The organism is Caulobacter sp. FG121, from assembly GCF_057809815.1.
The window spans coordinates 1-109,712 of record NZ_JBMDKR010000009.1; the positions used below are offsets into that span (position 1 = coordinate 1).

The 109,712-nt window shown below is 66.7% G+C and carries 113 protein-coding genes and 3 tRNA genes (1 of these 116 running past the window's edge); 62 read left to right on the forward strand and 54 right to left on the reverse strand.

What is annotated here, in order from left to right; genetic code table 11:
• A partial coding sequence (locus ACODSL_RS17720) for a Flp family type IVb pilin (RefSeq protein WP_488902190.1) occupies positions 1-76 on the reverse strand: 76 nt, incomplete at its 3' end.
• Between the two features lie 294 nt (positions 77-370).
• On the opposite strand from ACODSL_RS17720, the gene ACODSL_RS17725 reads away from it, so the two are divergent.
• The 3 genes from ACODSL_RS17725 (at position 371) to ACODSL_RS17735 (ending at position 1,998) form a co-directional block, all read left to right on the forward strand.
• Complete coding sequence (locus ACODSL_RS17725) at positions 371-850, forward strand: pilus assembly protein N-terminal domain-containing protein (protein ID WP_488902055.1); 480 nt, start codon at positions 371-373, stop codon at positions 848-850.
• A 72-nt stretch (positions 851-922) separates the two neighbouring features.
• On the forward strand, positions 923-1,468 hold the full coding sequence (locus ACODSL_RS17730; protein WP_488902056.1) for a TadE/TadG family type IV pilus assembly protein: 546 nt from the start codon (positions 923-925) through the stop codon (positions 1,466-1,468).
• Positions 1,465-1,998 (forward strand): TadE/TadG family type IV pilus assembly protein, encoded by a 534-nt coding sequence (locus ACODSL_RS17735; RefSeq protein WP_488902057.1) that lies wholly within the window; start codon positions 1,465-1,467, stop codon positions 1,996-1,998. The genes ACODSL_RS17730 and ACODSL_RS17735 overlap by 4 nt, the downstream gene beginning before the upstream one ends.
• Here ACODSL_RS17735 and ACODSL_RS17740 read toward each other — a convergent pair.
• The 4 genes from ACODSL_RS17740 to ACODSL_RS17755 form a co-directional block, all read right to left on the reverse strand.
• Positions 1,991-2,743 (reverse strand): aminotransferase class IV, encoded by a 753-nt coding sequence (locus tag ACODSL_RS17740; RefSeq protein ID WP_488902058.1) that lies wholly within the window; start codon positions 2,741-2,743, stop codon positions 1,991-1,993. The genes ACODSL_RS17735 and ACODSL_RS17740 overlap by 8 nt on opposite strands.
• Positions 2,730-4,073: an anthranilate synthase component I family protein gene (locus ACODSL_RS17745; protein WP_488902059.1), complete on the reverse strand. Its 1,344-nt coding sequence runs from the start codon at positions 4,071-4,073 to the stop codon at positions 2,730-2,732. The genes ACODSL_RS17740 and ACODSL_RS17745 overlap by 14 nt, the downstream gene beginning before the upstream one ends.
• 38 nt (positions 4,074-4,111) lie before the next feature.
• Positions 4,112-5,662, reverse strand: a complete 1,551-nt coding sequence (locus ACODSL_RS17750) for an MFS transporter (protein WP_488902060.1) — start codon at positions 5,660-5,662, stop codon at positions 4,112-4,114.
• Between the two features lie 119 nt (positions 5,663-5,781).
• Positions 5,782-6,555, reverse strand: coding sequence for a tyrosine-protein phosphatase (locus ACODSL_RS17755; RefSeq protein WP_488902061.1), 774 nt, complete (start codon positions 6,553-6,555; stop codon positions 5,782-5,784).
• 146 nt (positions 6,556-6,701) lie between these two features.
• Between ACODSL_RS17755 and ACODSL_RS17760 the strand changes: the two genes are divergently transcribed.
• Positions 6,702-7,580 carry an ABC transporter ATP-binding protein gene (locus ACODSL_RS17760; RefSeq protein ID WP_488902062.1) on the forward strand — a complete coding sequence of 293 codons (879 nt, stop codon included), beginning with the start codon at positions 6,702-6,704 and terminating at the stop codon, positions 7,578-7,580.
• A gap of 14 nt (positions 7,581-7,594) precedes the next feature.
• Entirely contained in the window at positions 7,595-11,185 is a 3,591-nt protein-coding gene (locus ACODSL_RS17765; protein ID WP_488902063.1) for an ABC transporter permease/M1 family aminopeptidase, read from the forward strand.
• 30 nt (positions 11,186-11,215) lie between these two features.
• Here the strand turns inward: ACODSL_RS17765 and ACODSL_RS17770 are convergent, their stop codons facing one another.
• Positions 11,216-11,788, reverse strand: a complete 573-nt coding sequence (locus tag ACODSL_RS17770; RefSeq protein WP_488902064.1) for a DUF4142 domain-containing protein — start codon at positions 11,786-11,788, stop codon at positions 11,216-11,218.
• Positions 11,789-11,868: 80 nt separating this feature from the next.
• Between ACODSL_RS17770 and ACODSL_RS17775 the strand changes: the two genes are divergently transcribed.
• A complete protein-coding gene (locus ACODSL_RS17775; protein WP_488902065.1) occupies positions 11,869-13,086 on the forward strand; it encodes a CaiB/BaiF CoA transferase family protein in 1,218 nt (405 codons plus the stop codon).
• Here ACODSL_RS17775 and ACODSL_RS17780 read toward each other — a convergent pair.
• Complete coding sequence (locus ACODSL_RS17780) at positions 13,083-15,008, reverse strand: HWE histidine kinase domain-containing protein (protein WP_488902066.1); 1,926 nt, start codon at positions 15,006-15,008, stop codon at positions 13,083-13,085. The genes ACODSL_RS17775 and ACODSL_RS17780 overlap by 4 nt on opposite strands.
• Positions 15,009-15,175: 167 nt before the next feature.
• On the opposite strand from ACODSL_RS17780, the gene ACODSL_RS17785 reads away from it, so the two are divergent.
• The 4 genes from ACODSL_RS17785 to ACODSL_RS17800 are packed head-to-tail and all read left to right on the forward strand — an operon-like array spanning position 15,176 to position 16,846.
• A complete protein-coding gene (locus ACODSL_RS17785; protein WP_488902067.1) occupies positions 15,176-15,523 on the forward strand; it encodes a hypothetical protein in 348 nt (115 codons plus the stop codon).
• A gap of 17 nt (positions 15,524-15,540) precedes the next feature.
• Complete coding sequence (locus ACODSL_RS17790) at positions 15,541-15,912, forward strand: hypothetical protein (RefSeq protein WP_488902068.1); 372 nt, start codon at positions 15,541-15,543, stop codon at positions 15,910-15,912.
• 45 nt (positions 15,913-15,957) lie between these two features.
• Entirely contained in the window at positions 15,958-16,626 is a 669-nt protein-coding gene (locus ACODSL_RS17795; protein ID WP_488902069.1) for a superoxide dismutase, read from the forward strand.
• 49 nt (positions 16,627-16,675) lie between these two features.
• Complete coding sequence (locus tag ACODSL_RS17800; RefSeq protein ID WP_488902070.1) at positions 16,676-16,846, forward strand: DUF1328 domain-containing protein; 171 nt, start codon at positions 16,676-16,678, stop codon at positions 16,844-16,846.
• 66 nt (positions 16,847-16,912) lie between these two features.
• Here the strand turns inward: ACODSL_RS17800 and ACODSL_RS17805 are convergent, their stop codons facing one another.
• Together ACODSL_RS17805 and ACODSL_RS17810 are read right to left on the reverse strand one after the other, a co-directional pair.
• A complete protein-coding gene (locus ACODSL_RS17805) occupies positions 16,913-17,707 on the reverse strand; it encodes a metallophosphoesterase family protein (RefSeq protein WP_488902071.1) in 795 nt (264 codons plus the stop codon).
• Positions 17,704-18,600, reverse strand: a complete 897-nt coding sequence (locus ACODSL_RS17810) for a diacylglycerol/lipid kinase family protein (RefSeq protein WP_488902072.1) — start codon at positions 18,598-18,600, stop codon at positions 17,704-17,706. Before ACODSL_RS17810 ends, ACODSL_RS17805 begins: the two co-directional genes overlap by 4 nt.
• A gap of 132 nt (positions 18,601-18,732) precedes the next feature.
• Here ACODSL_RS17810 and ACODSL_RS17815 point away from each other — a divergent pair, with 132 nt between their 5' ends.
• The 3 genes from ACODSL_RS17815 (at position 18,733) to ACODSL_RS17825 (ending at position 20,112) form a co-directional block, all read left to right on the forward strand.
• Positions 18,733-19,077 (forward strand): YMGG-like glycine zipper-containing protein, encoded by a 345-nt coding sequence (locus ACODSL_RS17815; protein WP_488902073.1) that lies wholly within the window; start codon positions 18,733-18,735, stop codon positions 19,075-19,077.
• A gap of 81 nt (positions 19,078-19,158) precedes the next feature.
• The gene (locus ACODSL_RS17820; RefSeq protein WP_488902074.1) at positions 19,159-19,602 is read left to right on the forward strand and encodes an OmpA family protein; all 444 of its coding nucleotides are present in this window, start codon (positions 19,159-19,161) and stop codon (positions 19,600-19,602) included.
• Between the two features lie 270 nt (positions 19,603-19,872).
• The gene (locus ACODSL_RS17825) at positions 19,873-20,112 is read left to right on the forward strand and encodes a hypothetical protein (protein ID WP_488902075.1); all 240 of its coding nucleotides are present in this window, start codon (positions 19,873-19,875) and stop codon (positions 20,110-20,112) included.
• A gap of 5 nt (positions 20,113-20,117) precedes the next feature.
• Here the strand turns inward: ACODSL_RS17825 and phyR are convergent, their stop codons facing one another.
• A complete protein-coding gene (phyR, locus tag ACODSL_RS17830; RefSeq protein ID WP_488902076.1) occupies positions 20,118-20,909 on the reverse strand; it encodes an anti-anti sigma factor/receiver protein PhyR in 792 nt (263 codons plus the stop codon).
• A gap of 227 nt (positions 20,910-21,136) precedes the next feature.
• Between phyR and nepR the strand changes: the two genes are divergently transcribed.
• The 4 genes from nepR (at position 21,137) to ACODSL_RS17850 (ending at position 23,841) form a co-directional block, all read left to right on the forward strand.
• Positions 21,137-21,322, forward strand: coding sequence for an anti-sigma T factor NepR (nepR, locus tag ACODSL_RS17835; RefSeq protein ID WP_488902077.1), 186 nt, complete (start codon positions 21,137-21,139; stop codon positions 21,320-21,322).
• A gap of 1 nt (position 21,323) precedes the next feature.
• Complete coding sequence (locus ACODSL_RS17840) at positions 21,324-21,935, forward strand: sigma-70 family RNA polymerase sigma factor (protein ID WP_488902078.1); 612 nt, start codon at positions 21,324-21,326, stop codon at positions 21,933-21,935.
• The gene (locus tag ACODSL_RS17845) at positions 21,932-23,638 is read left to right on the forward strand and encodes a sensor histidine kinase (protein WP_488902079.1); all 1,707 of its coding nucleotides are present in this window, start codon (positions 21,932-21,934) and stop codon (positions 23,636-23,638) included. The genes ACODSL_RS17840 and ACODSL_RS17845 overlap by 4 nt, the downstream gene beginning before the upstream one ends.
• A gap of 68 nt (positions 23,639-23,706) precedes the next feature.
• Complete coding sequence (locus ACODSL_RS17850) at positions 23,707-23,841, forward strand: entericidin A/B family lipoprotein (protein ID WP_488902080.1); 135 nt, start codon at positions 23,707-23,709, stop codon at positions 23,839-23,841.
• A 63-nt stretch (positions 23,842-23,904) separates the two neighbouring features.
• On the opposite strand, the gene ACODSL_RS17855 is transcribed toward ACODSL_RS17850, so the two are convergent.
• From ACODSL_RS17855 to chpT, 5 genes are all read right to left on the reverse strand, one after another.
• A complete protein-coding gene (locus ACODSL_RS17855; protein WP_488902081.1) occupies positions 23,905-25,194 on the reverse strand; it encodes a cytochrome P450 in 1,290 nt (429 codons plus the stop codon).
• Positions 25,195-25,315: 121 nt separating this feature from the next.
• Positions 25,316-26,098: a hypothetical protein gene (locus tag ACODSL_RS17860; protein WP_488902082.1), complete on the reverse strand. Its 783-nt coding sequence runs from the start codon at positions 26,096-26,098 to the stop codon at positions 25,316-25,318.
• A complete protein-coding gene (locus tag ACODSL_RS17865) occupies positions 26,098-26,925 on the reverse strand; it encodes a CheR family methyltransferase (RefSeq protein ID WP_488902083.1) in 828 nt (275 codons plus the stop codon). Before ACODSL_RS17865 ends, ACODSL_RS17860 begins: the two co-directional genes overlap by 1 nt.
• Positions 26,922-27,308, reverse strand: coding sequence for a response regulator (locus ACODSL_RS17870; RefSeq protein WP_488902084.1), 387 nt, complete (start codon positions 27,306-27,308; stop codon positions 26,922-26,924). The genes ACODSL_RS17865 and ACODSL_RS17870 overlap by 4 nt, the downstream gene beginning before the upstream one ends.
• A 95-nt stretch (positions 27,309-27,403) precedes the next feature.
• Positions 27,404-28,096 (reverse strand): histidine phosphotransferase ChpT, encoded by a 693-nt coding sequence (chpT, locus tag ACODSL_RS17875; RefSeq protein WP_488902085.1) that lies wholly within the window; start codon positions 28,094-28,096, stop codon positions 27,404-27,406.
• Positions 28,097-28,161: 65 nt separating this feature from the next.
• Here chpT and ACODSL_RS17880 point away from each other — a divergent pair, with 65 nt between their 5' ends.
• The gene (locus ACODSL_RS17880) at positions 28,162-28,350 is read left to right on the forward strand and encodes a DUF3553 domain-containing protein (protein ID WP_488902086.1); all 189 of its coding nucleotides are present in this window, start codon (positions 28,162-28,164) and stop codon (positions 28,348-28,350) included.
• On the forward strand, positions 28,347-29,117 hold the full coding sequence (cysQ, locus tag ACODSL_RS17885; RefSeq protein WP_488902087.1) for a 3'(2'),5'-bisphosphate nucleotidase CysQ: 771 nt from the start codon (positions 28,347-28,349) through the stop codon (positions 29,115-29,117). The genes ACODSL_RS17880 and cysQ overlap by 4 nt, the downstream gene beginning before the upstream one ends.
• Positions 29,118-29,423: 306 nt before the next feature.
• Here the strand turns inward: cysQ and ACODSL_RS17890 are convergent, their stop codons facing one another.
• Positions 29,424-29,813 (reverse strand): hypothetical protein, encoded by a 390-nt coding sequence (locus ACODSL_RS17890; RefSeq protein WP_488902088.1) that lies wholly within the window; start codon positions 29,811-29,813, stop codon positions 29,424-29,426.
• 15 nt (positions 29,814-29,828) lie between these two features.
• Positions 29,829-30,620: a 4-hydroxy-tetrahydrodipicolinate reductase gene (dapB, locus tag ACODSL_RS17895; RefSeq protein ID WP_488902089.1), complete on the reverse strand. Its 792-nt coding sequence runs from the start codon at positions 30,618-30,620 to the stop codon at positions 29,829-29,831.
• Positions 30,621-30,912: 292 nt separating this feature from the next.
• Between dapB and ACODSL_RS17900 the strand changes: the two genes are divergently transcribed.
• Positions 30,913-33,204, forward strand: coding sequence for an NADP-dependent malic enzyme (locus ACODSL_RS17900; protein ID WP_488902090.1), 2,292 nt, complete (start codon positions 30,913-30,915; stop codon positions 33,202-33,204).
• A gap of 112 nt (positions 33,205-33,316) precedes the next feature.
• Positions 33,317-34,630 carry an Hsp70 family protein gene (locus tag ACODSL_RS17905; protein ID WP_488902091.1) on the forward strand — a complete coding sequence of 438 codons (1,314 nt, stop codon included), beginning with the start codon at positions 33,317-33,319 and terminating at the stop codon, positions 34,628-34,630.
• Positions 34,631-34,787: 157 nt separating this feature from the next.
• On the opposite strand, the gene ACODSL_RS17910 is transcribed toward ACODSL_RS17905, so the two are convergent.
• Positions 34,788-35,414: a DUF2306 domain-containing protein gene (locus tag ACODSL_RS17910; RefSeq protein ID WP_488902092.1), complete on the reverse strand. Its 627-nt coding sequence runs from the start codon at positions 35,412-35,414 to the stop codon at positions 34,788-34,790.
• A gap of 78 nt (positions 35,415-35,492) precedes the next feature.
• Between ACODSL_RS17910 and ACODSL_RS17915 the strand changes: the two genes are divergently transcribed.
• Positions 35,493-36,416 (forward strand): LysR family transcriptional regulator, encoded by a 924-nt coding sequence (locus ACODSL_RS17915; protein ID WP_488902093.1) that lies wholly within the window; start codon positions 35,493-35,495, stop codon positions 36,414-36,416.
• A gap of 83 nt (positions 36,417-36,499) precedes the next feature.
• The gene (locus ACODSL_RS17920; RefSeq protein WP_488902094.1) at positions 36,500-37,024 is read left to right on the forward strand and encodes a DUF1993 domain-containing protein; all 525 of its coding nucleotides are present in this window, start codon (positions 36,500-36,502) and stop codon (positions 37,022-37,024) included.
• On the opposite strand, the gene ACODSL_RS17925 is transcribed toward ACODSL_RS17920, so the two are convergent.
• The 3 genes from ACODSL_RS17925 to ACODSL_RS17935 form a co-directional block, all read right to left on the reverse strand.
• Positions 37,021-39,447 (reverse strand): PAS domain S-box protein, encoded by a 2,427-nt coding sequence (locus ACODSL_RS17925; protein WP_488902095.1) that lies wholly within the window; start codon positions 39,445-39,447, stop codon positions 37,021-37,023. The genes ACODSL_RS17920 and ACODSL_RS17925 overlap by 4 nt on opposite strands.
• Positions 39,448-39,553: 106 nt before the next feature.
• Positions 39,554-40,693, reverse strand: a complete 1,140-nt coding sequence (locus ACODSL_RS17930) for an aminotransferase class I/II-fold pyridoxal phosphate-dependent enzyme (protein WP_488902096.1) — start codon at positions 40,691-40,693, stop codon at positions 39,554-39,556.
• 142 nt (positions 40,694-40,835) lie between these two features.
• Positions 40,836-43,679: a M16 family metallopeptidase gene (locus ACODSL_RS17935; RefSeq protein WP_488902097.1), complete on the reverse strand. Its 2,844-nt coding sequence runs from the start codon at positions 43,677-43,679 to the stop codon at positions 40,836-40,838.
• A 152-nt stretch (positions 43,680-43,831) separates the two neighbouring features.
• On the opposite strand from ACODSL_RS17935, the gene ACODSL_RS17940 reads away from it, so the two are divergent.
• The gene (locus ACODSL_RS17940) at positions 43,832-44,419 is read left to right on the forward strand and encodes a TetR/AcrR family transcriptional regulator (protein WP_488902098.1); all 588 of its coding nucleotides are present in this window, start codon (positions 43,832-43,834) and stop codon (positions 44,417-44,419) included.
• Positions 44,416-45,432 carry an alpha/beta hydrolase family protein gene (locus ACODSL_RS17945; protein WP_488902099.1) on the forward strand — a complete coding sequence of 339 codons (1,017 nt, stop codon included), beginning with the start codon at positions 44,416-44,418 and terminating at the stop codon, positions 45,430-45,432. The genes ACODSL_RS17940 and ACODSL_RS17945 overlap by 4 nt, the downstream gene beginning before the upstream one ends.
• Here the strand turns inward: ACODSL_RS17945 and ACODSL_RS17950 are convergent.
• Positions 45,429-46,013, reverse strand: coding sequence for an SRPBCC family protein (locus tag ACODSL_RS17950; RefSeq protein WP_488902100.1), 585 nt, complete (start codon positions 46,011-46,013; stop codon positions 45,429-45,431). The two genes, ACODSL_RS17945 and ACODSL_RS17950, sit on opposite strands and share 4 nt — an antisense overlap.
• 23 nt (positions 46,014-46,036) lie before the next feature.
• A complete protein-coding gene (gene acs, locus ACODSL_RS17955) occupies positions 46,037-47,923 on the reverse strand; it encodes an acetate--CoA ligase (protein ID WP_488902191.1) in 1,887 nt (628 codons plus the stop codon).
• Positions 47,924-48,060: 137 nt separating this feature from the next.
• Between acs and ACODSL_RS17960 the strand changes: the two genes are divergently transcribed.
• Positions 48,061-48,810 (forward strand): creatininase family protein, encoded by a 750-nt coding sequence (locus ACODSL_RS17960; RefSeq protein ID WP_488902101.1) that lies wholly within the window; start codon positions 48,061-48,063, stop codon positions 48,808-48,810.
• 87 nt (positions 48,811-48,897) lie between these two features.
• On the opposite strand, the gene ACODSL_RS17965 is transcribed toward ACODSL_RS17960, so the two are convergent.
• Genes ACODSL_RS17965 through tsaD form a run of 4 tightly spaced genes read right to left on the reverse strand, consistent with a single transcriptional unit; the run spans position 48,898 to position 51,630 of the window.
• Complete coding sequence (locus ACODSL_RS17965) at positions 48,898-49,257, reverse strand: Rieske (2Fe-2S) protein (protein ID WP_488902102.1); 360 nt, start codon at positions 49,255-49,257, stop codon at positions 48,898-48,900.
• A complete protein-coding gene (locus ACODSL_RS17970) occupies positions 49,245-49,535 on the reverse strand; it encodes a YciI family protein (RefSeq protein WP_488902103.1) in 291 nt (96 codons plus the stop codon). Before ACODSL_RS17970 ends, ACODSL_RS17965 begins: the two co-directional genes overlap by 13 nt.
• Positions 49,536-49,543: 8 nt before the next feature.
• On the reverse strand, positions 49,544-50,545 hold the full coding sequence (locus ACODSL_RS17975; protein WP_488902104.1) for an NAD(P)H-dependent glycerol-3-phosphate dehydrogenase: 1,002 nt from the start codon (positions 50,543-50,545) through the stop codon (positions 49,544-49,546).
• The gene (tsaD, locus tag ACODSL_RS17980) at positions 50,542-51,630 is read right to left on the reverse strand and encodes a tRNA (adenosine(37)-N6)-threonylcarbamoyltransferase complex transferase subunit TsaD (RefSeq protein WP_488902105.1); all 1,089 of its coding nucleotides are present in this window, start codon (positions 51,628-51,630) and stop codon (positions 50,542-50,544) included. The genes ACODSL_RS17975 and tsaD overlap by 4 nt, the downstream gene beginning before the upstream one ends.
• Before the next feature lie 71 nt (positions 51,631-51,701).
• Between tsaD and hemC the strand changes: the two genes are divergently transcribed.
• The 7 genes from hemC (at position 51,702) to ACODSL_RS18015 (ending at position 57,207) form a co-directional block, all read left to right on the forward strand.
• Positions 51,702-52,652: a hydroxymethylbilane synthase gene (gene hemC, locus ACODSL_RS17985; protein ID WP_488902106.1), complete on the forward strand. Its 951-nt coding sequence runs from the start codon at positions 51,702-51,704 to the stop codon at positions 52,650-52,652.
• Positions 52,653-52,682: 30 nt separating this feature from the next.
• Positions 52,683-53,432 (forward strand): uroporphyrinogen-III synthase, encoded by a 750-nt coding sequence (locus ACODSL_RS17990; protein ID WP_488902107.1) that lies wholly within the window; start codon positions 52,683-52,685, stop codon positions 53,430-53,432.
• A complete protein-coding gene (locus ACODSL_RS17995) occupies positions 53,432-54,301 on the forward strand; it encodes a COG4223 family protein (RefSeq protein ID WP_488902108.1) in 870 nt (289 codons plus the stop codon). The genes ACODSL_RS17990 and ACODSL_RS17995 overlap by 1 nt, the downstream gene beginning before the upstream one ends.
• Positions 54,298-55,824 (forward strand): heme biosynthesis protein HemY, encoded by a 1,527-nt coding sequence (locus tag ACODSL_RS18000; protein ID WP_488902109.1) that lies wholly within the window; start codon positions 54,298-54,300, stop codon positions 55,822-55,824. The genes ACODSL_RS17995 and ACODSL_RS18000 overlap by 4 nt, the downstream gene beginning before the upstream one ends.
• Before the next feature lie 31 nt (positions 55,825-55,855).
• Positions 55,856-55,931: transfer RNA gene (locus ACODSL_RS18005), tRNA-Thr, on the forward strand.
• A 155-nt stretch (positions 55,932-56,086) separates the two neighbouring features.
• The gene (locus tag ACODSL_RS18010) at positions 56,087-56,710 is read left to right on the forward strand and encodes a YceI family protein (protein WP_488902110.1); all 624 of its coding nucleotides are present in this window, start codon (positions 56,087-56,089) and stop codon (positions 56,708-56,710) included.
• 110 nt (positions 56,711-56,820) lie between these two features.
• Complete coding sequence (locus ACODSL_RS18015) at positions 56,821-57,207, forward strand: surface-adhesin E family protein (RefSeq protein WP_488902111.1); 387 nt, start codon at positions 56,821-56,823, stop codon at positions 57,205-57,207.
• A 72-nt stretch (positions 57,208-57,279) separates the two neighbouring features.
• Here ACODSL_RS18015 and ACODSL_RS18020 read toward each other — a convergent pair whose 3' ends face one another.
• The 6 genes from ACODSL_RS18020 to ACODSL_RS18045 all read right to left on the reverse strand — a co-directional run bounded on the left by ACODSL_RS18020 (position 57,280) and on the right by ACODSL_RS18045 (position 61,448).
• Complete coding sequence (locus ACODSL_RS18020; RefSeq protein WP_488902112.1) at positions 57,280-58,329, reverse strand: sensor histidine kinase; 1,050 nt, start codon at positions 58,327-58,329, stop codon at positions 57,280-57,282.
• 153 nt (positions 58,330-58,482) lie between these two features.
• Positions 58,483-59,139, reverse strand: coding sequence for a PAQR family membrane homeostasis protein TrhA (gene trhA, locus ACODSL_RS18025; RefSeq protein WP_488902113.1), 657 nt, complete (start codon positions 59,137-59,139; stop codon positions 58,483-58,485).
• Positions 59,140-59,207: 68 nt separating this feature from the next.
• The gene (locus tag ACODSL_RS18030; RefSeq protein WP_488902114.1) at positions 59,208-59,936 is read right to left on the reverse strand and encodes a sulfotransferase-like domain-containing protein; all 729 of its coding nucleotides are present in this window, start codon (positions 59,934-59,936) and stop codon (positions 59,208-59,210) included.
• Positions 59,933-60,844 carry an aminotransferase class IV gene (locus ACODSL_RS18035; RefSeq protein WP_488902115.1) on the reverse strand — a complete coding sequence of 304 codons (912 nt, stop codon included), beginning with the start codon at positions 60,842-60,844 and terminating at the stop codon, positions 59,933-59,935. The genes ACODSL_RS18030 and ACODSL_RS18035 overlap by 4 nt, the downstream gene beginning before the upstream one ends.
• Positions 60,845-60,848: 4 nt before the next feature.
• Positions 60,849-61,133: a DUF167 family protein gene (locus ACODSL_RS18040; protein WP_488902116.1), complete on the reverse strand. Its 285-nt coding sequence runs from the start codon at positions 61,131-61,133 to the stop codon at positions 60,849-60,851.
• 3 nt (positions 61,134-61,136) lie between these two features.
• Positions 61,137-61,448, reverse strand: a complete 312-nt coding sequence (locus ACODSL_RS18045; RefSeq protein WP_488902117.1) for a YggT family protein — start codon at positions 61,446-61,448, stop codon at positions 61,137-61,139.
• 143 nt (positions 61,449-61,591) lie between these two features.
• On the opposite strand from ACODSL_RS18045, the gene ACODSL_RS18050 reads away from it, so the two are divergent.
• Both ACODSL_RS18050 and ACODSL_RS18055 read left to right on the forward strand, forming a co-directional pair.
• A tRNA-Ala gene (locus ACODSL_RS18050) sits at positions 61,592-61,667 on the forward strand.
• A 97-nt stretch (positions 61,668-61,764) separates the two neighbouring features.
• On the forward strand, positions 61,765-63,135 hold the full coding sequence (locus ACODSL_RS18055) for a DUF6538 domain-containing protein (protein WP_488902118.1): 1,371 nt from the start codon (positions 61,765-61,767) through the stop codon (positions 63,133-63,135).
• A 269-nt stretch (positions 63,136-63,404) separates the two neighbouring features.
• Here ACODSL_RS18055 and ACODSL_RS18060 read toward each other — a convergent pair whose 3' ends face one another.
• A complete protein-coding gene (locus tag ACODSL_RS18060) occupies positions 63,405-65,825 on the reverse strand; it encodes a hypothetical protein (RefSeq protein WP_488902119.1) in 2,421 nt (806 codons plus the stop codon).
• 205 nt (positions 65,826-66,030) lie between these two features.
• Here ACODSL_RS18060 and ACODSL_RS18065 point away from each other — a divergent pair, with 205 nt between their 5' ends.
• Positions 66,031-66,573, forward strand: coding sequence for a recombinase family protein (locus ACODSL_RS18065; RefSeq protein WP_488902120.1), 543 nt, complete (start codon positions 66,031-66,033; stop codon positions 66,571-66,573).
• A 36-nt stretch (positions 66,574-66,609) separates the two neighbouring features.
• Here ACODSL_RS18065 and ACODSL_RS18070 read toward each other — a convergent pair whose 3' ends face one another.
• Both ACODSL_RS18070 and ACODSL_RS18075 read right to left on the reverse strand, forming a co-directional pair.
• A complete protein-coding gene (locus ACODSL_RS18070) occupies positions 66,610-67,242 on the reverse strand; it encodes a hypothetical protein (protein WP_488902121.1) in 633 nt (210 codons plus the stop codon).
• Positions 67,243-67,608: 366 nt separating this feature from the next.
• The gene (locus tag ACODSL_RS18075) at positions 67,609-68,865 is read right to left on the reverse strand and encodes a hypothetical protein (protein WP_488902122.1); all 1,257 of its coding nucleotides are present in this window, start codon (positions 68,863-68,865) and stop codon (positions 67,609-67,611) included.
• Positions 68,866-69,500: 635 nt separating this feature from the next.
• On the opposite strand from ACODSL_RS18075, the gene ACODSL_RS18080 reads away from it, so the two are divergent.
• The gene (locus ACODSL_RS18080; RefSeq protein ID WP_488902123.1) at positions 69,501-70,205 is read left to right on the forward strand and encodes an SOS response-associated peptidase; all 705 of its coding nucleotides are present in this window, start codon (positions 69,501-69,503) and stop codon (positions 70,203-70,205) included.
• A 344-nt stretch (positions 70,206-70,549) separates the two neighbouring features.
• On the opposite strand, the gene ACODSL_RS18085 is transcribed toward ACODSL_RS18080, so the two are convergent.
• Both ACODSL_RS18085 and ACODSL_RS18090 read right to left on the reverse strand, forming a co-directional pair.
• Positions 70,550-70,951 (reverse strand): hypothetical protein, encoded by a 402-nt coding sequence (locus ACODSL_RS18085; RefSeq protein ID WP_488902124.1) that lies wholly within the window; start codon positions 70,949-70,951, stop codon positions 70,550-70,552.
• Positions 70,948-71,535, reverse strand: coding sequence for a ribosomal protein L7/L12 (locus tag ACODSL_RS18090; RefSeq protein ID WP_488902125.1), 588 nt, complete (start codon positions 71,533-71,535; stop codon positions 70,948-70,950). Before ACODSL_RS18090 ends, ACODSL_RS18085 begins: the two co-directional genes overlap by 4 nt.
• An 893-nt stretch (positions 71,536-72,428) precedes the next feature.
• On the opposite strand from ACODSL_RS18090, the gene ACODSL_RS18095 reads away from it, so the two are divergent.
• The 3 genes from ACODSL_RS18095 to ACODSL_RS18105 all read left to right on the forward strand — a co-directional run bounded on the left by ACODSL_RS18095 (position 72,429) and on the right by ACODSL_RS18105 (position 74,490).
• Positions 72,429-72,764 (forward strand): hypothetical protein, encoded by a 336-nt coding sequence (locus ACODSL_RS18095; RefSeq protein WP_488902126.1) that lies wholly within the window; start codon positions 72,429-72,431, stop codon positions 72,762-72,764.
• Between the two features lie 163 nt (positions 72,765-72,927).
• Entirely contained in the window at positions 72,928-73,263 is a 336-nt protein-coding gene (locus ACODSL_RS18100) for a hypothetical protein (protein WP_488902127.1), read from the forward strand.
• Between the two features lie 360 nt (positions 73,264-73,623).
• Positions 73,624-74,490, forward strand: a complete 867-nt coding sequence (locus ACODSL_RS18105) for an alpha/beta fold hydrolase (protein WP_488902128.1) — start codon at positions 73,624-73,626, stop codon at positions 74,488-74,490.
• A gap of 188 nt (positions 74,491-74,678) precedes the next feature.
• On the opposite strand, the gene ACODSL_RS18110 is transcribed toward ACODSL_RS18105, so the two are convergent.
• From ACODSL_RS18110 to polA, 3 genes are all read right to left on the reverse strand, one after another.
• On the reverse strand, positions 74,679-75,626 hold the full coding sequence (locus ACODSL_RS18110; RefSeq protein ID WP_488902129.1) for a sulfotransferase domain-containing protein: 948 nt from the start codon (positions 75,624-75,626) through the stop codon (positions 74,679-74,681).
• Positions 75,627-75,628: 2 nt separating this feature from the next.
• Complete coding sequence (locus ACODSL_RS18115) at positions 75,629-76,576, reverse strand: sulfotransferase domain-containing protein (RefSeq protein ID WP_488902130.1); 948 nt, start codon at positions 76,574-76,576, stop codon at positions 75,629-75,631.
• 110 nt (positions 76,577-76,686) lie between these two features.
• A complete protein-coding gene (gene polA, locus ACODSL_RS18120) occupies positions 76,687-79,572 on the reverse strand; it encodes a DNA polymerase I (RefSeq protein ID WP_488902131.1) in 2,886 nt (961 codons plus the stop codon).
• Between the two features lie 101 nt (positions 79,573-79,673).
• Between polA and ACODSL_RS18125 the strand changes: the two genes are divergently transcribed.
• A complete protein-coding gene (locus tag ACODSL_RS18125) occupies positions 79,674-80,684 on the forward strand; it encodes a TonB family protein (RefSeq protein ID WP_488902132.1) in 1,011 nt (336 codons plus the stop codon).
• Here ACODSL_RS18125 and ACODSL_RS18130 read toward each other — a convergent pair whose 3' ends face one another.
• Entirely contained in the window at positions 80,685-82,088 is a 1,404-nt protein-coding gene (locus ACODSL_RS18130; protein ID WP_488902133.1) for a UDP-N-acetylmuramate--L-alanine ligase, read from the reverse strand.
• Positions 82,089-82,147: 59 nt separating this feature from the next.
• Between ACODSL_RS18130 and ACODSL_RS18135 the strand changes: the two genes are divergently transcribed.
• Positions 82,148-82,984: an LD-carboxypeptidase gene (locus tag ACODSL_RS18135; RefSeq protein WP_488902134.1), complete on the forward strand. Its 837-nt coding sequence runs from the start codon at positions 82,148-82,150 to the stop codon at positions 82,982-82,984.
• Here ACODSL_RS18135 and ACODSL_RS18140 read toward each other — a convergent pair.
• A complete protein-coding gene (locus ACODSL_RS18140) occupies positions 82,977-83,777 on the reverse strand; it encodes an isocitrate lyase/PEP mutase family protein (RefSeq protein WP_488902135.1) in 801 nt (266 codons plus the stop codon). The two genes, ACODSL_RS18135 and ACODSL_RS18140, sit on opposite strands and share 8 nt — an antisense overlap.
• A 60-nt stretch (positions 83,778-83,837) precedes the next feature.
• On the reverse strand, positions 83,838-84,125 hold the full coding sequence (locus ACODSL_RS18145; RefSeq protein ID WP_488902136.1) for a zinc-finger domain-containing protein: 288 nt from the start codon (positions 84,123-84,125) through the stop codon (positions 83,838-83,840).
• A gap of 102 nt (positions 84,126-84,227) precedes the next feature.
• Between ACODSL_RS18145 and ACODSL_RS18150 the strand changes: the two genes are divergently transcribed.
• From ACODSL_RS18150 to ACODSL_RS18160, 3 genes are read left to right on the forward strand one after another with little or no spacing between them, the layout of a single operon-like run.
• Complete coding sequence (locus tag ACODSL_RS18150) at positions 84,228-85,190, forward strand: ABC transporter ATP-binding protein (protein WP_488902137.1); 963 nt, start codon at positions 84,228-84,230, stop codon at positions 85,188-85,190.
• 21 nt (positions 85,191-85,211) lie between these two features.
• A complete protein-coding gene (locus ACODSL_RS18155; RefSeq protein WP_488902138.1) occupies positions 85,212-85,805 on the forward strand; it encodes a DUF1214 domain-containing protein in 594 nt (197 codons plus the stop codon).
• The gene (locus ACODSL_RS18160; RefSeq protein ID WP_488902139.1) at positions 85,802-86,338 is read left to right on the forward strand and encodes a DUF1254 domain-containing protein; all 537 of its coding nucleotides are present in this window, start codon (positions 85,802-85,804) and stop codon (positions 86,336-86,338) included. Before ACODSL_RS18155 ends, ACODSL_RS18160 begins: the two co-directional genes overlap by 4 nt.
• On the opposite strand, the gene ACODSL_RS18165 is transcribed toward ACODSL_RS18160, so the two are convergent.
• Positions 86,335-86,517: a rubredoxin gene (locus ACODSL_RS18165; RefSeq protein WP_488902140.1), complete on the reverse strand. Its 183-nt coding sequence runs from the start codon at positions 86,515-86,517 to the stop codon at positions 86,335-86,337. The two genes, ACODSL_RS18160 and ACODSL_RS18165, sit on opposite strands and share 4 nt — an antisense overlap.
• 2 nt (positions 86,518-86,519) lie before the next feature.
• On the reverse strand, positions 86,520-87,164 hold the full coding sequence (locus ACODSL_RS18170) for a TetR/AcrR family transcriptional regulator (RefSeq protein WP_488902141.1): 645 nt from the start codon (positions 87,162-87,164) through the stop codon (positions 86,520-86,522).
• A 103-nt stretch (positions 87,165-87,267) separates the two neighbouring features.
• On the opposite strand from ACODSL_RS18170, the gene ACODSL_RS18175 reads away from it, so the two are divergent.
• From ACODSL_RS18175 to ACODSL_RS18185, 3 genes are all read left to right on the forward strand, one after another.
• Entirely contained in the window at positions 87,268-88,542 is a 1,275-nt protein-coding gene (locus ACODSL_RS18175; RefSeq protein WP_488902142.1) for a cytochrome P450, read from the forward strand.
• A gap of 80 nt (positions 88,543-88,622) precedes the next feature.
• Complete coding sequence (locus ACODSL_RS18180) at positions 88,623-89,942, forward strand: NCS2 family permease (protein ID WP_488902143.1); 1,320 nt, start codon at positions 88,623-88,625, stop codon at positions 89,940-89,942.
• Positions 89,943-89,988: 46 nt separating this feature from the next.
• Positions 89,989-90,065, forward strand: a tRNA-Arg gene (locus ACODSL_RS18185).
• Positions 90,066-90,119: 54 nt separating this feature from the next.
• On the opposite strand, the gene ACODSL_RS18190 is transcribed toward ACODSL_RS18185, so the two are convergent.
• The gene (locus ACODSL_RS18190; protein WP_488902144.1) at positions 90,120-92,153 is read right to left on the reverse strand and encodes an AsmA family protein; all 2,034 of its coding nucleotides are present in this window, start codon (positions 92,151-92,153) and stop codon (positions 90,120-90,122) included.
• Positions 92,154-92,410: 257 nt separating this feature from the next.
• On the opposite strand from ACODSL_RS18190, the gene modA reads away from it, so the two are divergent.
• On the forward strand, positions 92,411-93,184 hold the full coding sequence (gene modA / locus ACODSL_RS18195) for a molybdate ABC transporter substrate-binding protein (protein WP_488902145.1): 774 nt from the start codon (positions 92,411-92,413) through the stop codon (positions 93,182-93,184).
• Here modA and ACODSL_RS18200 read toward each other — a convergent pair.
• Complete coding sequence (locus ACODSL_RS18200) at positions 93,181-93,720, reverse strand: hypothetical protein (protein WP_488902146.1); 540 nt, start codon at positions 93,718-93,720, stop codon at positions 93,181-93,183. The two genes, modA and ACODSL_RS18200, sit on opposite strands and share 4 nt — an antisense overlap.
• 59 nt (positions 93,721-93,779) lie before the next feature.
• Positions 93,780-94,145 (reverse strand): VanZ family protein, encoded by a 366-nt coding sequence (locus ACODSL_RS18205; RefSeq protein ID WP_488902147.1) that lies wholly within the window; start codon positions 94,143-94,145, stop codon positions 93,780-93,782.
• A 106-nt stretch (positions 94,146-94,251) separates the two neighbouring features.
• On the opposite strand from ACODSL_RS18205, the gene ACODSL_RS18210 reads away from it, so the two are divergent.
• Positions 94,252-94,893, forward strand: coding sequence for an HAD-IA family hydrolase (locus tag ACODSL_RS18210; protein ID WP_488902148.1), 642 nt, complete (start codon positions 94,252-94,254; stop codon positions 94,891-94,893).
• A gap of 8 nt (positions 94,894-94,901) precedes the next feature.
• Here the strand turns inward: ACODSL_RS18210 and ACODSL_RS18215 are convergent, their stop codons facing one another.
• Positions 94,902-95,297 (reverse strand): hypothetical protein, encoded by a 396-nt coding sequence (locus ACODSL_RS18215; protein WP_488902149.1) that lies wholly within the window; start codon positions 95,295-95,297, stop codon positions 94,902-94,904.
• 104 nt (positions 95,298-95,401) lie between these two features.
• Between ACODSL_RS18215 and pseB the strand changes: the two genes are divergently transcribed.
• The gene (gene pseB / locus ACODSL_RS18220; protein ID WP_488902150.1) at positions 95,402-96,439 is read left to right on the forward strand and encodes a UDP-N-acetylglucosamine 4,6-dehydratase (inverting); all 1,038 of its coding nucleotides are present in this window, start codon (positions 95,402-95,404) and stop codon (positions 96,437-96,439) included.
• Positions 96,436-97,596, forward strand: a complete 1,161-nt coding sequence (gene pseC / locus ACODSL_RS18225) for a UDP-4-amino-4,6-dideoxy-N-acetyl-beta-L-altrosamine transaminase (RefSeq protein WP_488902151.1) — start codon at positions 96,436-96,438, stop codon at positions 97,594-97,596. The genes pseB and pseC overlap by 4 nt, the downstream gene beginning before the upstream one ends.
• Here the strand turns inward: pseC and ACODSL_RS18230 are convergent.
• Entirely contained in the window at positions 97,593-99,305 is a 1,713-nt protein-coding gene (locus tag ACODSL_RS18230; RefSeq protein WP_488902152.1) for a hypothetical protein, read from the reverse strand. The genes pseC and ACODSL_RS18230 overlap by 4 nt on opposite strands.
• Before the next feature lie 147 nt (positions 99,306-99,452).
• On the opposite strand from ACODSL_RS18230, the gene chvI reads away from it, so the two are divergent.
• The 5 genes from chvI (at position 99,453) to ACODSL_RS18255 (ending at position 102,902) form a co-directional block, all read left to right on the forward strand.
• Positions 99,453-100,160, forward strand: a complete 708-nt coding sequence (gene chvI, locus ACODSL_RS18235) for a two-component response regulator ChvI (RefSeq protein ID WP_488902153.1) — start codon at positions 99,453-99,455, stop codon at positions 100,158-100,160.
• On the forward strand, positions 100,129-101,709 hold the full coding sequence (gene chvG, locus ACODSL_RS18240; RefSeq protein WP_488902154.1) for a two-component sensor histidine kinase ChvG: 1,581 nt from the start codon (positions 100,129-100,131) through the stop codon (positions 101,707-101,709). The genes chvI and chvG overlap by 32 nt, the downstream gene beginning before the upstream one ends.
• A complete protein-coding gene (locus tag ACODSL_RS18245; RefSeq protein ID WP_488902155.1) occupies positions 101,706-102,140 on the forward strand; it encodes an HPr kinase/phosphorylase in 435 nt (144 codons plus the stop codon). Before chvG ends, ACODSL_RS18245 begins: the two co-directional genes overlap by 4 nt.
• 88 nt (positions 102,141-102,228) lie before the next feature.
• Positions 102,229-102,633: a PTS sugar transporter subunit IIA gene (locus tag ACODSL_RS18250; RefSeq protein ID WP_488902156.1), complete on the forward strand. Its 405-nt coding sequence runs from the start codon at positions 102,229-102,231 to the stop codon at positions 102,631-102,633.
• On the forward strand, positions 102,630-102,902 hold the full coding sequence (locus ACODSL_RS18255) for an HPr family phosphocarrier protein (protein WP_488902157.1): 273 nt from the start codon (positions 102,630-102,632) through the stop codon (positions 102,900-102,902). Before ACODSL_RS18250 ends, ACODSL_RS18255 begins: the two co-directional genes overlap by 4 nt.
• Before the next feature lie 6 nt (positions 102,903-102,908).
• Here ACODSL_RS18255 and ACODSL_RS18260 read toward each other — a convergent pair whose 3' ends face one another.
• From ACODSL_RS18260 to bioB, 3 genes are read right to left on the reverse strand one after another with little or no spacing between them, the layout of a single operon-like run.
• Positions 102,909-103,175: a Txe/YoeB family addiction module toxin gene (locus ACODSL_RS18260; protein ID WP_488902158.1), complete on the reverse strand. Its 267-nt coding sequence runs from the start codon at positions 103,173-103,175 to the stop codon at positions 102,909-102,911.
• Positions 103,172-103,426 (reverse strand): type II toxin-antitoxin system Phd/YefM family antitoxin, encoded by a 255-nt coding sequence (locus tag ACODSL_RS18265; RefSeq protein WP_488902159.1) that lies wholly within the window; start codon positions 103,424-103,426, stop codon positions 103,172-103,174. The genes ACODSL_RS18260 and ACODSL_RS18265 overlap by 4 nt, the downstream gene beginning before the upstream one ends.
• 59 nt (positions 103,427-103,485) lie before the next feature.
• Positions 103,486-104,481, reverse strand: a complete 996-nt coding sequence (bioB, locus tag ACODSL_RS18270; protein ID WP_488902160.1) for a biotin synthase BioB — start codon at positions 104,479-104,481, stop codon at positions 103,486-103,488.
• A 193-nt stretch (positions 104,482-104,674) separates the two neighbouring features.
• On the opposite strand from bioB, the gene ACODSL_RS18275 reads away from it, so the two are divergent.
• The 5 genes from ACODSL_RS18275 to ACODSL_RS18295 all read left to right on the forward strand — a co-directional run.
• Positions 104,675-106,387 (forward strand): M61 family metallopeptidase, encoded by a 1,713-nt coding sequence (locus tag ACODSL_RS18275; protein ID WP_488902161.1) that lies wholly within the window; start codon positions 104,675-104,677, stop codon positions 106,385-106,387.
• Positions 106,384-106,968, forward strand: a complete 585-nt coding sequence (locus ACODSL_RS18280) for a CYTH domain-containing protein (RefSeq protein WP_488902162.1) — start codon at positions 106,384-106,386, stop codon at positions 106,966-106,968. The genes ACODSL_RS18275 and ACODSL_RS18280 overlap by 4 nt, the downstream gene beginning before the upstream one ends.
• Positions 106,969-107,050: 82 nt before the next feature.
• Positions 107,051-108,442, forward strand: a complete 1,392-nt coding sequence (gene ahcY, locus ACODSL_RS18285) for an adenosylhomocysteinase (protein ID WP_488902163.1) — start codon at positions 107,051-107,053, stop codon at positions 108,440-108,442.
• Positions 108,443-108,499: 57 nt separating this feature from the next.
• Positions 108,500-109,351 carry a PfkB family carbohydrate kinase gene (locus tag ACODSL_RS18290; RefSeq protein ID WP_488902164.1) on the forward strand — a complete coding sequence of 284 codons (852 nt, stop codon included), beginning with the start codon at positions 108,500-108,502 and terminating at the stop codon, positions 109,349-109,351.
• Positions 109,348-109,712, forward strand: the 5' end (the start) of a protein-coding gene (locus tag ACODSL_RS18295; protein ID WP_488902165.1) for a serine hydrolase domain-containing protein. The gene runs 763 nt beyond the window's last position; 365 of the gene's 1,128 nt are visible here — the first part of the coding sequence; it begins with the start codon at positions 109,348-109,350; the stop codon falls past the right edge of the window. The genes ACODSL_RS18290 and ACODSL_RS18295 overlap by 4 nt, the downstream gene beginning before the upstream one ends.

Below are 109,712 nucleotides of genomic sequence, written 5' to 3' on the forward strand. Positions count from 1 at the left end.
GGGCGACGATCAGGCCGTATTCGATAGCCGTGGCGCCGGATTCATCCTTGGCGAAGCGAGTCATGAACTTGGTCATTGCTTGATCTCCTATCAGCAAGTTGGCGGTAGAGGGATCAAGCCGCTTGGCCTGTCTGCCCCCGAAAACAAGGCCACCCTAGGCCGGCGCGTTTAATGGCCAGTAAACAAGCGAATACTCTCGAATTTTTTCTATGGTTTACTTGAGTTTACTATTAGCTTCCGTTAACCATGACGCTGAAATCGGCCTCCGAGTCCTTATAGATTCACAGGCGCGCGTGGACGGCGGAATTTCAGTCTTTGTTGACCATTCCGTCGGAGTCTGCGGCATCCGCAGACAAGGTCCGTTTTCGCCATGCGTCGTCCCCTGGCCCTATTCGCCGCGCTCGCGGTCCTGACCACCGGCGGCGTCGCCGTGGCCCAGGGCGTGCCGGTCCGTATCGACCAGACGTCACGAGTTACGCTGTCGGCCCCCGCCAGGGATGTGTTCATCGGCAACCCGTCGGTAGCCGATGTCACGATCATCGACGGTCGCAATCTGCTGATCCTGGGCAAGTCCTACGGCGTGACCAATCTGGTCGTGCTGGACGCACGGGGCCGGACCATCCTGGACCGCCAGATCGTCGTCGCGGCCGCGGATGATGGCCGGGTTTCTTTCTACCGTGGTCCGGACGTCTACAACTACTCCTGTTCACCCCGCTGCGAGCGCACCCCGATGCCGGGCGAGCGAGACTCAGGCTCGGGCGTCTACAGCCAATGGGCGCCGCCCTACACGTCCTATACTGACCGCGCCGCGGCGGCGGCCAGCGCCGCGAAGGCCGCCGCGCCCCAGTAGCCGGTCCAGTAAACCGTCGGTTAGGGACGGGCTGCTAGTCTTCGGGCTTCCGAAGGAAAGGCGTCCCGGACGATGGCCAAAACGGCCCACAGCGCGAAGTCACTGCTTGGCCGCTTTCGTCGCAACCGCGACGGGGCGACGGCGGTCGAGTTCGCCATCGTCGCCACGCCCTTTCTGGCGCTGATCTTCGGCATTCTCGATCTGGGTCTGGTGTTTCTGGTCTCCACGACCCTCGAGAACGCCGTCGACGAAGCGTCGCGCACCATTCGCACCGGCGAACTGCAGACCGCCGGCGGCACCGCGTCTACGTTCAAGACTGCCGTCTGCACCGAGATGAGTTGGCTGGGCCCGGACTGTTCGTCGGCCGTCCATGTCGATGTCCGCACCTTTCCGAAATTCTCCGACGTGACCTTCACCGACCCCACCACGAACGGGGCTTTCGACGACAGCAAGACGGCCTTCACCCCCGGCGGGTCGGAGGCCATCGTCCTCGTTCGCGTCTACTATGAATGGTCGGTGATGGCGCCGCTGATGACCCCCGGCCTGAAGAACCTGTCCAACGGCAAGCGGATGATTTCGGCCACTTCGACCTTCCGCACGGAGCCCTACGCGTCATGATGCGCTTTCTGGCCAGACTGCGGCGTGACAATCGCGGCGTGTCCGCCGTCGAATTCGCGCTGATCGCGCCGGCGATGATCGCCAGCTATTTCGGCATGGCGGAGATCTCCCAGGCCCTGCTCGCCGAACGCAAGGCGGCGCACGCGGCCTCCGCCGTCGGGGACCTTGTGACCCAGTCCTCCAGCGTCAGCAGCGCCGACATCACTGACATCTTCGGCATCGCCGCGACGATCATGAGCCCCTATTCGACGGCCTCGCTGAAGATGCGGGTGAGCAGCCTGACGGCCGATTCCGGCGGAACGCCGAAGGTCGACTGGAGCAGCGGTTCGGGCCTGACGGCGCTGACGGTCGGCGCGACGGTCACGGGCGTCCCGACAGGCGTCGTCTCAGCCGGCCAGAGCGTGGTGATGTCCGAGGTGACCTACACCTATGACTCGCCGGTCGATGTGGTCATGCCCAACGCGGTCACGTTTACCCGCAAATTCTATCTGCGGCCCCGCAAGTCGGACAAGGTCGCCAAGACTAGCTGACCGGGCCAAGGGCTTCGGCCAACTCGGCCACCAGCCCGTGCTCGCCGAGCCCGACGCCATCCAGACGAGTGACCGGCCGGATGCCGATCAGGCTGCTGGTCAGGAAGATGGCCTGGACCGACTCCAGCATGGCGCGCGGCGCCTGGACCTCCTCCACCCTGGCCAGCGCCATCACCTGTCGGCGCATGACGCCGTCAAGCACGCCGCAGTCGCGATGCGGCGTGAACAGACGGCCGTCTCGCACCCAGAAGATGTTGGCGGCGGCAGCGCAGGCGACCTCGCCGCGATTGTTCAGCAGCAGCGCCTCGGCCGGCGCAGCGGCGGCGCGGGCGAGGACGTTGTCGAGGTAGGACAGGGTCTTCAGTCGCGACGCCGGCGACCCCTCGTTGCGGCGAACGTCGCTGGTCGCCAGCACAAGCGGTCCTTCCGGGCGCGGCGCGGGGGCGACCGTTGCGAAGATGTGCGGCTCCGGTGTCGTCGGACGCTCAAGACCGCGCCCGCCGGACCCTGCCGTCATGGTCAGCCGGACCGCGGCCCGATCGCCGTTCAGACCAGCGTTGTCGAGCACGTCCTGGCATAGCGCGCGGGCGTCCTCGATGTGCGGCGCCGGAAGGCCCAGCGCCATGCAGCCCCGCTGCATCCGCTCGATATGCGCCTCGAACAGGATCAGCTCGCCATTCCGGGCAAGGATGGTCTCGAAAAGGCCGTCGCCGAGCAGCAGCCCGCGATCATCAAACGGCATCATGGCGGGGGTCCTTCAGGGCGCGCAGCAACGCCGCGATCTTGGTTTCGGTTTCCAGGCGTTCGGCGCGCGGATCACTGTCGGCGACGATGCCGGCCCCGGCGCGGGCTTCATAGCGCCAGCCGTCCGCGTCCTCTACCAGGCCCACCGTTCGGATGAGGACGCTGGAATCGAAAGCCCCGTCGAACCCGGCCCACAACAGCGCTCCGCAGTAGGGGCCGCGCGGCGGTTCCAGCCTGGCGATCGTCTTCATCGCCTGGACCTTGGGCGCGCCGGTCACCGAGCCGGGCGGAAAGGCGGCGGCGAGCAGGTCGATCGCCGTCAGCCCGGGCGCCAGCCGGCCCCGCACGGTCGAGACCAGATGGTGGACGTTGACGAAGCTCTCGACCCGAAACAGCTCCGGCGTGCTCACCGCGCCCGGCGAACAGACCCGCGACAGGTCGTTGCGCATAAGGTCTACGATCATCAGGTTTTCGGCCCGGTCTTTGTCGCTGGCCAGCAGCTCGGCGGACAAGGCCGCATCCAGATCCGCCGTCGCGCCGCGGGGTCGGGTGCCCTTGATGGGCCGGGTCTCGACCGTCAGATCGTCGCCGGCCGAGACGCTGACGAACCGCTCCGGGGAATTCGACACCACGGCCCGATCCGGCAGGCGGAGATAGCCGGCGAAGGGCGCGGCGCTTTGCGCGACGAGCCGGGCCAGCAGGTCGAACGGGATCGCGCCAGGCGTCAGGCGGCCGGCCCAGCGGCGGGCGATATTGGCCTGGAAATACTCTCCGTCGTGGATGCGGCCGATCACCTCGGCGACGGCCGCTTCGTAGGCCTCGGCGGGCGTCACGTCCTCCGCGCCGGCGACCAGGGCCGCACCTGAGGCGATCCTCGCCGGCGCGTCCAGCCAGCCGGCCGCGACTGCCGCGTCGCCTGCGTCAGCGCCTATGGCCAGCACCCGACGCGTCTGGTGATCGAAGGCCAGCAGCCGGCTGAACCGGCCCACGGCAAGGTCGGGCCAGGCCTCCAGGCGCGCCAGGCGTAAAGGCTCGATCCGGTCGGCCAGTTCATAGCAAGCCAGTCCGGCCAGACCGCCCTGGAACGGCGGCCCGTCCGGATGACTCGGCTTCCGTGGACCCAACAGCGTCGTCATGGCCGAGAACGGATCGGCCGGATCGCCCGCCCTCAGGGTCAGGGTCGCGTCGGGATCCCGCAGCACATAGGACCAGCGCGCCCGCTCACCCGCGCCGCCGGACAGGAAGGCGCAGGTCCACGGATCGTCGGCGAAGGCCGACAGCACCGCTTCCGGGGCCCTCCAGGGCCGCTCCAGGATCGTCGCCGCGCGCATGAGGGGCCAGATAGCCCCCCGCGTCGTCGTCGCAAAGGTCAGACGCTCTGTTTGCCGCCGCCCCTGACGAACATCATGCCGGCAAGGCCGAGCGCCAGCAGACCGGCGATCGGGATGAAGCCGCCCGTCTGGCTGTTGGTCAGGGTGGTGAAGAGGCCGACCAGAAGCGAACCGATCCAGACGGTCAGGCTGCCCGACAGGGCATACATGCCGAAGAAGGCCGGCAGCTTCTCGGGCGGCACGAGGCGCGTCAGCAAGGTCCGGCTGGAGGCGTATTGCGCGGTGACGAACACGGCCACGCCAAAGCCGATCGCCAGGTAGATGACCTCGGGCAGGCTGGTGAACATCGGACCCTTCCAGATCGGCGCATGGGCCGAGGCGTCGTAGGGCCAGAAATAGAGGATCCTGTCGCGGCGCATGCCCAGCCAGGCGACCAGGCAGATCAGCGAGCCGGCGATCTCCATCCGCACCGCGTTGCGCGGTCCGAACAGGGTGTCGAACACCGCGCCGCAGAGACCGCCGATGACCGCGAACACGCTCAGCAGGATGCCGTAGGCCAGCATCTCGAGGATATGCCACTGCATGACGCCGGCCGTGTAGATGCCCGAGAAGATCAGCAGGGCGGTCATGCCGTCGTTGAACAGCATCCGCGCGCCCAGATAGATCACCGCGTCACGTTCGGTGACCAGCACGCCGAGCACCTCGCGCAGCTTCGCCGGTCCCTGGACCGTCGCCCGGATCAGGGACCAGGCCACGCCGCCGATGTGCGTCGCGGACTGTTTGAGGGCATCGATGAAGCTCGTGCCGGTATTCTTTGCGTCCCTTGAAAACAGGAACAGCGGGATCGACAGCAGCACCATCAGGACAGCCGCGATCGGCGCGACGATCCGCTCGGTCTCCGACTGGCTGGGATCAAGCCCGAACAACGGATGCGCCGGCACCAGCGGCCAGCCTGCGACCGCCGGGCTGCCGGGCAGCGCGAACGCCAGCAGACAGAAGGTCAGGGTGATGACGGAGAAGAAGTTGCCCGCCGACAGCGCCAGGCCCGAGGCCTGCGGCGCATGGCGCTGGCCGGCAGCGTTGATCAGCATCGAATTGTGCACGACCTCGCAGTAGGCGAACAGCACGCCGATGATGCCGAACAGCCAGAGGCCGGCCATCACCGGCAGGCCCGCGCCGGCAGGCCTGGCGAACCACAGGGCGAAGATCAGGGGCGCCATGCAGGCGACCAGCACCATCATCAGACGCTTGCGCGAGCCGTACCGGTCGATCGCCGCCCCGAGGATCGGCGCCGTGAAGGCGATGAGGATGCTGTTGAGGGTGCTGACCGTGGCGATCATCGCCTGGCCCTTGACCGGATCGCCGACCACCTTGCCCGTGAAGTAGGGGGCGAAGATGTAGATGGTGATCAGGATGACATAGGGATCCCGGCCGCCCTGGAAGATCGACCAGCTCCAGCCGCTGAGAGAGAGACGTCCGGCCGCCGGGGCGGGCGAGGCCGGGGCGCTCGCGGGCTCGATTCCGTCGGGGAGCACCTCGCCCAGAACGGTCAGATCGTGGTCAGCGTGACCCGGCGCGGCGTCGTGCATGCGGCTATCGTCCTGCCCTGATGAGAGAGGCCGTCGTGCCGCGGCCTTGTCTCAACGGTGGACGTCAAACGCGCGTTTGTCACGGGGCGCCGCCACGGCAGCCCGCCGAATTTCCGGCGCTAGTCCAGAATGCGGTGGGCGATGGCCGCCCGCCGCGCGGCGTCGATACCCAGAACGTCTTCGAGATAGGCGTCCAGCGTGCCGTGCTGTTCGTGGATCGCGGCGAAGGCGGTTTCCAGATAGTGAGCCTCGACGCCGAGCGCGGTGATCGCCGCCTCCTGGGTCGGGCGGCGTCCGGTCATTTCCTCGACCACCGCCGCGAACTGGGGCGCGCGACGCTCAAACCGTTCGGCGTCATTGGTCAGCAGGAAGTCATGGAGAATGTCGTCCTCGTGCACCCCGGCCAGGTGATGGGTCAGGGCCGCCAGGATGCCCGTGCGATCCTTGCCGGCCGCGCAGTGGATCAGCACCGCGCCGTCAATCTCCGAAAGGGCATGGAAATAGCGGCTGTAGAGGTCGACGTGGCGATCGACGAACGGCGCCTCGCGGTAGTAGCCGACCATGTAGTCGGTGAAGGCCTGTGGGCTCAGGTCGGAGTTGCGGATGAACACATGCCAGGGATCTTCCTCGGCATGGCCCATGTCGTTCTGGATCACCAGGCCGTCAAAGCCCTCCCAGCGGCGGCTCGGGCTGCGCTCGCGCTCATTGGGCCGGCGAAGGTCGACGATGACCGAAAGACCCAGTGCGCGCATGGCCTCCAGGTCGGCCTCGGTGGCTTCTGACTGGTGGGCGGCGCGATACAGCACGCCGCGCTTCAGGCGGCGACCCCCGACGGGATAGTCGCCGAAATCACGGAAGTTCTCGATGGCGTCAAAGGCGATCTTGCGGGTCATTGCGCTGTCCTAACGAAGCGCGATGACGATGGCGAGACGTTCCGCGCCTTACGGTTCTTTCACTTGCTCCCCGCGCCGCGCGCCGCCATGACTTTCAGCGGGGCGAACCGAGCGCAAGTTTCATTCACCGGGGGGTGGGCCGCATCATGCTGATTATCGAGAACCTGACGCACGTCTATCCGAACGGAACGGTCGCGCTCGACGAGGTCAACCTCACCGTCGAGAAGGGCATGTTCGGCCTGCTGGGCCCGAACGGCGCCGGCAAGTCGACCCTGATGCGCACGGTCGCGACCCTGCAGGCGCCGACCTCCGGCCATGTGCGATTCGGCGGCATCGATGTGCTCAAGGATCCGGAACTGCTCCGTCGCACCCTCGGCTATCTGCCCCAGGACTTCGGCGTCTATCCCCGCGTCAGCGCCTACGACATGCTCGACCATATGGCCGTGCTGAAAGGCATCTCCAGCGCGAAGGATCGCAAGGAGACCGTCGAAACCCTGCTCAACCAGACCAACCTCTGGACTGTGCGCAAGAAGGCCATCGCCGGTTTCTCCGGCGGCATGCGTCAGCGTTTCGGCATCGCCCAGGCCCTGATCGGCGACCCCTCGCTGATCATCGTCGACGAGCCGACCGCCGGCCTCGACCCCGAAGAGCGCAACCGCTTCCTCAACCTGCTGGCCGAGATCGGCGAGAACGTGGTGGTGATCCTCTCGACCCATATCGTCGAGGACGTGTCGGACCTCTGCCCGGCCATGGCGATCATCTGCGACGGCCGTATCGTCGGTCAGGGTGCGCCGAGCGACCTGGTCGCCGGCCTGAAGGGCCACATCTGGAAAAAGGTCATCGACAAGGCCGAGCTCGAAGCCCACCGCGCCCGTTATCGCGTGATCTCCACCCGCCTGTTCGCCGGCCGCACGGTGATCCACATCATCGCCGACAGTGACCCGGGCGACGGCTTCACGGCGGTGCAGGGGGATCTGGAGGACGTCTACTTCTCCACCCTCTCGCAGCACCGCAAGGCCGCCTGAGCGAGGGCCCCGACATGTTCGGCAAGATCGCGGGCTTCGAGTTTCGCTACCAGTTGCGCAATCCGGTGTTCTGGGTCGCGGCGGGCATCTTCTTCCTGCTGACCTTCGGCGCGGTGACGATCGAACAGATCCGCATCGGTGGCGGAGGCGGGGGCATGCACAAGAACGCCCCGTTCATGATCGCGACGATGCACCTCATCCTCTCGATCTTCTACATGTTCGTGACGACGGCGTTCGTCGCCAACATCGTGGTCCGGGATGACGAGACCGGCTTCGGTTCGATCCTGCGCTCCACGCGGATTTCAAAGTTCGACTACCTGTATGGACGGTTCACCGGGGCTTTCTCGGCGGTCTGCCTGTCGTTCCTGGCCGTGCCGGCGGCGATTGCGGTGGGCTCCTTCATGCCGTGGGTCGACAGGGAGACGCTCGGCCCGCTGACGCTGCAGCCCTTTGTCTTCTCCTATTTCGTGCTCGCCCTGCCGGCCCTGTTGCTGACGTCCTCGATGTTCTTCGCCCTGGCGACGGTCACGCGTTCGCTGATGTGGACCTACGTCGGCGTGATCGCCCTGCTGATCCTCTGGACGGTCGCCGGCATCGCGCTCGAAAAGCCCGAGTTCGAAAAGACCGCCGCCCTCTGGGAGCCCTTTGGCACCGGGGCGTTCGGTCTGGCGACCAAGTACTGGACGGTAGCCGACCGCAATACCCTGACGCCCGCCTTCACGGGCCTGCTGCTCTTCAACCGGCTGTTCGCGGTCAGCCTGTCCGCCCTGTTCCTCGCGCTCGCTTCCGTCCTGTTCCGGTTCCAGTCGGGCGCGCCGTCCGGCAAGAAGTCGCAAAAGGCGCTTAAAGACGTCGTGGTGGTGGACGTCCCGCCCCGGCCGCTCACCGCGTTGCCGAAAGCCCGCTTCGACGCCGCCGCCGCCTGGGCCCAGCTGATCGCCCGCACCCGCCTCGACATGGGCCAGGTGTTCGGCAGTCCGGCCTACCTCGTCCTGCTGGCCATGGGCCTGTTCAACTCCATCGGCGCCCTGTGGTTCACCACGGACGAGACGGGCTATGGCGGCCAGATCTGGCCCGTCACGCGGGCGCTGATCCCGCCCCTGCTCGGATCGTTCAGCCTCATCCCGATGATCATCGCGGTCTACTACGCCGGCGAACTGGTCTGGCGCGAGCGGGAGCGCAAGACGCACGAAATCGTCGATTCCACGCCTGTGCCGGACTGGGCGTTCGTTGGCCCCAAGACCCTCGCGATTTCGCTGGTGCTGCTCTCGACGCTGGTCGTCAGCGTTCTGGCCGCGATCATCATCCAGACCATCAAGGGCTATACCCACTACCAGATCGACGCCTGGCTCTTCTGGTATGTCCTGCCGCAGGCCGTGGACTGGCTCCTGCTGGCCGTCCTGGCGGTCTTCCTGCAGACGCTGGCGCCGCACAAGTTCGTCGGCTGGGGGCTGATGGTGATCTATCTGATCACCACCATCACCTTCAACAACCTCGGCTTCGAGCATAATCTCTACAACTACGGCGGCGCGCCCGGCGTGCCCCTGTCAGACATGAACGGTCAGGGCCAGTTCTGGATCGGCGCGACCTGGTTCCGGGTCTACTGGTCCGCGTTCGCTGTCCTGCTGACCGTGCTCAGCTATGCGCTGTGGCGTCGCGGCACAGAGAGCCGCCTGTGGCCGCGCCTGGTCCGTCTCCCACGCCGTCTGACCGGCAAGGCGGGCGCGACCTTCGCCGTCGCCCTCGCCGCCTTCGCAGCCACCGGCGTGTTCATCTACGTCAACACCAACGTCTGGAACGAGTACCGGACGACAATCGACGGTGAGAAGTGGCAGGCCGACTATGAAAAGGCCCTGCTGCGCTACGAGCACCTGCCGCGACCGCGCATCGTCTCGATGAAGCTGGATGTGGACCTCTATCCGCACCAGCCCCGGGTCACGACGTGGGGCTCCTACGTCGTCGAAAATCGCACCACGGCGCCGCTGAAGGAAATCCACGTCCTGTTCGACCGGGATCTGGTGGTCAAGGCGCTGTCGATCCAGGGCGCGCGTCCCAAGAAGACCTTCGAGCGCTTCAACTACCGCATCTTCGCGCTCGACACGCCGATGCTGCCAGGCGAGCGGCGGGTGATCACCTTCACCACCGAACGGTCCCAGCGCGGGTTCAAGAACCGGGGCAACGAGACCCGCATCGTCGACAACGGCACCTTCATCAACAACGGCGACATCGCGCCGGCTCTGGGCATGGAGCGTCAGGGCCTGCTCGTGGACCGCGCCAAGCGCCGCAAGTACGGCCTGCCGCCCGAGTTGCGCATGCCCAAACTCGGCGACCCCGCGTCGATGCAGTCCAACTACATCCGGCACGACGCGGACTGGGTGACGGCCGACATCACCGTGACGACAGAGGCTGACCAGACGCCGATCGCGCCGGGCTACAAGGTCGCCGATACCGTGAAGGGAGGCCGTCGCACGGCCCGCTTCGTCACCGAGGCGCCGGTGCTGCCGTTCTTCTCCGTGCAATCGGCCCGCTACGCCGTGAGCCAGGAGACCTACAAGGGCATCGATCTGGCGGTTTATTACGACGCACAGCACCCCTGGAACATCGCGCGGATGAAGACGGGGATGAAGGCGTCCCTGGACTACTTCCAGGCCAATTTCAGCCCCTACCAGTTCCGTCAGGTGCGGTTCCTCGAGTTCCCGGCCTACGCCGACTTCGCCCAGTCGTTCGCCAACACCATCCCCTGGTCAGAGAACCTGTTCTTCATCGCCGACTATCGGGACGCCTCGAAGATCGACATGGTCACCTACATCGGGGCCCACGAGATCGGCCACCAATGGTGGGCGCACCAGATCATCGGCGCGGACCAGCAGGGCTCGACGGTGCTGTCGGAGACCCTCGCCCAGTACTCGGCGCTGATGGTCATGAAGCACATGTACGGCGAGGACCAGATCCGCAAGTTCCTCAAGTTCGAGCTGGATCGCTACCTGCGCTCGCGCGGCGGCGAACTGGTCGAGGAGCTGCCGCTCTACAAGGTCGAGAACCAGCCCTACATCCACTACCGCAAGGGCTCGCTGGTCATGTACCGGCTGCAGCGGGAGATCGGCGAGGACGCAGTCAACCGCGCCCTGCGCAATCTGCTGGCGAAGTTCGCCTTCAAGGGCGCGCCCTATCCGACTTCGCTGGATCTGGTCGCGGCGCTGCGCGCCGAAGCGCCGGCCGACAAGCAGGGCCTGATCACCGACCTGTTCGAGAAGATCACCCTCTACGATCTCAAGACGAAGGCGATGACGGTCACGAAGCGCAAGGACGGTCGCTATGACGTCGTGCTGACGGTCGAGGCGAAGAAGCTTTACGCCGACGGCAAGGGTAGGGAGACGCCCGCGTCGATGGACGAGGTGCTGGACGTGGGCCTGTTCACGGCCATGCCGGGCGACAAGGGCTTCGATTCCAGCAAGGTCGTCACCTTGGTGACCCGTCCGATCCACACGGGGACCCAGACCTTGACCTTCACGGTCGGCAAGGCGCCGAAGTACGGCGGCGTCGACCCCTACAACTACCTGATCGACCGCAACTCGGACGACAATGTGCTGAAGGCGGGCGGGTAGCGGCTGTCGCTGCCCGCCCGGTCTTCGGGTCTACTTCAGCGCGTCGCGCAGGGCCTTGGCCTTGTCGAGGTGCTGCTGAACCACCGGCGCGGTGGCCATGGCGGCCGCCTTCAGGCTGGCGTTGTCGCCGTCCTGGGCATAGCGGGTCATCAGGTCCAGCGCGGCCTGGTGACCGTCGACCTGGGCGTCCATGTACTTCTTGTCGAAGTCCTCGGGCTTGGCCTCACGCAGGTCAGCCAGGGCGTCGATCCTGTCCTGCGGCAGCGCCGTCGGAGGCGTGAGCGTCAGGCCGGAATTGGCGATGGCGTCACCCAGGCCCCTGGTGGTCTTCGTGTGAACGTCGATCATCATCTGGGCGAAGGCCTTCACGTCAGGGTTCTTCGTGCGTTCAAGCGCGATCTTGCTCGACTCGATTTCGAACATGTCGCCTGTCGCGGCCTTGGCCACGAAGTCAGGGGCGCCGGCTTCGTCCGCCGGGGTCGGGATGGTGGCGGCGGGATTGGCGTCCGGGGCGCCCATCGCGGCTTCGTCGGGCTTCTTGTTGCAGGCGCCGAGGGTCAGGGCGAGCGCCGCGGCGCCGGCCAAAAGGATCGTACGGTTCATGTCGGGTTACTCCACACGTTGACAAGGCCTGCCGACGCCCCCAAGCGGGCCGGGTGATGACCAAACCTCACGGGGCCGTGATGAGTTCCGACCAAAAGACAAAAACCGCCGGTCCGCTCGACGGTCTTACCGTGATCGAGATGGGAACCCTGATCGCCGGACCCTTCTGCGGCCAGATCCTCGGCGACTTCGGCGCCCAGGTGATCAAGATCGAGGACCCGAAGGCGGGGGATCCGATGCGCCAGTGGGGCCGCAGCCTGCCCAAGGGCCATTCGCCCTGGTGGCCGGTGATCGGGCGAAACAAGAATTCCGTGACGCTGAATCTGCGGACCGCCGAGGGCCAGGCCATCGCTCGCAAGCTGATCGGCGGGGCCGATGTGCTGGTCGAGAACTTCCGCCCCGGCGCGCTGGAGAAGTGGGGCCTCGGCTACGACAGCCTGTCAGCCGACAATCCGGGCCTGGTCATGGCCCGCGTTTCCGGTTTCGGCCAGACCGGGCCCTATGCGTCCCGCGCGGGCTACGCGCTGATCGGCGAGGCCATGGGCGGCCTGCGCTACATTACCGGCGAACCTGACCGCGCGCCGGCCCGCGCTGGCATTTCGGTGGGCGACAGTCTGGCCGGCCTCCACGCCGCGCTTGGAACGATGATGGCGCTCCACGCCCGCCACCGCAGCGGCAAGGGCCAGATCGTCGACGCGGCGATCTACGAAAGCGTGCTGTCGGTGATGGAGAACCTGATCACCGAATACGGTCTGACCGGCTATATCCGGGAACGGTCAGGGTCGGTTCTTCCGGGCATCGCCCCCTCCAACGCCTATCCGACCCGGGATGGCGCGCTGGTGGTCATCGGAGCCAACCAGGACACGCTGTTCAAGCGGCTGTGCGAGGCCATGGGCCGTCCCGAACTGTCGGAGGATCCGCGCTACGCCGGCCACGCCGCCCGCGGCGAGAACCAGACGGAGCTGGACGGACTGATCGGCGCCTGGACGGCCACGCTCGACGCGGACGCCCTGCTGGCCCTGATGGAAACCAAGGGTGTCGCGGCCGGCCGGGTCTACCGCGCGCCGGACATGCTGGCCGATCCTCAGTTCGTCGCCCGTGAGGCCATCGTCGAGGTCGAGCACCCGGTGTTCGGCGATGTGAAGATGCAGAACGCCTTCCCCAAACTCAGCGAGACGCCGGGCGGCGTGCGCTGGCCAGGTCCGGGGCTGGGGGAACACACCGACGCGATCCTGGTGGAACGGGCCGGGCTGACCACCGGCGAGCTTGCCGACCTGCGACGTCGCGGCATCGTCTAGCCGCGGCTTACCGCCTCGGCCAGGGCGTTGACGATCTGATGCACATTGTAGGGTTTGCGCACGACCGGGACGTCGAAGCCTTCCGGAGCCCCCCGCTCGCCATAGCCGGTGGCGAACACGAACGGCGTGCCGCGAGCCCGCAGCGCTTCGGCCAGGGGCGCTACGGATTCCCCGTTGAGGTTGGCGTCGAGCACGGCGGCGTCGATCGGCAGGTCGAGCATGGCCATCGCCTCGCCAAGCTCCGCGGCGCAGCCGACGATCACGGCACCGGCCTCGACCAGCCCGGCTTCGAGCTCCATGGCCAGCAACACGGCGTCCTCAACGATCAAAAGGCGAAGGCCATCGACACCGACGTCGCCCGGTCCGTTGTGGCCATGCGATGCGCCCGTCCAGGGGGGCGCGGCGGCCTCGGCCACTGCCGGTTCATCAATGGCGGCCGCGATCGCCCGCGGGTCGGCGCGCAGCCAGGCGCGGACGCCATCGGGATAGTATTCGACCCTCCCCTCGCCGCCCAGTTCACGGCCGGTGATGGTGTCCAGCAGGGTCGATCCGAAACCGCGCCGGGTCGGGGGCTTCACTGCCGGGCCGCCGCTTTCCAGCCAGTGCAAAAGGAATCCGCCTTCCGGCGGCGTCGTCCACGTCAATTCCACGCGACCCGTTTCGGCCGACAGGGAGCCGTACTTCACCGCGTTGGTCGCGAGTTCGTGCAGCGCCAGCGACACGGCGTTGGCGGCGCGTGGGGTGAGCACCAGATCAGGGCCCTCCCAACGCGCCTGGCCGGGGGCCAGCCCGCCCAACTCCGCCGCCGCGATATGCGCCAGGCTCGCGCCGCGCCAGCGGGTGGCGGTCAGCAGCTCATGGGCCGAGGCCATGGCCTTCAGCCGTCCCGTGAACGCCGCCAGAAATCCCTCATTCGAGTCGGTGCGCCGGGCCGACTGGGCGGCCAGCGCCTGAACCGCCGCCAGGACGTTCTTTACCCGGTGATCCATTTCCGAGAGGAGCGTTTCGCGGTGCTCCTCTTCGGTCTTTCTGTCCGTGATATCGCGAACGACGCCGATCACCTGCCGGGGCGCGCCGGCCGGGTCCGTGACGACGACGCCCGAGCCCTGCATCCAGCGCAGCCGACCGTCGTCAGGCCTGATTACCCGGTACTCGGCCTGATAACGGCCCTGCTGGCGCAGGCCGCTGTCGACCTCTTTCCGCAGGCGCCCGGCGTCATCGGGATGGACGAAGCGGAACGAGACGCCGCCGCCCTCGGCTTTGGAAGACGTCGCGACAAGGCCGGTAATGGCCTTCATTCGCTCGCTGACGAAGACCCGGTCCTCGACGATGTCCCATTCAAATTCGCCCAGGCCGGCGGCGTCGAGCGCCAGTTCGACGCGACGCTGATCCAGACGCGCCTTGCGCTCGGCTTCAATGGTCCTGGCATCATGCACCAGCATCTCGCTGGCCAGCGCCGCCAGGTCCTCGAGCGCCAGCTGCTCCGCCTCGGTGTGCGGCGCGTGGGCTTCCGGGTCGCCGACTGACAGGACGCCGACGGCCTCCCCGCCGGGCGCGATGATCGGCGCGCCGGCATAGAACCGGACATCGACCTGCAGGAGCGCCTGGCGGTTGGCCGCGAAGCGGGAATCCCGGGTGATATCCTCGCTGAAAATCGTGCGCGGATCGCGGACCATCAAATCCGCCAGCGACCCCGCGCGGGGGTATTCCCGGGCCAGGACGCCAACCCGCGCCTTGTGCCAGATGCGATCCTCGTCGACGAGCACGATGGCCGCCCGCGGCGCGCGCAGGACCAGCGCGGCCGTCCGCGCGATCCTGTCGAACCGGCTGTCCGTTCCGCTATCGAGCGCATGCAGCGCGCGTAGCGCTTTCAGCCTTGCGGCTTCAATGGTAGCTGGGGCCTGTGAGGCGGCGTCGTCCATGTCACACCATAACGAGTAAGTTCCCGCTGTGCGACAAGCGAGAATTCGTGGCGCCGTGGCCCTTGTGGCGTTAGGATGGAACCCGATCTCGCGGGATCGCGTTCCGGCTCGGTCCCCCGCCAGGAGGGCCGCCGGCTTTCGGTGCGCCCGCGATCACGGAGCCTGACATGCCCATCAATGCCAAATCGCCCGCCGTCGCCGAAGCCGACCAGGCCAAGGCCGACCTGAAGGCCGCCGCGAAGCACGCCGAACGCAGCCTCATCGAGGCGACCGATCATGCCCGTGAGCGCCTGACGGAAGCGGCTCACCGCACCGAGACGGCGGTGCGGGAAGGTATGGAGACCCTGCGCGCGCAGAGCCGCGCCTACACCGATACGGCCACTGCCCAGTTCGACGAGGCCCAGCGCTATGTCGTCGAAAAGGTCAAGGAACGCCCGGTCACGGCCGCCCTCGCCGGCGTCGGGATCGGTGTCCTGATCGGCCTTCTCCTCTCCGGCAGAAGCAACCGCCGCTGATGATGGAACGGACGCTGATGGCCGTAGCGGCCGCCGCCGCTATCGCCGCCGCCGCGGCCGCCGGCGTCTTTTCAGCCTTTTTCGCCCTCTTTGCCTTTGTCCAACCGTACGTCGGCACTGCCGGCGCGGCGGCGATCATCTCCGGCTGTTCCGCCCTGATCGTGGCACTCGCGGGCTTCATGGTCGCCCGGAAGGCGGAGGGAGATCGCAAGGTGGAAGCCGCTGCGGCGCCGGACGCTTCGGTCGTGGAGATGATCCTGGGCCTTGTTCGGGATCGGCCCCTGATGTCGGCCGGCGCAGCCGTGGCGGCCGGCATCTACGCCCTGCGGAACCCGCAACTTGTCGCCGCCGTCGTCCGGGCCTTCATGGAAAAGCCGGACCGGAACTGACGCCGGTCCCGGGCGCTTCTCTCCCGACCCTGTCCGGAGAGCGCCATGTTCATCCTTCCCGATCTGCCCTACCGCGCCGATGCGCTATCGCCCGTAATCTCGGCGGAGACGCTGCGCTTTCACCATGGCAAGCACCACAAGGCCTACGTCGACGCCCTCAACACCCTGATCGATGAGGCGGGCTCGGCCCCGGCCAGTCTCGAAGCGGTGGTCCTGGACGCCGCCGGCGACGCGTCGGCCGCCAAGCTGTTCAACAATGCCGCCCAGGCCTGGAATCACGGCTTCTTCTGGGAGGCCATGCGGGGCGACCCTGTTTCCGTCCCCGACGATCTGGCCGCGGCGATCGATACGGCGTTTGGCGAACTGGCTGGCCTGAAGACGGCTTTCGTGAAAGCCGGCGCCGAACATTTCGGCTCGGGCTGGGTCTGGCTCGTCGCAGAAGGCGACCGGCTGAAGGTCATCACGACCCATGACGCGGGCAACCCGCTGACCCTGGGAGCAGTGGTTCCCCTGACGGTCTGCGATCTCTGGGAGCACGCCTACTACCTCGACCACCAGAATGACCGGAAGGGCTTCCTCGAGGCCTGGTTCGACGGCCTGTTGAACTGGGACCTCGCCGGCCGACAGTTCGACGCCGCGCGAGGTCGCGGCCCGGCATGGACTTACCCGGCGCCGGAAGATCGGGCCGGAACGCTGCGACGCGCCGAGCGTTGAGAGACCAAGGGCCATCCGGCTCAAGAGAACTCAAACGGAGGCAAGCAACATGTTGCAGTGGGCGCTGATTTTTCTGGTCGTGGCGTTGATCGCCGCCGTTCTCGGCTTTGGCGGACTTGCCGGCACGGCCATCGGGATCGCCAAGATCCTGTTCTTTGTCTTCCTGGTCCTGTTCCTGGTCTCGGCGGTCATGCACATGATGCGGGGCCGCGCGCCCTAGAGCGCGACGTCCATCCGAACACAAAGGCGGCGGCGGGAGCGATCCCGCCGCTGTTCTTGTTTTGATTCAGAGGGCGTGCGGCCGGCGGTTGATGGACCAGGTCCGCCAGGGTTCGAAATGCGACCCGGTCCAGCCCAGGGCCGTCACGCGCACGATATCAGCCTCGACCTCGATACAGTTGAACCCGATCGGCGACCCACGCTCCCGGACAGACAGGGTGCTGGCGCCGACGGCCCAGGTATGTCCGTCGCCGCCCGGGTAGGGCAGGGCGAACGGCGCATGCACATGGCCGGTCAGAACCAGATCGATGCGCGCGTTCGACAGGGCCAGCGCGGCGTCATGCCCGCCATGAACCTGACCGCTCATCGGTCCGCCGATCATTTCCACCAGCGGGTGATGGCAGGCGACGATCTTCAGGGCCCCGGCCGGCGCGGGCGCCAGCGCGCGGATGGCGCCGGTGACCTGGCGATCCGAAATGGCGCCCTTTGACCAGTTGGTCCTCAGCTGAACGCCCCGCGCCGTATTGATCCGGGCGATCGCCAGATCCTCGCGCTGAAGCACGGTCTCGGTCAGCGGACCGAAATGGCGCTCATACCGCTCCCAGGGCGCGAAGAGCCGGCGTGCGACGTCGAAGTAGGGCGTGTCGTGGTTGCCCGGCACAACGAAGGACTCGACGGCCAGACTGTTGATCCAGGCGCCGGCCGCCGCGAACTCGCGCTCCTCGCCCTCCCGGGTCACGTCTCCGGTGATGACGGCCAGATCCGGCCGGTGCTCGGCGATCCAGGCCGCGGTTCCGGCGACCGCCTCCCGGTGTTCGCCGCCGAAATGGATGTCGGACAGATGGACCAGGCGCAACGTCACGAGGCAGTCTCCGCCGGTTCTCGCGGCACGAGGGCGCGGAAGGCGAGGGGGCGGAAACGGAAGTCGACCACCGGCCCCAGCTCCCGCGGCTCGCCGTCGAGCACCGCGGGGATATGCCCGTGAGCCCAGGCGCGGCCGGCGCGGACGCGCGCGACCATCACCTTTTCGTCGGACCGCCAGTCGCCGAGCGCCGCATGGAACCCGAGCCTGAAGATATCGAGCGCGTTCGCGGGATCGATGGCCGCCGCTTCAAGATAGCCCTCGTCGTCCGCCATGGCCTTCGAGACCAGCGGACACATCAGGGCCAGGGCTTCAGCCTTGCCCCGGGGGCGACCGCCGAGCGTGAACCGCAGGCGGCCCGAGAAGGCCCGCTTCACGGCCCTCTGCGCGCGGCGCCAGGCCTGTTTCAGATCGCCTTCCCGAGCGGCTTCGCGGGCTTCGGCCCACAAGGCCGGCGAGCCGAGGATCGCGGCGACATAGAAGGCGTGGCCGTCGATCTCGCCGCCGGACACCCGCTTCTCCTCGCCATCCGACAGAATGGCGGCCAGCGCCGTCTTCCAGTCGCGACCGCCGTAAAGGGCGTTCGGAAGCATGTTCATCGTGCCGCCGGGCAGAGGCGCGACCAGCGGGCCCTTGGGCCCGGCCATCTCGGCCCCGGCGCGCGCGGTGCCGTCTCCGGCGACGATGATCAGGACGTCGGGGTCGGTGTCCAGCGCCGCCCGGAGGCAGGCCTCAAGCCCGGTCTCGTCCGGCGCGGTCACCACGCCGGCGACGCCGTGCTCGGCGAGAATTCGCTCGGCCTCGGCGACAGCGTCCGGCCCCGCACTGCCCGAGGCGGGGTTGACCACGATGGCCACGCGCCCGAGCCGCTGGCCCTCTTTTCTGGATGTCACGCCTGGTCGTCTCCGCGCCCCGTCCGCGCTCTAACGGTCGCCCGCGCCGTGCGGTTCCACAAGAGGAACTCCGGCCGTCTTCAGACGTTGCCCCTTCGCCGGGGGATGGCCGGAACGACGAGGAGTTTCCCGATGTACAAGACCATGATCGCCCTGGCAGGCGCGGGCTTGCTCATGGCCGCCTGCACGACGACCGGAAATGTCGAACGCAATGCCGTGGGCGGCGCGGCGCTGGGCGCCATTGCGGGCGCGGTGATCGGCAACAACACCGGAAGCGGCGACGCCGGGACCGGCGCGGCCATCGGCGCCGCGGTCGGCGGCACGGCGGGCGCCATCAAGGGCTGCCGCGAAGACGGCGGCTGCGGTGCGGCCGCGCCCAACAAACGCCAGTACTATGACGAGGCCGCCGGTCGGTACTACTATTACGACAAGGCGTCGGGCCGGTACTTCTGGGAAGACGGCCGGCCGCGGACTTGATGATTTGAGCGCTCGATGAGGGGCGTTGGCGGGCGGTTGGCTACAGGGTCGACCGCCCTTTTCTTGGGCTGAGGGCAACAGATGAACACGATATCCAGACTCACCGTGCTCGGTGCGGCGGCGTTGATGCTGAGCGGTTGCGGCACGATGGCGGGTTTCCGACGGGCTAGCGCGCCGAACCTGTGCCAGGACCGAACGGTCTCGATCTATTTCGAGCGGGGATCCGCGAGCATCACGCGCGAGGCGCAGGCCGTGCTCAAGGGCGCGGGCGATATGACGCGTGGCTGTGTGCTCGGACAGGTCGATGTCACGGGCCTGGCGGACGCCGTCGGCGATCCGGCCGCCAATCTGGTCCTGTCGGGCAAGCGGGCCGACGCGGTGCGCAGCGCCGTTGTCCGGCTGGGCTTCAAGACGGTGAACTTCAATGTGGGCGCTGTCGGAGAACAGGGGGCCGTCACGATGGGGGGCGCCGACAGGCCGTTGCGCCGTCGCACCGACGTCACCTTCCACCTCAGCCGGCCCTGAACCTGAAAATGCAACAGGCGGATCGTGAGATCCGCCTGTTGGAAGTCTGTTCGTCGAGACAAAGGGTGCGGAGGCGGCAGGCTGGTTTTCACCAGCCTCAAGTCGGGGGGGGCGTCGCCGCCTCCGCAATATACAAACGTCCCTCCTCCCAAATCCGTTCCAACCTGCCCGAAAAAAGTTCGAACTTTTTTTCAAGCCACGCGCGAACCGGAACAACGCCTTGCCGGGAAACGTTTCCGACCTGACACGACGCTCAGGAGGCGTATTCCGATGGCCATCTTTCGCAGATTTTCCCGGGCTCGCGGCGCCGAGACACACATCGACGCCACGGACGCTCGCCAGGGCCGCTGGGGCCGCTCCGCGTTCTGGATGCTGGTGGCTTCGACCGTTCTGGCCGTCGCCGTGCTGTTCGGCAGCTGGATGTTCCGCGCGGGGGATCTGGCCGCCGCTGACGCCAGCAGCACGCCAACGGCCGCTGAAACGCAGGCCGCTGGCGCGCCGGGCAGATGACGGGGTCAGGCCGCCTTGGCGGTCCGGCCGGGATGGAAGAACAGGGCCTGGCCGATCGCCGCCTTCACCGTCTCCGGCTGGAACGGCTTGGTGATCAGGAACGTCGGTTCGGGGCGCTCGCCGGTCAGCAGGCGCTCCGGGAAGGCGGTGATGAAGATCACCGGGACATCGAAGTGGCCGAGGATGTCCTTGACCGCATCAATACCCGACGAGCCGTCGGCCAGCTGAATGTCGGCCAGCACAAGACCGGGCGCCTTGCGGGCCACCGCTTCGACCGCTTCGGTGCGGGTCGCGGCAATGTCGATCACGGTGTGGCCTAGCTCGCGGACCAGCGCCTCTATGTCCGCCGCGATGACCGGTTCGTCCTCGATGATCAGGACGTCGGTGGCGAGTTCGGCGTCGATCTCGGTCTGGGCCTGCGCGATCAGCCGTTCGACATCGGGGAAGTCCGTGTCAAGGATCTGGGCGGCCTCGCTGGGCGTGAAGCCTTCGAGCGCGGTCAACAGGAAGGCCTGGCGCGAGCGGGGCGCGATGCGCATCAGCCGCTGGCTCGCATCGCCGCCGTCGGCCGGGGTGCGGTCTTCCAGCCGGGCGCCGGAGGTGCACCAGATGGCATGGAACACGTGATACAGCGCCACGCGCGGCGACAGGCGGCTATCGAGCGTCTGTTCGCCGGCGGCCAACGCTTCCAGGGCCACGCGAACGTACTGGTCGCCGGTGGATTGGCTGCCCGTAAGGGCCCGTGCATACCGGCGCATGTAGGGCAGATGCGGCGCCAGACGAGCAAGAAGACTCATAACCCCTCCCGTTTTCAGTTCGTTGTCCGGAGCACACGCCCTCGCCCGTGAGGACGGGGACGTGGCTCCCTCGGTCCGCTAACGCGCCGTCGCACTGATGGTTCCCATGCTATCGCGACTGGTTCATCATCGAGAACACTGTTTTCGGGAACCAGTTGCGGAGTCGGACGTTGAACGGCCGAAGTCAAAGTTCCAGGAGGGGGCGGGCCTCTCGCCGCGCCGACAGCATGATCGATCAGAGTCCCATGGATGAACAGCGTAAGGGAACGGCTCCGCTCGACGAAGCCCGCCTCCGGCAACGCGCCATCGGCGTGAAGCTGCGACAGATGTTCGATGAGGTGGTCAACGAACCTGTTCCCGACGAGTTTCTCGATATTCTGCGGCGCGCCGACAACAAGAGCGGTGAGGGCTGAGATGACAGCCGACACGGACGCTACGCGCCAGCCGCTCGAGGGCCCGGCCCGCGACAAGGTGTTTCAGCAGGAGCTGGTGAAGCTCATTCCCCATCTGCGCGCCTTTGCCCGCACCCTGACCGGCGACGCGACGCAGGCCGACGATCTGGCGCAGGACGCGATGATCAAGGCCTGGGACGCCCGCGCCAGCTTCCAGCTCGGGACCAACATGAAGGCCTGGACCTTCATGATCCTGCGCAACCAGTTCTACTCGGACAAGCGACGCTCCTGGCGTTCGACCCAGCTGGACCAGGAAGCCGCCGAACGCACGCTGGTCGCCATTGATGATCCTGGGTCCCCCCTGGCCCTTGATGAACTGCGACTGGCGATGGCCATGCTGCCGTATGAGCAGCGCGAGGCGCTGATCCTCGTCGGCGCCGGCGGTTTCGCCTACGAAGAGGCCGCAGACATCTGCGGCTGCGCGGTCGGCACGGTGAAGAGCCGCGTCAGTCGCGCCCGAAAGGCGCTGCAGGGCATTCTTGAGACCGGATCGTACGATCGAGACGGCCGCGAGGCCGGCGACGCCATGCGCTCGATCCTCGCTGATGCGGAGCGGTTGAGCGCGATCCGGTGAAGCTGTTCGACCGGTTGCGGTGGGGGGCCGCGACCACGATCAGGGTGCGTCTGGGCGTCGCCATGGCCGCGGCGCTGCTGCCGGTCCTGCTGCTGGGCGCCGGCCAGTCCCTGCTGGCGCTGCAGCGGGAGAATGCTGACCGCCAGGCGGTGCTGCAGTTCGCCGCCCAGCGCAGCGCCGCCACGGCGCGGGCGCGTATGGAGGCTGCCGGCGTTCTGCTTGAAACGCTTGGGCCCGGCGCCATCGGCATGGACTGTTCGCGTCGGCTGACCGACATCCGCCAGCGATTGCCGGGCTACGCCAACCTGATCCGCTTCGACCGCATCGGCCGGGTCGCCTGTTCGGCCGAAAGCGTTCCAGCGGACCCCGACCGGCGCAATCGCGACTGGTTCCGCAGGCTTGCGGCAGGCGAACGCACGGTGGTCACCCTGACGCCCGGCGCCGTCTACTCGAGCGCTCCAAGTCTGTTCGCCGTCACACGGGCCCAGGACGTCCAGTCCGGATTCAGCGTCCTGGCGGCGGTCATCCCCCTGTCGAGCCTCAGCCCGCAACTCGAGGAGCGATCGCTGCCGCCCGGCGCCCAGGTGGCCATTGTCGATCGTGACGGCGCCATGTTGTCGGTGACCGACCGGACGGCCTTCCCGCCCAACGTGAAAGACTGGATCGACCGCGTGGCGGGTCGGGGGAGTTATCTCGGCTACGGCCTCGACAGGCATCTGGTCCGCCGGGTCTATTCGGCGGCGCCCCTGGTCGGCGACAACCTCTATGTGGTTCTGTCCGCGCCGTCGGCGGGACTGTTCTCGACCTTCTGGCTGGACCCGCTGTCGGGCATCGTCTTCCCGCTGATTGGATTCATCGTCGCCCTGGTCGCCGTGTTCTTCGCCGCCGACCGTGTGGTGGGCCGCTGGATCGTCTATCTCCAGCGCGTCGCGGCCATCTATGCCCGGGGCCGGTTCACCGTCCGGCCGGTGCAGGTCGACCGCGCGCCGCCCGAGATCCGCGAGCTGGCCGGAACGCTCGACCACATGGCCGCGACCATCGTCGCCCGCGACGCCACGCTGCACGCGAACCTGGACGAGAAGGACGCGCTGCTGCGCGAGATCCATCACCGGGTGAAGAACAATCTCCAGGTCATCAGCTCCCTGCTGAGCATGCAGGAGCGGGCGCTGAGCGATTCCGCGGCGCGCGCGGCGATGAGTGACACGCGGCAGCGGATCACCGCCCTGGCGCTCATCTATCGCGCGCTCTACCAGGGGACCGATATCAAGCACGTCGATCTGAAGCCGTTCCTCGACGACCTGATCGGACAGCTGCTCGCCGGCGATGTCGGGGGTGGACACATCCGGACCGAGGTCCGCGCCGACCGGCTTGCGATAGACCCGGACAAGCTGGCGCCGCTTGCCCTGTTCGCTGTCGAGGCCGTGACCAACGCCCAGAAGCACGCACTGCGAAAAGGCGGCGGTGTCCTGACCGTCGACTTCCGTCTCCATGACGGCGAGGCCGAGCTGACGATCGCTGACGACGGCGGCGGCGACGTTGTCGCTTCGGTCGAGGCGGCGCGAACCGCCGGGGTCGGCCGCACCCTGATGACGGCCTTCGCCCGTCAGCTGCGCGGCAGGATGACCCTTGAGCCGAACACGATGGGAGGGCTCACCGCACGGCTGGTGTTTCCCATGCCGGAGGGGGCCGCCGCCGGAACCTGACGTGGGGCCGCGCGTTCTCATGGCGTGCAACAACCGCCCCGCCTTCCGGGGCCCGAGGAGATTACGCCATGCGTAAAGTCATCATTCTGGCCGTCGCGGCCGTCAGCCTGTTCGCCGCCGCCTGCAATACCGTCGAAGGCGCCGGCAAGGACGTCAAGGCCGCCGGCACCGCCGTCGAACAGACGGCCAAGGACGCCAAGTAGGCGTTCGCCTACAATCGATTTGAAGACGGCCCCCGCCCTCACGGACGGGGGCCGTTTTTCGTTTCAGCTCAACGTGTAGCGGATCGGCAAGGACTTGGGCCCGCTTACGAAGCTGGCGAGGCTGCGGCGCGGCGTGCCGTTGAATTCCAGCGATTCCAGACGCGGCAGCAGTTCCTCGAACAGGATGCGCATCTCCATCTTGGCCAGATGCTGGCCCAGGCACAGGTGGGCGCCGTAGCCGAAGGCCAGATGCTTGTTCGGCGTCCGGTCGACACGGAAGGCGTCCGGCTCGTCGAACACGGCCTCGTCGCGGTTGCCTGACGGATAGGCCAACCACAGCCAGTCGCCCTTGGCGATCTTGCGGCCGCCGACTTCCGTGTCGGCCGTGGCCGAGCGCATGAAGTGCTTCACCGGCGTGGTCCAGCGAATGGCTTCGTCGACCAGGCCCGGGATCAGGGAGGGGTCGGCCTTCAGCTTGGCCAGCTCCTCCGGGTACTCGCACAGGCCCCAGATGGCGCCGGCGGTGGAGGACGAGGTCGTATCGTGGCCCGCTGTGGCGACGATGACGTAGTAGCTCATGGCCTCGAAGTCGTTGATCGGCTGGCCGTCGACCGTTCCGTTGGCGATGACGCTGGCCACGTCGTCTCGCGGACTGGCCTTGCGGTCGTCGGTGATCGCCTTGAAGTACATGAAGAAGTCGGCGATCACGCCCTGAATGGCGGCGAGGGCCTCCGGACCCTGCATGGCGCCGGCGTCGCTCTGGCTACGGTTCAGGTCCGGGTCCTGGGCGCCGAACAGCTCCTGCGTCAGCTTGAGCATGCGCGGCTCGTCCTCGGGCGGGACGCCGAGGATCTCCATGATCACCCGCAGCGGATAGTAGAGGGCGATCTCGTTGACGAAGTCGCATTCGCCGCCGAGCGAGGCCATGTGGTCGACATGCTGGCGCGCAATGGTCCGGATGCGGTCTTCCAGCTTGCGGATGTTCTGCGGCAGGAACCACGACTGGGTCATCAGCCGGTATTTCGGATGGTCCGGCGCATCCATCTGGACCAGCGTCCGCACCAGATGCGGGCTGCCGCCGGTCATGGCGCGGACCATCTTGTCGCCCTCCACCGTCGTGAAGGTGGTCGGCATGTCGCCGGAGTGGAACAGGTCGTTCTGCCTGCTGATCTCGAGGATGTCGGCGTGTCTGGTCACCAGCCAGAAGGGATAGACGCCCTCGAGCTCGGCCTTGCCCAGCGGATTGTTGGCTCGCAGCCAGCGGAAGGCGTCATGGACGCTGTCGTCCGCGTAGGCCGCCGGGTTGATCGCCTGGAAGGCGATGTCGTCTGGAATGCGTTCTGCGCCGCTCATTGTCGTTTCCCGTTATGCCCCGCGCTGAAGATGCCGCCGTGACGTGGCGGAAGCAAAGGGGAAGCGGGTGGTTGTCGAGCGTGCGCCGACGCCGCTGGAGGGAGACCGCCCGCCGGATGCGTCAGCCGTAGTCGGCCCTGCAAAGGGCATAGAGCTCGAGATCGCGGGCGTAGAGGCGTTCGATCTTCCGATGCTCGGCGGCGGAGATATCCAGCTGTTCTATCTGCCGCGTGGCGTTGGTCTGGCCGAAGGTAAGCGGACGGCCCGTCATGTCCGACATGCGCCCGGCGAAGGCGTCGGCCTGTTCCAGCACGCCCCAGCACCAGATGTTCGGCAGAACGGACTCAAGCGGTTCGCCGGGTCGCCAGCCGACGTAGGCGCTGGCCAGGTCTCCGAACACCTCCGGGTGTTCCAGCTGGTAGTCGAGAAAGCCCTCGAAGGCGTATCGCCCGGCCGCCTGGGCCGTCAGATGGGCGTCGAAGCGCTGCCAGGGCTTCTTCTTCAGAAAACCCTGACGGGCGTAGTTGTAGTCGGACCTCGCCCGCTCGGCGGGATCCCGCAGCAACACAATGCCTCTGACAGGAAGAGACAGGCCGGACTGCGCGGTGGACAGATCGAAATGGCCGCCGATCAGGAGGTCGCCGGGCTTCGCGGCGCCATCGATGCGGTCCAGCGCCGCATCGAGCGACAGGACGCCCCCGTGCTTGCTGAGGTTCTGGACCTGCGATCGCCAGAGGCGGAAACCCTGCCATCGGCTGATCCGGGCCTCGCGGCGCAAGGTGTCGGGCAAATAGAAGGAGGCGCGATCCGGAAACGCCTCGGCGACGATGCGCGACAGGCTCTTGGAGCCACTCTTTGGAACGCGGATACAGGCCAGTACCGCCTCATCGGCCGTGGAGGCCATCAGGCGGCGATCCGGAAAGCCGGGTTGCGGGCGTACAGGCCCTCGCGGCCGCTGATCGGGCGATAGGCGTCCGTCAGGCCGAGCGGCGTTTCGCCCTCGCCGAGCACCAGAAAGCCATCGGCGGGCAGGGCCGCGGCCAGTCCCTCGAGCACCTTGGGACGGGTCGCCGGGTCCATGGCCGACAGCACGTTGCGGCAGAAGATCACGTCGAACTTGCCCATGGCCGACAGGTCGGCGGCCAGATTCACGCGCCGCCAGCGGACCCTTTGCCGGATGCGCGGCGAGAGCCGCCAACTTTCATCGATCTTTTCGAAGTAGTCGACCAGCATGCGGATCGGCAGGCCGCGCTGGACCTCGAACTGGTTGTAAAGACCGGCCTGGGCCTTCTCGAGCGCGCGCTCGGAAAGGTCGGAACCGTAGATCTCGATCCGCGCACCCGGTTCCAGGCCGACGCCGGCCTCCGCGATCATGGCCAGGCTGTAGGCTTCCTGGCCGGTCGAGCAGCCGGCGCTCCAGATGCGGATCGGCTCGGGGCCGCGCATCCGGGTAAGGGTCGGCAGGATATCATCCCGGAACAGATGGAACGGCGTGCGGTCGCGGAAGAAGGCCGTCTCGCTGGCTGTCATCGCCTCGACCAGCGCCCAGATCAACGGCTCCTCGCGACGGGCGCGCAGGCCGGCGATCAGCTCGCTGACCGAGCCGTAGGCCTCGCGGCGGGCCAGCGGCGCGAGCCGGCTTTCAATCAGGTAGGTCTTGGTCGGGTCGATGCCCAGACCGGCGCGCTGGCGGCACAGCGCCACAATGAGCTTGATGTCGTCCGGAGTCATGCGGCCAGACTCTCACGCGGCAGCAGGCCGGCCTCGGCGAACTTGGCCTGGATGATGTCGCCGTCGAACGGCTTCATGATGTACTCGCAGGCGCCGGCGGTCAGCGCCTCGCGAATGCGGACCGGCTCGCTCTCGACGGTGCAGAAGACGACTTTGGGCGCGCCGCCGCCGGGCTCGGTGCGCAGCTGGCGCAGGAAATCCAGGCCGTTCATCACCGGCATGTTCCAGTCGAGCAGGATCACATCGGGCATCGCCGCGCGGCACCAGGCGAGCGCCTCCAGCCCGTCGGACGCCTCGGCGACCTCGAAGCCGAGATCCTCGAGGATCCGGCGGGCGACCTTGCGGATCACCCGGCTGTCATCAACCAGTAGGCAGGTTTTCAAGGCGCAGGCGCTCCTTCCCCGTCCGCTGTTTTGCGCCGCGTCGGTTAACGGGTGGTGAGAGCGGGGAGAATTTGCGGGGGATTAGCGCGGATTTGCTACGCCGGCGCCCAGGCCGCGAGCGTGACCTTGTCTTCGCCGACCTCGGCCGCAACCTGTCCGCCGGCGCCCTTGACGATGAGATAGAGATAGTAGGCCTGAACCCAGGCCCCGCCGACCGCGTCGCCGCGCGGCTCGCCCTTGAGGCCGCGCAGGACTTCCGGTTTCAGCCGCGCGCGCGGTCCGGTCGCTTCCAGAGTGATGGCCGTCCGGCCATCGGCCTCGACCACCCGGACCACGGCGGTCCCGCCCATCGGCAGGGCCCCGGCGCCGATCTGGCAGAGGTTCATCAGAATGCGGGCGGCGGCCTTGTTCAGCGAGGCGACATCGACCTTCCAGTCCAGCTCCGGCCGCACATGGGCGTAGACGCCCTTTGCGAGGCTCTCCAGTTCGCGGGGATCGAATGTCTCGGCCGACGCGGAGGCCCCGAAGGCCACGCGGCAGAACTGCAGCATGTCGGCCAGCTTGCGGGTGCTCTGGGCGATCAGGGTCATGGCGTCCTCGCGCATGTCCTGGGCCGTCGGGTCCTCGAGCAGGTCCAGCCCCGAGACGATGGCGCTGGCCGGGCTGATGAAGTCGTGACAGAGGCGCGCCGCGATCTGCGACGCCAGCTCGGCGGCTTCGGGCAGTTGCTCCTCGACGACGGGCGTCGGCGACGGGGCGGCGGGTTCGGTCGCGTCTGGATCTGTCATGGCCGGGGAAATTGACCTGATTTGAACCGTTGGCAAATGGGGCGCGGGCCCCTAACGAGACGCCCATGGACCCCTTCATCGAGCCCGGCGCGCTGGTCCGCCACCCGACGCGGGACGACTGGGGGACCGGACAGGTGCAGTCGGTGGCCGGGCGGCGGGTCACCGTGAATTTCGAACATGCCGGCAAACAGGCCATCGATACGTCGGTCGTGCGTCTGATTTTCGTGGCCGACGATCCGGGAGGCCGCCGATGAGCGACGCCGATATTGGACTTGTGCTCGCTGACATCGTCGAGGAGGCCGGCCGGCTGATCCTGCCCTACTGGTCGCACGGCGGCACGGTGGCCCATACCGCCAAGGCCGACATGAGCCCGGTGACCATCGCCGACCAGGTCGGCGAGGCGCTGATCCTCAAGCGGCTCAAGGAACACTTCCCCGACATCGCCGTGGTGGCCGAGGAACAGGCCGCCGAGTTCGGCACGCCTGACGCCATCGGCGACCGCTTCTTCCTCGTCGACCCGGTCGACGGCACCAAGGCCTTCATGCGCGGCGACCCCAGCTTCACGGTCAACATCGGCCTGGTGGCCGGCCGCCGCCCGGTCGCCGGCGCGGTCTGCGCACCCGCGAGCAGCGAGACCTGGTTCACCACCGCGATGGGCGCGATGAAGCGCGCCGAGGGGGGCGCCGCCAGCGCCGTGCATGTGCGGGCATGGCCGAAGGGGGAGGCCGTGGCGCTGATCAGCCACACCATGAAAGAAGAGACGCTGGCCAAACTCTCAACCGAGTACGGCTTCCACAGCACGCTGGCGATGGACAGCTCGGTCAAGCTTTGCCGCATCGCCGAGGGTGTCGCGGACATCTATCCGCGGCATGGACCGACCAGCGAGTGGGACATCTGCGCGGCCCAGGCGGTGCTGGAAGCGGCCGGCGGGTCCGTCACCGGCTATCAGGGCGCCGACTTCCTCTATGGCAAGGCCGACAAGCGGTTCCTGAACGAGTGGTTCGTGGCGCGCGGCGGCTGACCACTTTCCTCTCCCGGAGGGAGAGGGGGACCATGCGGAGCATGGTGGAGCGGGAGCCGCCGGTGGTGGACGATACCGCGCCGTACCTTCAGCTGCCGTTCCTCCCTCTCCGACCTGGCTCCGCCAGGCCACCTCTCCCTCCGGGAGAGGAAAAATCCCTTTGTCTCATGCAGGCCAGCGTGCCGGCCGGGTCAGGTCAGTCAAGGGTGGCCCCTCGGGCCATCGCTTCGCGACGCGCAGCGCCCTTGAGTGACCTGACCCGACCGGCGAAGCTCTCGCCATGAGATGAAGGGCGGGGTTTGGGTGTTACCGATGTTCCTCGGTGGTCTTGCATCTGGCAACGCTTCGCTTGGCATCCCACGGGCGACACCGGACCCCGCATTCGTACCAAGGCTTTCGAAGCCCAACGATATCATCACAGCCTGGTTGATCGCCTTCGCCTTCCTTGACCCCAGCCAACCCGGCGGCAATTTCACAGGAGCTAATTCGCTCCTCCTTGATCAACCGCGTCATGGAGGCTCCGGCCTGATTGCAATCGGCCATCGTGCGAAACCCGGGGATCCTCACGAAGTCGTCGCTGCGTTCCTGGGCGTACCAGAACAGATCAACTGGCTCTTTTACGGCACCCCGAGGCTCGTCACGCGGCCCGCAACCGCCTGCAAAGAAGTAGATCGCGAGAATCAGAACGAACCGCATGGCTTTCCTCTTTGACTAGACCGAAGGCCGCAACCCCAACACATCCTGCATATCGAACGCGCCAGCCCCCCGGCCGGCCACCCATCGCGCCGCCGTCACGGCGCCGCGTGCAAACAGCGACCGGTCCCGCGAGGAGTGGCTGATGGTCAGGATTTCCTCCTCGCCGGCAAACGTGACGCTGTGCTCGCCGATGATGCCGCCGCCGCGCATGACGGAGAAGCCGATCTCGCCCTCCGGCCGGGCGCCGGTCAGGCCATGGCGGGCGGGCTGGATGACGTCCTTCAGGTCGACGCCTCGACCGCGCGCGGCCGCCGCGCCGAGCATGAGGGCGGTGCCGCTGGGCGCATCGACCTTTCGTTTGTGGTGGGCCTCGAACACCTCGATGTCGAAGTCGCGGGCGTCGAACGCCCTTGCCGCCTGCTGCACCAGGCCCAGCAACATGTTGATGCCCAGCGAGAAGCTGCCGGACCGCACGATGGCGATACGCTGGCTGGCCTCGTCGATGCGGCGGGTCTGGTCCTGCGACAGGCCCGTGGTGCCGATGACCAGCGCCACCGCGCCACGGCCGGCGGCCTTTTCGGCCAGGGCCACGGAGGCTTCGGGCGTGGTGAAGTCTATGACGACGTCGGCGGCGGCGATCGCCTGATCGATCGTGACCAGACCCTCGCCTTCGACGCCCGGGCGTTCGTAGCGCGCGACAACCACGACATCGTCGCGCCCCTCGCACAGGGCGGCCACCGCCCGGCCCATCCGGCCGAGCGCGCCGGCGATGGCGATCTTCACGGGAGCTGGTGCGGGCTGGGTCATGGGGAAGGATTAGCGCGGGGAAGGGCCGTTGTCAGCGCGGACTTCCTCCCTCCCCTTTATGGGGAGGGACGTCGGCAAAGCCGACAGGGTGGGGAAGCGGGCGGTCTCCCCGATGACTCCAGCACGGCATCGTGCTCCCCCACCCGGATCGCTTCGCGATCCACCCTCCCCATGAAGGGGAGGGAATGAAGGTGGCCGCGCACGGTTGTCCCGCCCGCCCTCGCCCGTTAGGTTGCGCGCCTCTCAGCACACCGACGCGCGCGCCAGCGTTTCAAGGACGTTCTCCTCCGCCATGAGCGACTCCGAAAAGAAGACCTTCACCGACGAGGAGGCGCTGGCCTTCCACCAGTTCCCGACGCCCGGAAAGATCGCCATCGCCGCGACCAAGCCGATGGCGACGCAGCGGGACCTGAGCCTGGCCTATTCGCCGGGCGTGGCCGTGCCGGTGCTGGCGATCGCCGAGAACCCCGACCTGGCCTACGACTACACGTCCAAGGGCAACCTCGTCGGGGTCATCTCCAACGGCACCGCCATCCTCGGCCTCGGCAATCTGGGCGCTCTGGCCTCCAAGCCTGTGATGGAAGGCAAGGCGGTGCTGTTCAAGCGCTTCGCCGACGTCGACGCCATCGACATCGAACTGGACACCGAGGACGCCGAAGAAATCATCACCGTGGTCAAGACCATCGGCGCGACCTTCGGCGGCATCAATCTCGAGGACATCAAGAGCCCCGAGTGCTTCATCATCGAGCAGCGCTGCCAGGAGCTGCTGGACATCCCGGTGTTCCACGACGACCAGCACGGCACCGCGATCATCTGCGCCGCCGGCCTGATCAACGCATGCTACATCACCGGCAAGAATCTGGCCGATGTGAAGGTCGTGCTCAACGGCCCCGGCGCCGCCGGCATCGCCTCGATGGAGCTGATCAAGGCGATGGGCGTGCGGCCCGAGAACGTCATCGCCTGCGATTCCAAGGGCGTCCTCTACCAGGGCCGCACCGACGGCATGAACCAGTGGAAGAGCGCCCACGCGGTCGACACCGACAAGCGCACCCTGGCCGAGGCGGTGGCCGGCGCGGACGTGCTGCTGGGCCTGTCGGCCGCCGGCGCCTTCACCAAGGAAATGATCGCCAGCATGGCGCCCAATCCGGTGATCTTCGCCATGGCCAACCCGGACCCGGAAATCACGCCGGAAGAGGTCCACTCGGTCCGCAGCGACGCCATCATGGGCACCGGCCGCAGCGACTATCCCAACCAGGTCAACAACGTCCTGGGCTTCCCCTACATCTTCCGCGGGGCGCTCGATGTGCGGGCCCGCCGCGTCAATCACGAGATGAAGATCGCCTGCGCCAACGCGTTGGCCATGCTGGCGCGCGAAGATGTGCCTGACGAGGTCGCCGCCGCCTATCACGGCCGGCAGCTCAAGTTCGGCCCGCAGTACATCATCCCTTCGGCCTTCGACCCCCGGCTGATCTGGTACATCCCGCCGTTCGTCGCCCAGGCGGCGATGGACACCGGCGTGGCGCGCCGACCGATCGCCGACATGGACGCCTATCGCGCCTCGCTGGCCCAGCGGCTCGATCCTACGGCCGCCTTCCTGCAGAAGATTTCCGGCGCCGTGATGAACGGCCCCAAGAAGCGCATCGTCTTCGCCGAGGGTGAGGAGCCCAGCGTGATCCGCGCCGCCTACGCCTTCCAGGCGCAGGGCTATGGCCAGGCGATCCTGTGTGGCCGCGAGGAGCTGGTGCAGGAAAACATGCGCCTGGCCGGCCTGAACCCGGACGAGGTCAAGCTGCAGATCGTCAACGCCCGCATGTCGGACCGCAATCCCGACTACGTCGATCACCTGTACCAGCGCCTGCAACGCGAGGGGTATCTGAAGCGCGACGTGCAGCGCCTGATCAACCAGGACCGCAACAGCTTCGCCGCCTCGATGGTCGCGCTCGGCGACGCCGACGCGATGATCACCGGCGTGACGCGCAGCTATGACCAGGTGCTGGAAGAGGTGTTGCGGGTTATCGATCCGGCGCCGGGCGGCCGGGTCATGGGCATGTCCATCGTGCTGGCCAAGGGCCACACCGTGTTCATCGCCGACACCAACGTGACCGAGATGCCCGAGGCCGACGAGCTGGTCGAGATCGCCTGCGAGGCCGCCGCCGCCGTGCGCCGGCTGGGCTTCACGCCGCGCGTGGCCTTCCTCAGCTACTCGACCTTCGGCAACCCGATGGGGCTCCGCTCGGAGAAGGTCCGCGAGGCGGTGGCGATGCTCGACGAGATGGACGGCGTCGATTTCGAGTACGAGGGCGAGATGCCGCCGGAACTGGCGCTCGAGCCCGAGTCGCGCGGCAACTTCCCGTTCATGCGCCTGACTGGTCCGGCCAACATCCTGGTCATGCCGGCGATCCACTCGGCCTCGATCTCGACCAAGCTGGTCCAGAGCCTCGGCGGCGCGACGGTGATGGGCCCGATCCTGCTGGGCATGAACAAGTCGGTGCAGATCGCGCCGCTGTCGGCGTCTGTGTCCAAGATCCTCAACATGGCTCTGATGGCGGCGTACGACCAGCCGCTCGAGCCCGCGGCGGAGTAGGGCCATGGCTTCATGATGAGCAGCGCCGTGACGAGAAACATCCTGCAGGCCTGACGCCCGCCCCTTCGCCGGGGTGGCGCGCGCCACTCCATTTTCCGGGAAGGGACATCCCATGACGCGCGTATCCGACGCCGCGATCGGCGTTGATTTCGGCACGACCAACACAGTCGTCGCCTTCGACCAGGGCGGGGGCCAGGCGGGCCTCGCCAGCTTCAATCATGACGGCCAGCCGTTCAACGCCTTCCGCTCGGCCCTGAGTTTCCACGCACCCTACGACGACCCGGCCGGCCGCGTGGTCGAGGCAGGGCCGTGGGCGATCGACGCCTATGTCGAGGAGCCGCTGGAGACGCGGTTCATCCAGTCGTTCAAGAGCTACGCCGCCTCGACCCTGTTCACCGACACCGAGATTCTGCGGCGGCGGTTCACCTTCGAGGACCTTCTGAGCGCCTTCCTGCTGAAGGTGCGCGAGCATGGCGGCGCCGATCTGGCTGACCTGCCCAAACGGGTGATCGTCGGGCGGCCGGTGGCGTTCGCGGGGTTGCGCCCTGACCCGGCCCTGGCCCTGACGCGCTACGAGACGGCATTCAAACGGCTGGGGTTCGAGGACATCCGCTACGTCTACGAGCCGGTGGCGGCGGCCTTCTTCTTCGCCAGACGGCTGGAGGGCGACGCCACGGTGCTGGTCGGCGACTTCGGCGGCGGCACGAGCGACTTCTCGCTGGTGCGCTTCAGCCACAGGAACGGTCGCGTGCGCTCGCAGGCGCTGTCCAACGCGGGGGTCGGCGTGGCCGGCGACGCCTTCGACTACCGGATCATCGACCATCTGGTGTCGCCGAAGCTGGGCAAGGGCAGCCTGTACAAGGCGTTCGACAACGTCCTGCCGATCCCCAACCGCTACTTCACCGCCTTCGCACGGTGGGAGCAGCTGGCGCTGCTACGGGCGTCGCGGGACATGAAGGACATCCGCCGGCTGGTGCGCGACGCGGTCGAGCCGGAGAAGCTGGAGCGGCTGGTCGAGGTGCTCGACGACAATCACGGCTACCGCCTCTACCAGTCGGTCTCGCGGCTGAAGGAGGCGCTGTCGGGGGCCGAGGAGGCGGTGTTCAGCTTCAAGGGCGGGTCGGTGGAGATCGAGGGGCCGGTGAAGCGGTCGAGCTTCGATCGATGGATCCAGCCGGAGCTGACGGCCATCGAGGGCGCGGTCGATCAGGCGCTGGCGCGGGCCGGGCTGACCGAGGCGGGGGTGGACCGGGTGTTCCTCACCGGCGGGTCGAGCTTCGTGCCGGCCGTGCGCGGCATCTTTGAGCGGCGGTTCGGGGCGGGGAAACTGGAGAGCGGCGCCGAGCTGGTGTCGATCGCCACGGGCCTGGCGCTGCTGGGCGCGGAGGAGGATCTGGACGACTGGAGCGAGCGGGCGGCGGGGTAGGGGCGGCCATCCCCCCATTCCGTCATCGTCGGACTTGTTCCGACGACCCAAGCACACGGTGTTTGGGACATCGCGCTGACCGCGCAAACATTCGCAAGTACCGTGTTCATGGGTCCTCGCGACGAGCGCGAGGATGACGGAGAAATTGCGGTTGTCGTTACATCCGCACGCGCGCCCTCACGAACACCTCCGCGAACGCCAGGTTCGGGACCCAGCAGAGGAAGCTGATGGCGCGGTAGGTGTCGTCGTAGCCAAACGGGGAGAAGAAGGCGAAGGGCAGGTAGAGGCGCAGGGTCACCGCCGCGAAGGTCAGGGCGAAGCTGCGGATCATCCAGCGGCGGTGCTCGTCGAACCGGCGGTTCATGGCCGAGGTCCAGGCCTTCGTCGTGGTGTACAGCCACAGCACCGCCAGCAGGCCGAACCCCGCCGTCGACGCCGGTCCGGTGGTCGCTCCCAGGGCCAGCACCAGGCCGGCGGCGCCCGCGATCAGGCAGGCCAGCACATAAGTCCGACCCATCCAGCGATGCAGGCGCGGGCGGCCGGTCCTCAGGCCGCGCATGAACTGGAACGGCCCGATCGTCAGCGCGACGATAGCGAAGCCGGCATGGACGGTCAGAGCGCCGTATTTCGTGAAAGCGTTGGCCATGATCCCCGGGGCCCCGCCCGGCGCGCCGGGAAACAGGTAGCGCACCGAGGCCAGGGCGATCAGCAGCGATCCGGCCAGCATGAGCCAGAACGGCCAGCCCATCTTCGGGGCGGTGGGCGAGGCGGTGTTGACGGACATGGTCGGCTCCCCGGTGATTGAGCCCCGACCGTGCCACGGGCTTGCGCATACAAAAAATGCATAGTTTGTATCTCCGTCATGCGTGATGTGAATTTGTCCTCCGTCGACCTGAACCTGTTGCCGCCGCTCGAGGCGCTGTTGCGGCGGCGCAATGTCACCCGGGCGGCGGCGGACGCGGGGCTCAGCCAGCCGGCCATGAGCCGGGCGCTGGGGCGACTGCGCGATCTGCTGGGCGACCCGCTGCTGGTGCGGCAGGGCGGCGGGTTCATCCTCACGCCGTTCGCCGAGGGCCTTGTCCCGCAGCTGGCGACCGCGATGGAGGGCGTCCAGGGCCTGTTCAGCCGGCCCGCCTTTGATCCGCGCGACGAAACGCGGACCGTTCGCATGGTCGCCAGCGACATTCACACAGTGCTGCTGATCCCGCCGTTGATGGCCCGCCTGGCCGTGGCGGCGCCCGGCGTGACCCTGCGCATCGAGGCCTATAGCCCCGCGTTGCCGGATCGCGTGGCCCGCGGAGAGGTCGACCTGACCTTCGCCGTGACCGGCGCGCCGCTGCCGCCCGGGGCCGTCAGCACGCCGATCGGGCGGGACAGTCTGGCGCTGGCCATGCGGAAGGGGCATCCGGCCTTGACCGGTCCCCTCACGCTGGCGGACTACGCGAGGCTCAGCCACGTGGGGGTCAGCCTGTTTGGCGACAGTCAGTCGATGATCGATTCCGTCCTGGCTGCGGAAGGACTGGAGCGGCGCATCGCCCTGTCGACGCCCAGCTTTGTCGCCGCCCTCGCGGCGGTGGCGGCGGGGGATGGCGTCACGGCGGTGTCGCGGACCCTGGCGACACGCCTTGCGGTCCAGTTCGACCTCCACCTTGCCGACCCGCCCTTCTCCGGCGCGGACTACGAAATGACGCTCGTCTGGGCCAATCACCGGTCGAGCGACGCGCTTCTCGCCTGGGTGCGGGGCCAGATCTGTGAGGTCGCGGCGGAGGTGCTTGCCCCACTTTGACCGTCAGGGATTGCGAACGATCCACAGTCTCGGCAATGTGCCGACCGTTTCAGAAAACAACGCACCCGGGAGGCGCGACCGCCATGACCATCTCGCTCTATGACATCACCGTCGGCCAGTACCTGCAGATCGTCGACGCCGCCGCCGGCTTCCTCGAGCGCGGTCTGAAACACTGCACCGACGAGGGCGCCAACCCCGACGATCTGGTCGGCAAGCGCCTGACGGGCGACATGCTGCCGCTCGCGTTCCAGGTCACCTCGATCGCCCACCACTCCATCGGCGCCATCGAGGCGGTGAAGGCGGGTCTGTTCAAGGCCGTCGGCGGTCCGGCCATGCCCGAGACCTACGCCGGCCTGATCAAGATCATCGCCGACACCCAGGCCGCGCTGCGGGCCCTGACGCCGGAAGAGGTCAATGCCCTGGCCGGCAAGGACGTGACGTTTGAATTCGGCCCGACGAAGATGCCGTTCACCGCCGAAGGCTTCCTTCTGTCGTTCTCGCTGCCGAACTTCTACTTCCACGCCTCGACCGCCTACGACGTGCTGCGCGCCAACGGCGTGCCGCTCGGCAAGCGCTACTTCCTCGGCGCGCTGAAGCTGAAGAGCTAGCGGTCGATCAGGTCGCGTATCTTCGCGCCCAGCGACGCGATCACGAACGGCTTGGTGATCACTTCCATGCCGGCTTCGAGGAGGCCGTTGCCGATGGCGGCGTTCTCCGCGTAGCCGGTGATGAACAGGACCTTGAGGTCGGGCCGGGCCACCCGGGCGGCGTCGGCGACCTGCCGACCGTTCATGCCGCCCGGCAGGCCGACATCGGTGACCAGCAGGTCGATCCGGGTGTCGGACTGCAGGATCTGCAGTCCTTCCGGACCGTCTGCGGCCTCGAGCACGCGGTAGCCGTTCTCCTCGAGCACATCGACGATCAGCATGCGCACGACCGGTTCGTCGTCGACCACGAGAACGGTTTCGCCGTCCCCGGGGTCGATCCGGCCATCGTTGCGCGGGTCGTCCACGGCATCGGCCGGTCCGGAGAAACGCGGGAGGTACAGGCACATCGTCGTGCCCTGGCCGAGCTCGGAATAGATGCGCACCTGTCCGCCGGACTGCCGGACGAAGCCGTAGATCATCGACAGGCCGAGCCCCGTGCCCTGACCGAGCGGCTTGGTGGTGAAGAAGGGGTCGAAGGCGCGGGCGACCACGTCGGGCGTCATGCCCGTTCCCGTGTCGGTGACGCACAGGGTGACGTACTGACCTGGCGGCAGTTCGCGTTCGCGGGCGGCGCGCTCGTCCAGCCACTTGTTGGCGGTTTCGATGGTCAGCCGCCCGCCCTCGGGGGCCATGGCGTCGCGAGCGTTGATGCAGAGGTTCAGCAGCGCGTTCTCAAGCTGGGACGGGTCCACCTTCGTCACCCACAGCCCGCCGGCGCCGACCACCTCGACCGTCACCGTCGGCCCCACGGTTCGCCGGATCAAATCCTCCATCCCGCCGATCAGCCGGTTCGCGTCGAGCGGGCGGGGGTCCAGGGTCTGCCGGCGCGAGAAGGCCAGGAGCCGTTGCGTCAGGGCCGCCGCCCGGCGTGCGGCGCCCTGGGCCGCGCTGATATAGCGGTCGAGTCCGCTCAGCCGGCCCTCGGCCAGACGCGCTTCGATCAGCTCGAGGCTGCCGCTGATGCCGGCCAGCAGGTTGTTGAAGTCATGGGCGATGCCGCCGGTCAGCTGGCCGACCGCCTCCATCTTCTGCGCCTGGCGCAGGGCTTCCTGGGCGAGTTGCAGCTCCTGTTCGCGGGCCTTGTCCTCCGTAAGGTCGCGGCCAACGGCGATGAAGTTCACCCCGCCGGGTTCGGGCGCGACCGTCCAGCCGATCGGTTTCCAGGCGCCGTCACTGGCGAGAATCCGGTTCTCGAACCGCGTCGGCTGACCGGTTTCGCTCATCTGGCTCAGAGCGGCGACGACCGTCTCGACGTTGTCGGGGTGGATGATGTCGGCATAGGGATTGGTCAGCAATTGCTGCTCACTCCAGCCGAGGGTCCGGGTCCAGGCCGGGTTCACGGCGGACAGGTTGCCGGCGTAGTCCGCGCGGCCCAGCATGTCCTCGGACAGCGTCCAGAGCTGGTCCCGTTCGGCCTGGGCGAGCTTTTCGACGGTGATGTCCCGCGCGCTGCAATAGACCTTGCCGTCGATCGGCACCGCGACCCAGGACAGCCAGCTCCAGCCGCCGTCCGCCCGGCAATAGCGGTTCTCGAACCGCAGGACGGGCTGGCCGCTGGTCACTGTCGCGAAGGCCGCGATACTGGCGTCGAGATCATCGGGATGGACAAAATCCAGGTAAGGCGTGCGGGTCATGTGGTCCGTCGACCAGCCCAGGGTGGCGACCCAGGCCGGATTGACCGCCTCGAACATGCCCGCCGGAGACATGATCGAGAGCAGGTCGGGGCTGACTTCCCATGTCCGCCCGCGTTCGCGCGTTCGTTCGAGCACCTCGCGCTCGAGATCGGCGTTGAGGCTGCGAAGCGTGGCCTCGCTTTCGCGCAGCGCGTTGGTGGCGCGGACGGCCTCACTCGTCTCCACCACGATCGCGATGACGCCGCCGGGACGGCCGTCCTCGGCGATCACCGGAGAGTAGTCGAGATTCATCCAGACCTGCTCGGGCTGGCCCGAACGATGGAGCGTCAGCTCCTGGTCCCGGTAGGCCAGCGTGCCGCCGGCGAGGCCGACCTTCATGACGTTGTCGTTGAAGTCGGCCACCTCGGGCCAGCCGTCCCGCACCTTGCTGCCCAGCAGGGCGGGATGACGTCCACCGGCGAAGATGGAGTAGGCGTCGTTGTAGATCATGATCCCGTCGACGCCCCAGAGGAGCACGATGGGGACGGGCGAATGGAGCAGAAGGCCGACGGTCGTCCTGAGGCTTCCCGGCCAGTCGGCGATCGGCTCAAGGGAGTCTGACCAGTCATGGGCGCGAATGAGGTCGGCCATCTCGCCGCGACCCACGAGAGCGTTATGGTCCGGGACGTCGCGGGTCCTTTCGGTGATCATCCATGCCCCCGCTTTTCGCTGCGGGGCGTGCGTCAGATGACAGGTCCCCGAAACCCGGAAAGCACAGAGCGGCCGATGGTTCCCGGCCGCCCGCGTGAAAGTGTCTTCAGGCGTCCGGCGTCCGGGCCGCGAACCAGGGGCGAAGGCGCGTCAGCGCCTCCTCGACCTCGGGCGTCGAGACCGCGAAGCTGATGCGGATGAACCGGCGGCCCTCGACAGGGTCGAAGTCCACGCCCGAGGCCACGGCCACGCCGGTGTCGCGCAGAAGGTCCATGGCGAAGGCCAGGCTGTCGTCGGTCAGGTGGGCGACGCTGGCGTAGATGTAGAAGGCCCCGTCCGGCGGCGCGATGTCCGTCAGCCCCAGCGACGGCAGGGCCTCCAGCAGCAGGGCGCGGTTGCGACGATAGACCTCGACATGGCCCTCCAGCTCGTCGATCGCGTCCATGGCGGCGAGGCCCGCGTGCTGGCTGAGCGACGGCGCGGTCAGGAACAGGTTGCCGACATAGGCGCGGGCGCTGGCGACCAGGTCGCGCGGCGCCAGCAGCCAACCCAGCCGCCAGGCGACCATGCTGAAATATTTGCTGAAGCTGTTGACCACCAGGGCGGTCGGCTCGACCTCGAGGATCGACCGGCAAGGGCCGATATAGCTGAGCCCGTGGTAGATCTCGTCGGAGACGATGCGGATGCCGCGGTCGCGACAGACCTGCGCGATGGCGGCCAGTTCGCCGGCTTCGATGATCGTCCCGGTGGGATTGGCCGGGCTGGCGATGATCACCCCGGCCGGCGGCGGGTCCAGCGCCGCCAGGTGGGCGGCCGTCAGCTGGTAGCGGCTCTCCTGTCCGCACGCGATCTCGACCGGCTCCATGCGCAGGGCCTTGAGGGTGTTGCGGTAGGCGACATAGCCCGGTCGGGCCAGCGCCACCCGGTCGCCGGGCGAGAACGCCGACAGCAGCGCCAGCACCAACGCCGGCGAGGCGCCACAAGTCAGGATAATGCGGTCGGACTCGACGGTGACGCCGTACCGGTCCTGGTAGTGTTTCGCGATCCGCGCGCGCAGGGCCGGGCTCTCCCAGTAACCCATGCCGTCGGTGTCCAGCACATGGTGGGCCGCGGCGATGGCTGCCTTCGGGGCGCCGGTCGAGGCCTGGCCGAACTCCATGTGAATGATCGACCGGCCCTGCGCCTTGAGCTCATGGGCCAGGCGGCTGATGGCGATGGCGTGGAAGGGGTCGATCTGGGCGGTCATGGGGGTGTCTGAACGTGGAACGCAGCTTGATGCAAGCCCAGTGCGTCCTTCGACACGGCCCTGCGGGCCTGCTCAGGATGACGTAGCTCAGTGCACGTCATGGTGAGCAGCACCCGCAGGGTGCGTGTCGAACCACGCAGGGTTACTGCCCCTTCACCAGCGACGGGCTGTCGAGATCGAGACTGCCGATCGGGATGACCTGGGCGTTCGGCACGGCGGTCTTGATGCCGTCGCCGAACAGTTTCGCATCGCCGACGATGACCACGCTGGCCTTCGAGGGATCAAACACATCCGCCGAGAAGGCCGTGACCTGCTCGGCCGTGACCGCCTCGATCTTGCTCGTGAAGCGGTTCATCTCGCCCAGGTCGATGTTGTAGTTCGCCAGGCCGCCGAGGACGCCGGCCAGGCCGTCGGTGGTGCCCATGTCACGACCGAAGTCGCCGACCAGCACTGACTTGCGCGCGGCCAGTTCGGCCGGCGTGGCCGGCGCGGTGGCCATGCGGGTCAGCTCATTGCGGATCAGGGTGACCACCTCTGCGGCGGACGGGTTCTTGGTCTGGGTCGAGGCGGTGAAGCCGCCGACGATGCGACGGGCGCTCAGGCCCGAGTTGGCGCCGTAGGCCAGGCCGCGCTTGACCCGGATCTCCTGGTTGAGACGGGCGGAATAGCCGCCGCCGAGCACCGTGTTGGCCACCATGCCGGCGTAGTAGCGCGGATCGCTGCGGGCGATGCCGCGACGGGCCAGCGTGACGGCCGCCTGGCCCGCGCCGGGCATGTCGACGATGACGTTGCGCACCGGCGGATTGGCGTCGGCGGTCGGCAGGGCGGGCAGCGGCGTGGCCGGCTTCTTCCAGCCGCCGAAGGCCGCCTCGGCCAGGGCGAAGCCCTGCTCCGGGGTTATGTCGCCCGCGATCACGAGCACCGCGTTGTCCGGCCGCCACCAGGTGTCATGGATGGTCAGGAGGTCGGTACGCGTCAGCTTCGGCAGTGAGGTCGGCGTGCCGCCGGCGACATGGCCGAACGGCGAGCCGGCGTAGATGATCGGCGCGGTGACATAGCCGGCCACCGTGCCGGGCCGCTTCAGGGCGACCTGGAAGCCGTCCAGCGCCTGGTCACGCACGCGATCCAGCTCATCCTGGGCGAAGGCCGGGTTCAGCGTCACGTCGGCCATGATGTCCATCGCGGCCTTGAGGTTCTGCGGCATGACGTTGAGCGTCACCGACGAGGCTTCCCAGCCCGAGCCGGCCGACAGGTTCGCGCCGAGCGCTTCGGTCTGGCTGGAGATCTGCACCGAGCTGCGGGTGGTGGTGCCCTCGGTCAGCAGGTCGGCCATCATCGACGAGGCGCCGGCGCGACCGGCGGGGTCCACCGCCGCGCCGGACCGCACGGTCAGTTCGGCGGTGACCAGCGGCAGGTCGCTGCCGTGGGCCACGATGACCCGCAGGCCATTCGCGAGGGTGCGTTCCGCGGGAACCGGCAGGACCGGCGAGACCGGCGTTCCCAGCGCCGGCGGAGCGACCCGCTGACCTTCAGGCGCGAGGCTGAACACCTGACCCGTAAAGGCCGGCGACTTGACCGGGGTGACCGCGGGCGCGGCGGGGGCGGTCTCGCCGGCGGGGCGCTGGCCCTCGTCGAGGTAGCGCACCACGACCAGGCGGTCGTCGGCGAGGTACTTCTTCGCCACGCGCTGGATGTCGGCGGCGGTGACCGCCTGCAGCTCGGCGATGCCGGTGTTGGCCTTGGCGGCGTCGCCCTCCATGACCAGGGCGTAGCCCAGGGCGAAGGCGCGGCCGTCGATCGTTTCCCTGTCCCGTACGGCGTCGGCGACCATCTCGGTGCGCGCCTCGGCCAGCTCGGCCTCGGTCGGCGGAGCGTCACGCAGGCGGCGGATCTCGGCCATCAGCGCGGCCTGGCCCTGCTCGACCGTCTTGCCGCCGGCCATGACCGCGCCGACCCAGAACAGGCCCGGCTGCTGGTTCAGGTCAGCGCTGGAGAAGGCCGCCTGGGCGACCTGCTGGTCATAGACCAGGCTGTTGTAGAGCCGCGAGGACTTGCCGCCCGACAGGATGGCGTCGAGCACGGTCAGGGCCGCCGCGTCCGGGTCGGACGCCGACGGGCCCTGCCACGTCACGGCCACGGCCGGCAACGGCACGTTGGGGGCGTAGGTCGTCACGGTGCGGGCGCCGGTGCGGGCCGGCTCCCTGACCGTGACCCTCGGCAGCGGCGCGGCCGGCGTCTTCAGCGGGACGAAGTACTTGTCGACCCAGGCGTTCAGCTGGGCCTCATCGAAGTTGCCGACCACGATCAGGGCGGCGTTGTCCGGCCGATAGTAGGTGGCGTGGAAGGCCAGCACGTCGTCGATCGTGGCGGCGTCGAGATCCTCGATCGAGCCGATGCCCGGGCGCTTGTAGGGGTGGGTGGTGTAGCTGGCGTTCGGAATGGCGATGCGGAAGAAGCGGCCGTAGGGGTCGGCCAGCACCCGCAGGCGCAGCTCCTCCTTCACCACGTCGCGTTCCGACTTGAAGCTGGCCTCGTCGACCACCAGCGAGCCCAGTCGCTGGGACTCGGCCCACAGCAGCCGCTCCAGGTGACTGGCCGGCACGACCTCGTAGTAGTTGGTGAAATCGGAATAGGTCGAGGCGTTGTTGAAGCCGCCGACGTCCTCGGTCATGCGGTCGAAGGATTCGGCCGGCATGTCGCGCGTGGCCTTGAACATCAGGTGTTCGAACAGGTGGGCGAAGCCGGACCGGCCGGCGGGGTCGTCCTTGGCCCCGACGCTGTACCAGACCTGCACCGTCACATTCGGCGTGCTGCGGTCGGCGGAATAGAAGACCTTCATGCCGTTGGGCAGGACGCGGGTCTTGAAACCGATCGGCGGGACTTCGGCCGAGGCGGGCGCCGGCGCGGTCTGGGCATAGGCCCCCGCGGCGAGCGCCGATGATGACAGGGCGAGGGCGAGCACGAAGGCCTTGGCCGGACGGAACATGGGCGACTCCGGGTGAACTTTGCGCGGGACCCTATCACCGGCGGGCGGAAGCGAAACCTTACGGTCCTGTCATGTGTGGTGTCGGCGAATGAGGCTCGCCGCCGGGCAACTTTGGTGTGTACATCGTACGCAGTGTGGTGTACGATGTACACATGACGACACGGGATCGCATCTTTCTCGCGGCCAGGACCGCATTCGCGCTGGGCGGGCTGGAGGGCCTGTCCATGCGATCGGTTGCGAAGGACGCCGGTCTTTCGACCATGGCCATCTATCGCCATTTTCCGACCAAGGATTCCCTGCTCGACGCGCTGATGCTGGACGGGTTCGACGCCTGGGAGGCCCGGGTGGTCGCGATCGACGAGGCCGATCCCGTGGCCTGGCTGGAAAAGATGCTGGCGGCCTTTCTGGCGTTCTCGGTCGAGGACCCTCATCGCTTCGACGCCGCCTTCCTGCTCCGGGCCAGCGGGGCGAAGCAGTTTCCGGACGATTTCGCGGGCGGCTCATCGCGGGTCATCAGCCGCATCACCGCCCGCATCGACGACGCCAGGGCGTTGGGCCGCCTTCGCGATGCCCCGTCTCTCGACATCGCCCTGACCCTGTCGGCGCTTGCGCAAGGTCTGGTGTCGATGGATCGCGCGGGGCGCTTCAGCAGTCCCGACCAGTTTCAGACCATCTACCGGATGGCCGTCGCCAACGGCCTGAAGGCGTTCGCGCCAGCCAGCGAGGGAACACCCCCATGAAAATCGCGCTCAGGATCGCCGGCATTGTGGCCGGCTTCGTCCTTCTGGCCGTGGTGGCGCTGGCCGGGGTTGTGCTCACAACGGCGACGACGCCCAGCCGGCCCGTCGGCATCACCCAGGTTATGGTTGCCGATCCCGGCCATTCGTCGATCCCGGTGGTCCTCTTCTATCCGACCTCAAGCAAACCGAGCCTGATCCTGGCGAGCACAGGGGCTGTTCGGCTGGCGAAGGGGGGCGTTCTTGCCGGCGACCATCTGCCGGTCGTTGTCATGTCGCATGGCACCGGCGGCGCGCCCTTCAGCCATATGGACACCGCCCTGGCGCTGGCCGAAGCCGGCTACGTGGTGGCGGCGCCCCAGCACCCCGGCGACAACGTCAAGGATGACTCGGCGGTTGGAACACCGCGCTGGATCGAAGAGCGAGCGCGGCAGATCATCCGGGTCAACGACTTTCTCCTCGCGGAATGGACCGGTCGATCTCACCTCGATCCCGCGCGGCTCGGCCTGTTCGGCTTTTCCGCGGGCGGCACGACGGCCTTGGTGGTCCTCGGCGGCGAGCCTGACCTGTCCTCTGTTCCGGCTCACTGTAGGTCGGCGCCGGAACTGGTCTGCCGGCTGATGAAGCCCGGTCCGGCGCCGCGAGGCTGGACACATGATCCGCGCGTCTGGGCGGCCGTGATTGCCGCGCCGGGCTTCGGCTTCGCGTTCGATCGAGGGGGTCTGGCGGCGGTCACTGTTCCGGTACAGCTATGGGCCGGCAGCCGGGACAGCAACGCCCCCGCGGCGACGAACGCCGACGTCGTTCGCCAGCGCCTGCCTTCCGCTCCGGAATTCCATCTCGTCGCCGGCGGTGGCCACTTCTCTTTCCTGCCGCCTTGCGGCGTCGCCAGGCCCCTGTTGCCGCCAATGCTCTGCTCGGACACGCCGGGATTTGACCGCAAGGCGTTCCATCGGACCTTCAACCAGGAGGTCGTCGCCTTCTTTGACGCCCGCCTCGGCGCGCCGCGACGCTAGGGCTTCGTCGCCTCCGCTTCCCGCCTCAGGGCGCGCAGGGCGTTGGTGAGATCCATGCGCATGGCGGCGCGGGCGACGACGGCGGGCGCGGGGAAGGGAGAGCTGGCCCGGTTCTCGTAGAGCACCCGCGTGCGGCCGCCGACCAGCGGCTCCAGCCGCCACTGTCCGTCGCAGAAGCGCACGTCGCCTGCGGTGCAGCGGAAGCGGATCGACCGCAGCGGCGTGAAGTCGGACCGGAATTCGGTGCGGAACGACGGCAGCAGGCCGCTGCCGACGACCATCTCGCGCACGTCCCAGCGGCCGGCCGGATCGCGGACGGTGATACGGCAGGAGCGGATGTTCGGCGCCATGCGACCGGCGCGGCCGCAGTCGGTGATCGTGCGCCAGACCACCTCCGGCGGCGCGGCGATATCGACCGCGCCAATCACAACGCCGGAGACGCCGTCACCCGCGGGATGCACCTCCGCATGGACGCCGCCGCGCGTCAGCTGGTCCATCGCCGCGCCGTCCGGCGTCCAGTCAGCGCGGGCGGGTCCCGCCGAGAAACCCGTCATCACCAGCAGGGAGAGGATCAGCCGCATTGTCTGTTCCTTCCCCGGCCGTGTCAGCGGGTAAGTCGGTTGGCGACGAGGTCGTCGACCACAGCCGGATCGGCGAGGGTCGAGGTGTCGCCGAGGTTCGACAGGTCGTTCTCGGCCACCTTGCGCAGGATCCGGCGCATGATCTTGCCCGAGCGGGTCTTGGGCAGGCCCGGGGCCCACTGGATGGCGTCCGGCGCCGCGAAGGGGCCGATCTCGTGGCGCACCCATTTGACCAGGGCCGCGCGCAGATCCTCGGTCGGGGTCACGTCGGCGTTTAGGGTGACATAGGCGTAGATGCCCTGGCCCTTGATGTCGTGCGGGAAGCCGACCACGGCCGCCTCGGCGACGGTGTCATGGGCGACCAGGGCCGACTCGATCTCCGCCGTGCCCAGACGGTGGCCGGAGACGTTGATCACGTCATCGACCCGGCCCGTGATCCAGTAGTAGCCGTCCTCGTCCCGCCGGCAGCCGTCGCCGGTGAAGTACTTGCCGGGGTAGGTGGTGAAGTAGGTCTCGATGAAGCGCTGGTGGTCGCCGTAGACCGTGCGCATCTGGCCGGGCCAGCTGTCGGTCAGGCACAGGTTGCCGCTGACCGCGCCCTCGAGCACGGCCCCCTCGGCGTCGACCAGCTGCAGCTTCACCCCGGGCAGCGGCTTGCTGGCCGAACCCGGCTTGAGGTCCGTGGCGCCGGGCAGGGGCGAGACCAGGCAGGCGCCCGTCTCGGTCTGCCACCAGGTGTCGACGATCGGGCAGCGGCCCTCGCCGACCACGCGGTGATACCAGAGCCAGGCTTCCGGATTGATCGGCTCGCCGACGCTGCCCAGCAGCCGCAGCGACTTGCGCGAGGTCTTCTTCACCGGCTCCTCGCCGTCGCGCATCAGCGCGCGGAGGGCCGTCGGGGCGGTGTAGAAGATCTCCACCTGATGCTTGTCGATGACCTCCCAGAATCGCGAGGTGGTCGGGTAGTTGGGCACGCCCTCGAAGATCAGGCTGGTCGCGCCGTTCGCGAGCGGGCCGTAGACGATGTAGCTGTGGCCGGTGACCCAGCCCACGTCGGCCGTGCACCAGAAGATCTCGCCGGGGCGGTAGTCGAACACCAGTTCATGCGTCCAGCTGGCCCAGGTCAGATAGCCGCCCGTGGTGTGGAGGACGCCCTTGGGTTTTCCGGTGGAGCCCGAGGTGTAGAGGATGAACAGCGGATCCTCGGCGTTCATCGGCTCGGGCGGGCAGTCGGCCGAGGCCTTGTCCCGCTCGGGTCCGTAGGCGACGTCCCGGCCGCTGTGCTTGAGCCATTTGGACCCGGTGCGTTCGACGACCAGCACCGTCTCGACTTCCGGACACTGGGTCAGGGCCAGATCGACGTTCATCTTCAGCGGCACGATCTTGCCGCCGCGCACGCCCTCGTCCGCGGTGATGACGACACGGGAGTCACAGTCGAGAATCCGGCCGGCGAGGCTGTCGGGCGAGAAGCCGCCGAACACCACCGAATGCACCGCGCCGATGCGCGAACAGGCCAGCATAGCGTAGGCCGCCTCGGGGATCATCGGCAGGTAGATCGTGACCCGATCCCCCTTTTTCACCCCGCGCGACTTGAGGACATTGGCCATGCGGCACACTTCCTCGTGCGCCTCGCGGTAGGTGATCTTTCTCGAGTCGGCGGGATCGTCGCCCTCCCAGATGAAGGCGACGTCGTCGGCGCGGGTCGGCAGGTGGCGGTCGAGACAGTTGGCCGAAACGTTCAGCACGCCGTCGGCGAACCACTTGATGTGGAAGTCCTCGCGGTTCCAGGAGACGTCCTTGACCTGGGTGAAGGGCTTGATCCAGTCCAGCCGGCCGGCGACATCGCGCCAGAAGCCGTCGGGATCGCGCTCGACCCGGGCGCAGGCGGCCTCATAGGCCTTCGCGTCCATGTGGGCGCGGTCGGCCCAGGCCTGCGGAACCGGAAATACCTGCCCGTCGCTCACGTCCGTCTCCCTTGCCTTCTTGTTGGGCGCGAGTATGCGGATGGCGGTCGGCGGCGCAAGGATGCCGCTGCGGGAGTTTTGCAATGTTGCTCGCCAAATCCACCTGGCCCGAAGTCGAGGCCTTCCTCCAGCGGTCGAAGACCGTCGTCGTGCCGATCGGCTCGAACGAACAGCACGGTCCGACCGGCCTGCTCGGCACCGACTGGATGTGCCCCGAGATCATCGCCCACGAAGCTCAGAAGGGCCGCGAAGACCTGCTGGTCGCTCCGACCTTCAACATCGGCATGGCCCAGCATCACCTCGGCTTTCCCGGCACCATCAGCCTGCGCCCCTCGACCTTCATGGCGGCCATCGGCGACTGGTGCCGCTCGCTGGCCGGGCACGGCTTTACGAAGATCTATTTCCTCAACGGCCACGGCGGCAATGTGCACACCATAGAGGCCGCCTTCAGCGAGCTCTATGCGGAGGCCAGCTTCGCCGGAAAGCCGCGCGGCTTCGCCTGCAAGCTCAAGAACTGGTGGGACATCAGCGGCGTGAACGGCCTGGCCAACCGCCAGTTTCCCGTCGGGCACGGCAGCCACGCCACCCCGTCCGAGATCGCGGTGACCCAGTGGGCCTACCCCGACGCGATCAAGACCGCCAACTACGCGCCGCAGATCGCCCCGACGGGCCCGATCCGCGAAGCCCTCGACTTCCGCGCCCGCTACGCCGACGGCCGCATGGGCTCTGATCCCGCGCTGGCCACGCCCGAGAAGGGCGGCGAGCTGGTGGCGCTGGCGGCGAAGGGCCTGATCGAGGATGTCGCGGCGTTCGGGGCTGAGGTCACGCCGTAGGGGACATGTACCAAAGGTACGTGTCCCCCAATCGAGGTTCAGCGGTGGTTCGTTTAGGGGACACGTACCTTCGGTACATGTCCCCGTCTAAGCCGTGACCACTGCGCCATCCACAACCGCCACCCCCCACGCTTCCAGCCGCTTTCCCTCGCATGGTCCGCTCGTGCAAACGCCGTCCCCGATCCGGAACAGCGCCCCGTGGCCGGTGCAGAGGATCAGGTCGTTCTCGCGTGTGACATGGCGGCCGGTCGGGCCGCCCAGCGGCTGGCCGGTATGCGGGCAGCTGTCGACGTAGCCGGTCAGCGTCTCGCCGCGCCGCACCACGAAGCCGAGGAACAGCGCGTCTCCGGCGCGGAAATGGAAGCCGCGGGAGCCGGGGTCGGGAATCTCGTCCAGGCGGCAGAGCTCCGTCCCCGCCGTCGGTCTGGCCGGGTTCAGTCCCGCCACGGGATCGTCACCCGCCACGGCTCGACGCTGGAGGTCTCGTAGAGGCCGGCCTTCGTGTAGGGGTCGTCGGCGTGGAACGCGCGGGCGGCCGCCAGATCGGGCGCTTCGACGATGATCAGTGAGCCTGCCATGCCGTCGTCGGCTGTCAGGAACGGGCCGCCCAGCTTGATCTTCAGCGGCTGCGCGCCCGCCCAGGCCAGATGCGCCTCGCGGGTGGCGGCGCGGATCGCCGGCCCCTCGGGCAGCTTGTCTTTCCACTGAATCACGAAGAGGGGCATGGCGTTTCCTAGCGTTCTGTCTTGAGCGGCCGCGACAGCAGGCCGAGGATGGCTTCGTCCACCCCGACCTCTCCCGCGAGAATGGCGGCGACGGCCTCGCTGATCGGAGTCTCGACCTTCAGCTTGCGGGCCAGCGCGCGCACCGCCGGCGCGGAGGCCACGCCTTCGGCCACCGTCAGCTTGCCGGCCAGGGCCTGTTCGAGGGATTGCCCGGCGCCGAGCGCCAGACCGACGCTCATGTTGCGCGACTGCGGGCTGGAGCAGGTCAGGACCAGGTCGCCCAGGCCGCAGAGGCCGGCCACGGTCTCGGCGTGGCCGCCAAGGGCTTCAGCCATACGGGTCATCTCGGCGAACCCGCGCGTGATCAGGGCGGCGTGAGCCGAACGGCCCAGACCCTTGCCCTCGACGATGCCGCAGGCGATCGCCAGCACGTTCTTGATCGCCCCGCCGGCCTCGGCGCCGATCATGTCGGTGGACAGATAGGGCCGGAAGGTCGGGGTGGCGATGGCCTCGGCAAGAGCGCGGCCGAGGTCTTCATCCGGACAGGCCAGAGTCACCGCGGTGGGCAGGCCGCGCGCCACTTCGCCGGCGAAGCTGGGCCCCGACAGGACTGCCGGCGAGGCATGCTCGATGGTCTCGGCCAGTACCTGGGTCATCAGCTGGAGCGTGCCCTGTTCGACGCCCTTGGCGCACAGCACGATCGGCACATGCTCGCGAACATGCGGGCAGAGGGCGTTGAGGGTCGACCGCAGGTGCTGGGCCGGCGTCACAGCGAGGATGAAGTCGCACGCCGCGAGGTCTTCAAGGTCGGTGGTGACGTCGATGGCCTCGTCGAGCTTCACCCCCGGCAGGAAGGCGGTGTTTTCGCGGCCGGCGCGGATGGCCTCGACCACCTCGACCTCGCGGGCCTGCAGCGTCACGGCCATGCCGGCGCGGGCGCAGACCTGGGCCAGGGCCGTGCCCCAGGCGCCGCCGCCGATCACGCCCGCGTATTTCAAACCGTCAGTCATGCCTTGGCGCCCTTGCGACCGGGAACGTGGGTAGGATTGGCGCTCGCCGCCGCGGCGTCCAGAGGCCAGCGCGGCCGGGCGGGGGCGTCGAGCCCGTCGACGAGGCCGAGCGCCAGACGTTCCGCGCCCGCCAGCGCGATCATCGCGGCATTGTCGGTGCAATAGACCAGCGGCGGGGCGTGGAACGAGAAGCCGTGCGTCGCGCAGGCCTGCTCCAGCCGGGACCGCACCGCCATGTTGGCCGCGACCCCGCCGGCGACGACGAATCGCAGGCCCTCGCCGCGATGGGCTTCGGCATAGGCGGTCATGGCCCGCTGGGTCCGTTCGGCCAACTGGCGGGCGATGGCGAACTGCACGCTGGCCGCCAGATCGCGCTTGTCGGCCTCTTCGGTCAGGCCCTCGGCCGCGCGGGCGGCGGCAGTCTTGAGGCCCGAGAAGGAGAAGTCGAAGCCCTCGCGGCCGAGGAGGGCGCGGGGCAGGGGGAAGCGTTCCGGGTCGCCGCCGACCGCCAGCCGTTCCAGCGCCGGCCCTCCCGGATAGCCCAGGCCCATCACCTTGGCGATCTTGTCGAAGGCCTCGCCCGCCGCGTCATCGATGGTCGAGCCCAGCCGGCGGCAGGCGCCGACCCCGGCGACTTCCAGCAGTTGGCAATGGCCGCCGCTGACCAGCAGCAGCAGGAAGGGATAGGGGATGTCGTCGGCCAGCCGGGCGCTGAGGGCGTGGCCTTCCAGGTGGTTGACGGCGATCAACGGCAACCCCCGGGCCAGGGCGGCGGCCTTGCCGAACGACAGCCCGACCATGACGCCGCCGACCAGACCCGGACCCGCCGTCGCGGCGACGCCCGACAGGCCGTCCCAGCCGACGCCGGACTCTGACAGGGCCCGCGCCACGATGCCGTCGATAGACTCCACATGGGCCCGGGCCGCGATTTCCGGCACCACGCCGCCATAGGGGGCGTGTTCGGCGATCTGGCTGGCGATGATCGAGGACAGCACCGTCACGCGCCCGTCCGCGTCGCGGCGCACGACGGCGGCTGCGGTTTCGTCGCAGCTGGTTTCGAGTCCGAGGACGGTGAGCGTGGTCATCTACATTGCGGCCCGGACGCCCCTCGTATAGCAGCGGAGCGTCTTCTTCAGCCCGAGGTAGCCCCCCCGCCGTGTCGTCGCAACCTGCCATCCGGATCGGAACCCGCGGCTCCAAGCTCGCGCTCGCCCAGAGCGGCATGATGCGCGACCGCATCGCCGCCGCGATGGGTGTCGCCGATCGCGCCGAAGAGGCGGCTCCGCTGGTGGTGATCACCACCACCGGCGACCGCATCCAGGACCGCCGCCTGCTGGAGATCGGCGGCAAGGCGCTGTTCACCAAGGAAATCGAGGAAGCCCTGCTCGATGGCCGCATCGACGCCGCGATCCACTCGATGAAGGATGTGCCGGCCGAGAACCCGCCCGGACTGGTGATCGCCGCGATCCCGGAGCGCGAGGACCCGCGCGACGCCTTCGTCTCGACCCACTATGGCTCGATCGCCGACCTGCCGCGAGGCGCGACGCTCGGCACGGCGAGTCTTCGTCGGCAGGCCCAGGCATTGCACCTGCGGCCCGACCTGAAGATGTTCATGCTGCGCGGCAACGTCGACACCCGTCTGGCCCGGCTCGCGGCCGGTGAGGCCGATGCGATCCTGCTGGCCGCCTCGGGCCTGAACCGTCTCGGCCTCGGCCATGTGCCGAAGGGCTTTCTCGATCCCGGCGCCGCGCCGCCGGCGCCGGGTCAGGGGGCGCTGGCCATCCAGACGCGCGCCGAGGACGCCGATGCGCCCTGGGTCGCGGCGATGCGTTGCCAGACGACGACCCTGACCGTGGCCGCCGAGCGCGGCGCGCTTGTGGCGCTTGAGGGCTCCTGCCGGACGGCCGTCGGCGCCCATGCGCGTCTCGAAGGCCGGCGCCTGACCCTGATCGTCGAGGCGCTGACTCCCGACGGGGCTCGCCGCTATCGTCGGGAAGACGCCATCGATCTCGGCGCCGACGCGGAAAGCGATGCTCGCGAGCTGGGCCTGCGTCTGGGAGACGCGGTTCGCGTCGAGGGCGGCTCGGACATCCTCCTGAAGTATTGATCGCCGACCGCGCCGGCTGCAGGGTGGAGCATGGTTTCCAAGCCGCTGACCGTCTGGATCACCCGCGCTGAACCCGGCGCGGCCGCGACTGCCGAGCGCGTCGCGGCGATGGGCCACCAGCCGTTGGTCGCGCCGCTCTTGCGCATCGAGCCGCTCGCCGACGTCCATATCGACCTGGCGGGCGTGGCGGCGCTCGCCTTTACCAGCGCCAACGGCGTCCGCGCCTTCGCGGCGCTCGAGCCCCGCCGGGACATCCGGGTTTTCGCCGTGGGCGCGGGGACCACGGCGGCGGCCAAGGCCGCGGGGTTCAAGGCCGTTCTGTCCGCCGAGGGCGACGTCAACGCCCTGGCCGGGCGAATCGCCGCCCGCAAGGCAGAACTGCGTGGCGTGGTGCTGCATCCCGGCGCGGCCGAGCCGGCGGGGGATCTCGTCGGCGGGCTGATCGCCGAGGGACTCGAAGCCAGGACCCTGCCGCTCTACGATTCGGTCGACATGTCGCCGACGGATGATCTGCTCGCGGCGTTGCAGGATGTTGATGTGGCGCTGGTCCATTCGCCCAAGGCCGCAAAGGCGCTGGCGAGGGCGTTGCGCGGCCGGGACCTGCCGAATCTGCGTCTTCTGTGCCTGTCGGCGGCCGTCGCGAAGCCGCTCTCGCGCGTGAAAGTGCGAGAAGTTGTCCGCGCCCCGTTTCCCATCGAGGCGGCGCTGCTTAATCTGGTAGGAAGGGGCGACGCGTCCGGGATCGCCCCCAGGCCCGCAAAGAGGCGTTTGAAGAGCTGATGACCGTCGCGCCCGACCCCAGCGAGATCACCCCGCCGACCAACCCGGCGGCCTACGGCCGTCCCCGCAGCTTCGGCGTCGCCTTCTGGGCGGTGATCGCGCTGTGTGTGCTGAGCGTTGTCGCCGGCGCCGCCGTGACCCGTTTCGCGCCGCGCATCTGGGGCAATCCCGCGCCCGCGACAACGACGCCCTCGGCGATCGCCGAGCTTCCCGACCTCAACCCGCAGACTTCGCCGCGCCAGATCGATGGCGGGCCCGTTGCCGCGCCGTCCGCGCCGTCCGCCGAGTTCTCCGCCCTGCAGTCGCGGGTCGAGGCCCTCGAAGCGAGCCAGACCCGCACCGTGAACGCCGCCGCCGCGGCGCTGGCCGCCGCCTCTCTGGCGGAAGCGACCCAGAGCTCCGGATCCTTTGAAGCCGAACTGACGGCTCTCGAACGGGTTCTTCCGCTGTCGGCGGAAGTGCGTAGCCTTCGGCCCTACGCCGAGAACGGCGTGCCCAGTCGCGCGGCGCTGGCCGCCGAGTTTGACTCGGTGGCCGCCCGGGCCGCCGTCGCCGCGCGCGATCCGGGCGATCGCGCCGGGTTCTTCGCCCGGGCGGCGCACGCCCTGTCGGCCATCGTCACCATCCGCCGCGTCAGCGCCGGCGGCGAGGGTCCCGACGCCGTCCTGGCGCGCGCCGGCGACGCCGTGGCCCAGGGCGACATGGAGGGAGCCTTGAAAATTCTGCGCGGTCTGCCGCCCAAGGCCGCCGACGCTATCGCGCCGTGGCGCAGCCGCGCCCTGCAGCGCATTGCGGTCGATCGCCAGGTCGCCGCGATCAGGGCGCTCGCCCTGTCCGACCTCATGGCCGTCTCGCGGGCCCAGCCATGATCCGCACGGCGCTCGTCCTTTTCGTCATCGCCTCACTCGCCGTCGCGACCCTCGCGCTCGGCGGCGACGCCGGAGTCGCCAGCCTTGTCTGGCGCGGCTGGCGGGTGGACATGACGGCCGCCGCCGCCGCGCTGATGGTGTTGCTGACCTCGCTGCTAGCGACGATCTTCTGGACCTTCCTCAAATGGCTGCTGGAGGCGCCGCAGCGTTCGGCCCGCGCCCGCGCGGAGGCCCGTCGCAAACAGGGCGGTGAGGCCCTGGCGCGCGGCTTTCTGGCCGCCGCCGCCGGTGATGGATCCGAGGCCCGCCGCCTGGCCCAGAAGGCCGCCGATCTCGCCGACGACGCGCCGGCTCTCGTCCGGGTGCTGGCCGCCCAGGCCGCCGAGGCCGCCGGCGACATCCCGGCCGCCAAGGCCGCCTACTCCGCCATGCTGGGTTTCCCCGACATGCGGCTGGCCGGGCTGAAAGGCCTGATGCAGACGGCGCTGGCCGAGGGCGACAAGGTCGCGGCGCTGCGCCATGCCCAGAGCGCCTACGGTCTCGCCAAGACCGCCCGCTGGGCGTGGCGGGCGCTGGTCGACTCCCGGCTCGAGGCGGGCGACTGGGCCGCCGCGCTGGACCTCGTGCAGGGCGCGCAGGAGCGCAAGGTCGTGTCGCCGCTGGTCGCCGACCGCACGCGCGCCGCCCTGCTGGCCGCGTCCGCCGCCAGTTCCGAAAACCATCCCTCCGAACGGATGCGCGCCCAGGCGCTCGAATTCGCGCTGCAGGCCGTCAAGCTGAAGCCGGACTTCGCCCCCGGCGTGGTCATGGCCGCCCGCCTGCTGGCCGCCGACGGCAAGGCCAGCCGGGCCGCCGGCATGATCGAGAGCGCCTGGAAGGGTCAGCCCCACCCCGCGCTCTGGCTCGCCTACCGTGATCTGCGAACCAACGAGACGCCGCGCGAGCGCGCCAAGCGGCTGGCCGGCCTGGCCGCGCTCAACGCCGATGCGCGCGAGAGCCGCATTCTCAGGGTCGAACAGGCGCTGATCGGCGGCGAGGTCAGCGTCGCTCGTGAGGCGGCTCGCGCGCTGGCGGCCGAACCGGTGACCCAACGCCTCGCCGGGCTGCAGGCCCGCGCCGCCAACGCCGCCGGCGCCATGGACGAAGCCCGCGCCTGGGTCGCGCGAGGCGCGGCCGCGCCACAGGAGCCCGACTGGTCCGATCTCGATCCGGAAGGCCGCGCGTTCGCCTACCGGCCCGAGGACTGGACGCGCCTGGTCGCCGTCTATGGCGAGACCGGCGACCTGATCCATCCGCGCCTCGAGCGCCAGGAACGGACCATCAGCGACCTGCCCAACCTGCCCGCCGCCTACGTCGAATCGACGCCCTTCCTGGCCGCCGCCGAGTCCGGCGCGGCGATGATGCCGATCCCCGACGACCCCGGCGTGCCGGACAACGCCCGCCCGCCGCAGGGTGATCCGCCGCCGCCTTCGCCGTCGCCGCGTCGCCGGCGCTTGGCAAGCTCGACTCGCGCCGCTAAATAGGCGCTCCTTCTGGCGGGTCACCGCCTTCAGGGCCGCTTTAGCTCAGCTGGTAGAGCAACGCATTCGTAATGCGTAGGTCAGGTGTTCGAGTCACCTAAGCGGCACCATTCCCAAGTCCGGCAGGGTTTTGCTGGAACTCCCGCCTCAGCCCGACGCTTTGAGAAAGCCTCTCCAGGGTCGCAGGATTTATCGTAACTGTGTCAGTTGCGATTATGGTCGCGAAGGGGCATCTCTGTCGCCCGTTTCCGAAGTGGAGCTTCCAATGACCCGTCCCGCCCTGTTCGCCGCCGCCGGCGTCGTCGTCGCCCTGGCCGTAACGCCTTTCGCCGTGGAGGCCCGCGGGCCGTTCACCAACGTTCCCGCCGAAGTCCAGGCCGGGACCTACAAGTTCGATCCCGGTCACACCAAGATCACCTGGTCGACCACCCACCTCGGCTTCTCGACCTACACCGGCCAGTTCGGCAAGGTCGGCGGCAGCCTGACCGTTGACCCGAAACAGGCGACGAAGGCGGCGCTGGACGTGACCGTCGACACGACCTCGCTGGGGACGCTGAACCCCGCGCTCGACGCCCACCTGAAGTCGGCCGACTTCCTCGACGTTGCGACGTTTCCGACCGCGACATTCCACGCCACGGGCATCAAGCTGACCGGTGACCGGACAGCCGCGATCACCGGCGACCTGACGCTGCATGGCGTGACCAAACCGGTGGTGGTCGAGGCGACCTTCAACCAGGCCGGCGTCAACCCGCTCGACAAGACCTATTCCCTGGGCTTCGACGGCAAGGCGGTGATCAAGCGCTCGGAATTCGGCGTTTCGGCCTATGTGCCGGCTGTCGGCGACGACATCACCCTGACCATCGAAGCCGAGCTGAAAAAGGTCGGCTGAGCTCCCGCCGCCCGCCGGACCCCGAAATCCACTGATCGGGGAGGCCCGGCGGTGCGCGCCGGGCCGGGTTCGCTAAACTCCGTTCCGACCATCAGTCTGGAGGAGATTCCATGAAGTTCGTGACCCTTGGCGTGCTCGCCACGCTGTCCCTGTCGGCCCTGCCGCTGTCGGCCCAGGCCGCGGACTGGCAACCGCTCGCGTCCAGTGGCGGCCAGACCTGGACCTGGGACGCGGCTTCGGTTCAGCGCACCGGGGGCAACGTCGTAGTGACCCTGAAGGTCCAGTACGATCCGCCGCAAACCTCTGGTTCGCAGACCACCGTCGGCGGTACCGAGACGGTGAACATCAACTGCGCGGCCCACACCTATGTCGACATCGGCGGGACAAAGGTTTCGCCGACCGGCGAGGTGATCAGCAGCTGGAACACGCCGGGCTCCGTCGAGGCCCTGAGTGAAGGTTCGCCGGGAGCCCTGGTCGCCGCACGCCTCTGCCCCTGATCAACGCCGTCGGTCCGCCGGTCCCGCCTGTCGGGGCCGGCGCAGGACAGGCCAGCGCGGTGAGGGGAAGATCTAGGCTGACGGCCGAGGATTACCCTTCACCGAGACCCTCAGGCCCGGCTTCAGGTCGCTGAACAGGACCGTCGCGCCCAGCTGCTTGGCCAGCGAGTCGACGATCACCGTGCCAAGCCCGCCCTTGGTTTTCGTCCGCGTGACCTTGCGACCGACGCCGTTGTCCTCGACCGACAGGGTCCACCCCCCCGTGTCGGCCCGGTAGGCCACCACGACGTCGCCGCCGCGTTCGCCGGGAAAAGCGTGTTTCAGGGCGTTGATCACCAGTTCGGTCACGATCAGTCCCAGGCTGACCGCCTCCTGCGAGGTGACCGTAGCGGTATCGGCCTCGACCTTGAGGGACAGGAGCCGGTCGCTCCGGATCATCGACGTGGCGAGGCTGTTGCAGAGCTTTGTCAGATAGGGGCCGACCTCGACATCGCCGAGCGTGGTCTGAAGCAGCTGCTGCACGGCCGCCACGGACATCACCCGGTCGTGGGCGTCGCGCAGGTGCAGTCGCGTCTCTTCCGAAGTCACCGTCCGGGCCTTGAGCAGCAGCACGCTGGCGATGATCTGCAGGCTGTTGGCGACCCGATGCTGCAGCTCCTGCAGCAGGATGTCCCGTTCATGGAGCAGGGCGTCCTTTTCCAGCAGCAGCTTGACGTTGAGCTGTTCGGCGCGCCGGGCCTCGGTGACATCGTTGACCGTCAGCAGGACGCGCGCGTTGAGCTTGTCGTCGTAGACAATGTTCTGGGCGTCGACGACCAGGCGCCGGGGCGGCACGCCCTCACGGACGAGATCCGTTTCGTAGTCGCCGAGCGCCGGACCACCCATCAGGGCGTTTTCGAGCAACAGGCGAACCTGGGGAATGTCCCATTCGCCGACGCCGATGTCGGCCAGCAGCCGGCGCTCGACTTCAACCGCCCTCAGGTCAAAAGCCGTGAAGAATGACCGGGTCGCGGACACGACGCGCAGGTCACCATCGAACAGCAACAACGGCAGGTGAGATGTTTCCAGCAACGCGCGCGCGAGCGATGTCGCGGTCTCGGCCCGGATCGTTGGGTTTGTCACTGTGGTGTCCTCGACCCGGGCGGGCGGGCATGTTGCGCGCCAATCCCAGGGTCGATGTCGGTGTGAGGTCCATGGATCGGGCTCGCCCGTCTGCCACAGACATTTTCTCCCTAGCACGGATAGCGAGCAGCGCCCTGATCTATCTCAGGTCTTTCAGTGGGCCCCGGCCAGCACCACGCCGACCAGGACGGCGACGTACTGTACCGCCGCCGCCGCGACTACATGGCCGTGCCAGACCGCGCGGCGGAACCTGAAGCGCTTCATCAGGTAGAAGATGACGCCGGTCGAATAGAGCAGGCCGCCGATGCCCAGCAGCAGCAGCGCCACCCACGACAGACCGGCGGTCATCGGCTTGATGGCGACCACCACGGCCCAGCCCAGCGCGAGGTACAGGGCCACCCAGAAACCCTTGCCGAGACCGGGCAGGAACAGCTTCCCGGCCACGCCCAGCAGCGCCAGCGTCCAGACCGCCGTGGTCATGCCGATGGCCCAGGCGCCGGTCAGGCTCTGGGTCGTGAAGGGCGTGTAGCTGCCCGCGATCATCAGGAAGATGCCGGCATGATCGAGCCGTCGCAGCAACGGCTGCCACGGCGCCTTGCCGAAGTTGTAGGCCAGCGAGCAGCCGAGCATGACCGCCATGCCGAGGGCGTAGATCACGACCGACGCGATCTTGCCCCCGCCGCCATGCGCCACCGCCAGGCCAAGCAGCGTGCCGCCGCCGAACAGCGCCAGCGCCAGACCGGCGATATGCACGATCAGGTCGGCCCATTTGGCGCCGTCGGTCGGATAGTGGCTCGGCGTCTGATCCATGGACAGGCACCCTAGCCGCCGATTGTGACGTTCGATAGGTCGGCGCGAGCACAGATGGCGAGCGAATGTTACAGCCGGAAGGCCGCCAGCCGTTCGTAGTGCGGCCGGGCCGCGTCGGCGATGCGCCGCAGGTCGTCGTTGAGGTTGTCGGGTCCCGCTTCAGCGCGCGGCGGGCCGAAGCCCGTGGAGGCTTCGACCGCATCGTACCAGGCCGGCGCCCAGACGCCGTCGCTGTCACGTCGTCCCGCCGGCCAGGCCAGCATGGCCGCGTCGAAGGCGATGCCGAGCGCTCCGCAGAGCTTGCCAAGCGTCCCCCGCGGGTCGGCCAGCACGTCGCGGCCCTCGATCACCGGCGGTGGCGCGCCCAGCCGGTCGGCCTCCCGCTCGAACAGCTCGCGCTGCCGCTCGAAGCCGATGTCGGCCAGCGTCACCTGCTCGCGCTTGACCGTGTAGCTGGCCAGCACCGCCTCGGGCGCGCGGATCAGAAAGGCGCTGCGGCAGGCGCCCGTCCAGTCCAGCCCGAAGTCCGGCAGCATGTGGTGGGTCATGTGCTTCTGGTACCAGACCCGCGCGCCGCCCGGCGCGTCGCCGGCCATGGCCCCGGCGACCGCGCGCCAGTCGGTCGGCTGGCTGGCCAGCACCTCTTCGCGCATCGGGTGGTCGAGTCCTGTCGCCGCCAGATACGCGGCATAGAAGGGCTCGTCGCTGACGGCCGTGTCGGGCCGGTTCTCGAACGCCCGCATCATCGCCGTGGAGATGTTGCGCGGGCCCGACCACATGGCGATGCGGACAGTCACCGGGCCGCCTCGGCGTCCTTGAGCGCGTCGTACAGGCCGCGCAGCCGCACTGTCAGCGGCCCGGGCAGCGCCACCGGCAGATGACGGCCGTCGATCTCGCGCACCGGCGTCAGCCCGCCGAAGGTGCCGGTGACGAAGGCCTCGTCGGCGCCGCGAGCGTCCTCGACCGGGAAGTTGTCCAGCCGGACCGGAATGCCGTTGTCGCGGCAAAGCCGGATCACGTTGGCCCGTGTCACGCCGTTGAAACAGAATTCGCCCGTCGAGGTGCGGACCTCGCCATCCTTCACCCAGAAGAAGTTGGTCGCGTTGCAGCTGGACACGAACCCGGCGGGGTCGAGCATCAGCGCTTCGTCGGCGCCGGCGGCGATCGCCTCGTTGAGCGCCAGGATCAGGTTCAGGCGGCTGTGCGAGTTCAGCCGCATGTCGAACATGTGGGCCGGGGTGCAGAGGATCGAGCTGGTGAACAGCGACAGGCCGCGGGTGACGATGGCCGGGCTCGGGACCTTCCACTCGGCGAGGATGACGATGGTCGGCTTGCCCAGCGCATTGCGCGGGTCCTGGTTGGCGCCGGTCTTTTCCCCCCGGGTGACCATAAGGCGCAGATGGACGCCATCCTCCATGCCGTTGGCTTCGAGCAGCTCGTCGAGGGCGTCGATCATCGCCAGGCGCGAGCGGCCGATGTCGAGGTTGATCGCCGCCGCCCCGGCGTAGAGCCGGTCAAGGTGGGCGTCGAGGAACATCAGCCGCCCCCTGTGCAGCCGCAGCCCCTCCCAGACCCCGTCCCCGACCACGAACCCGGCGTCAAACACCGAGACCCTGGCCTGGTCGCGGGTGACGAGGTCGCCGTTGAGCCAGATGCGGGCCGTGGCGTTGCGGGGATCGGCGTTGAAGTCCTGGCTGCCGGCCATGGGGTCAGACTCCGGGTGCGGGGCCGAAGATCGCGGCCAGATCGGTTTCGGTGACGCCGTCCAGCTCGACTGACTTCAGTCGGCCCGTCTGGCCGGTGGCGATACGGACGGACGACTTGCTCACGCCCAGCGTCTTCGCCAGCAGCACGGTCAGGGCGGCGTTGGCCTCGCCCTCGACCGGCGGCGCCGAAACGCGGGCCTTCAGATACGGCCTGCCGTCTGGGCCGCTGGCCCAGCCCTCGATGGCGTCCCGACCGCCCCGCGGCGTCAACCGGACCGCCAGGCGCATGGCCTAGCCGAGGCCGGCCAGAGCGCTGAACAGCGGCGGCAGCAGAAAGTTGCGCGCGCCCTGGATGACCAGGAACAGGATGATGAAGCTCAGATCCACGCCGCCAAGCGACGGCACGAAACGGCGGATCGGCGCCAGCAGCGGCTCGGTGATCCGCTCGAGCACGTAGTAGATCTGCCGCACGACGTTGTTGCGCAGGTTGACCACGTCAAAGGCCACCAGCCAGGACAGGATCGCGGAGATCACCAGGGCCAGGATCAGCAGGCCGAGCAGGCCGTCCACGATGAAGTAGAGGAAGTTGGCGATGGGGGCCATGAAGCGGGTTCCGGTGGACTTTGAGCCTGCTTCTATCCGCCGCCCCGAATCCCGGCAAGGCGCGGCGAAGCCGATGTTCGGGCGGCAGCCTTGACAGGCAAGGCGACCCGGCCATATGTGCGCCGCTTCCCTCGTCCTGGGAGGGGGCCGTAGCTCAGATGGTAGAGCGCCTCGTTCGCAATGAGGAGGTCAGGGGTTCGATTCCCCTCGGCTCCACCAGTCCCGTCTAAAACGGCGCGCTGGCAGGAAACCAGGCGATTTCAGGAGGATAGGGGCGGTGGTGGCACGTGTGTTCGATACACACGGGGACGATCCGATGCCCATCGGCTTGCAAAAACGCGGCAGCACATATTGGCTTCGCCGTCGGGTGCCCAAAGAGCTTTTGGACGTTTACGGCAAGGCCGAGATCACAAAGAGTCTGGGGACCAAGAATCGCGCCGAGGCCAAGCGGCGGCTGGTCGATGAGACCTACGCGCTTGAGAAAGAGTTTGATGCAAAGCGCGCGGCGTTAGCCACTCCCCCAACATCACAACAGATTGAGCCAGAAGCTACGTCGGGGTTGCAGCGCCTGCGGGGCGGTTCTGCGCGTCCACCGAACATCATTCATACGATGTTGGACCTTAGCGAAAGTTTGGATGCAGAACTTCAAAGGCGGGGGCGCATCCCGAACCAGAAGGCACAAGTGGAGAAGGCCCAGAACCGTCGCAACGACCTCTCATGGGATGTGCTTGCAGAGCGGTGGGCCTCTGAACGGAAGCCAATTGAGAAGACCCGCCGCGCCCATCTTTCAGCGTTGAAGATGTTCCTGAAGGCCAACCCGAACCTAAGACCGGCGGATACAAGTAAGGCCAATTTCTTGGCCTTCAAGGACCATCTCATCGGCGAAGGGCAGTCACTGGAAAACATGCGGACGTTGCTGTCGAGGGTGAAAACGCTCGTCAACTACGGCTGCGACAACGACCTAATACCGGTGCGAGCGGCAGACGGCATCAAGCTTCCGAAGTCGAAAAAGGTCGCTCGCGTCCCCTATGATGACCTTTCGCTAAGCAAGTTGTTTGGTGGCCCAATCCATCAAAATGGCGACAGACCCGCTCGGGGACGCGGTGAAGCGTCATTCTGGCTGCCCCTGATCGCCCTGTATACTGGCGCTCGCCTAGAGGAAATCGCCGGCCTCGCCACGGACGATCTACTGGAGCTTGAGATTGATGGCGGTCCACCGCCCTCCCGGGCTTGGTTTTTCCGATTCCGACCGGTCGAAAACAACAAACGCCGGTTGAAGAACGCCGCCAGTGAAAGGCGCACCCCTGTTCACCCCGAGCTGATCCACCTTGGGCTTATCCGATACGCAGAAGCTATCAGCCGTGAGGGTCATAGCCAGTTGTTTCCCCAACTGACGGCCCACGCCAATGGCAAGCGCGCTCACCGGTGGGGATCATGGTTTTCCGAATATCGAAGGAAAGGTCGCGGTATCTCTGATGAGCGGGTGGATTTCCACTCGTTCCGCCACACCTTCAAGGATGCCGCTCGCGAATGTGGGATGCCTGAGGGCTTACAGCGTCAAATCATGGGACACGAAGCCAAGGATGTTGCTGATGGCTACGGGTCAGGCTTCTCGCGTAAAGCTGCCCATGAGTGGATCGGACGGGTTCGCTTCCCGGGCCTGCCCTCCATACCCTCAGCGCGATAGCCACCCTCTCCGCCATCGCCGATTGGAAAGCTGTTTAACAACAACAGCTTCTCATCGTGCGCCCACGACAACCCTAAAACTAACCCTAAATGGCTAAACCGCTATTGGCACACCTGAGCCCAGACGCTTTCGAAGCCTGACACTTGTTGCTCTAGCCATGTGTGTGCGGACGACCAAAGCCGCCAATAGCAGGCAGCCAAGCTCGTGAGAGAACGCGGAAGGTGGCGGTTCCTGCTTAGGCTTTTCAACGGGCTCAACCGCTTCGCCAGCTACGCCTTCAGGCGCATCTCCCAAGTGACGGCTGCCTCGACAAATGTCTTGGTCGCGCTAATTCCGAAATCAAGCCAATGTATTACATTATAAAAATACGCACTCTGCGATACATATGTATTATACAATTCGCCAATTCGACGCTTCGTGAGGCACCCTATTGCCTTTACCGCAGCAAAGCTCCTTAAACTATCATCCTTGCTGTTGAAGAGCGAAATAATAGCACTGTCACTTAGTCGAGAAAATGCAGCCTTATCTGAGCATACAATTACCTGCGCCAATATTTCCGCATTAATTGGCAATAACAGCAATTCTTCAAATCTCGATTTTCCGATCTTGTATATTGTCTCTCCCAAAACCCTTCGCAAATCGGATCGACCTGTAAACAGTCCTAGCTGGCCTCGATAATTTCTGTTTGCTACAATTTCGATATCTACCCACTCTCCATACTTGGACAAAAACTTTAGATCAATTTCGTCGATCTCGAGATCGTCTTCCTTCAACGCATTCCGCAGCATCGGGAGATCGCTTGAGTCTCCCCGATGAGAAATAACGTTAAACGCCGCTCTCGCCATTTCCTTTGCACGATAGCGTTGTATTGACTTATCAAAGCCATCCAATAATTGTGTCGCGAGTTCATCACCGAATTTCTTGCGATAAACTTCTTTGATCGCTTCAAAGTGCGTCTTGAATTTATCTCGCACGTCGGCCCGTGCTTGGTTGGCGCGAGATTTCCAGCGCCGCGATAGAAGTTCTTGGTAGGCGAAATCGGACGGCGAATAGAGTTCTCTGGCGGCTGCTAGCAGAGTCTCGTCTGAGGCAGATGATAGTTGATGGTTCCTGATTTCCGCGAACTCATCGTCGCCCTCATTAGAGGTTCCGAAAGTGAGATAATTCTTGCGTGGCCGGACGATAATTTTTCGAACATCGTCCACACCAATCTCCTCGCCGTTATCGAGCGCAAATAACACTGCCTCTTTTCGCACCAAGGGGGACGGATCGTTTCGAAGCTCTCGCACCGCTTCGTCATCGAGGCGCTTCTTGACGATCATCCCCCTTACCGCAGCCGCTCTTACGCGCGAGTCGCGGTGGACAAGCGCCTTGTTCAAGAGCGCCTCATCAAGCAACAGCATCGCGGCCAGAAATTCATCCGGATTTCGGCCTGACGGTATGGAGATATTCTCCTCCACAATGAATTTGAGCGGCTCGATAAAGGATCGACGCGAAAGAATTTCCAAAGCGGCCAAGGTGGCGCTGTTAAGGGTAGAGTGGTCTGTACTCCTGAACTCTGTCAGGACGACGTCTAGCATTGTTTCGCCACCGACTCTTGCAAGATAGTTCAGTGCCGCATTCTTCAATGCCGGTTTCATGCTTGGAAAGCTATCTCGGAAGTTCTGCTCCATATCTGAAAGTGGGATGGATGCAGCGGTCAATACAGAATAGGCGGCGATACTTAGCGTGTCGTCTAATTCTAGGAATGCCAATGACCGTATATATTCGTAGTCTTCATCAACAGTCTTCAGCCAGCCCCATAGCGGCGCTGTATGAGAGCCAAAGTTGAATAGTCCGGAATTGACGAGACCAAATACTTCTCGGTCGGATAGAATAAGCGTGGACTTAGATATGTATATCAAATTTGCATCGTGAGTACCTAGATATGTTTCGGAAAGTCCATGGCGATGCCAACACATGGCCGCCAACCGAATCTGAGCGACCTGTGCTGTAGAAACTTCTTCCTCATTTTGAAATGCGCTTAGAGAATTAGTTAGGCTTCTAATTAGGCTGAGAGGATCACTAGGATCGTTCGGGCACTCGTCATCAGATTGAATAGTATCTCCGCTCCCGACGGGAAGCCGAGAGGAATTAGAATCTTCGCTTCCTTCATTCTTGTCTATTTCTGAGATATAATCGAATAGCAGCTTGTGGATGGCTTTTCGAAATCCGTCTCTCCATGGAATCTCGTCAGACGGCAACTCCTTAAATAGAATCTTCCTTCCTTCTATTATTGATTTTTTGAATTCGATAACCCGTTTTAGCTGCTCGCCGGGGTCCTTCGGTGTTCCAAATGATTTAAAGAACAGCGCGATCCGTGGTTGCCCGCGCTTCTCGAACAAAGAGGTTGAAAGCTCGAATTCCTCGTGAAATCCCGACGTGTAACCGTTGCCGGTGGGGCTTCCCCATGCCTCCCACATCATTCCAACAAAGAGCATGCACCGCTCAACGTCGGTGTTGATCACCGCTTGTGGGCGGCCCGCTTGTGGCAGCGTGTCTTCCCAGCCCATCAGATTGATGGTCCAGCCAACTCGCTCGCTGTTCACTTGATTCCACTCGTCTACGCAGTCCTTTGCGTAGCGTCGCTCAGCCTCTAGGTCGCCGGGCGAGCCCAAGAAGACGCTCAGGACCTTCCGTGTCTCGATCATATCGCCTCCCGACGCAGTCACTAAGACCGCCGCGATTCCTTAGGGTAGGCCTTCGCCCGAAAACCACTAACGGTTTAATCGGGTGTTCTCAAATGCCTATACCCATCTGAGTCACCCGGCTGAGACACAAATGTTGTCTCAATAGAGTTGCAGTCATTGCAATGAGACGGTATTGCTTGAGGGTCTAGAACCTATTGAGGCAATCATGGCTCTTATCGGTTACGCTCGCGTATCGTCCGCCGGGCAATCACTCGACATTCAGCGGGAACAACTTCTAGCGGCTGGGTGTGAGAAGGTCTTCGAAGAGAAGCGCAGCGGCTCCTCCACCGAGGGACGGGAACAACTCTCCCAGACCCTCGACTACGTCCGTGATGGCGACGTGTTGGTAGTGACCAGGTTGGACCGGCTAGCCCGCTCCATGATCGATCTGAGGGGCATTGTAGACCGCCTCAGTGCCAAGCAGGTTGGCTTCAGAGCGCTTCAGCAGGGCGCCATCGACACAACCCGTAGCGACGGTCGGCTGATGCTTAATATCCTCGCCAGCTTCGCCGAGTTTGAGACTGACATTCGCAGAGAGCGCCAGTTGGACGGGATCGCCAAGGCCAAGGCTGAGGGCAAGTACACGGGTCGAAAGCCTAGCGTACCATCCGATGAGGTTCGCAAACTCCACGGCGAAGGAGTTGGACCCGCTGAGATTGCCCGTCGCCTCGGGATCGGGAGGGCGTCAGTCTACCGTGCTTTAGGGTAGATGTTGGGCAACTGTGTGACCCCGCCCTGCACGCGGCTACTGAGGCATCGGGAGAGCCTGCCACAGTTGTTCGCTCGCTAGCTGCCCCCAAACCAAGAACAGAAAGACCCACCCGGTAGAATACGCGGTTGATATGGGGGCCGCTAATACCATCAACAGAGTCAAAACTATAATCATGATTGACGTCATCGCATAGGCGACCATGACCGCCGTGCTTTCATCAAATATGTGGTATGATTTCACTATTTCCGGGAATAATGACGCAGAAATTGCGATGCCGAAAATTGCCGGAATAGCGTTGATAAGGATAGCTATCCTACTATTTTTGTTTTCCGCCCACCATTTGCGCTGAAATAGTTTTGTAAAATTAGGCACATTTGAAAATATTCCCGATGGTGAAAGAGGACCAATTTCTCTATAATAGTGCTCCAGAAAGACACCCCTCGTATATATTCCAGTAACAATCAATGCGAACATCACCTCTGATCTATAATCTTCCGGGATAAATGCGTATTGAAGCGTCCATTGGGATAGCCGCCGAAATGCTTCGACAAAGTGCCTAGCCCATTCAGCGAGCCACCCGTCGAGGTGAAGTATGCCGAAAAAGCTAATCACCGCGATAAAGGAAGCGACGATTAGCTGAACATGCTTGAACGCAACTCGGATCATGGATGACGCTCCAGACTTAGCTTCTCCAAAAACTTCACGGGAAGCGAGTTCATGGCGAGCTGAACGCAAACTTGACCCCGCCGACCATTCGTTACAATCGAGCCCTAGTTGGCTCGTTACGGGAGATCATCCCGAGAAACATGCGAAGGCCGAAGACCAGCAATCTTGGTGCCGGCCCCGATGTCCCCAGAAGGTCTAAACGCGTACCGATTTGCTCAAGATTTTTGATGTTTCTGTACGCAAGCGGGCGCCTTCAAAGTCAACCTTGGGAAACTATGCCCACTGCAATTCATCGGAACGCCACTCCTCAAATGGAGCAATGCATGGCGGATGAGAAAAGCGCGAATTTAATAGAACCGGCTGTCCTTAATACCGAGCGCGAATGAAAACAAAGTAGCGATCAGTTCCTTGATCATTGCTGGAATTTTGGTTCAGGATCGCCGGGACTCCGGGATAGGCCGGGCCAGAAATAAGCGTATAGCGGTAAGAGCTACGCAAGTAGGATTGGTCCCGTCTACCTTCAACGCCGACTTCCAAGCCCGGGCGGAATGTAGCGACAATATTCATTCCGATGCTTTGGTCTCTAGTATCGACTTCCTTATCGACACGATAAATAGATCGCCCCGGTACGCAGCAATAGGTTTGTTCGAAATATTGGGAGTTTGGTAGCAAGCTCTTGAATCCATAGTACGCATTGGATCGTACCTTCTGGTTCCACCAGTGACGGTAGGAAATGCTGCCGGCGACACGAGGGATTCGGTCCCCCTGATTCGAAAGTGAATCCTCTCCATAGTAGCCGAAGACGTCTCCGGTTCCTGATCCGCCAATGACGTAGGCCCGCAGGTCATCGCGTCCAATTTTCAGTTTGCCGCCCAACGAGCCACCAATGCCGAAGTCGTTTAGCGAAATTCGGTCGGCGAAGGCACCTATGCTCCAGTCCAAGGGGCCGGACTTCCCATCGTACCGCGTGGCCGCAACAAAGGGCTGAAACGAGTCCCTCGTTCTCCGAGTTGGCACCTCATAGGAAAACACGAACCCGCCGGTCCGAAACTGCACCGCGTTCATCGGCGTATGAATGAGGCCCATCGATTGGAGGTAACCACTCGCCGTCTCCCCGCCCGTGTAATTTACCTCGGCAACGCCCTCGCCCACAAAGGCGTCATTCACCGTCACACTGAAATCTCGCCCTATGCGAACCGGTCCGATTTCGACAAACGCGCGTCGAAGTTCGAGTTCGAACTGGGGTGTGAGTTCAAACAGGACGCGGACCGGCACACCTTCGGCTGTTGCGCGGTATTCGACGCCAAACGCCGACTGGTCGGTGGTAGCGGAAAAATATTCGGGTTCTTCCGCCGAAAACGAGGCGGTCATTTGCGCTGTGCCGAAGACCCGGAACCCTTCACCTACGCTTTGGAGTGCCTGCGGCGAGGGCTGTGAATCAGAGGCTGTAGGCAGGCGAAGAATGGGCGGTGGTGGAGCTACACCTTCCGTCGGAGTGCTTGTCGGAGCCGAGACGCGGGCCTCCAAGGCTTCAATCTTTGCTGCAAGTGCAGCCTGTTGAGCCTTCAGTTCCCGTAGCTCAGCCGCGATTGATGCAGCCTCCGGCGGAGCGGTGGCCGACACGGTTACGATTATCGCGCTCAATGCAAATGGAGCCACGTCACAACCCCCGAAATACGCCCGGTAAGCATGATTAGCTATAAGTGCATTGTCTGCAATGGGGCGCCCAGCGGAGGCGCGATGACGGTGTTGACTTGTAGAGGATGGGGCGAACAAACTAGGAACATGGAGAAATGACCATGCCTAGGGCGGAAACCCTGCGTGCTGTTCGCTTGGCCCGCTCGGAGGTTGAAGAGTATCGATACGTGATCGATCCGGACGCCATCGACCGGTTAGCCGCTGGACTGGAGCGAGGCTACATCCTTCACGAAGACGGCCCTGACGTGGCTAGACAGCAGGTTGCTGAACTCCGTCGGATGGCTGCCGAAATACGCCAAAGCCGTACGTCCTAGTGCGTCATGGCCCGCATGTTTCAGAACCTCGGCAATACGCTGGGGAAGCAGTCGGACACCCTCAAAATCAAATGTGGGAACTGCGGTCACAAGGCAGAATGGACAGCCAGAACCGCCATACGCGTCTTCGGTGCCCGAGCCGTACGCTACGACATAACTCACCGTCTCAGATGTAGTCGGTGCGACAGGAAGCAGGTCAGCGTCTGGATTTGACGGCCGATCAACAGGCGGCCTAGCCTCTGTGACATGTGCAACCTCTACCGCACCCGCTCAGGCCGATCCGAACTCGTAGCCGCTAGCCGTGCCATGAGTGACGACGTAGGCAACCTAGAGCCCGGCGATATCTATCCCGACTATCTGGCCCCGATCGTTCGCAACGGCGCTGAGGGAGAGCGTGAGCTAGTCCGGGCAAGGTGGGGAATGCCCTCGTCCAGTCAGGCGCTCTTCAAGGCCGCAAGCACCCGCGCTGACAAGCTCAGAGCCAAGGGCAAGGAGATCGATGATGCGGCTTTCAAGGAGTTGCTGAAGAACGAGCCGGACAACGGGACCACTAACGTCCGCAACACCGCCTCACGGCATTGGACACGTTGGTTGGGCCCTGAGAACCGGTGCCTTGTGCCCTTCAACGCTTTCAGCGAGCCCGGCTACACCGACGGCAAATATAAGCCTGTCTGGTTCGCCCTCTCAGAGGATCTTCCGCTGACGTTCTTCGCCGGCATCGAGACGCGGGATTGGGGCAGCGTTCGCAAAATGAAAACGGGTTGGGAAACTTGCGATCTTTTCGCCTTCCTGACCACAGAACCCAATGCTGAAGTGGGAGCGGTCCACCCCAAAGCCATGCCAGTGATCCTGACCACAGATGAAGAGCGGGATGTGTGGATGCGGGGGCCATGGAGTGAGGCTAGCGCCCTGCAACGTCCCCTGCCTAACGGGACCCTCTTGAAGCTATGAGGCCACCGGAAGACCCACACGGAGACATGATTCGGCGCTGGATTCCGTGGGTAACTGGCGTTGGCATCTTAGTTGCGCTCTTGATCGCAGCCTTGCGGCTCTAGGCGCAATTGCGTCGGGATGCTCGTCGGCACGTGACGTGGAAACCCAGCAATCTTGATGCCGGCCCCGATCTCCCCAGAAGGTCTAAACGCGTTCCGATTTGTAGTAGTTTTGCAGCGCGCCCACTCCAGTGAGCAGACAACTCGAATATCTCCTAGGGGTGGCTAGCGGACCCTTTGAGGTTGAGGACCAGACGTCCCCTTGCTGCGGTAGAAATAGGAGAAGATTGTACCATTCTTCTGCTATCCCCCGCTTTTAATATCGGAATCACTAATTGCGGAGATGCTGTGTTGTTCAATCATGCGAGCCGCCTCACCGGCGTAAATGGGCTTATTGTTGAAGCTCTTAGATGTCGCTTCAATTACCCCGACCTTCACGGCTAGATCTTCAATTCGTTGGTTAAATGCGCTCTGAACGGAGTGAACTACACCCGTAGCTTCTCTGAGAGCTTCGAGTTTTGTTTCTGATTTTAGGACCGCGATCTCTCCCTCGAGCTTTCTCATCTGGAGGCCGAGCAGTGCTACTGCGTCTGAAATTTCCTTCTGGCCGATTTGAAGTGCTTTGACGTGGTCAATTAAAAACAGATGGTCGGCGACCTCTTTTGCTCCCGCGGCGAGATTTGCGCGATTGAAAATCGAACTCATCCCAATGCCCTTCTAATATTGGCGCGAACATATTCCAAGTGACCGTCGGCGTTTCCAAGTAATTCCAATTGGTATGCCCGAACAATCTCAACACTATAAATTGCTATGTCAGACTCTATTTGATTTCTATCGGGCTGAGTGAATGAATGAGGAGGAGCTTTAGGTGATTCGAATTCGGGAATTAAACCGGGAGCATGTGCGACTCCTCCAGCCGACCCGAGCGTATTGACAACGGCGAGAGCTTGTTCGGCGCTTACGTTTTCTAGGACTTTCATAGGCAGGTCATCAACGGCGTCTTTCGCCGCTTGGAATCCGAGATCAGGGCGGATGCGACGAACCGTTTTGACTAGTTTGAATTTGTCTCCAAGGGTTCTGCCAACCAAAATGACTTGAAATTTTACGTCCTTCAATGAATTCAGGTATTCAGAACCTAACTTCAAATCTGACCTTGGTTCAAATCGAGGAACCGTCCATATCGCTCCGAGCGGACCATAAAGGTCTGTTGATTTCGATACAGATACTGCCTGTTTCGGAGCAATTATCCGAGGATTCGGCTTTTCAGCTGGTCGCCTTGGGGCATTCATAACCGTCCTCTTCTGTAATAAGGGGCATATTGGTTCCGCGAAGTTGCCAACTGGGCCGCTATGAGGTCAGCATTGCGATCGTCAGCTAGGAGTCAGAGGTGATCTTAATGCTGTGGCGCCGTCAACGTTGCATTTGGGTCGAATGCAGCCCTCCCATCTCGCCCGATACCGGAAATTGGACCACTAGCCATTTCCCCTCTACAGGCCCGCTGGGCGCCACTCGCTGTCAGTGGGGCGGTGACGTCGGAAACGGTCCAAACGGCCGTCTGCAGGCTTCCCAGAGGCTTACAGAAGCCCTTCAGCAAAATTACTCTTGGTCCAGCTTCTGACCAGCCACCCCATCGCTCTCAGGGGTCCGTTTCTTACGGAGCCTAGCTATGGGGAGCCGCTTTTCTGACTTCCCATGCACTGTCGTCTCGCAGGCCGCACACTTAACGTGAAGGTCGCTGTAGAAGCGGGGGCTGCCGATTACGGTGAAGCCCTCTGGCCTATGGTCAATCGTGAAAGCGCCGCCCGCAAAGGGTGCGTCCGCCTCTGAGAAGTGAAACGTCCCTGCTGTTCCGCACCCCGAACAGGACACTCCCAAGTCATACCGATCCGTAGACATTTCTGATCCCTTGGCCGGCGAAGGCGTTGGCAGCGAAACCCACCTCTCCATTAGCCACAGGGAAGACCTTCGGCAAGCAACAGGAGGAAATTACCTTGACTCTGGTCGACTTTTGTGCTATTTCTATTCATGTTCCTTCTAACTAATTTGTATTCATCCCATTTCTGAATGTTTTACTGTTAGTTTTGTTCGAACGCTCCCCCTTAAATCACCTAAGTTTGGCGCATTGGAATAATCCCGATGCTCGTCATTCTGCTTGAAAAAAACGTAGTAAAAAGAGATATTTATGAGACTGACCATTCCGCTATCCGTCTATGATCTGACAATTCAGAGACTGGATCGCCATCATCTGGCACACAAAGGAATAAGCAACTTCCCTCAAATCAAAGCCGCGTTGGAACGTAACTCCAACATCACCAAAGACGGCGTTGAAATAGATCGTAACCGGCTGGAAATCGCCGCCGATGCGATCCGCGACAATATGAAATTCGCTGGAGAGAAGTACGCCACCGCTGCCGACAAGTCTGTGCTGGCCGATATCGAGGAAGCCATTGGCGAACATGACGCACTGCTGATGCCTCAATCGAGCGCAAGCCGACGGCTGCAGAACTCCATACGCTAACGCTACCTTCCTGTTCGGCGCGAGAATCGTAAGGAGGTGTCGAGACCCAACGGGGTTAGTAAATCCAGCTATATTTCAATACATCGCACAACTCATCAATATCTATGAAGTGCAAAAAAAATGGGTTCAAAGGAACCGAGAAACAATATTACAAAGAATGAGAATGAACAAGAAACATATCAAAATAAACTATGAGCTAGAGTGTCTACTAAATTCAGGAATTCGATCTCTTTATTCAGACGGCGATTATAATCCACTCTACGACATCCACAACAATCAGCCGAGGGGGCACGTTACCGACACTCTTTTCTACCGCGAAGATCATCTCATGCTGGTCTTGAAGGAGATTGCAGCGGCCAGTGATAACGCGAGAAGCCGAAATAGCTACTTCTACGAGCCAACCCTTCTGGCACTGTCCGAGGCCGGCATAAGTGTGCAGGGCAAGGTTCTTGTATGCCCTGAAAGCCTCATTCTGAGCGTGGATATCAGCGAAGCCTAGCGCTTCGTTGTGGCAGCGTCCGCCAAACCCTGAGTACGAGAACGGCACCGCTGGCCTCAAAAATCCCGGCTTCAATTAGTAGATAGCGGGATCGACCAGCGGCTGCTACACATGACTGTAACACAGGTCGCGTGCCACAATCCGTAAGTGATTGTTTTTGTTCCGAAGAGGGTGCCTCCCCTCGGCTCCACCAATCCCTTACTGAACAGGGGTTGAGGGCATCCAGGAGTCTTTCTGCGGTTCACGGGCTTGCTTCCGGCGCCGGCCTGGCCTTCCCCGATGCCCTGCGCAGTAGCGCGTTCTGGCCGATCGGGTGGCGTCCGGGTTGAAGGCGCGAAGCCGCCGGGTCAGACTGGACCCATGACAAAGCCCGTCGATCTATACTGGCGTTCGGCCGATGGCCTGACCCTGCACGCGCTCGATTATCCGGGAGCGCCGGATCATTCGCCGGTGATCTGCATCCATGGTCTGACGCGCAACGCCCGGGATTTCGAGACCCTGGCTCCCGCCATCGTGAGCCAGACTGGACGGCGGGTCCTCGCTGTCGATGTTCGGGGTCGCGGACGCTCGGATCGCGCGCCGGACCCCGCGACCTACAGTCCCGGGGTATACGCCGCCGACCTGCTGGCTCTTCTGGACAGCCAGTCCATTGACCGGGCTGTCTTTATCGGCACCAGCATGGGCGGGCTGATCATGATGACCCTGGCTGTCCTGCGGCCAAACGCCATCGCGGCGGCGGTGCTCAATGACGTCGGGCCGGAGATCGCTCAGGAGGGCCTCGACCGCATCCGGGGCTATGTCGGGTTGCCGGCCCAGGTCGACGATTGGGCCGGCGCTGCCGCCTACGTGAAGGCTGGAAACGCCTCGGTCTTTCCTCAGTACGGCGACGACGACTGGGACCGCATGGCCCGGCGGACGTTCCGGCAGGTCGGGGGAAGGCCCGAGCTCGACTACGACCCTGACATCGCCCTTCCGATCAGGGCAGCCGATTCCTCCACGGCGGCGCCTGATCTGTGGCCCTTCTTCAAAGCCCTAGCTGTCGGCCGGCCGGCCTTGCTGATCCGGGGGGAGACCTCAGACATTCTCAGTCTAGACATTGCCGCCCGAATGCGGGCCGCGGCGCCCGAGATGGCCTTCGCCGAGGTGCCGGCCGTGGGACACGCGCCGATGCTGGATGAGCCGGTCGCGAGCGCGGCCATTGTGCGGCTCCTTGACCGGTCGGCCTGAGCAAGCTGTCGTCGTCAGCCGGGTCGACGCGGGACAGTCAGATCAGGCGACATGCATCAGGCGCAGCAGGAACAGCGCCATGATCGCGGTCAGCGGGACCGCCAGCGTCCAGTACAGCACCTGTTTCATCGTCAGCCCTTCAGGCAACGGCCTGTTGAGCGAACGTGGAGGCGGCGGCGAGGTTCCGGTCAGCCCGTCGCGGGGCGCGGATCCCCGGCGACACGGCGGCCATGCTCCAGCCAGGCGGCCAGGTCGGGCGGAAGTTCGGTCGCCACACGGCCCTCGTAGAGGGCCAGGTCAGCGGCGGTCAGGTCGGTCTGCCAGCGGCCGTTGGTTCCCTTGTTGAGAAAGGTCTGGTGGCCGCCTTCGAAGGACAGTTCCGCGCCCGGCATCAGGTCGGCGCCGGCGCTCTTCATGGCCTCGAACCCGGCCGCCGCGACCAGCGTCGGCCAGAGGGTCTCGTCGACGGCGATACCGAGGAAGGCCGCGATCCTGCGCATCTCGCCGTCGAGATCGGCCTTCAGGTCGGCGTAGTGGACGAGCAGCAGGTTCGGCAGCGTCCGTTCGGCCCAGAAGGACCGCTCGATCTCGAAGAAGCCGTCGCCCATCTGTTCGGCGGCGGTCGTGCCGCCCGGCGCGATCCAGTGGTGAAAGAAGCCCCGCGGGTCACGGGGTGGCCGGGGCACGGGGCCGGGCAGGTTCGGATCTGCCTCCGCCGATGCGTCCAGCCGGGCCCATGCCGCGTCGGTATAGGCGTTGTTGTGGTTCATGTAGGAGAGGCAGGCGTCGCGACCGTCCCGCGCGACGTGGATGTACTTCACCTCGTCCCAGACCGGCAGGGCGCTGAGCGGCAGGTGGGACTTGATGTACCGGCGATGGGTCTGCGTCTCGAGCAGCGCCAGTGTCTGGTCCAGATTATCGCGCAGACAGCAGTCCAGCCACGGCGAGATGAACTGCAGCGGCTTGGGGTCCGTCGACTGGAACACCAGCAGGCTGACGATCTGCTGCATCCAGGTCGTGCCGACCTTGGGCGCGGTGGCGATGACGATGTCGCCGTCGCGCGGGACATAGCCGTCCCAGCGCCGGCTGTCGCAGTAGTAGCCCTTCACGGGCGCGATCGGCGCGCGGACGAGCATGATCAGTCGGCGCTGGCGCGCGGATCGCCCGCGATGCGCCGGCCCTTCTCGAGCCAGGCGGCCAGGCCCGGCGACAGTTCGCTCTCGACCCGGCGCTGGTAGAGGCCGAGGTCCTCGTCCGTCAGCTCGCCCTGCCACCGGCCATTTGTGCCCTTGTTGAGGAAGGTCTTGTGGCCGCCCTCAAAGGCGACATCGACGCCGGCCATGAGCGTCCCGCCGTCGCGCTGCATGGCGCTGAAGTCGGCGGCGGCGACGAGTTCCGGCCAGACGGTCTCATCGACCGGAATGTCGAGGAAGGCGGCGATGCGCCGCATCTCGCCGTCGAGGTCGGCCTTCATGTCGTTGTAGTGAAGCAGCAGGACGTTGGGCCGGGTCCGCTCGGCCCAGAAGGACCGCTCGATCTCGAAGAAGGCGTCGGCCATCAGTTCGGCCTTGCGGGTGCCGCCCTGCTCGATCCAGTGGTGGAAGAACTCGCGGGCGGTCCGGGGCGGCCGGGGCTTTGGGCCCGGCAGCAACGGGTCGCTCTCGCCGATCTCGTCCAGCTTGCTCCAGGCGAACGGCGTATAACCGCTGACGTGGTTGAAATAGGACATGCAGGCGTCGCGCCCGTCGCGGGCCACGTGGATGTATTTGACCTCGTCCCAGATCGGCAGGGCGCTCATCGGCAGGTGCGATTTGACGAACCGCCTGTGGGGCTGGGCCTCCAGCACCTGCAGCGCCACGGGCAGCGGCATCTGGAAGCGGCAGTCCAGCCAGGGCGACAGGAAGCCGAGATGCTGGGGCTCGGGGTTCTGGAACACCAGCAGATTGACGATCTGCTGCGTCCAGGTCGTGCCGACCTTTGGCGCGGTGGCGATGACTACGTCCCCGTCGCGCGGGGTGAACTGATCCCAGTGGGCGGAGTCGCAATACCAGTCCCGAACGGGCGCTAAAGGCGCGCGGCTGAGCATGTGGTGGTCCCCCCGGACGAGCCGTCGGCGCGGCCTCGAAGAGCGATGTTATGCCAAGGGGGCGGCTGCGTCACGCGTCAGCTCTTCCTCCACTCTGGGGGAGGAGACCCCTAGTGCGCCTCGTCCCAGTTGTTCGCGGCGCGCGCTTCCACCACCAGCGGCACGCTGAGGTCCACCGCCGGCAGGGCGGCCTTTTCCATCACCGCCTTGGCCACGCGCATGGTCTCTTCGGCCTCGGTCACGGAGGTCTCGAAGACCAGTTCGTCGTGCACCTGGAGCAGCATCCTCGATGACAGGCCCGCGTCCTTGAGGGCCGAGGGCATCCGCGCCATGGCCCGGCGGATGATGTCGGCGGCAGCGCCCTGGAGCGGGGCGTTGATCGCGGCGCGCTCGGCGAACTGGCGCATGCCCACGGCCTTGCCACGGATGTCCGGGATGTTGATCCGACGGCCGAAGATCGTCGTCACGTAGGCGTTCTCGCGGACCTCCGCGCGCATGCGGTCCATGTATTCGCGGATGCCGGGGAAGCGCTCGAAATAGGTCTTGATGTAGGCCCCGGCCTCGGACTGGTCGATGCCCAGCTGGTTGGCCAGGCCGAAGGCGCTGATGCCGTAGACGATGCCGAAGTTGATCGCCTTGGCGCGGCGACGCACGTCCGAGGGCATGCCCTCGATCGGCGTGTTGAACATCTCCGACGCGGTCATGGCGTGGATGTCCAGCCCTTCGCGGAAGGCCCGCTTGAGCTGGGGGATGTCGCCGACATGGGCCAGCAGGCGCAGCTCGATCTGGCTGTAATCGGCGCTGATCAGCAGGTTGCCCGGTTCGGCGATGAAGGCCTTGCGGATCTTGCGGCCTTCCTCGGTGCGGATCGGGATGTTCTGCAGGTTCGGGTCGGTCGAGGCGAGGCGCCCGGTATTGGCCGCGGCCAGGCTGTAGGAGGTGTGGACCCGGCCGGTCTTCTCGTTGATCGCCGCGATCAGGTTGTCGGTGTAGGTGCCCTTCAGCTTCGACAGCTGGCGCCAGTCGAGCAGGGTGCGGGGCAGGTCGTGACTGGCGGCCAGCCGCTCGAGCACATCGACATCGGTGGCCCATTGGCCGGTGGCGGTCTTCTTGCCCCCCTCGAGACCAAGCTCGCCGAACAGGATGTCGCCGATCTGCTTGGGGCTGCCCAGGTTGAACGGCCGGCCGGCCAGCTCGTGGGCCTTGGCCTCGAGGTCGACCATGCGCATGGAGAACTCGTGGCTCAGGCCGCGCAGCAGGTCCGGGTCGACCTTGATGCCGTGGTTCTCCATCTGCGCCACCACCGGCGGCAACGGCCGTTCGGTGGTCTCGTAGACGGTCAGAAGACCTTCGCGCGCCAGACGGGGGCGCAGGATCTGCCACAGCCGCAGCGTGACGTCGGCGTCCTCCGCCGCGTAGGCCGTGGCCGGCTCAAGGGCGACATGTTTGAAACTGATCTCGCTCTTGCCGACGCCGCAGACCTGCTTGAACGGGATCGGCTTGTGGCCGAGCCACAGCTCGCTGAGCTCGTCCATGCCGTGTCCGTGCAGGCCGGCCTCCAAAGAGGCGCTGATCAGCATGGTGTCGTCGATCGGCGCGACATTGATGCCATACCGGCTGAGCACACCGAGATCGTATTTGGCGTTCTGCGCTACCTTCAGGACCGACGGATCCTCGAGCAGCGGCTTCAGCGCGGCCAGCGCCTTGTCGAGCGGGATCTGGGTCAGGTCCGCGCCGCTCTCGCCGCCGAACAGTCCCTCGTCCTTCTCGCAGTGGCCGAGCGGGATGTAGCAGGCCTCGCCCGGCGCCACGGCCAGGGAGACGCCGCACAGGCCGGCGACGGCCGAGCCTAGCGCGTCCGTCTCGGTGTCGAAGGCGACGACTCCGGCCTCGGCCGCGCGCTTCACCCACGACTCCAGCGTCGCCAGATCGCGGACACAGACGTACCGGGTCGTGTCGATCTGCACGGCCTCGACCGGCGCGGCCGGCTCCCGCTCTCCGGCGCTGTAGCCGCCGGCCGGAGCGGGTCTGGGCGCGCCCATCTTCGGCATCGGCGCGGCGGGCATGCCGTTGCCGGCCGCCGCGTCTCCGACCCGGCGGGCGAGGGTGCGGAATTCCATCAGCTCAAGGAAGGCCGCCAGGGTCGGGCCGTCCGGCTCGCGCACCACCAGGTCCTCGAGCGGCTCGGGCAGCGGCGTGTCGCGATCCAGCTGCACCAGCTGACGGGACAGGCGGATCTGGTCGGCGAAGTTGATCAGCGTCTCGCGGCGCTTCTCCTGCTTGATCTCGTGCGCCCGGCTGAGCAGCGTTTCCAGATCGCCGTACTCGTTGATCAGCAGGGCGGCCGTCTTGACGCCGATGCCCGGCGCGCCGGGCACGTTGTCGACGCTGTCGCCGCACAGGGCCTGGACCTCAACCACCTTGTCGGGCGTGACGCCGAACTTCTCGAACACCTGGTCGGCACCGATCAGCACGTTCTTCATGGTGTCGAGCATCGAGACGCGGTCGTTGACCAGTTGCATCAGGTCCTTGTCGGACGAGATGATCACCACCTCGCCGCCCGCGGCGCTGACCTTGTCCGCATAGGCAGCGATGATGTCGTCGGCCTCGTAGCCGGGCAGCTGCAGGCTGGGCACGCCGAACGCCCGGGTCGCCTCGCGCACCAGCGGGAACTGGGGCACCAGATCCTCAGGCGCCGGCGGGCGATGGGCCTTGTACTGGTCGTACAGGGCGTTGCGGAACGTCTTCTCGGAGTGGTCGAAGATCACCGCCAGGTGGGTCGGCGCGTCCTCCTTCATGTCCCGCAGCAGCTTGAACAGCATGTTGCAGAAACCCTGCACCGCCCCGACCGGCAGGCCGTCCGACTTGCGTGTCAGCGGCGGCAGCGCGTGGTAGGCGCGGAAGATGTAGCCCGAGCCGTCGACCAGATAGAGCCGCACGGGCGGGCCGTCCTGGGTGTGGGGGCGAACGTCGGGCAGGGCGGGGGCGTCGGTCATGGGGGGAGGATAGTGGCGTCGGGGGCGGTGGTCATCCCGCGTTTGGCGTCTTTTCAGCGTCGGACGGGTCTGCCACTGTGGCGCGAGTGGGGGGTGAGCGTATGAGGCGTGTGGTGTTGGCGGCGGGGGTCGCCGCGGGTCTGGCCGGATCGGCGCAGGCCCAGGTGGTCGTGAAACCCGACTGGGCCGCAAAGCCGTCCGCCGAGGAGATGACCCGCTTCTTTCCCGAAGAAGCGACCGACATGAGCGTCAGCGGCACGGTGACGATCATCTGCCAGGTCATGGCCACGGGCAGGCTTAGGGACTGTATTGCCGATCGCGAATCTCCGGCCGGCATGGGCTTCGGCGCCGCCGTGGTGAAGATGGCCGAGGCGCTGTTCCGCATGAAGCCGCAGACGGTCGATGGAAAGCCCGTGGACGGCGCCACCATTCGTATTCCGATCCAGCTGAGGGCGCCGACGTTCTCGGCCCGGATGGTGGTCACCGAGGCGGTCTGGGCCCAGGCGCCGAGCTTCGAGGACATGGCCGCCGCCTGGCCGGCCGAGGTCGGCGATCTGGCGGTCGGGACGTCCGTCCTGCGCTGTCGGGTCGGGTCGGACGCCGGCCTGCGCAACTGCACCATCGCCGGCCAGACTCCGAAGGGGACGCCCTTCGGCGAAGCGGCGCGCGGTCTGGTGGGCAAGTTCCGGCTCAAGGCCACGGCCGATGACCTCAAACGCTACGGCGACGCCGACATCGCGGTCAGCTTCCGCTTTTACAATCCCGCCACGCCGGCCGGGCAGGCGAAGAAGGTCGAGAAGCCGGACTGGATCGCGCGCATCAATCCCGACAAGGTCGTCGCCCTCTTTCCGGCGAAGGCGGCTGACGCGGGCGTGACGGAAGGCGTCGGCGTCGCCGATTGCCTGGTGGCCGCGGACGGCAAGCTGACCGACTGCCGGGTCTCTCGCGAAGCGCCGACCGACATGGGCTTCGGCGCCTCGGCTGTCGCCGCCGCGAGCTTCATGCAGCTCGACCCCTGGACTCCCGAAGGCCGGCCGGTGGCCGGCGCGCGGGTCAAGGTTCCGATCCAGTTCAGCCTCGCGCCGGAAGAGCCGGCGCCGGCGGCTCCCTGATCAGCCGGCCAGTCGCTCCAGCACCTCGGCGGCGAAGACCGACAGGGTGTCGTCGCGGGCGCCCATGATGATGATGCGGTCGCCGGGCTTCGCCAGTTCGACCAGCCGGTCGCCGCAGGCCGGGCGATCGGCGAGCGCCTCGGCCGTGCGGCCGCCGGCCCGCACGTCGGCGGCGATGTCCTCGCTCGTCACCTCGCGGATGGTGGTGCCGCCGAAATAGACCGGCTCGGGCATCAGCAAGACGTCGTCCGCCGACAGCCCGTCCAGGAAGCCGCGCACGAACTCCCGGCGCATCAGCCGCAGAGGGCCGAAGCCGTGCGGCTGGAACATCACCAGCAGCCGTCCGGGGAAGGCGTGCAGGGTGTCGAGCGTGGCGGCGATCTTGTCCGGGTTGTGGGCGAAGTCGTCGATGACGGTGACGCCGCCCTTGCTCCCCACGACCTCCAGCCGCCGCTTGACGCCCTCGTAGGCCTCAATGGCCGCGACGGCGTCCGCCAGCGGTACGTCCAGCGCCCGCACGGCGCCGAGGGCGGCCAGGGCGTTGGCGACATTGTGCCGGCCCGGGACCTTGAGGCGCACGCTGACCGTCTCGCCGCTGGCCTGTTCGTGCAGCCGGAAGCCGATCGAATCCGGAGCGGGCGCAATATCGTCCGCATACAGATCGGCCGACGGGTCCTCGAAGCTCCAGCCGAGTTGACGCTCGCGCGGCAGCTCGGCGGCCAGTCGCGCCGTCTCGTCGTTGTCGAGGTTCAGCACCACCGTGCTGGCCTTCAGGGCGTAGTCGCGGAACAGCACCCGCAGCTCGTCCATCGTCTTGTGGTCTTCGCTGATGTTGTTGATCACCGCCACCTGCGGCCAGTAGCGGGCGATCGAGCCGTCGCTCTCGTCGACCTCGCTGACGAACAGCCCGCCCTGACCGACCAGGGCGCTGGCGAAGGGCGTGTCGTCGGTGACGAAGTTCTTCATCACCGCGCCGTTCATCACCGTCGGGTCGCGGCCGGTGCGGTGCAGGATCCAGCCGATCATGGCGGTGGTCGTCGACTTGCCGCTGGTGCCGGCGACGCCGACCGATTGCGGCGCGCCGTTGAACAGGTCGGCGAGCAGTTCGGCCCGCGACAGCATCGTCGCCCCGACCCGGCGGGCGGCGATCACGTCGGGCACGGTGTCCTCGACGGCGGCGGTGGCGACGATGATCTGCTCGGGCCGGGTGACGCCGCTGCCGTCCTGGGCGAACAGCCGGATGCCCCGGGCGCGGAGGAACTCGAACTTGGGCGCCGTGCGGCCCTGGTCGAGGGCCCGGTCGGAGCCTTCGACGGTCGCGCCGGTCGCCTGGACGATCAGGGCCAGGGGGAGCATGCCGCTGCCGCCAATCCCGCAGAAGAAGTAGGGTCTGTCCTGAATCATCCCCGGGAAATATACGGTCGGGGGCAGGGTGACAAACCGCCCGACAGGTCCGCGAGCAGATGGTCAAACCGGTCAGGATCGGCGTCGTCGCCCCCGCCTCGCGCATCGACCCCGCCGTGCCGGCCGAAGTCGAGGCCTTGGTCGCCCGTCTGTACCCCGACGGCAGGGTCCAGGTGGTGTTCGATCCGCAGTGTTTCCTGACCCACAACCACTTCGCCGGCGACGATGCGGCCCGTGCCGAGGGCTTCCTGCGGGTGGCCAATGACCCGGCCTTCGACGCCCTGTGGGTGGCCCGCGGCGGCTATGGCTCCAACCGGCCGGCCGAGGCGATCCTCGCCGGCCTGACCGGTGCGGCGCGCGACAAGATCTACATGGGCTACAGCGACATCGGTTTCGTGCTGGCGGGGCTGCACAAGGCGGGAATCGGCCGGCCGACCCACGGGCCCGTGGCCCATGACATCCGCCGGCCGGGCGGCGAGGCGGCCATCGCCCGCGCCCTGGCCTGGATCGCCGACGGCGACCGCGCCGCGCTAGAGCCGGGCCTTCTGCCGGGCCGCAAGGCGGCGGCGTTCAACATCACCGTGCTCAGCCAGCTGCTCGGCGCCGCGCTTCAGCCGGACCTGACGGATCATGAGCTGCTGCTCGAGGACGTCGGCGAGTACATGTACCGTCTCGATCGGGCCCTGTTCCACATCACCAGCAATCCCGGCATCCGCAAGGTGGCCGGCATCCGCCTGGGCCGCTGCAGCGATATCCCGCCCAACGATCCCGACTTCGGCATGACCGCGGAAGAGGTCTGTCGCCATTGGTGCGACCGGGCGGGGATCGCCTGGCTCGGCCGCGCCGACATCGGCCACGACGCGGACAACAAGGTCGTGCCGTTCGGCCTCAGCTGAACAGCGTGTTGTAGTTGAGGCCCACGGTGTCCATCGCCGCCAGGGCGTCGGAGTCACCTGTGGTGAGGAAGTGGGTCGTGGCGACGTTCAGCGCCGCGAGCGCCGCCCGCCCGAGGCCCGTCGCCGAACTGATCCGCCGCGCACCAAGCGCCTGAAGCGCCGCACCGTCCGGCAGGCCGGGCCTCGCCATGACGTTCAGCGGCAGGCCGCAGCCGGCCGCGATGGCGGCAATCTCGTCGGGAATGATCACGCCCGGCGCGAACAGGCCATCAGCCCCGGCGTTACGATAGAGCGCCGCCCGGCGCAGGACCTCCGCCACGGCCGCCTCGCCCTCGGCCAGCCCGCGCAGATAGACATCGGTGCGGGCGTTGATGAACAGCGCCACGCCCGCCCGGTCGGCCGCCTTGCGCACGGCGTCTGTCTTCGCGGCCAGTAGATCCGGCGCGCCGCCGCCGTCCTCGATGTTGATCCCGATCGCCCCGGCGTCGATGACCTTTGCCACGTTGTCGCCGACCGTCGCCGGGTCGTCGGCATAGCCGCCCTCGAAGTCGCAGGTCAGCGGGATGCTGATGGCCCGGGTGATCTCCCGCACCGTGGTGATCAAAAAGTCGACCGGCAGATGGTGGCCGTCGGCGTAGCCGTGGCTCCAGCAGACCGCGGCGCTGGAGGTGGCCACCGCCTTGGCGCCGAGCGTCTCGATGACGCGGCAACTGCCGGCGTCCCAGCCGTTCGGCAGGATCAGGAGGTCGGGGCCTGCGTGCAGGCGGCGAAAGGTGTCAGCGTGCGTGCTCATGACCCCAGATTAGGCCGGCCGTCGCGATCGGTCAGCCCCGGGTTTGGCAGCATTCGGAGGTCAATGTCCGGCCGAGCCCTCGTAGACGCCGGGGGCCAGGCGCTCGTCCTCGTCACCCGGACCGGTCGCGGCGATGAAGCGGCGGTCGCAGTAGGGGCAGTCGACAAAGCCGGATCCGCCCATCTCGAGCCAGACCCGCGGATGGCCCAGCGCCCCGCCGACACCCTCGCAGGCGATGCGGTGCGATCGCACGATCACCGACTCCGGCGCCGGGAAGCTCGCCGCCGTCGCGGTCGTCGCGGTCGGGGTCGTTCCCTTGCTCGTCTTCGCCGTGGTCTTGCGGGCCATTGATGTCATCCCAATCCCGCCCTTGGCGTGGCGGCGTCTGGCGCATACCTATGCGAGGCCCCGCCGGGGCGTCAATTGATCCGCTCCGCCAAGAAAGCCCGAATGGACCTGCCCGACTACGCCATCGAGGCCACCGGCCTGGTGAAGACCTACGCCGCCACCAAGACCACGGCTGAAAAGCTGGCCCTGAACGGCATCGACCTGAAGATTCCGCGTGGCTCGATCTTCGGCCTGCTGGGCCCGAACGGGGCCGGCAAGTCGACGTTCATCAACATTCTCGCCGGGCTTGCGCGCAAGTCCTCGGGCACGGTGAAGATCTGGGGCCGCGACGTCGACACGCGGCCGCGCGACGCTCGCGCCGCCATCGGCGTGGTGCCGCAGGAGCTGGCCGCCGACGTGTTCTTCACGCCGCGCGAGTCGCTCGAGGTCCAGGCCGGAATGTACGGCGTGCCGAAGAAGGAGCGCCGCACCGACGAGCTGCTCGCGGCCCTGGGCCTGACCGACAAGGCCGATGCCTATGTGCGTCAGCTGTCGGGCGGCATGAAGCGCCGGCTGATGGTGGCCAAGGCGATGGTGCACAATCCGCCGGTGCTGATCCTCGACGAGCCGACGGCCGGCGTCGACGTCGAGCTGCGCCGCCAGCTGTGGAACTATGTCGTCGGGCTGAACCGCCTCGGCGTGACCATCGTCCTGACCACCCACTATCTCGAGGAAGCGCAGGAGCTCTGCGACCAGATCGCCATCGTCAACCGCGGGGAGGTCGTCGCCTGCGAGCCGACCGCCAAGCTGCTGCAGCGTCTCGACACCCGCAATGTCGTGGTCACGCCGGACGAGCCGGTCGCCACGGCCCCGGACCTCGCCGGATTCGAGACCAAGCTGCGCAGTGGCGGGTCGTTCTCGGTGACCTACAAGACGGGCCAGTCCAGCGTCGAACAGGTGCTGGCGGCGGTGCGGGCCAGCGGCCTGCACATCAAGGACATCGCCACCGAGGATCCCGATCTCGAGGACGTCTTCCTGGCCCTGACCTACGGTGCGCCGGACGCCCGCGATCCGACCAAGGACTGAGACGACGCCGGGGGGCGAACAATGCGGACTCGCAGGATCATCTTTGTCGCGACCGCCGCCCTGGCGGGCGTCTTGCTCGGCCTGGCGTCGCTGGTCGGGCTTGTCGCCGGCGGTGGCGGGTTCAAGGGCGTGCCGCACGCCGGCTGGAGCTACAATCCACTGGCCGGGTCGAAGGGCGCCGACCCCTACACCCGCCTGAAGGTCGCCATCGGCGGGCTACTGGCGCTGGACCGGTCCGAGACGATCTACTTCACCACCGACCGCGATTCGTCCGGCGCGCCGTTGAGGTCAGACTGTCGCTACCGCATCACCGGCGGGGCGATGCCGGTGCGCTGGTGGTCGATCACCCTCTACGACAAGGGCTATCTGGCCCGGAACGCCGACGGCGCGCCGTCGATCGACAAGACCCGCGCGGCGCCTGATGCGGCCGGCCGCTGGTCGGCCCAACTGGGCGGCGCCCGTCCGACGCAGGGGCTCTGGATCTCCAGCGCGACGGCGACCGACATCTCCCTGCTGCTACGGTTCTACAATCCCGACCCGGCGGTGGTGAAGGATCCGACCCTTGCGCCGATGCCCGTCGTAACGCGCGAGACCTGCTCGGGAGGCGCGTCATGAAGCCGATCGTCCGCTGGGGTCTGCTGACTCTGGCCATCGCCGTGACCGTCCATGCCGTGGGCCTGTTCGCGGGGCCGAAAATCATCATGTCGATTGCGATGAAACGGATCGCCGCGGCCGGCGGGGTCGGCCACTGGAACTTCGCCCCGCGCACCACGCCCGAGACGCAGCGTGTGGTCCGCTCCTCGCCTGATCTCGCCTACGCGGCCTGCGCCTGGGATGTGAGCGAGGGGCCGGTTCGCATCCGGGTCGCCGGGTCGTCGGACTATGCCTCGCTGTCGCTGTATGGCGACAACACCGACAACTTCTTCTCGCGCAATGACCGGACGATGGGCCCGAACGGCGCCGAGATCGTGCTGATCGCGAAGGGCGCCCGGCCGCCAGTCGGGGTCGATCCGGCCCGCATCGTCTTCGCGCCGAGTCGTCGCGGCCTTGCGCTCGATCGACGGCTCGCGCCGACGGCTGAGGCTTTCGCCAGGGCCGACGCCGCCCGTCGCGCGGTGAACCTCTGTGAGGCCCTGCCGACCGGCTAGAGCTCGATCATGTCGAAATCGGCCTTGGGCGTGCCGCACAGCGGACAGACCCAGCTCGCCGGGATATCGGCCCAGCGCGTGCCCGGCGCCAGGCCTTCGCCCGCGTCGCCTTCGGCCTCGTCGTAGATGAAGCCGCAGGTGCGGCATTGCCAGGTCTTGTAAGGCGCGGCGTCGGCCATGGTTATCCCTCCGGGAGCGCGGCGGCGGCGAAGCTGAGCCGCAGGGTCGCGAGGCTGGTGGTGCGGATCGGGTCAAGGTCCATATCCGGATCGATCAGGCACTGGATCGACAGCCCGAGCAGCAGGCTTCCGACCATCAGGGCGGCGGCGTCGGCATCGAGGTCGCGGCGGATGGCGCCCTCGGCCTGGCCGCGAAGGACCATCGCTTCCAGCCTGCGCTCGACCCGCTCGTGCGAGACCGCGAATGCCGCGCGCAGCACCGACAGGTCGGCGATGGCGCTGGCCAGCAGCATGAAATAGGCGCGTCCTTCGCCCTTCCGCGACAGGTCGCGCAGGTAGAGGTCGACATAGGTCAGCACCGCCTCGAGGCCGGGCATGGCGTCGACGCCGAGCGCGCCCAGCACCGCGTCCTGCCGGGCGTGCAGGTGGGCGATCAGCGCCTCGATCATGCCCTGCTTGGAGCCGAACTTCTGCGTCGCCAGGCCCCGGCTGTAGCCGGCCTGGGTCCCGATCGCCTCGAAGGTCGCCGCCGTCACCCCGCGTTCGGCGATCACGTCGCCGGCCGCCCGCAGCAGCCGCTGCTCGGATTCGTCCCGGCGCTGCGCCTGGGTGCGGCGCGTTCGGTCGATGGGCGTGGACTGAGCCATATCAATTCTCTAATTTACTTGTTAGCCGTATAGCAAGTGAGTGCTAGCGTTTTCCAGACAGCCGCCGGGGACAGGCGGTGAGGACCGATCAGGAAGCCAGACCATGATGATTCCCCAGGACGTGGCCAACACCATCGTCGACCCGAAGGCCTACGCAGACGGCAAGCGCGTCGACGACGCCTTCAAGTGGCTGCGCGATAACGCGCCGCTCGCGAAGGCCCAGCCGGAAGGGTTCGATCCCTTCTGGGTCGTGACCCGCTTCGCCGACATCCAGGAGGTCGAGAAGCAGAACGATCTGTTCCACAACGGCGACCTCGCCACGGTCGTGACCCCGATCGTGATGGACCAGAAGGTCCGGGCGATGACCGGCGGCTCGCCGCACCTGGTCCGCTCGCTGGTCCAGATGGATAACCCCGACCACATGAACTACCGGCGTCTGACACAGGCGTGGTTTCTGCCGCAGAACATCCGCGGCCTCGAGGCGCGCATCCGCGAGATCGCCCGCGGCTTCGTTGACCGCATGGCGGCCAAGGGCGACCGCTGTGACTTCGCCCGCGACGTGGCCTTCCTCTATCCACTGCACGTGATCATGGAGGTGCTCGGCGTGCCGGAGATCGACGAGCCGCGCATGCTCAAGCTGACCCAGGAGCTCTTCGGCAGCGCCGATCCTGAGCTGAACCGAAGCGGCTCGGCCATCACCGACGCCGACGCCGGCCTTGCGGCCGTGCAAGCCACGGTCATGGACTTCATGACCTACTTCAACGCCATGACCGAGGACCGCCGGGCCAACCCGCGCAACGATCTGGCCAGCGTCATCGCCAACGGCCAGATCGAGGGCAAGCCGCTCGGCCACCTTGAGGCGATGAGCTACTACATCATCGCCGCAACAGCCGGCCACGACACCACCTCGAACACCACGGCCGGCGGCATGTGGGCACTCGCCCAGAATCCCGACCAGTTCGCCAAGGTGAAGGCCGATCTGTCGCTGATCCCGGGCCTGGTCGAGGAATCGATCCGTTGGGAAACGCCGGTGAAGCACTTCATGCGCAGCGCCACCGCCGACGCCGAGGTCGCCGGGCAGAAGATCGCCAAGGGGGACTGGCTGATGCTCAGCTACCCGTCGGGCAACCGCGACGAGGCGGCCTTCACCGACCCGTTCAAGTTCGACATCGAACGCAGTCCCAACAAGCACGTCGCCTTCGGCTACGGCGCACACGTCTGCCTCGGCCAGCACCTGGGCCGGATGGAGATGCGGGTGCTTTGGGAAGAACTCCTGCCGCGTCTCGAGAGCGTCGAACTGGACGGCGAACCCCGCCGGATGGAAGCCAGCTTCGTCTGCGGACCCAAGTCCGTGCCGATCCGCTTCAAGATGCACTGACCGTTTCGCGCCCCGGTCGTTTGCCGGGGCGTGTCTCGCCGCGCTAAGCTGCCACCCTGCGACGACAGGGGGCTTGGTCGATGCTGGAACGGCTGTTCAGGCTGAAGGACAACGGCACCGCCGTTCGAACCGAGGTCATGGCGGGTCTGACCACCTTCCTGACCATGGCCTACATCATCCTCGTCAACCCGACGATCCTGGCCGACGCGGGCATGCCGGCGGCGGGCGCGGCGGCGGCCACCTGTCTGGCCGCGGCGTTCGGCTCGATCATGATGGGGCTGGTCGCCAACTATCCGATCGCGCTGGCCCCCGGCATGGGGCTGAACGCCTATTTCACCTACACCGTGGTCAAGGGGATGGGTCTGCCGTGGGAGACGGCGCTCGGCTGCGTGTTCCTGTCGGGCGTGCTGTTTCTGATCCTGACTGTCACCGGCGTGCGCCGGCTGATCGTCGGGGCCATTCCGACCTCACTCTACGCGGCCATCGCCGCCGGCATCGGCCTGTTCATCGCCTTCATCGGCCTGAAGGGCGCGGGCATCGTCGTCGCCGACCCCGCCACGACGGTGGCCCTGGGCGACCTGACCACGCCGACGGCGGTGCTGGCGCTGTTCGGTCTGGTGCTGACGGGCGCCCTGCTGGCCTGGCGCATCCGGGCGGCCATGCTGGTCGGCATCCTCGCCACCACGGCCCTGGCCTGGGCCGTTCACGCCGTGCACTGGACGCCGGTCGACTACAGTTTCGAGGCCCTGACCTCGACCGCCTTCCGCCTCGACATACCCACGGCCTTCGGCGTGGGCGGCAGGGGCGCGGCGATGGCCCTGATCGAGATCGTCGTCGTCTTCCTGTTCGTCGACCTGTTCGACAATGTCGGGACCCTGGTGGCCGTGACCCAGCGCGCCGGTCTGGCCGCGCCGGACGGCTCCATCCCGCGCATCAACCGCATCCTGATCACGGACGCCGCCGCCGCGATCTTCGGGTCGCTGGCCGGGACCACCACCACCACCAGCTATATCGAGAGCGCCGCCGGCGTTGCAGCGGGCGGTCGCACCGGCCTGACGGCGGTCGTGGTCGGCCTGCTGTTCCTGGTCGCGCTGGTGTTCGCCCCGTTCGCCCAGATCATTCCGGCGGCGGCGACCGCCCCGGCCCTGATCCTCGTCGGCGCCCTGATGATGGCCCCGCTGGCGGCCAGCGACTGGGACGACCCGCTGGTGGCCATCCCCGGATTTCTGACGCTGATCGCCATCCCGCTGACCTTCTCGATCGCCAATGGCCTGGCCTTCGGCATCGTCGCCTACGCCCTGCTCAAGCTGGCGCGCGGCCAGGCCCGGGCCGGCGACTGGATGCTCTACCTGCTGGCCGGTCTCTTCGTGGCCCGATTTATCTGGCTGGCGGCGGGGTAGCGCCGGGACAATCTTTCCGCTATTGACCCGCCTCCGCCAGCGATCCGCACCCGTAGCTCAGCTGGATAGAGCGTTGCCCTCCGAAGGCAAAGGTCACACGTTCGAATCGTGTCGGGTGCGCCACTGCTTCCTGTCTCCACCAAAGGTCCGGCAGGTCGCCTGTCAGGTCCAACGAGATCAGCGAGCGGCCGACTTGCCGACGGGCGCGCCCTTTGCGCGGCCCTCGGCCACCAGCGCCGCGCAGTTGGCGTCCTTCGCAAGGCCCGGCTCGACGAATGGCAGTATGGCCGCCAACGGCGATAGCAGCGTCGCCAGCGCCGCGGCGATGCCGCCCTGGGCGATGGCGGATCCGGTCCGCAGGGTGACGCCCGGCTTCACCAGCGGTCCGTCGATGTCGATCGGTATGAACAGGCGCAGGAGGCGCGGCTTCTTGGATTCGCCTTCAAAGGTGAGATTCAGGCGCTCGGTCTTCAGATTGATCGTGCCCGCGCCGTGGACGCGAACCACACCCGTATCGAGCACGATGCGGTTGGCCCGGGCGATGCCGTCGGTGACGCGGAAGTCGGCCACGGCGCAGCGGATCGGCGTCTGTCTCGGATCCTCCGAAAGCAGCAGGATCAGCCCCCTGAAGACATTGACCCCCAGCAGTTCGGCGAAGGCCTGGCGCATCTGACCGCTGGGCGCGACGGCCGTCAGGACGCCGCTGGCGCTGGCGGCCGTCTTGCGCATCGAATTGCCGTAGCCTGTCAGTCTCGCCCGGGCGACGATCTTGCCCTCGATCACCGGGCGCCCGGCGGACTGAACGGTGATCCAGTCCTCCGGCCGCGCCCCGGTCAGGCGCAGGTCGAGATCCGTTCGGGGCGTGTCCTTGCGCGCGTCCAGCTTGATCAGGCCGGCCACCGCCCCGCGCTTGAAGGTCACCGCAACGGGATCGGCGACCAGCACCCCGTCCTTGAGGTCCAGGTCGAGCGAAACCTTCGTCAGCGGCAGGCCGGGCGCATTCACGGTGTCAGCGCGATACTTCACGTGGGCGTCCATGCTCCGAATCCTGTCGACCTGAAGGGTCGCGTCCGGGAACATCCGCCGGCTCGCTTCCATGCGGCCGGCCATGGCCATCTGCTCGGGCGAGGCCGATTCGCCCTTGCGGGTCGATGGCGGCCCGCCGAACAGGCTTCCCAGGTCATCGAAATCCAGCCGCCGTGAGCGCAGGTCGGCCGTCAGCAGGGGACGCTCGCCGCGCGTCTCGACCGCCGCGGTTCCGGAGACATCGCTGTCGCCGATCCGCCCGGCGGCCCGGTCAAAGCGGTAAAGGGTCCCGCGGCGGGTCATGTGCGCCGCCAGCCGGTAGGGTGGCGTGTTGGGCATGGCCAGACCTGTCAGGCCGAACAGGTCGTTGAGGTCCTGGCCGGTCACGACGATGTCGCCCTCATAGCGGCCAAGATCGAACGGCTTGAGAATCTTCGCCTTGGCGACCAGATGCGTCGCCCCGGCGCGAACGTCCGCGCGGAAGGGCCAGGGCCGGTCGGGCGAGATGTTCAGGAGCGGGTCCCCGGAGATGTCGGCCAGGAACCGGCCGCCGTTGAGCAGGCCTTCGCCCTTGAGCGTGAATCCGCCGCGACCCGAGTCACCCTTGACCTCGTCGGTGAAGACACGGCCGGCGAAGGTCGTCTTGCGCTTCGCGTCCGCCAGGGAAAGTCGTCCGTCAATGATCGTGAAATGGCGAATGGCCGGCAGCTTCAGGCCCGACCCTCCGCCGCCGAAGTTACAGTTGCTCCGGCCGTCCGCCAGCCGGATCAGGCTGACCCGGGGCCGAATGATCTCCAGTCGCGGCAGCACCGTCCGGCCGGCGAACAGCGGCAACACCTCGATCTCCATGACGATGCGGCCAAGGCGGGCCATGTCGCCACCGGTCCTGACCCAGGCGGGTTGGGCGATGCGCACCTCAGTGGCCACGACGCGTGGCGTCAATGACCAGGGATGGACCTCCAGGTCGCCGGCGATGACCACGGTCCGGTTCAGCCGGGCCGAGGCCGCGACGCCGATTGGCCCCCGCAGCCAGTTCCACTGGAACAGCCACAGGAACATGACGAGACCGAGGATGAAGACGGACGCGAGTCCAAAGCCAAGGCGCGCGCGGGGCGACATGGCGGTCCAGCCCCGGACGGGGTGCGACAGGACGGTGGACGCGGCGCTGGGCCAGCGGATCGGCAAACTCAAACCTCCGGCGCCCCCCGGGCGTATAGCGCGGGGGCGTCGGAGGGGTTCCGTCCGGAAAGTCCTCTAGTAGACCAGCTTGAGCCCCGCCCAGGCGGCGGCGGCGGTCAGAAAGGCCACGATGGCGATGATTTCGTAGGTCTTGAACAGTGGCCCGTTTGGCGAACGCATGCGATCTCCCCCTTGTCCCGTTTCGATCCAGCAAGGAGGATCGTCCGCAAGAGCCAGGCCAGCGACGACAGGAGCAGACTTCCGTGCAGACCAGACGACACTTCTTCGTCGGCGCGGCGATGGTCCTGGTCCCGGCGCTGGCGCGGGCCGCCCAGCCGGTCACGGTGTTCGCCGCCGCTTCGCTGCAGGAGTCGCTGACCGCGGCCGGCGCGGCCTGGACGGCCCAGGGAGGCGCGCCGGTGCGCTTCAGCTTCGGCGCCTCTTCGGCGATGGCGCGCCAGATCGACCAGGGCGCGCCGGCCGACGTCATTCTGACCGCCGACGAGGAGTGGATGGACTGGCTGGCCGCCAGGTCGCTGATCGTGCCGGCCTCACGTCGCCGGCTGCTCTCCAACCAGCTGGTGCTGATCGCTCCGGCGGGCTCGAAGGTGTCGCTGAAGATCGGGCCGGGTTTCGCGCTGGAAAAGGCGCTGGGCGGCGGCCGGCTGGCCCTGGCCGACCCGACGGCCGTGCCGGCCGGAAAGTACACAAAGGCGTCGCTGACCCGCTTGGGCGTCTGGGACAGCGTGTCGGACCAGTTGTTGCCCGCCGAGAACGTGCGCGCCGCCCTGGCCTACGTCGCACGCGGTGAGGCGCCGCTGGGCGTCGTCTATGCGACGGACGCGAAAGCGGAGCCAAAGGCGCGAATCGTGGGCGTCTTCCCGGAGGCGAGCCATCCGCCGATCGTCTATCCGGGCGCTCTGACGGCGGCCTCCCGCAACAGCGCGGCCGCGGGCTTCCTGGGTTTCCTGCAAACCCCGAAGGCCTCGGCGATCTTCAGGCGCTACGGCTTCGGCGTGCTGGCCCGGCCAGCCTAGTCCTCGACCTTGCCCGGCCACTCCAGCCAGCCGCCCGGCGTGGTGCTCGCCGACTTGTAGCGGACGTAGGGCTGCTGCGGCGCGCCGGTCGTGGCCATACCGCCGCCCGCCGCGTAGCCACCCGAGGCCGCGCCGTAGGCATAGCCGCTCGATGACTCGCGGTAGCTGTAGCGCTCCGATGAGGATTCACTCTCCTGAATGGAGACGCTCATGCCGGCAGCGGTCGACCCGCGCGCGCCGTAGCGGCCTCCATAGCCGCCGGAAAGGCTGTCTTCCGAGGCCCGATCGTCGTAGCCGCCGGTCCGGGTCACGATCACCGGCTCGGCGCGGACACGATACATACGGGCGCCGCCGGACGGGCGCTGGCGAGGCGCTTCTGCCCCGGCCGTCGCGGGGGGCGAGGCGGCGGGCGCCGCAGACGTCGGGCAGTGATCACAGCAGCAGGCGGTCTGCCGGGCCGCGATCCGCAACGGGTCTCCGTCGCAGGCGGTCAGGGCCAGGGCCGAGAACGCCAGCAGGGTCAGTCGAACGGACATGGGGCCACTCCGGGCAGTTTCGCGGCCGACTCTAGTCGTGACGACCCGGGGCCGCCCGGTCATTCACCCCGGGCGGGAGCCTTAACCCTGATCAGAGCGTGAAGAGCGAGCACGGCCAGCAGGCCCAGCGCGATGCCGAAGGTGTTGGCCAGGGCGTCGGCCGGATCGCCCTGGCGGCCCAGACCCATCAGCGACTGGGCGATCTCGATCGCCACGCCGGCGCCGAACAGTCCGGCCGACAATCGTGACAACCGGTGCGGAAAAGCCCAGGCCCCGATCACCGTCAGTCCGAAATAGGCGGTCAGATGTTCGATCTTGTCCCACAGGCTCACGGTCGGCAGGTCGCTCGTCGGGGCCAGGCAGGTCCATGTCACGATCAGACAGGCCAGACCGAACAGGGCGATGCGAAGAGGGCGGGGAACCATGCTGTAAGGCCTGCGGGTTGCGTCCGGGACGGCCCGTCTCTAGAGCGCGTTGATCCGATGATGGAACAGGTTTCGCGTGCGATGGCGCGAAAAGGGGAGAGTTGACGTGGTTGCAGCGGTGATCTGGGATTTTGGCGGCGTCATCACGTCCTCGCCGTTCGAGGCGTTCAACCGGTTCGAGGACGAGCGCGGGTTGCCGCGCGATTTCATCCGCATGGTCAATTCCACCAACCCGCACGACAATGCCTGGGCGCTCTTCGAACGCAACGAGATCGACACGGCGGCCTTCGACGTCAAGTTCCTGGAGGAGGCCACGGCGCTGGGCCACGCGGTCCGCGGCGGCGACATCCTGCCCCGACTGTCAGGCGACGTTCGTCCGCGGATGGTCGCGGCGCTGAAGGCCTGCAAGGAGCACTTCAAGGTCGGCTGCATCACCAACAACGTCCAGACCGGCCACGGCGCCGGCATGGCCGGCACTTCGGACAAGGCGGCCCAGGTGGCGGGCGTCATGGAGCTTTTCGACGCGGTGATCGAAAGCTCCAAGGCCGGGGTCCGCAAGCCTGACCCGCGCATCTACCAGATGATGTGCGAGCTTCTGGAGGTCGATCCGGCGGACTGTGTCTACCTCGACGACCTCGGCATCAACTGCAAGCCGGCGGCCATGCTGGGCATGCGGGCGATCAAGGTCGGCGGTGTCGACCAGGCGCTGGCCGAACTGTCGGCCGCAACGGACCTGATCTTCGACTAGCGTCGTCGTCAGTTCACCAGGATCGTTCCGAGCAGGAGCTTTGCGCCCTTCCTGCCGAGGGTCGAGTCGGTCATCTGCTGCAGCTGGAGCGCGATGTAGTCGGCGTTGGGGACGCCGGCCGCCGGAAGGCCGCTGGCGTAGTTCTGCACCCAGCCGGCGAAGGCGGCGCGCAGTCGCGGCTGTGATTCCGAGGCCAGGGCGCGCAGTTTTTCGTCCGGGACATCCAGGCCGCATTCGACCGTGATCACGCCGCGGGTGCCGTCCCTGTGGAGAATGGTCGCCACGATGGCCTTGATCTGCAGGAAGGTGGCCCCCCCGCCCTTCTTTTTTTCCTCTCCACCGTTGGCGGCGGCGACGGCGGGAAGCAGCGCGAGCGCGGCGGCGAGGGCAAGACGGCGATCCATGCGACCAGTTGACACCAACATGGTTGACGCGGCGTTTACACATTCGCGCCAAGCCTAGGACGGGCGGCATTCAATCGGGAATCAGCGCCCGCGCCGGAATGCTCATGACCGCCTTCGCGCCCGCCAACCTCGACCTTGATGGCAAGGTGATCCTGATCACGGGCGGCACAGGCTCGTTCGGTCGCCGCTTCGTGGACAGCGTCCTGACCCGCTATTCGCCGCGGAAGGTGATCGTCTATTCGCGCGACGAGCTGAAGCAGAGCGAGATGCAGCAGGACATGCGGGAGCGCTTTCCGGCCGAGACCCTGTCGAAGATGCGCTTCTTCCTCGGCGACGTCCGCGACCGCTCGCGCCTGACCCTGGCGCTCCGCGGCGTGGACATTGTCATCCACGCGGCGGCGCTGAAGCAGGTGCCTGCGGCGGAATACAATCCCTCCGAATGCATCCAGACCAACATCATCGGCGCCGAAAACGTGGTCTGGGCCAGCCTGTCCAATCACGTGAAGCAGGTGGTGGCCCTATCGACCGACAAGGCGTGCAATCCCGTCAACCTGTACGGCGCCACCAAACTTGCCTCGGACAAGACCTTCGTGGCGGCCAACAATCTCGCGGGCGACATCGGCACGCGGTTCGCCGTGGTGCGGTACGGCAATGTGGTCGGCTCCCGCGGAAGCGTGGTGCCGTTATTCAGGCGGTTGCTGGCCCAGGGTGCGACCGAGCTGCCGGTCACCGATCCGCGCATGACCCGCTTCTGGATCACGCTCGACCAGGGCGTCGATTTCGTCCTGTCGTCCCTGACCCTCATGCGGGGCGGCGAAATCTTCGTGCCGAAGATTCCGTCGATGTCGATGCCCGACCTGGTGCACGCCATGGCGCCCGGTGCCGCGATCAAGGTGGTCGGGATCCGACCGGGCGAGAAGCTGCACGAAATCATGGTCGGCGCCGACGATGCTCGTCAAACGGTCGAACTGTCCGACCGCTATGTGATCGAGCCGGCGTTTGTCGAGTACACCCGCAAGCCCTTCGGTCCCGAAGACGGCGGCGCGACCGTGCCGGAAGGCTTCTCCTACGCCAGCGACAACAATGACGACTGGCTGTCCGCCGAGGGTCTGATGGCCATGCTGGAGGAGACGGGATCGTGACCCAGGGGTTCCTCCCCTACGGGCGCCAGACCATCGACGACGATGACATCGCGGCCGTGGCCGCCGCCCTCAGGGCCGACTATCTGACCACTGGCCCCACCGTGGACGCTTTCGAAGCCGCCTTCCGCGACGTGGTCGGCGCCGCGCACGCCGTGGCCTGCAGCAACGGTACGGCCGCGCTGCACATGGCCATGCTCGCCGCCGGGATCGGGCCGGGCGACGTCTGCATCGTGCCTTCGATCACCTTCCTCGCAACCGCCAACTGCGCGGTCTACGTCGGCGCAGACGTCGTGTTCGCCGATGTCGATCCGGACAGCGGTCTGATGACGCCGGGCACGCTGGCCGACGCGCTCGACCGGGCCGGGGGCCGCCGGGTCCGGGCGGTATTGCCGGTCCATCTGCGCGGCGACGTCTGCGACCTGCCGGCCCTGGCCGCCCTTGCCGGGAAAGCCGGCGCCATCCTTGTCGAGGACGCCCCGCACGCGCTCGGCTCGACCCTGAAGGTCGGCAATCGCGTCGAGCGGGTCGGCGATTGCGCCCACTCGGCCATGGCGACGTTCTCGTTCCATCCGGTGAAGACGATCGCGACGGGCGAGGGCGGCATGGTCACCACCAATGACGCGGCGCTCGCCGACCGCCTGCGTCGCGGCCGCAGCCACGGCATGACCCGCACGCCGGGCGCCGATCCCTGGCTCTACGAGATGATCGAGCCCGGCTTCAACTATCGCCTGCCTGACATCAACTGCGCGCTCGGCCTGTCACAACTGGCCAAGCTGCCGAGGTTCATTGACCGTCGCCACACGCTGGCGGGCCTGTACGAGACAGCGCTCGCGCCATTGGCGCCGATCGTGCGGCTGGCGACACGGCCGACGGGCTCCGACCCCGTGTTGCATCTGCTGACCGTGCTGATCGACTTCGCGGCGGCGGGCAAGACTCGCAGGCAGGTCATCGAGGCTCTGGCGGCGCGCGGCGTCGGCAGCCAGGTCCACTACATTCCGGTCCAGAGCCAACCCTACTGGCGGACCCGCCATGGTCCGCTGGAGCTCCCGGGCGCGGCGGCCTGGTATGATCGCTGTCTCAGCCTGCCGCTCTATCCGGCGATGGCAGACGGGGATGTGGCAAGGGTTGTCGAGGCCCTGGCCGAAGCGCTCGCCTAGGCGGCCATGCCCGCGGCCTGCATCATGCCCCGGACCTTTTCGACCGCCTCGGGCGATTTCGCCAGCTCGTCGCGCAGGTCGGGGTGGCGAACCAGCTTCAGGGCTTCGCCCCGCGCCCGGTCAGCGGCGGCGCCGAGCGGCGCGGCCTCTCCGATGGCCAGACGCAGAAGCAGGTTGAGACGATGCACCGCCGGAGCAGGCGCACGCGCGATCAGCGTAACGATCTTGGCGTCGGCTTCGATAAGCCCGCCAATTTCCCCGATCTTGGCCTGGATCGGCGCGGCGTCTTCGGTGACGAGGCCGGCGCGGAGGATCGACTTCTGCAGGTGGGCCAGCGTAGCCAGACGCACAGCTGGAGAATCGGCGCCGTAGCGTAGTTCCTTCTCGAACCGGAGGGCCGAGACCTGGGCCGCCAGATAGCGGGCAGCCTGCCGTTTGTTGGCTGCGCCGGTGATGTTCTCGGCGAGATGGATCAGGGTTTCGACTTCTTCGCGGGCCGACAGGTTCTCACCCAGCAGCACCTCGACAAAGTCACTGGTCACCAGCATGCGCGAGCGGGCCGAGAAGGCCTCGTGAATGTCGTCCGTGCTGAGGACCCGATCGCCAGAGGCTGTCAGGGCCATGGCCAGGCCGCGCAGCAATTCGATTTCAGCGGCGGCGTCGCGAGGCTTCAGACGGCGGGGTCCGGTCAGCTCGCGCAGCACGCGCTGGGCGATGGCCACGCGGCAGCTCTCGAAGTTCCCGTTGGCCAGCCAGGTCGCAAGGCGCTGGGCCGGCGGTGAAAGCACCGGCATGATCCTCGCCACTTTGGCGTCGATCTGGATCAGCTTTTCGACCGGGCCGGCGCCGGCGACACGGGTCATGGCCGACAGCTGCTCGCCCAGATCCAGGCCCGCGCCCAGAAGGTCGGCGAGGCCCGACTTCGAGCCGAGGATTTCCGTCAGCGGCTGCTCCAGCACCTGCAGCGCGATGGCGCGCGCCAGCGGTTCGATCGGAGCGGCGTCGGCCAGATCCAGGAGGCGGGTGACCTTTTCGCTCCAGCCGCCGGCCGGGCCGATCGTGGCGGCCACGCCGGCGCCCAGCAGGTAGCTCCGGTCCGGATCGCTCACCAGCCGCTCAGCGGCCGCAGCGAACCCCTCCTGATCCAGATTGGGCAAAACGCCGCGGCGGTGGTCCTTCATCAGCCGCTCGATGGCCCCTTCGGCGAGCTTCTGGAACGACCGGATGATTTCGTGGACGCCGATGCCGCGCGCCTGCGCCTCGGGAATGGCGACCTTCTGGATGGCGTGCTGCAGCTCGATCCCGGTGGCTTCCAGCTTCTCGACCAGATCCGGCCGGTGCAGCAGTTCGAACGGCGTGGCCTTGTTGCGCTGCAGCCAGTTGTCGAGCAGGCGGCCGATCCGCTCGCGCGCATGGCAGGTGTAGAGATCCGAGGGGCTGATGCAGAGGGGCTCGGTGTCTTCGCGGACCTTGCGGGTCTTGGTGCGCTCCGGCGCCCCCTTGCTCAGGATGGTCACCGAGCGGAATTCGCGGGTTTCCGGGTCAAGCGTTTCCTTGGTCACACGGACGGCCGCGACGCGACCTTCCTCGAGCGCCTGCTCGGCGGTCTCGATCGCCCGCGCGCGATCTTCGGTCGCCATGTCGAGCGACCAGCCCGATCCGGGCTGGCGGCGCACGAACAGCTCGTAGTGAACCTGACCCCGTTCCATGGCCCACATCCATACGGGCAAGGCCCTAAGGCCGCGTTTACGATGCCAAACCGCCGCAATGGGGCCATGCTGACGGGTGATTTCCTTGCACCGGGGCTGGACCAAGGTAGGGTCTGCCCGCACGAACCTCTGAGACGAAGGACTGAAATGGCCAACATCACCCTGGTGGACGACGACGAGAACATCGTCGCCTCGGTTTCACTGGCGCTGGAAAGCCATGGCCACACGGTGACCGCCTGTCATGACGGGGTCGCGGGCCTTGAGTCGTTGCAGAACAATCCGCCGGATCTGGCCATTCTCGACGTGAAGATGCCGCGCATGGACGGCATGGAACTGCTGCGCCGCCTGCGCCAGACGTCCGACACGCCGGTGATCATGCTGACCAGCAAGGATGAGGAGATCGACGAGATCCTCGGCTTCAACCTCGGCGCCGACGACTATATCCACAAGCCCTTCAGCCAGCGGCTTCTGCTGGAGCGGGTCAAGGCCGTGCTGCGCCGCGGCGGAGTGGACGAGGCCATCAAGGCCGGCGGTCCCGTTGATCCGGGCGCCAGGTCGATGAAGCGCGGCAAGCTGACGCTTGATCCGGAACGCCACGACAGTCTGTGGGACGGCAAACCCGTCCGCCTGACCGTCACCGAATTCCTGCTGCTGCAGAGCCTCGCCCAGCGGCCCGGCTTCGTGAAGAGCCGGGACAACCTGATGGACGCCGCCTACGACGATCAGGTCTATGTCGACGACCGCACCATCGACAGCCACATCAAGCGGATGCGCAAGAAGTTCCGCCAGGTGGATCCGACCTTCGACGCGATCGAGACCCTGTATGGCGTCGGCTACCGCTATCGCGAATCCTGACGCCGAGCCGTCGGACCGGCGACGGCTCTGGCCTCGGGGTTCGCGCCTCGGGCGGCTGATCATTGTCCTGAATTTCGTCGGCCTGGCGATCCTGATCATCGGGGCCCTGACGCTGAACGAGCTGCGCCGCGGGCTGGTCAACGCCCGCATCGACAGCCTGATCACCCAGGGTGAGTGGGTCGCGCGCCTGATCGACGAGGCCGCGACCGTCGGCGAGCCGGAGCCGGCGCTGCAGGCCAATGACGCGGCGCGGCTGCTCCAGCTGCTGCATCTTCCGCGCAGCCAGCGGGTCCGGCTGTTCGACAAGGACGGCCGTCTGATCGCCGACTCCTACGATGTCGCCGACCGGGTCGACTGGAAGCCCCTTCCGCCGGCCCGCAAGGCCGGCCAGGCCCCGCCCGCCGCCCAGAAAAGTCCCACCTCGGAGCGCGCCGCCCGGGCGCTTCGGTCCGAACTGAACGCCGCCCTGCGGGGCGAACAGGTCAAGGGGCGACGTATCGGCGAAAACGGCGAGCAACTGGTCTCTGTTTCCTTGCCGATCCAGCGGGTGCGGGCCGTGCTGGGCGTTCTGACGCTCGAGGCCGGCGACGTCGACGCGATCATCGCCGCCGAACGGGCGGCCCTAATTCCGTTCATCCTCATCGCCATCGCGGTGACGACCCTCTCATCGTTCATGATCTACGCCCTCGTCGCGCGACCGGTCCTGCGGCTGGCGCGGGCGGCGGACCGGGTGCAGCAGGCGCGCGCGCGCTCGATCTCCATGCCGGATCTCGCCGGGCGCCATGACGAGATCGGCGACCTGACCCGTTCGCTGGAGCAGATGACCGACAGCCTGTCGGAACGGATGGACGCCATCGAGCGCTTCGCGGCGGATGTGGCGCACGAGATTCGCAATCCACTGACCTCGATCCGCTCGGCCGTCGAGACCCTAGACCTGGTCGGCGACGGCCCTGGGCGCGTCCGGTTGACCGGCATTCTCAAACAGGACGTCGGGCGGCTGGACCGCCTCGTCACCGACATCGCCAACGCCTCGCGGCTGGACGCGGAACTCTCGCGTGAGGAACCCAGGCCGGTCGATCTGGTTCGGCTGATCGGCGACATCGTCAGCGTCTATGCTGGATCGACCAATCCGGGCGGCGCGGGCGTGACGATCAATTCGGCTGAACCCGGAGAAGCGATCATCATCGCCGGCCGCGAAGGGCCGCTCGGACAGGTATTCCGCAATCTTATCGACAACGCCCGGTCGTTCAGCCCCGCAGGCGGCGATGTGCGCGTCAGCCTGACCCGTGCTCGGGGCAAGGCCGAGGTGACGGTCGAGGACGACGGCCCCGGCATTCCGCCGGACAATCTCGAGACCGTCTTCGAACGGTTCTACACCTCAAGGCCCAAAGGCACGGCCTTCGGCAGCAATTCCGGGCTCGGCCTGTCGATCGCCCGGCAGATCGTCGAGGCCCATGGCGGCGAGATCCACGCCGAAAACCGGGTGGCGCGGGACGGCGCCGTGGTCGGCGCCCGGTTTATCGTCCATCTCCCTGAGCGCGGCGCGTGATCCGGCATGCGGGCCTCGTGGCCCTGCGATGGCGCGGCGGCTGGCGCGGCGTACTGATCGAGGGCCCCTCCGGAAGCGGCAAGAGCGATCTGGCCCTTCGATCCCTTGCCGACGGGTTTCGCCTGGTGGCCGACGACCGGGTTCTGGTCTGGACCTCGGGCGGACGGTGCTGGGGCCGCGCGCCGGACGCCCTGGCGGGGCTGATGGAGAGCCGGGGTGTCGGCGTCCTGCCGGTTCCGACGCTGGCCTTCGCGCCGATCGACCTGGCGATTCGGTGTGTAGAGACCCCGCAAGCCGTCGAACGCGACCCCGCGGGTGAAACGCTCGACCTGGTTGGCCACGCCGTGCCCGTCTTTCCCCTGTGGCCTTTTGATCCCGCCGCCCCTGCGAAATTGCGACGCAGCATCGAGCATCTTGGAGCCGAACATTAACGGGCGTATCTAGGCGCCTTCGCGGCGAGGGCCGCGTCCGTCGGGCAGGGGTTCCCGGTTTGATCGAGACAGGGTTTCAGGCTCGCGCATGATCGGCCTCGTGATTGTTACGCATGGCCGGCTGGCGGAAGAGTTCGTCTTCGCCATGGAGCATGTCGTGGGCCCGCAGACGGCTGTCGCCGCCATCTGCATCGGCCCCGACGATGATATGGAAAAGCGCCGCAAGGACATCCTCAAGGCCTGCGCGGCCGTGGATTCCGGCGCCGGCGTGATCCTTCTGACCGACATGTTCGGCGGCACGCCCTCCAACCTGGCCATCAGCGTGATGGAACAGACGCGCGCCGAAGTCATCGCCGGGCTGAACCTGCCGATGCTGATCAAGCTGGCGTCCCTGCGTACCCGCGAACCGCTGGAAGCCTGCGTCCACCACGCCCAGGAAGCCGGCCGGAAGTACATCTCCGTGGCCTCCTACGTGCTGGCCGGCGAAAAGTGAGCCTCAGTCGCTCCGTCGAGATCGTCAACGAGCGCGGGTTGCACGCCCGGGCTTCGGCCAAGTTCGTCAAGCTGGCTTCGGGTTTTGATGCCGAGGTGACCGTCAGCCGCGATGGCTCGACCGTCGACGCCCGGTCGATCATGGGCCTGATGATGCTGGCCGCCGGCATCGGTTCGACCATCGAGATCTCCGCCGAAGGCCCCGAGGCCGGGCAGGCCGTGGCGGCTCTGGTCGAGCTGGTCGAGAACCGGTTCGACGAGGAGCGGTAGGGCTTCTCAGTAGTGATAACGGCATTGGGCGATTTCGAGCCGTTGCTCGCCGCCGGATCCCGAGACGCGGTAGACCAATCTGTCTTCGAGTGTGATGCGTCGCGACCACCAGCCCTTGAGGTCGCCCTTTAGAGGCTCAGGCTTGCCCGTTCCCTTGAACGGGGTGCGAAGACACTCCTTGATCAGGCCGTTGATGCGCTCAAGCGTGTTGGCGTCCGTCTCCTGCCAATGCTGGTAGTCCGACCAGCCGCGCTCGGCGAACACCAGCTTCACAGTTCGATCAGCGCACGTTCGGTTCCGCCGCCGGCATCGAGTTCCGCAATCGCTTCGCGAAGCCGCGCCGCGTTGGCCGGGCTCGACAGGAGGTGCAGGGTCTCCTCCATAGCGTTCCAGTCCGCCAGGGAGACCATCACCACGGACTCAGCCTTCTGGCGGGTTACGATGACCGGCTGACGGTCTTCTACCACGCGATCCATGACCTGCTTGAGGTTGGCGCGGGTGTCTGAATAACTGAGGACGTCCATCGGAAGCTCCGTTCCGATCCAATTTGTACAATAATCGGTACAACATCAAGACCCGCGCTTCAGGTTCCCATCGCCATCGGCTTCATCCCCAGATCCTTCAGCAGCAGGCTGTCTTCGTCCTGTCCCGGCAGCGGGGTGGTCAGCAGCTTGCCGCCGATGAAGATCGAGTTGGCGCCGGCGAGGAAGCACAGCGCCTGGGTTTCGCGGCTCATGTCGTCGCGGCCGGCCGACAGGCGAACCATCGACTTGGGGCAGACCAGCCGGGCGACGGCGACGGTGCGGACAAACTCCAGCGGGTCGATCTCGCCGTCCCGCTTGATCTGGTCGCCCAGCGGCGTGCCCGCGATCGGCACCAGGGCGTTGACCGGCAGGCTGTCGGGGTGAACCGGCAGCGTCGCCAGCTGGTGCAGGAAACTGGCGCGATCCTGGCGGCTCTCGCCCATGCCGACGATGCCGCCGCAGCAGGTCGAGATGCCGGCGTCGCGCACATGTTGCAGCGTCTCCAGCCGGTCATCGTAGGTCCGCGTGGTGACGACCTTGTCGTAATACTCCGGCGAGGTGTCGAGGTTGTGGTTGTAGTAGTCGAGGCCCGCGTCCTTGAGGGCCACGGCCTGTTCGGCCTTGAGCATGCCCAGTGTCACGCAGGTCTCCAGACCCAGCGCCTTCACCCCGGTGATCATCTCGGCGACGCGCGGCAGGTCGCGATCCTTCAGGTCGCGCCAGGCGGCGCCCATGCAGAAGCGTTGCGCCCCGCCGTCCTGCGCGGCCTTCGCGGCGGTCAGCACGTCGTCGAGCTCCATCAGCTTCTCGGCCTTGAGGCCGGTCTTGAAGCTGGCCGACTGGCTGCAGTAGCCGCAGTTCTCGGCGCAGCCGCCGGTCTTGACCGACAGGAGTTGCGACAGCTGCAGCTCGGTGGGATCGAACCACTGGCGGTGAACGCCGGCGGCCTGAAAGACCAGCTCGGTGAACGGCAGGGCGAACAACGCCTCGATCTCGTCGCGCGTCCAGTCGTGACGCGGCTGGGCGGGGTCGGCGAAACGGACGGGCGCGTTCATGGCGTTCCTCAGGCTGTGCCAGCGGGCTCTACCAGCGGCGGCGCAGCCTGGCTACAACGGCGTTCGGCGAGACAGGGAGCCGGCCGGCCCGCGCGCCGGCTTGCGGATATTTAAGGACCCTTCCGCCTGCCGCGCTGCTAGCCTGCGATCTCTGAAAAGGCGGCGCCAAGCGCCCGACTGCAAAGGGGCGCCCATGCGTCTTTCACCTGTTCTGGCGGCCTTCGCCGCCGTTCTGCTCGCCGGCGCCGCGCCTGAGCCCACCGTCGACTTCACCCTGTCGCCGGTCATGGGGGCTGGCGGCCTTGAGGCCCTCGATGTGGAGATGCGCACCCTCGGCGAGGCCGATGGTGAAACGGAGATCCTGCTGCCGGACCACTGGGCCTCGGAAACCGACCTGGTTCGGCAGGTCACGGACCTGCGCATCACCGGCGGCGCGGTCACCGCGCCCACGCCGTCATCCCGGGTGGTCAGGCACAGGCCCGGCGCCCGTCTGGTGGTCCGCTATCGCCTGGTGTCCGGCTATCCCGCCGACCCGCCGCACGGCAATCCCTATCGGCCGATCGTCCGCCCGGGCTGGTTCCACGTGGTCGGCGAGGCCGCCTTCCCGAGGCCGGCCTGGGATGACCGCACCCCGGCTCGCTTTCACTGGAGGGGCTGGCCGAAGGGCTGGACCCTGGCCTCCGATCTGGACCACGGCGCCATGGGTCGCCGTCTGACCCTGGCCGATCTGGGCGAGAGCGTCAGTGTCGGGGCGCCGGACCTGAGGATCATCACCCGCCCCATCGAGGGCGGAACCGCGCGCATCGCCCTGCGCGGGGCCTGGAGCTTCGGCGACGAGGCGTTCGGCGACGGCCTGGCGCGCATCGTCGACGCCCAGCGACGGTTCTGGGGCGGGGTCGACGGTCCCTATTTTGTCAGCCTGATCCCGACGGTCGGCGGAGACGGAATCCTGTCGCTCGGCGGCACGGGCCGTGGGGACGGCTTCGCCCTGTTCGCGACGCCGAACACCGAGCTCGAGCGCTTTCGATTCCTCATCGCCCATGAGCACACCCACACCTGGGTCCCCGACCGACTCGGCCGGATGCCCGACGGTGAAAGCGAGGCGCTCGACTACTGGTTCAGCGAAGGTTTCACCGACTTCTACACCTACCGGACCCTGGCTCTGTCGGGCGTCTGGAGCCTTGAGGACTACGCGCGCAATCTCAACGCGGTGTTCGAGGCCTACGATCGCTCGCCGGTGCGTGGCGCGCCCAACAGCCGCATCCTCGCCGACTTCTGGAAGGACCCGGCGGTGAAGAAGCTGCCCTACCAACGCGGCATGATGCTGGGCTTTCTGTGGGATGCGCGCGTCCGTCAGGCGACAGGCGGAGCCAGGGGCCTCGATGACGCGATGCGGTTGATGCAGCAACGTCGCCGCGACGCAGAGGGCGCCGAACAGAAGGTCGACTTCATTCGCCCGGCGCTGGTCAGGGCGATGAAGGACGTCGCCGGGCTCGACGCCGGCCCTGACATCGCACGCTACGTCGAGGCGGGGGAGCCGGTCGCATTGCCCGAGGACGCCTTTGCCTGCCTGATCCTGACGGTCGGACAGCGCCCGGTGTTCGATCGCGGCTGGGACCCGGAGGCGACCACCGCCGCCGGCAACGTGATCACCGGCCTGAAGCCGGACAGCCCCGCCTGGGCCGCCGGCCTGCGTGACGGCATGAAGATCGTCCGCCGGGAAGCCGGTCTGCCCGGAGACTCACGGGTGGAGTATGCCCTCAGGGTCATCGACAATGGGGCCGAGCGGGTGATCCGCTTCAAGCCAGAAGGCCGGACCGCCTATGTCGCTCATGAGGTCACCGTCCCGGCCGGCCTAGCGGACTCGGCCCGCAAGGCCTGTGCCGCGAGGCTGGGGGGCGCATGACATCGCCGGCCCGCGAGATCGAGTTGAAGTTCCTCCTGGCGCGGACCGACGTCGACGCCCTGATCGCGGCGCTCCCGCCCGGCGCTACGACCGTGAAGGACATGGTCGCCATCTACTACGATACCCCCGACGGCCTGCTGCGAAACAACGGCTTCGGCCTGCGCGTGCGGCGGACCGGTGACAGGCGCATCCAGACGCTCAAATCGGCCCTCGGCGCGGACGGCGGTCGCGACGAATGGGAGTGGCCCGTCGCCGGCGATACCCCCGACCCCGCGCTGTTGAGCGGCACGCCAGCCGCCCTTCCGGTTGGTACGGCGCTGAAGGCCCGGTTCGCGGTCACCGTCACCCGTACGGCCCGCCTGGTGACGGAAGGCGAGGCCCGCATCGAGATCGCGCTGGACGACGGCGAGGTCGCCGCGGGCGACCACCTGCAGTCCTTTCTCGAGCTGGAACTCGAGCTGCTGTCCGGTCCGGTCGAGGCGCTGCATCATCTGGCGGATCGCCTGCGGGGGCAGGTCGCGCTCATCCCCAGCACGATCACCAAAGCCGAGCGCGGCTTCCGGCTCTTGAGGGTGACATAAAGATATCTTTATGCCTTTGTTGCGATGAGGCGCCGTGACGGGTATAGAGCCGGGCTGATCTCACTGGACTGGAGTCCTCCGCGTGACCGAAAGCATCGTGCGCGACATCGCGCTGGCCGACTACGGCCGCAAGGAAATCGCCATCGCCGAGACCGAAATGCCCGGCCTGATGGCGCTGCGGCAGGAGTTCGGCAAGGACCAGCCGCTGAAGGGCGCGAGGATCGCCGGCTCGCTGCACATGACCATCCAGACGGCCGTGCTGATCGAGACGCTGAAGGATCTCGGCGCCGACGTGCGCTGGGCCAGCTGCAACATCTTCTCGACCCAGGACCACGCCGCGGCCGGCATCGCCGCCACCGGCACGCCGGTCTTCGCCATCAAGGGCGAGACCCTCTACGAGTACTGGCAGTACACCCACAAGATCTTCGAATGGTCCGACGGCGGCTATCCGAACCTGATCCTCGACGATGGCGGCGACGCGACGCTGCTCTGCGTGCTCGGCCCCAAGGCCGAGAAGGATCCGACCCTGCTGGATCACCCGACCAATGAGGAAGAAGAAGCCCTCTACGCGGTGATGAAGACCTATCTGGCCGAGAAGCCCGGCTTCTATTCGGCCATCGCCGCGGCGATCACCGGGGTTTCGGAAGAGACCACCACGGGCGTGCACCGCCTCTACCAGCTGGCCGAAAAGGGCGAGCTCCCGTTCCCGGCGATCAACGTCAACGACAGCGTGACCAAGTCCAAGTTCGACAACCTCTATGGCTGCCGTGAGAGCCTTGTCGACGCGATCCGTCGCGGCACCGACGTGATGCTGTCGGGCAAGGTCGCCGTGGTCTGCGGCTACGGCGACGTGGGCAAGGGCTCGGCCGCCTCGCTGCGTCAGGGCGGCGCCCGCGTGATCGTCACCGAGATCGACCCGATCTGCGCCCTGCAGGCGGCGATGGAAGGTTACGAGGTCCAAACCCTCGACGACGTCGCCGGCAAGGCCGACATCTTCGTCACGGCCACGGGCAACAAGGACGTCATCACCGTCGATCACATGCGGGCGATGCGGAACAACGCGATCGTGTGCAACATCGGCCACTTCGACAGCGAGATTCAGGTCGCCGGCCTGAAGAACTTCAAGTGGGACGAGATCAAGCCGCAGGTCCACCACATCGAGTTTCCGGACGGCAAGAAGATCATTCTGCTGTCGGAAGGCCGTCTGGTGAACCTGGGCAACGCGACGGGCCACCCGAGCTTCGTGATGAGCGCCAGCTTCACCAACCAGACGCTGGCCCAGATCGAACTGTGGACCAACCTCAAGGCCTACGCGAACCAGGTCTACACCCTGCCCAAGCATCTCGACGAGAAGGTCGCCATGCTGCACCTGGGCAAGCTGGGCGCGAAGCTTACGGTCCTGCGCAAGGACCAGGCCGACTACATCGGCGTGCCCGAACAGGGCCCGTTCAAGCCGGATCACTATCGGTACTAGGACTCTGGCGGCCGGGAGGGCTACCCAACCCTCTCGGCCTCCGCTAATCCCCTCGCCATGCCCATGGCGCTCATCATGTCGAGCCACGTCGCGGGGAGTCGTGTCGGCGGCTCCGCCCAGGCGCTGGCGCTTACCCAATTCAAGATCGATCCGGTGGTCATCCCCACCGTTCTCTACGGCCGTCACCCCGGTTGGGGCGCGCCCGGCGGGGCCCAGGTGCCTATCGAAGCCTTCGAGGGCATGCTCGACGGGGTCGAGGCCAACGGCCTGTTCGGCATGACCGATCTGGTGCTGACCGGCTATTTCGCCAGCGTCGACCAGGTCAAGGCGGCGGCTAGGGCCATTGACGCCGTCAAGGCCGCGCCCCGCGACGGCGCCTTCGCCCGCAAGCCGATGATCGTCGTCGACCCTGTCATCGGCGACTCCGGCAAGGGCCTGTTCGTGCCGGCCGAAGTCGCCCAGGCGGTCATCGACTACCTCATCCCCAAGGCTGATCTGGTCGCCCCCAACAGCTGGGAGCTGCAGCGCATCACCGGCGCCGACGCCCGCAGTCCGGAGGCCGCGGTCAAGGCCGCCCGCCTGCTCGGCAAGGCCGTGCTGGTCTCCTCGGTCATTCGGGGCGCCGAGATCGGCGTGGTCTACGCCGACAAGCGGGAAGCCTGGCTGGCCGCGCACCAGAAGGCCGGCGAGAGCGTGCCCAGCGGCACCGGCGACCTGCTGACCGCCCTGTTCGCCGCCGCCCTGCTGGAAGGTCAGACGCCGTCCTACGGCCTGGCTCGCGCCGTCGGCGGTCTGGCCGAAACCATCGCCTCGGCCGGCATCTGGGCCTCGCCGGAGCTGCCGATCGTCGCCATGGGCGCGCGCATCAAACAGGCCAGCCCCACCGTCCGTATCGAGAGGCTGGCGTGAGCATCGAGATCCACGGCGTCTGCGAGCCGCGCTTCGCGGCTGTCCGGGAGGCCTTCGCAGCCAACTTCGCCGAGGGCAAGGAGCTGGGCGCGCGGTTCGCCTTCTCCGTCGAGGGCGAGATCGTCGTCGATCTGTGGGCCGGCTGGGCCGACAAGAAACAGACCGTACCGTTCGACGCCCGCACCCTGACGCCGGTCTATTCGACGACCAAGGCCGTGGCCGCGACGATGATCGCCCGACTGGTCGAACAGGGCCGCCTGCGCTGGGATCAGCCGGTCGCCGAGGTCTGGCCGGAGTTCGCCGCCGAGGGCAAGGGCGCGGTCACCGTCGAGCAGATGATCTCGCACCAGGCCGGCCTGCC

Bases quoted from the DNA above. Each gene is read 5' to 3' on its own strand.
- ACODSL_RS17750 (WP_488902060.1), bottom strand. From the start codon at position 5,662: ATGCACGACGCCGCGCCGGGTCACGCTGACCACGATCTGACCGTTCTG.
- ACODSL_RS17950 (WP_488902100.1), bottom strand. From the start codon at position 46,013: ATGCGGCTGATCCTCTCCCTGCTGGTGATGACGGGTTTCTCGGCGGGA.
- ACODSL_RS18095 (WP_488902126.1), top strand. From the start codon at position 72,429: ATGAGACTGACCATTCCGCTATCCGTCTATGATCTGACAATTCAGAGA.
- ACODSL_RS17825 (WP_488902075.1), top strand. From the start codon at position 19,873: ATGGCCATCTTTCGCAGATTTTCCCGGGCTCGCGGCGCCGAGACACAC.
- ACODSL_RS17910 (WP_488902092.1), bottom strand. From the start codon at position 35,414: ATGTCCGTCAACACCGCCTCGCCCACCGCCCCGAAGATGGGCTGGCCG.
- ACODSL_RS18100 (WP_488902127.1), top strand. From the start codon at position 72,928: ATGAACAAGAAACATATCAAAATAAACTATGAGCTAGAGTGTCTACTA.
- ACODSL_RS18180 (WP_488902143.1), top strand. From the start codon at position 88,623: ATGCTGGAACGGCTGTTCAGGCTGAAGGACAACGGCACCGCCGTTCGA.
- ACODSL_RS17725 (WP_488902055.1), top strand. From the start codon at position 371: ATGCGTCGTCCCCTGGCCCTATTCGCCGCGCTCGCGGTCCTGACCACC.
- ACODSL_RS17975 (WP_488902104.1), bottom strand. From the start codon at position 50,545: ATGACTGACGGTTTGAAATACGCGGGCGTGATCGGCGGCGGCGCCTGG.
- ACODSL_RS18010 (WP_488902110.1), top strand. From the start codon at position 56,087: ATGACCCGTCCCGCCCTGTTCGCCGCCGCCGGCGTCGTCGTCGCCCTG.
- ACODSL_RS17900 (WP_488902090.1), top strand. From the start codon at position 30,913: ATGAGCGACTCCGAAAAGAAGACCTTCACCGACGAGGAGGCGCTGGCC.
- ACODSL_RS17990 (WP_488902107.1), top strand. From the start codon at position 52,683: ATGGTTTCCAAGCCGCTGACCGTCTGGATCACCCGCGCTGAACCCGGC.
- ACODSL_RS18115 (WP_488902130.1), bottom strand. From the start codon at position 76,576: ATGCTCAGCCGCGCGCCTTTAGCGCCCGTTCGGGACTGGTATTGCGAC.
- phyR (WP_488902076.1), bottom strand. From the start codon at position 20,909: ATGAGTCTTCTTGCTCGTCTGGCGCCGCATCTGCCCTACATGCGCCGG.
- ACODSL_RS18080 (WP_488902123.1), top strand. From the start codon at position 69,501: ATGTGCAACCTCTACCGCACCCGCTCAGGCCGATCCGAACTCGTAGCC.
- ACODSL_RS18205 (WP_488902147.1), bottom strand. From the start codon at position 94,145: ATGGTTCCCCGCCCTCTTCGCATCGCCCTGTTCGGTCTGGCCTGTCTG.
- ACODSL_RS18140 (WP_488902135.1), bottom strand. From the start codon at position 83,777: ATGAGCACGCACGCTGACACCTTTCGCCGCCTGCACGCAGGCCCCGAC.
- ACODSL_RS18200 (WP_488902146.1), bottom strand. From the start codon at position 93,720: ATGTCCGTTCGACTGACCCTGCTGGCGTTCTCGGCCCTGGCCCTGACC.
- ACODSL_RS17755 (WP_488902061.1), bottom strand. From the start codon at position 6,555: ATGACCCGCAAGATCGCCTTTGACGCCATCGAGAACTTCCGTGATTTC.
- ACODSL_RS17940 (WP_488902098.1), top strand. From the start codon at position 43,832: ATGACGACACGGGATCGCATCTTTCTCGCGGCCAGGACCGCATTCGCG.
- ACODSL_RS17780 (WP_488902066.1), bottom strand. From the start codon at position 15,008: ATGGACGACGCCGCCTCACAGGCCCCAGCTACCATTGAAGCCGCAAGG.
- ACODSL_RS18130 (WP_488902133.1), bottom strand. From the start codon at position 82,088: ATGATTCAGGACAGACCCTACTTCTTCTGCGGGATTGGCGGCAGCGGC.
- ACODSL_RS17920 (WP_488902094.1), top strand. From the start codon at position 36,500: ATGACCATCTCGCTCTATGACATCACCGTCGGCCAGTACCTGCAGATC.
- ACODSL_RS18015 (WP_488902111.1), top strand. From the start codon at position 56,821: ATGAAGTTCGTGACCCTTGGCGTGCTCGCCACGCTGTCCCTGTCGGCC.
- ACODSL_RS18110 (WP_488902129.1), bottom strand. From the start codon at position 75,626: ATGCTCGTCCGCGCGCCGATCGCGCCCGTGAAGGGCTACTACTGCGAC.
- ACODSL_RS18280 (WP_488902162.1), top strand. From the start codon at position 106,384: ATGACATCGCCGGCCCGCGAGATCGAGTTGAAGTTCCTCCTGGCGCGG.
- chvG (WP_488902154.1), top strand. From the start codon at position 100,129: ATGGCGTCGGCTACCGCTATCGCGAATCCTGACGCCGAGCCGTCGGAC.
- ACODSL_RS17820 (WP_488902074.1), top strand. From the start codon at position 19,159: ATGAACACGATATCCAGACTCACCGTGCTCGGTGCGGCGGCGTTGATG.
- ACODSL_RS17740 (WP_488902058.1), bottom strand. From the start codon at position 2,743: ATGATGCCGTTTGATGATCGCGGGCTGCTGCTCGGCGACGGCCTTTTC.
- ACODSL_RS17865 (WP_488902083.1), bottom strand. From the start codon at position 26,925: ATGACTCCGGACGACATCAAGCTCATTGTGGCGCTGTGCCGCCAGCGC.
- polA (WP_488902131.1), bottom strand. From the start codon at position 79,572: ATGACCGACGCCCCCGCCCTGCCCGACGTTCGCCCCCACACCCAGGAC.
- ACODSL_RS17775 (WP_488902065.1), top strand. From the start codon at position 11,869: ATGAGTTCCGACCAAAAGACAAAAACCGCCGGTCCGCTCGACGGTCTT.
- ACODSL_RS17925 (WP_488902095.1), bottom strand. From the start codon at position 39,447: ATGATCACCGAAAGGACCCGCGACGTCCCGGACCATAACGCTCTCGTG.
- ACODSL_RS18065 (WP_488902120.1), top strand. From the start codon at position 66,031: ATGGCTCTTATCGGTTACGCTCGCGTATCGTCCGCCGGGCAATCACTC.
- ACODSL_RS18000 (WP_488902109.1), top strand. From the start codon at position 54,298: ATGATCCGCACGGCGCTCGTCCTTTTCGTCATCGCCTCACTCGCCGTC.
- ACODSL_RS18070 (WP_488902121.1), bottom strand. From the start codon at position 67,242: ATGATCCGAGTTGCGTTCAAGCATGTTCAGCTAATCGTCGCTTCCTTT.
- ACODSL_RS18230 (WP_488902152.1), bottom strand. From the start codon at position 99,305: ATGGAACGGGGTCAGGTTCACTACGAGCTGTTCGTGCGCCGCCAGCCC.
- ACODSL_RS17735 (WP_488902057.1), top strand. From the start codon at position 1,465: ATGATGCGCTTTCTGGCCAGACTGCGGCGTGACAATCGCGGCGTGTCC.
- bioB (WP_488902160.1), bottom strand. From the start codon at position 104,481: ATGAACGCGCCCGTCCGTTTCGCCGACCCCGCCCAGCCGCGTCACGAC.
- ACODSL_RS18175 (WP_488902142.1), top strand. From the start codon at position 87,268: ATGATGATTCCCCAGGACGTGGCCAACACCATCGTCGACCCGAAGGCC.
- ACODSL_RS17840 (WP_488902078.1), top strand. From the start codon at position 21,324: ATGACAGCCGACACGGACGCTACGCGCCAGCCGCTCGAGGGCCCGGCC.
- acs (WP_488902191.1), bottom strand. From the start codon at position 47,923: ATGGACGCGAAGGCCTATGAGGCCGCCTGCGCCCGGGTCGAGCGCGAT.
- ACODSL_RS18090 (WP_488902125.1), bottom strand. From the start codon at position 71,535: ATGAATGCCCCAAGGCGACCAGCTGAAAAGCCGAATCCTCGGATAATT.
- ACODSL_RS17815 (WP_488902073.1), top strand. From the start codon at position 18,733: ATGTACAAGACCATGATCGCCCTGGCAGGCGCGGGCTTGCTCATGGCC.
- ACODSL_RS17945 (WP_488902099.1), top strand. From the start codon at position 44,416: ATGAAAATCGCGCTCAGGATCGCCGGCATTGTGGCCGGCTTCGTCCTT.
- ACODSL_RS18265 (WP_488902159.1), bottom strand. From the start codon at position 103,426: ATGGACGTCCTCAGTTATTCAGACACCCGCGCCAACCTCAAGCAGGTC.
- ACODSL_RS18060 (WP_488902119.1), bottom strand. From the start codon at position 65,825: ATGATCGAGACACGGAAGGTCCTGAGCGTCTTCTTGGGCTCGCCCGGC.
- ACODSL_RS17770 (WP_488902064.1), bottom strand. From the start codon at position 11,788: ATGAACCGTACGATCCTTTTGGCCGGCGCCGCGGCGCTCGCCCTGACC.
- ACODSL_RS18035 (WP_488902115.1), bottom strand. From the start codon at position 60,844: ATGGCCGGCAGCCAGGACTTCAACGCCGATCCCCGCAACGCCACGGCC.
- ACODSL_RS17745 (WP_488902059.1), bottom strand. From the start codon at position 4,073: ATGCGCGCGGCGACGATCCTGGAGCGGCCCTGGAGGGCCCCGGAAGCG.
- pseB (WP_488902150.1), top strand. From the start codon at position 95,402: ATGACCGCCTTCGCGCCCGCCAACCTCGACCTTGATGGCAAGGTGATC.
- ACODSL_RS17860 (WP_488902082.1), bottom strand. From the start codon at position 26,098: ATGGCCTCCACGGCCGATGAGGCGGTACTGGCCTGTATCCGCGTTCCA.
- chvI (WP_488902153.1), top strand. From the start codon at position 99,453: ATGGCCAACATCACCCTGGTGGACGACGACGAGAACATCGTCGCCTCG.
- chpT (WP_488902085.1), bottom strand. From the start codon at position 28,096: ATGACAGATCCAGACGCGACCGAACCCGCCGCCCCGTCGCCGACGCCC.
- ACODSL_RS18085 (WP_488902124.1), bottom strand. From the start codon at position 70,951: ATGAGTTCGATTTTCAATCGCGCAAATCTCGCCGCGGGAGCAAAAGAG.
- ACODSL_RS18125 (WP_488902132.1), top strand. From the start codon at position 79,674: ATGAGGCGTGTGGTGTTGGCGGCGGGGGTCGCCGCGGGTCTGGCCGGA.
- ACODSL_RS17995 (WP_488902108.1), top strand. From the start codon at position 53,432: ATGACCGTCGCGCCCGACCCCAGCGAGATCACCCCGCCGACCAACCCG.
- ACODSL_RS18160 (WP_488902139.1), top strand. From the start codon at position 85,802: ATGAAGCCGATCGTCCGCTGGGGTCTGCTGACTCTGGCCATCGCCGTG.
- ACODSL_RS18170 (WP_488902141.1), bottom strand. From the start codon at position 87,164: ATGGCTCAGTCCACGCCCATCGACCGAACGCGCCGCACCCAGGCGCAG.
- ACODSL_RS18105 (WP_488902128.1), top strand. From the start codon at position 73,624: ATGACAAAGCCCGTCGATCTATACTGGCGTTCGGCCGATGGCCTGACC.
- ACODSL_RS17880 (WP_488902086.1), top strand. From the start codon at position 28,162: ATGGACCCCTTCATCGAGCCCGGCGCGCTGGTCCGCCACCCGACGCGG.
- ACODSL_RS18165 (WP_488902140.1), bottom strand. From the start codon at position 86,517: ATGGCCGACGCCGCGCCTTACAAGACCTGGCAATGCCGCACCTGCGGC.
- ACODSL_RS17795 (WP_488902069.1), top strand. From the start codon at position 15,958: ATGTTCATCCTTCCCGATCTGCCCTACCGCGCCGATGCGCTATCGCCC.
- ACODSL_RS17790 (WP_488902068.1), top strand. From the start codon at position 15,541: ATGGCCGTAGCGGCCGCCGCCGCTATCGCCGCCGCCGCGGCCGCCGGC.
- ACODSL_RS17765 (WP_488902063.1), top strand. From the start codon at position 7,595: ATGTTCGGCAAGATCGCGGGCTTCGAGTTTCGCTACCAGTTGCGCAAT.
- ACODSL_RS18045 (WP_488902117.1), bottom strand. From the start codon at position 61,448: ATGGCCCCCATCGCCAACTTCCTCTACTTCATCGTGGACGGCCTGCTC.
- ACODSL_RS17890 (WP_488902088.1), bottom strand. From the start codon at position 29,813: ATGCGGTTCGTTCTGATTCTCGCGATCTACTTCTTTGCAGGCGGTTGC.
- ACODSL_RS17730 (WP_488902056.1), top strand. From the start codon at position 923: ATGGCCAAAACGGCCCACAGCGCGAAGTCACTGCTTGGCCGCTTTCGT.
- ACODSL_RS17935 (WP_488902097.1), bottom strand. From the start codon at position 43,679: ATGTTCCGTCCGGCCAAGGCCTTCGTGCTCGCCCTCGCCCTGTCATCA.
- ACODSL_RS17960 (WP_488902101.1), top strand. From the start codon at position 48,061: ATGTTGCTCGCCAAATCCACCTGGCCCGAAGTCGAGGCCTTCCTCCAG.
- ACODSL_RS17760 (WP_488902062.1), top strand. From the start codon at position 6,702: ATGCTGATTATCGAGAACCTGACGCACGTCTATCCGAACGGAACGGTC.
- ACODSL_RS18215 (WP_488902149.1), bottom strand. From the start codon at position 95,297: ATGGATCGCCGTCTTGCCCTCGCCGCCGCGCTCGCGCTGCTTCCCGCC.
- cysQ (WP_488902087.1), top strand. From the start codon at position 28,347: ATGAGCGACGCCGATATTGGACTTGTGCTCGCTGACATCGTCGAGGAG.
- ACODSL_RS18055 (WP_488902118.1), top strand. From the start codon at position 61,765: ATGCCCATCGGCTTGCAAAAACGCGGCAGCACATATTGGCTTCGCCGT.
- ACODSL_RS17800 (WP_488902070.1), top strand. From the start codon at position 16,676: ATGTTGCAGTGGGCGCTGATTTTTCTGGTCGTGGCGTTGATCGCCGCC.
- ACODSL_RS18145 (WP_488902136.1), bottom strand. From the start codon at position 84,125: ATGGCCCGCAAGACCACGGCGAAGACGAGCAAGGGAACGACCCCGACC.
- ACODSL_RS17850 (WP_488902080.1), top strand. From the start codon at position 23,707: ATGCGTAAAGTCATCATTCTGGCCGTCGCGGCCGTCAGCCTGTTCGCC.
- ACODSL_RS18275 (WP_488902161.1), top strand. From the start codon at position 104,675: ATGCGTCTTTCACCTGTTCTGGCGGCCTTCGCCGCCGTTCTGCTCGCC.
- ACODSL_RS18135 (WP_488902134.1), top strand. From the start codon at position 82,148: ATGGTCAAACCGGTCAGGATCGGCGTCGTCGCCCCCGCCTCGCGCATC.
- ACODSL_RS17855 (WP_488902081.1), bottom strand. From the start codon at position 25,194: ATGAGCGGCGCAGAACGCATTCCAGACGACATCGCCTTCCAGGCGATC.
- ACODSL_RS18150 (WP_488902137.1), top strand. From the start codon at position 84,228: ATGGACCTGCCCGACTACGCCATCGAGGCCACCGGCCTGGTGAAGACC.
- ACODSL_RS17915 (WP_488902093.1), top strand. From the start codon at position 35,493: ATGCGTGATGTGAATTTGTCCTCCGTCGACCTGAACCTGTTGCCGCCG.
- ACODSL_RS17930 (WP_488902096.1), bottom strand. From the start codon at position 40,693: ATGACCGCCCAGATCGACCCCTTCCACGCCATCGCCATCAGCCGCCTG.
- ACODSL_RS18040 (WP_488902116.1), bottom strand. From the start codon at position 61,133: ATGCGCCTGGCGGTCCGGTTGACGCCGCGGGGCGGTCGGGACGCCATC.
- dapB (WP_488902089.1), bottom strand. From the start codon at position 30,620: ATGACCCAGCCCGCACCAGCTCCCGTGAAGATCGCCATCGCCGGCGCG.
- trhA (WP_488902113.1), bottom strand. From the start codon at position 59,139: ATGGATCAGACGCCGAGCCACTATCCGACCGACGGCGCCAAATGGGCC.
- ACODSL_RS17970 (WP_488902103.1), bottom strand. From the start codon at position 49,535: ATGCCCCTCTTCGTGATTCAGTGGAAAGACAAGCTGCCCGAGGGGCCG.
- ACODSL_RS18250 (WP_488902156.1), top strand. From the start codon at position 102,229: ATGATCGGCCTCGTGATTGTTACGCATGGCCGGCTGGCGGAAGAGTTC.
- ACODSL_RS18290 (WP_488902164.1), top strand. From the start codon at position 108,500: ATGCCCATGGCGCTCATCATGTCGAGCCACGTCGCGGGGAGTCGTGTC.
- tsaD (WP_488902105.1), bottom strand. From the start codon at position 51,630: ATGACCACGCTCACCGTCCTCGGACTCGAAACCAGCTGCGACGAAACC.
- ACODSL_RS18155 (WP_488902138.1), top strand. From the start codon at position 85,212: ATGCGGACTCGCAGGATCATCTTTGTCGCGACCGCCGCCCTGGCGGGC.
- ACODSL_RS17905 (WP_488902091.1), top strand. From the start codon at position 33,317: ATGACGCGCGTATCCGACGCCGCGATCGGCGTTGATTTCGGCACGACC.
- nepR (WP_488902077.1), top strand. From the start codon at position 21,137: ATGATCGATCAGAGTCCCATGGATGAACAGCGTAAGGGAACGGCTCCG.
- ACODSL_RS17785 (WP_488902067.1), top strand. From the start codon at position 15,176: ATGCCCATCAATGCCAAATCGCCCGCCGTCGCCGAAGCCGACCAGGCC.